Annotated in this window: 74 protein-coding genes, 1 rRNA gene, 1 pseudogene and 1 riboswitch (1 of these 77 running past the window's edge); of the genes and pseudogenes, 36 read left to right on the forward strand and 40 right to left on the reverse strand. The window is 68.3% G+C overall.

What is annotated here, in order from left to right; genetic code table 11:
* The 4 genes in view from DKM19_RS43780 to DKM19_RS43795 are tightly spaced (at most 41 nt apart) and all read right to left on the reverse strand, a layout consistent with a single transcriptional unit that may run on beyond the window.
* Positions 1–760, reverse strand: the 5' portion of a protein-coding gene (locus DKM19_RS43780; protein WP_110706406.1) for a HAMP domain-containing sensor histidine kinase. Its footprint begins 626 nt before the window's first position; 760 of the gene's 1,386 nt are visible here — the first part of the coding sequence; it begins with the start codon at positions 758–760; the stop codon falls past the left edge of the window.
* Between the two features lie 41 nt (positions 761–801).
* Positions 802–1,509, reverse strand: coding sequence for a response regulator transcription factor (locus DKM19_RS43785; protein ID WP_369987313.1), 708 nt, complete (start codon positions 1,507–1,509; stop codon positions 802–804).
* Between the two features lie 34 nt (positions 1,510–1,543).
* Positions 1,544–2,734 carry an L-2-hydroxyglutarate oxidase gene (gene lhgO, locus DKM19_RS43790; RefSeq protein WP_110704487.1) on the reverse strand — a complete coding sequence of 397 codons (1,191 nt, stop codon included), beginning with the start codon at positions 2,732–2,734 and terminating at the stop codon, positions 1,544–1,546.
* Positions 2,731–3,756, reverse strand: a complete 1,026-nt coding sequence (locus DKM19_RS43795) for an SDR family NAD(P)-dependent oxidoreductase (protein ID WP_110704489.1) — start codon at positions 3,754–3,756, stop codon at positions 2,731–2,733. The genes lhgO and DKM19_RS43795 overlap by 4 nt, the downstream gene beginning before the upstream one ends.
* A gap of 354 nt (positions 3,757–4,110) precedes the next feature.
* On the opposite strand from DKM19_RS43795, the gene DKM19_RS43800 reads away from it, so the two are divergent.
* A complete protein-coding gene (locus DKM19_RS43800; RefSeq protein ID WP_110704491.1) occupies positions 4,111–4,497 on the forward strand; it encodes an STAS domain-containing protein in 387 nt (128 codons plus the stop codon).
* 272 nt (positions 4,498–4,769) lie between these two features.
* On the opposite strand, the gene DKM19_RS43805 is transcribed toward DKM19_RS43800, so the two are convergent.
* Together DKM19_RS43805 and DKM19_RS43815 are read right to left on the reverse strand one after the other, a co-directional pair.
* Positions 4,770–8,567, reverse strand: a complete 3,798-nt coding sequence (locus tag DKM19_RS43805; protein WP_162642210.1) for an SCO7613 C-terminal domain-containing membrane protein — start codon at positions 8,565–8,567, stop codon at positions 4,770–4,772.
* A gap of 285 nt (positions 8,568–8,852) precedes the next feature.
* Positions 8,853–9,920, reverse strand: coding sequence for a hypothetical protein (locus DKM19_RS43815; protein WP_204358496.1), 1,068 nt, complete (start codon positions 9,918–9,920; stop codon positions 8,853–8,855).
* Between the two features lie 178 nt (positions 9,921–10,098).
* Between DKM19_RS43815 and DKM19_RS43820 the strand changes: the two genes are divergently transcribed.
* Positions 10,099–11,067: an aldo/keto reductase gene (locus DKM19_RS43820; RefSeq protein WP_110704496.1), complete on the forward strand. Its 969-nt coding sequence runs from the start codon at positions 10,099–10,101 to the stop codon at positions 11,065–11,067.
* Between the two features lie 259 nt (positions 11,068–11,326).
* Here DKM19_RS43820 and DKM19_RS43825 read toward each other — a convergent pair whose 3' ends face one another.
* Positions 11,327–12,190, reverse strand: a complete 864-nt coding sequence (locus tag DKM19_RS43825) for an NAD(P)-dependent oxidoreductase (RefSeq protein WP_110706408.1) — start codon at positions 12,188–12,190, stop codon at positions 11,327–11,329.
* 197 nt (positions 12,191–12,387) lie between these two features.
* Between DKM19_RS43825 and DKM19_RS43830 the strand changes: the two genes are divergently transcribed.
* The 4 genes from DKM19_RS43830 to thpR all read left to right on the forward strand — a co-directional run bounded on the left by DKM19_RS43830 (position 12,388) and on the right by thpR (position 15,371).
* Entirely contained in the window at positions 12,388–12,579 is a 192-nt protein-coding gene (locus tag DKM19_RS43830; RefSeq protein WP_110704498.1) for a hypothetical protein, read from the forward strand.
* A 176-nt stretch (positions 12,580–12,755) separates the two neighbouring features.
* On the forward strand, positions 12,756–13,220 hold the full coding sequence (locus tag DKM19_RS43835; protein WP_089211895.1) for a MarR family winged helix-turn-helix transcriptional regulator: 465 nt from the start codon (positions 12,756–12,758) through the stop codon (positions 13,218–13,220).
* A 77-nt stretch (positions 13,221–13,297) separates the two neighbouring features.
* A complete protein-coding gene (locus DKM19_RS43840) occupies positions 13,298–14,845 on the forward strand; it encodes an MFS transporter (RefSeq protein ID WP_239513917.1) in 1,548 nt (515 codons plus the stop codon).
* Positions 14,799–15,371 (forward strand): RNA 2',3'-cyclic phosphodiesterase, encoded by a 573-nt coding sequence (thpR, locus tag DKM19_RS43845; RefSeq protein ID WP_110704500.1) that lies wholly within the window; start codon positions 14,799–14,801, stop codon positions 15,369–15,371. Before DKM19_RS43840 ends, thpR begins: the two co-directional genes overlap by 47 nt.
* 451 nt (positions 15,372–15,822) lie before the next feature.
* Here the strand turns inward: thpR and DKM19_RS43850 are convergent, their stop codons facing one another.
* A complete protein-coding gene (locus DKM19_RS43850; protein WP_110704502.1) occupies positions 15,823–16,488 on the reverse strand; it encodes an FMN-dependent NADH-azoreductase in 666 nt (221 codons plus the stop codon).
* 125 nt (positions 16,489–16,613) lie between these two features.
* On the opposite strand from DKM19_RS43850, the gene DKM19_RS43855 reads away from it, so the two are divergent.
* Positions 16,614–17,198 (forward strand): MarR family winged helix-turn-helix transcriptional regulator, encoded by a 585-nt coding sequence (locus DKM19_RS43855; RefSeq protein ID WP_110704504.1) that lies wholly within the window; start codon positions 16,614–16,616, stop codon positions 17,196–17,198.
* Between the two features lie 77 nt (positions 17,199–17,275).
* Complete coding sequence (locus DKM19_RS52320; RefSeq protein WP_162641155.1) at positions 17,276–17,866, forward strand: hypothetical protein; 591 nt, start codon at positions 17,276–17,278, stop codon at positions 17,864–17,866.
* A 14-nt stretch (positions 17,867–17,880) separates the two neighbouring features.
* Here the strand turns inward: DKM19_RS52320 and DKM19_RS53175 are convergent.
* A pseudogene (locus DKM19_RS53175) lies at positions 17,881–18,354 on the reverse strand (TauD/TfdA dioxygenase family protein); the annotation flags it as partial.
* Here DKM19_RS53175 and DKM19_RS43870 point away from each other — a divergent pair.
* Both DKM19_RS43870 and DKM19_RS43880 read left to right on the forward strand, forming a co-directional pair.
* Positions 18,247–18,840: a TetR/AcrR family transcriptional regulator gene (locus tag DKM19_RS43870; RefSeq protein ID WP_239513918.1), complete on the forward strand. Its 594-nt coding sequence runs from the start codon at positions 18,247–18,249 to the stop codon at positions 18,838–18,840. The pseudogene DKM19_RS53175 and the gene DKM19_RS43870 overlap by 108 nt on opposite strands.
* 724 nt (positions 18,841–19,564) lie before the next feature.
* A complete protein-coding gene (locus DKM19_RS43880; RefSeq protein ID WP_110704510.1) occupies positions 19,565–20,338 on the forward strand; it encodes an SDR family oxidoreductase in 774 nt (257 codons plus the stop codon).
* A 107-nt stretch (positions 20,339–20,445) separates the two neighbouring features.
* Here the strand turns inward: DKM19_RS43880 and DKM19_RS51355 are convergent, their stop codons facing one another.
* Positions 20,446–21,249 carry a helix-turn-helix transcriptional regulator gene (locus DKM19_RS51355; protein WP_204358498.1) on the reverse strand — a complete coding sequence of 268 codons (804 nt, stop codon included), beginning with the start codon at positions 21,247–21,249 and terminating at the stop codon, positions 20,446–20,448.
* 337 nt (positions 21,250–21,586) lie between these two features.
* Positions 21,587–22,159, reverse strand: a complete 573-nt coding sequence (locus DKM19_RS43890) for a hypothetical protein (RefSeq protein ID WP_162642212.1) — start codon at positions 22,157–22,159, stop codon at positions 21,587–21,589.
* 354 nt (positions 22,160–22,513) lie between these two features.
* On the opposite strand from DKM19_RS43890, the gene DKM19_RS43895 reads away from it, so the two are divergent.
* Positions 22,514–23,128, forward strand: a complete 615-nt coding sequence (locus DKM19_RS43895) for a hypothetical protein (protein WP_162642213.1) — start codon at positions 22,514–22,516, stop codon at positions 23,126–23,128.
* 443 nt (positions 23,129–23,571) lie between these two features.
* On the opposite strand, the gene DKM19_RS43905 is transcribed toward DKM19_RS43895, so the two are convergent.
* Positions 23,572–25,044, reverse strand: a complete 1,473-nt coding sequence (locus DKM19_RS43905) for an NCS2 family permease (protein WP_110706410.1) — start codon at positions 25,042–25,044, stop codon at positions 23,572–23,574.
* A 131-nt stretch (positions 25,045–25,175) separates the two neighbouring features.
* Between DKM19_RS43905 and DKM19_RS43910 the strand changes: the two genes are divergently transcribed.
* On the forward strand, positions 25,176–25,436 hold the full coding sequence (locus DKM19_RS43910; protein WP_110704518.1) for a DUF2530 domain-containing protein: 261 nt from the start codon (positions 25,176–25,178) through the stop codon (positions 25,434–25,436).
* A 229-nt stretch (positions 25,437–25,665) separates the two neighbouring features.
* On the opposite strand, the gene DKM19_RS43915 is transcribed toward DKM19_RS43910, so the two are convergent.
* Both DKM19_RS43915 and DKM19_RS43920 read right to left on the reverse strand, forming a co-directional pair.
* The gene (locus DKM19_RS43915) at positions 25,666–28,764 is read right to left on the reverse strand and encodes a sacsin N-terminal ATP-binding-like domain-containing protein (RefSeq protein WP_110706411.1); all 3,099 of its coding nucleotides are present in this window, start codon (positions 28,762–28,764) and stop codon (positions 25,666–25,668) included.
* A 135-nt stretch (positions 28,765–28,899) separates the two neighbouring features.
* Positions 28,900–29,715, reverse strand: a complete 816-nt coding sequence (locus DKM19_RS43920; RefSeq protein ID WP_110704520.1) for a DUF3027 domain-containing protein — start codon at positions 29,713–29,715, stop codon at positions 28,900–28,902.
* A gap of 271 nt (positions 29,716–29,986) precedes the next feature.
* Between DKM19_RS43920 and DKM19_RS43925 the strand changes: the two genes are divergently transcribed.
* Complete coding sequence (locus DKM19_RS43925) at positions 29,987–31,504, forward strand: MFS transporter (RefSeq protein ID WP_110704522.1); 1,518 nt, start codon at positions 29,987–29,989, stop codon at positions 31,502–31,504.
* A gap of 232 nt (positions 31,505–31,736) precedes the next feature.
* Here the strand turns inward: DKM19_RS43925 and DKM19_RS43930 are convergent, their stop codons facing one another.
* Positions 31,737–32,135, reverse strand: a complete 399-nt coding sequence (locus DKM19_RS43930; RefSeq protein WP_110704524.1) for a cold-shock protein — start codon at positions 32,133–32,135, stop codon at positions 31,737–31,739.
* A 90-nt stretch (positions 32,136–32,225) separates the two neighbouring features.
* Positions 32,226–32,855: an HAD family hydrolase gene (locus DKM19_RS43935; RefSeq protein WP_239513919.1), complete on the reverse strand. Its 630-nt coding sequence runs from the start codon at positions 32,853–32,855 to the stop codon at positions 32,226–32,228.
* A 438-nt stretch (positions 32,856–33,293) separates the two neighbouring features.
* On the opposite strand from DKM19_RS43935, the gene DKM19_RS43940 reads away from it, so the two are divergent.
* The gene (locus DKM19_RS43940; protein ID WP_110704526.1) at positions 33,294–33,917 is read left to right on the forward strand and encodes a TetR/AcrR family transcriptional regulator; all 624 of its coding nucleotides are present in this window, start codon (positions 33,294–33,296) and stop codon (positions 33,915–33,917) included.
* Between the two features lie 312 nt (positions 33,918–34,229).
* On the opposite strand, the gene DKM19_RS50295 is transcribed toward DKM19_RS43940, so the two are convergent.
* A complete protein-coding gene (locus DKM19_RS50295; RefSeq protein WP_162642215.1) occupies positions 34,230–34,778 on the reverse strand; it encodes a hypothetical protein in 549 nt (182 codons plus the stop codon).
* 1,170 nt (positions 34,779–35,948) lie between these two features.
* Here DKM19_RS50295 and DKM19_RS43950 point away from each other — a divergent pair.
* From DKM19_RS43950 to DKM19_RS43965, 4 genes are all read left to right on the forward strand, one after another.
* A complete protein-coding gene (locus DKM19_RS43950) occupies positions 35,949–38,360 on the forward strand; it encodes a helicase C-terminal domain-containing protein (RefSeq protein ID WP_110704530.1) in 2,412 nt (803 codons plus the stop codon).
* 60 nt (positions 38,361–38,420) lie between these two features.
* The gene (locus tag DKM19_RS43955) at positions 38,421–39,932 is read left to right on the forward strand and encodes a class I adenylate-forming enzyme family protein (RefSeq protein ID WP_110704532.1); all 1,512 of its coding nucleotides are present in this window, start codon (positions 38,421–38,423) and stop codon (positions 39,930–39,932) included.
* Between the two features lie 120 nt (positions 39,933–40,052).
* Positions 40,053–40,775 carry a hypothetical protein gene (locus tag DKM19_RS43960; RefSeq protein WP_110704534.1) on the forward strand — a complete coding sequence of 241 codons (723 nt, stop codon included), beginning with the start codon at positions 40,053–40,055 and terminating at the stop codon, positions 40,773–40,775.
* A 154-nt stretch (positions 40,776–40,929) separates the two neighbouring features.
* Positions 40,930–42,609: a DNA repair helicase XPB gene (locus DKM19_RS43965; protein WP_110704536.1), complete on the forward strand. Its 1,680-nt coding sequence runs from the start codon at positions 40,930–40,932 to the stop codon at positions 42,607–42,609.
* A 189-nt stretch (positions 42,610–42,798) separates the two neighbouring features.
* Here the strand turns inward: DKM19_RS43965 and DKM19_RS43970 are convergent, their stop codons facing one another.
* A complete protein-coding gene (locus tag DKM19_RS43970; RefSeq protein WP_162642217.1) occupies positions 42,799–43,080 on the reverse strand; it encodes a hypothetical protein in 282 nt (93 codons plus the stop codon).
* A gap of 165 nt (positions 43,081–43,245) precedes the next feature.
* Between DKM19_RS43970 and DKM19_RS43975 the strand changes: the two genes are divergently transcribed.
* Positions 43,246–45,264 carry an AAA family ATPase gene (locus tag DKM19_RS43975; protein WP_110704540.1) on the forward strand — a complete coding sequence of 673 codons (2,019 nt, stop codon included), beginning with the start codon at positions 43,246–43,248 and terminating at the stop codon, positions 45,262–45,264.
* 11 nt (positions 45,265–45,275) lie between these two features.
* Positions 45,276–45,707, forward strand: a complete 432-nt coding sequence (locus DKM19_RS43980; protein ID WP_110704542.1) for a GNAT family N-acetyltransferase — start codon at positions 45,276–45,278, stop codon at positions 45,705–45,707.
* Positions 45,708–45,830: 123 nt separating this feature from the next.
* Here DKM19_RS43980 and groL read toward each other — a convergent pair whose 3' ends face one another.
* From groL to thrC, 4 genes are all read right to left on the reverse strand, one after another.
* On the reverse strand, positions 45,831–47,456 hold the full coding sequence (groL, locus tag DKM19_RS43985) for a chaperonin GroEL (protein ID WP_110704544.1): 1,626 nt from the start codon (positions 47,454–47,456) through the stop codon (positions 45,831–45,833).
* A gap of 319 nt (positions 47,457–47,775) precedes the next feature.
* Positions 47,776–47,976 carry a cold-shock protein gene (locus DKM19_RS43990; protein WP_012895270.1) on the reverse strand — a complete coding sequence of 67 codons (201 nt, stop codon included), beginning with the start codon at positions 47,974–47,976 and terminating at the stop codon, positions 47,776–47,778.
* A gap of 391 nt (positions 47,977–48,367) precedes the next feature.
* Positions 48,368–48,643 (reverse strand): MoaD/ThiS family protein, encoded by a 276-nt coding sequence (locus DKM19_RS43995; protein WP_110704546.1) that lies wholly within the window; start codon positions 48,641–48,643, stop codon positions 48,368–48,370.
* A 22-nt stretch (positions 48,644–48,665) separates the two neighbouring features.
* Positions 48,666–49,928: a threonine synthase gene (gene thrC, locus DKM19_RS44000; protein WP_089213910.1), complete on the reverse strand. Its 1,263-nt coding sequence runs from the start codon at positions 49,926–49,928 to the stop codon at positions 48,666–48,668.
* A gap of 14 nt (positions 49,929–49,942) precedes the next feature.
* Positions 49,943–50,083: riboswitch (SAM riboswitch) on the reverse strand.
* 361 nt (positions 50,084–50,444) lie between these two features.
* Between thrC and DKM19_RS44005 the strand changes: the two genes are divergently transcribed.
* Complete coding sequence (locus tag DKM19_RS44005) at positions 50,445–51,053, forward strand: hypothetical protein (RefSeq protein WP_162642219.1); 609 nt, start codon at positions 50,445–50,447, stop codon at positions 51,051–51,053.
* A gap of 54 nt (positions 51,054–51,107) precedes the next feature.
* Here the strand turns inward: DKM19_RS44005 and DKM19_RS44010 are convergent, their stop codons facing one another.
* The 7 genes from DKM19_RS44010 to DKM19_RS44040 all read right to left on the reverse strand — a co-directional run bounded on the left by DKM19_RS44010 (position 51,108) and on the right by DKM19_RS44040 (position 61,850).
* A complete protein-coding gene (locus DKM19_RS44010; RefSeq protein WP_110704549.1) occupies positions 51,108–52,610 on the reverse strand; it encodes a S1 family peptidase in 1,503 nt (500 codons plus the stop codon).
* Between the two features lie 229 nt (positions 52,611–52,839).
* Positions 52,840–54,333 carry a S1 family peptidase gene (locus DKM19_RS44015; RefSeq protein ID WP_110704551.1) on the reverse strand — a complete coding sequence of 498 codons (1,494 nt, stop codon included), beginning with the start codon at positions 54,331–54,333 and terminating at the stop codon, positions 52,840–52,842.
* 221 nt (positions 54,334–54,554) lie between these two features.
* Positions 54,555–56,084: a S1 family peptidase gene (locus DKM19_RS44020; protein ID WP_110704553.1), complete on the reverse strand. Its 1,530-nt coding sequence runs from the start codon at positions 56,082–56,084 to the stop codon at positions 54,555–54,557.
* A 291-nt stretch (positions 56,085–56,375) separates the two neighbouring features.
* Positions 56,376–57,629: a S1 family peptidase gene (locus DKM19_RS44025; RefSeq protein WP_110704555.1), complete on the reverse strand. Its 1,254-nt coding sequence runs from the start codon at positions 57,627–57,629 to the stop codon at positions 56,376–56,378.
* A gap of 226 nt (positions 57,630–57,855) precedes the next feature.
* Entirely contained in the window at positions 57,856–59,355 is a 1,500-nt protein-coding gene (locus tag DKM19_RS44030; protein WP_110704557.1) for a S1 family peptidase, read from the reverse strand.
* A gap of 227 nt (positions 59,356–59,582) precedes the next feature.
* On the reverse strand, positions 59,583–61,076 hold the full coding sequence (locus DKM19_RS44035) for an alpha-lytic protease prodomain-containing protein (RefSeq protein WP_110704559.1): 1,494 nt from the start codon (positions 61,074–61,076) through the stop codon (positions 59,583–59,585).
* A gap of 216 nt (positions 61,077–61,292) precedes the next feature.
* A complete protein-coding gene (locus DKM19_RS44040; protein ID WP_089213424.1) occupies positions 61,293–61,850 on the reverse strand; it encodes an RNA polymerase sigma factor in 558 nt (185 codons plus the stop codon).
* A gap of 269 nt (positions 61,851–62,119) precedes the next feature.
* Here DKM19_RS44040 and DKM19_RS44045 point away from each other — a divergent pair, with 269 nt between their 5' ends.
* Both DKM19_RS44045 and DKM19_RS44050 read left to right on the forward strand, forming a co-directional pair.
* Positions 62,120–63,544 (forward strand): trehalose-6-phosphate synthase, encoded by a 1,425-nt coding sequence (locus DKM19_RS44045; protein WP_110704561.1) that lies wholly within the window; start codon positions 62,120–62,122, stop codon positions 63,542–63,544.
* 84 nt (positions 63,545–63,628) lie between these two features.
* Positions 63,629–64,786, forward strand: a complete 1,158-nt coding sequence (locus DKM19_RS44050) for a sugar MFS transporter (protein WP_162642221.1) — start codon at positions 63,629–63,631, stop codon at positions 64,784–64,786.
* A gap of 99 nt (positions 64,787–64,885) precedes the next feature.
* Here the strand turns inward: DKM19_RS44050 and otsB are convergent, their stop codons facing one another.
* Positions 64,886–65,647, reverse strand: coding sequence for a trehalose-phosphatase (otsB, locus tag DKM19_RS44055; RefSeq protein ID WP_110706413.1), 762 nt, complete (start codon positions 65,645–65,647; stop codon positions 64,886–64,888).
* A gap of 148 nt (positions 65,648–65,795) precedes the next feature.
* Positions 65,796–66,098: a DUF3263 domain-containing protein gene (locus tag DKM19_RS44060; RefSeq protein WP_089213427.1), complete on the reverse strand. Its 303-nt coding sequence runs from the start codon at positions 66,096–66,098 to the stop codon at positions 65,796–65,798.
* Between the two features lie 117 nt (positions 66,099–66,215).
* Between DKM19_RS44060 and DKM19_RS44065 the strand changes: the two genes are divergently transcribed.
* From DKM19_RS44065 to DKM19_RS44075, 4 genes are all read left to right on the forward strand, one after another.
* Positions 66,216–67,022, forward strand: a complete 807-nt coding sequence (locus DKM19_RS44065) for an S-adenosyl-l-methionine hydroxide adenosyltransferase family protein (RefSeq protein WP_110704565.1) — start codon at positions 66,216–66,218, stop codon at positions 67,020–67,022.
* A gap of 227 nt (positions 67,023–67,249) precedes the next feature.
* A complete protein-coding gene (gene mycP, locus DKM19_RS44070; protein ID WP_162642223.1) occupies positions 67,250–68,392 on the forward strand; it encodes a type VII secretion-associated serine protease mycosin in 1,143 nt (380 codons plus the stop codon).
* On the forward strand, positions 68,364–68,801 hold the full coding sequence (locus tag DKM19_RS50300) for a hypothetical protein (protein WP_162642225.1): 438 nt from the start codon (positions 68,364–68,366) through the stop codon (positions 68,799–68,801). The genes mycP and DKM19_RS50300 overlap by 29 nt, the downstream gene beginning before the upstream one ends.
* A 126-nt stretch (positions 68,802–68,927) precedes the next feature.
* Positions 68,928–69,470 (forward strand): hypothetical protein, encoded by a 543-nt coding sequence (locus DKM19_RS44075; RefSeq protein WP_110704569.1) that lies wholly within the window; start codon positions 68,928–68,930, stop codon positions 69,468–69,470.
* 123 nt (positions 69,471–69,593) lie between these two features.
* Here DKM19_RS44075 and DKM19_RS44080 read toward each other — a convergent pair whose 3' ends face one another.
* From DKM19_RS44080 to DKM19_RS44100, 5 genes are all read right to left on the reverse strand, one after another.
* A complete protein-coding gene (locus DKM19_RS44080) occupies positions 69,594–70,607 on the reverse strand; it encodes an ABC transporter ATP-binding protein (RefSeq protein WP_110704571.1) in 1,014 nt (337 codons plus the stop codon).
* Positions 70,591–71,628 (reverse strand): ABC transporter ATP-binding protein, encoded by a 1,038-nt coding sequence (locus tag DKM19_RS44085; protein ID WP_239513921.1) that lies wholly within the window; start codon positions 71,626–71,628, stop codon positions 70,591–70,593. Before DKM19_RS44085 ends, DKM19_RS44080 begins: the two co-directional genes overlap by 17 nt.
* 9 nt (positions 71,629–71,637) lie before the next feature.
* Complete coding sequence (locus tag DKM19_RS44090) at positions 71,638–72,576, reverse strand: ABC transporter permease (protein ID WP_110704575.1); 939 nt, start codon at positions 72,574–72,576, stop codon at positions 71,638–71,640.
* Positions 72,569–73,507 carry an ABC transporter permease gene (locus DKM19_RS44095; RefSeq protein ID WP_110704577.1) on the reverse strand — a complete coding sequence of 313 codons (939 nt, stop codon included), beginning with the start codon at positions 73,505–73,507 and terminating at the stop codon, positions 72,569–72,571. Before DKM19_RS44095 ends, DKM19_RS44090 begins: the two co-directional genes overlap by 8 nt.
* A 117-nt stretch (positions 73,508–73,624) precedes the next feature.
* A complete protein-coding gene (locus tag DKM19_RS44100) occupies positions 73,625–75,265 on the reverse strand; it encodes an ABC transporter substrate-binding protein (protein WP_110704579.1) in 1,641 nt (546 codons plus the stop codon).
* Between the two features lie 513 nt (positions 75,266–75,778).
* On the opposite strand from DKM19_RS44100, the gene DKM19_RS44105 reads away from it, so the two are divergent.
* From DKM19_RS44105 to DKM19_RS44120, 4 genes are all read left to right on the forward strand, one after another.
* Positions 75,779–76,714 (forward strand): ABC transporter permease, encoded by a 936-nt coding sequence (locus DKM19_RS44105; RefSeq protein WP_110704581.1) that lies wholly within the window; start codon positions 75,779–75,781, stop codon positions 76,712–76,714.
* Positions 76,715–76,778: 64 nt separating this feature from the next.
* Positions 76,779–77,576 carry an ABC transporter ATP-binding protein gene (locus tag DKM19_RS44110; protein WP_110706414.1) on the forward strand — a complete coding sequence of 266 codons (798 nt, stop codon included), beginning with the start codon at positions 76,779–76,781 and terminating at the stop codon, positions 77,574–77,576.
* 54 nt (positions 77,577–77,630) lie between these two features.
* A complete protein-coding gene (locus DKM19_RS44115) occupies positions 77,631–78,149 on the forward strand; it encodes a YbhB/YbcL family Raf kinase inhibitor-like protein (RefSeq protein ID WP_204358499.1) in 519 nt (172 codons plus the stop codon).
* Positions 78,150–78,230: 81 nt separating this feature from the next.
* Positions 78,231–78,410, forward strand: a complete 180-nt coding sequence (locus DKM19_RS44120) for a hypothetical protein (RefSeq protein ID WP_089213437.1) — start codon at positions 78,231–78,233, stop codon at positions 78,408–78,410.
* Between the two features lie 117 nt (positions 78,411–78,527).
* Here the strand turns inward: DKM19_RS44120 and DKM19_RS44125 are convergent, their stop codons facing one another.
* Positions 78,528–79,529: a hypothetical protein gene (locus DKM19_RS44125; protein WP_110704585.1), complete on the reverse strand. Its 1,002-nt coding sequence runs from the start codon at positions 79,527–79,529 to the stop codon at positions 78,528–78,530.
* 531 nt (positions 79,530–80,060) lie between these two features.
* Positions 80,061–81,380 carry a KamA family radical SAM protein gene (locus DKM19_RS44130; RefSeq protein WP_110704587.1) on the reverse strand — a complete coding sequence of 440 codons (1,320 nt, stop codon included), beginning with the start codon at positions 81,378–81,380 and terminating at the stop codon, positions 80,061–80,063.
* A 172-nt stretch (positions 81,381–81,552) separates the two neighbouring features.
* Between DKM19_RS44130 and DKM19_RS44135 the strand changes: the two genes are divergently transcribed.
* The 4 genes from DKM19_RS44135 to DKM19_RS52330 all read left to right on the forward strand — a co-directional run bounded on the left by DKM19_RS44135 (position 81,553) and on the right by DKM19_RS52330 (position 86,796).
* Positions 81,553–82,224 (forward strand): DUF1707 domain-containing protein, encoded by a 672-nt coding sequence (locus DKM19_RS44135; protein WP_110704588.1) that lies wholly within the window; start codon positions 81,553–81,555, stop codon positions 82,222–82,224.
* Positions 82,225–82,296: 72 nt separating this feature from the next.
* The gene (gene plsX, locus DKM19_RS44140) at positions 82,297–83,331 is read left to right on the forward strand and encodes a phosphate acyltransferase PlsX (RefSeq protein ID WP_369987346.1); all 1,035 of its coding nucleotides are present in this window, start codon (positions 82,297–82,299) and stop codon (positions 83,329–83,331) included.
* A gap of 94 nt (positions 83,332–83,425) precedes the next feature.
* Positions 83,426–85,171, forward strand: coding sequence for an arginine--tRNA ligase (gene argS, locus DKM19_RS44145; RefSeq protein WP_110704592.1), 1,746 nt, complete (start codon positions 83,426–83,428; stop codon positions 85,169–85,171).
* A gap of 143 nt (positions 85,172–85,314) precedes the next feature.
* Positions 85,315–86,796 carry a hypothetical protein gene (locus DKM19_RS52330; RefSeq protein WP_239513923.1) on the forward strand — a complete coding sequence of 494 codons (1,482 nt, stop codon included), beginning with the start codon at positions 85,315–85,317 and terminating at the stop codon, positions 86,794–86,796.
* Positions 86,797–87,161: 365 nt separating this feature from the next.
* Here DKM19_RS52330 and DKM19_RS44160 read toward each other — a convergent pair whose 3' ends face one another.
* Positions 87,162–87,554 carry a cell division protein SepF gene (locus tag DKM19_RS44160; RefSeq protein WP_089213443.1) on the reverse strand — a complete coding sequence of 131 codons (393 nt, stop codon included), beginning with the start codon at positions 87,552–87,554 and terminating at the stop codon, positions 87,162–87,164.
* A 190-nt stretch (positions 87,555–87,744) separates the two neighbouring features.
* On the opposite strand from DKM19_RS44160, the gene DKM19_RS44165 reads away from it, so the two are divergent.
* Positions 87,745–88,536, forward strand: a complete 792-nt coding sequence (locus tag DKM19_RS44165; protein ID WP_110704594.1) for a PhzF family phenazine biosynthesis protein — start codon at positions 87,745–87,747, stop codon at positions 88,534–88,536.
* 316 nt (positions 88,537–88,852) lie between these two features.
* Here the strand turns inward: DKM19_RS44165 and rrf are convergent.
* Positions 88,853–88,969 (reverse strand): 5S ribosomal RNA (gene rrf, locus DKM19_RS44170).
* Positions 88,970–89,286: the final 317 nt, after the last annotated feature.

Consider the following 89,286-nt stretch of genomic DNA (forward strand, 5'->3'; position numbering starts at 1 on the left):
AGGTCAGCGGCGTGCGGAGCTCGTGCGAGGCGTCCGCGACGAACCTGCGCATGCGCTCCTCCGACCGGCGGGCCGAGGACTCGGACTCCGACCTGGCACGGAAGGCGGTCTCGATCTGGGTGAGCATGCCGTTCAGCGACTGGCCGAGGCGACCGACCTCGGTGCGGGGGTCGGTGTCGGGGACGCGGCGGCTCAGATCTCCGGCGGCGATGGCCTGGGCGGTGCGCTCGATCTCCCCCAGCGGGCGCAGGCTCCTCCGAATGATCACCACGCCCACTCCGGCGAGGACCAGCATCAGCCCGCCACCGCCGAGCAGTTCCACCAGGGCGAGCTGGCCGACGATCTGCCGGACCTCCGCCGTGTCCACCGCCACGACGAGGCTTCCGCCGTCCTGCAGCGGGATCGCGCGAACCCGCCACTCGTCGATGTTGAAAGACCGGGAGTGCGCCCCGGAGGGGATGCTGGGCCCCGGCCTGCCCTCCACGTCGACACCGCTGAGCAGAACGACGACCTTGCCGTTCCGGTCGCGGAGCTCCAGCCTGGCGTCGGGTGGCAGTGGTTTGCCGATCAGGGTCTCGGAGCCCCGGCTCAGACGGCGCAGCGCGGTGTCGACGGTTATGTCGATCTGGCTGTCGACGCGGGCGATCAGGTAACCGTGCATGATCGAAACGCTGCCGATGCCGATGAGCGTGAGCGCGATCGTCAGCAGGATCAGGATGACCGCGATCAGCTTCACCCGTAACGGGGTCCCGCTGAGCATCGCGGAACCCCTCGCGGACACGCCACGTAGCCGATCGAGCATCACGGAACCGGCGGCAGACGCAGTACGTAGCCGACTCCACGCAGGGTGTGGATCAGCCGGGGGTCGGTGTTGTCGATCTTGCGACGGAGCACGGAGACGTAGGACTCCACGATTCCGACGTCACCCCGGAAGTCGTAGTCCCACACGTGGTCGAGGATCTGCGCCTTGGACAGCACACGTCCCGCGTTCGCCATGAAGTAGCGCAGCAGTTTGAACTCGGTCGGCGACAGCGCCACGGCCTTGCCCTTGCGCCACACCTCGTGGCTCTCCTCGTCGAGCTCGATGTCGGCGAAGACGAGCCGGGGCATCCGGGCGAGCAGGTCTCCGGCGCCGGTACGGCGGAGCACGGCCCGGATCCGGGCCACGACCTCCTCCAGGCTGAACGGCTTCGTCACGTAGTCGTCCCCGCCCGCGGTCAGCCCCCGGATCTTGTCCTCGGTGGCGTCGCGCGCGGTGAGGAAGACCACGGGCGTGTCGCTGCCGCCGCCGCGCAGACGTCGCACGACGTCGAATCCGTCCATGTCGGGGAGCATGACGTCGAGCACGATGAGGTCAGGACGGTGCCGCTGAACGGCGGCGACGGCGTCCGTGCCATTACCAGCAGTGTTCACCCCAAACCCGGCGAACCGCAGGCTCGCGGCCAGGAGCTCGAGGATGTTGGGTTCATCCTCGACGATCAGCAGGCGGGCTTCGGGTGAGTCGGTCACAGATATATTTTCACCGGCCCACATGAGAAAGCAGTTAACTGGTCAACACAGAGGCTAACCCCACAATATGCCTGGCAATCGCCAAACTGGAGGTCGCCGCCGGTGAGGGGGCGTTTCTCACGAGAGTAACGCGACCGTGCACGTCAATCGCAAAATCATCCAACATGCTTCCGTCCCTGGCCACAGCCTGCGCCCGGACACCGCCCGTGGTCCTGACGAGGTCGGCCCCGGTGAGCGCGGGGACGTAGCGGCGGGCGGCGGTCAGGAACGATCTCTTGGACATCGAGCCGAGCACCTCCCTCACCCCGGTCCGCCAGTGCTTGGCGGCCAGCCGCCGGGTGCCTCCCCAGGCCAGGATCCTGCGCAGGTCGGTGAGGTTGACGTCCCCCCAGGAGTAGCCTTCCAGCGCCAGCGCCATGACCGCGTTGGGGCCCACCAGCACCTCGCCGTCGATCCTGCGGGTCAGGTGCACGCCGAGGAACGGGTAGCGAGGATCGGGCACCGGGTAGATGAGCCCGCGAACCAGGTCCTTCGACGCCCCGGCCAGCGCGTAGTACTCACCGCGGAAGGGGATGATCCGCACGTCACCGGCCGCCCCGGCCATCCGTGCGACGGTGTCGGTGCCGAGTCCGGCACAGACGATCAGCCGGTCGAAGCTCAGCCTCCGCTCTCCCGCCTGGACGTTCACCCCGCTCGCGGTCTCCCGCAGCGCGCGGACCGGGTGCGACAGCAGTACCGAACCGCCCATCTCCTCCACGTCCACGGCCAGGCGGCGGGCGACGGCGGGGAAATCGGCGATCGCGGTGTGCGGGGAGTGCACGGCGGCCACCCCGACGGTGTGCGGTTCGACCTCCCGCAGGGCCAGCGCGTCCAGCTCCGCGATGTCGGGAACCCCGTTCTCCCGGGCGCGCTCGGCGATCTTCCGCAACCCCGGCCGCTCCGCCGCCGTGGAGGCGACGACGAGCTTGCCGACCTCGTCGTAGGGGATCCGGTGCTCCGCGCAGTACTGCCGGAGCAGGGCCACGCCCTCCCGGCAGAGCTTCGCCTTGAGCGAGCCCGGCTGATAGTAGATGCCCGCGTGGACGACCCCGCTGTTGTGCCCGGTCTGGTGGGCTCCGACGTGATCTTCCTTGTCGAGGACGGTCACCTTGACGCCGCGGGTCCGTGCCAGCTCCCTGGCCACCGCCAAGCCAACGATTCCGGCACCGACGATCCCAATGTTCACGGCGTGACCTTACCCGCCAGCCTGCCGACCTTCACAGGGGAAAGATGTCCTTCTTGTGCCAACCAGCGCAGCGAGTCGGCGATGGTCTCCTGGACCGGCCGCAGTTCCACGCCGAGCGCCTCAAGGGTGGGGGTGTCGTAGGTCCGCACCATCGTGACCATCATCTCGACCGCGTCCCTGGTCAGCGGGTAGTTGATCCGTTTGATCAGCTTCACGGCGTCGAGCGCGGCCGCCGCGCCGCGCAGCACCGTAGGCGGCACCCTGAACCTGCGGCAGCGGCCCCCGGTCACCTCGTCGCAGACGTCGGCGAGCTGTGCCCAGGTGAGATAGTGCCCGCCGAGCATGAACCGGCGCGGCCCCCGCCCCGGCTCGACGCAACGGGCGAGCACGACGGCCAGGTCGCGAACGTCGACAACGCCGGCACCGCCCGAGGTGATCGGCCAGCCCTGTTCCAGCCCGGCGCGCAGCCCCTCCATGAGGGTGTCGAGCGAGGGCTGGTACGGCCCGATGACCCCGGCCGGGTAGACGATGGTTATCGGCATCCCCTGGTCCTGAAGGTGTCTGGCATATCGCTCGCCCAGGACCTTGGTCCTGCCGTAGTCGTTTCTGGGCGCGGACAGCGGGCTCTCAGTGGTGATCACCGGCCCGGCCGGCGGCACGAAGACGCCGATCGTGGAAATGTGAACGATCGGGTCGAGACCGAGTTCGACGGCCTGCCCGAGAACGTTCTTAAGCCCGGCCACGTTCGTCCCGGCCGAGTCACCGACCTGGCTGACGACCCCGATCTCGGCGGCGGCGTGAATGACCGCGTCACACTGTTCGAGCCCGGATCGCACGGCTGTCGCGTCGCGAATATCGGCCTCATGCAGGGAAACAGGCTCGACGACTCCGAGCTCGGCCAGAACTTTCCGCGTTTTCTCTGGATTGCGCACCAGAAGAAGTGGCTTATGCCCGTCGGCGAGAAGCGCGGCAACCGCGTGTGAGCCGATGAAACCGGAGGCCCCGGTTACCAGAACGCGCATCCTCGAAAGTTAGCGGCGCCCTCTCCCCAAGAGAAGGGAATAATCGTCACTGTTTTTGATCACTCCTATATCCGCAGGCCCCGGCCACCCCAATCTGGGAATAAGTAAATATGTCAGGGCAGAAAATGGTGATGCGGTCATTCATCGTGGAAACAACCTCGCGTTCCAGGTCCACCGGGGTGCGGGCACACCCGGCCGCTCCGTCCGGGCTGCGAATCGATCATCCGCGGCGCACAGCCGTTATGCACATGTCTCCCGACCGTCGTCCTCCCTGCCGGTGCGGAGGGGTATACCTTGATCAGGCCGGACGGCGGCCGAAACAGGCCGCGTCACCGGTGTGGAAGATGCGAGGCGATGAGTAGAGAGCTGTCCATCGATGTCGACCACCATGAGCGTCCTGGTTGCACCGTGGTCACGGTCGGCGGCGACATAGACCGAAATTCCAGTCCGTTGCTCCGAGACACCATCCAGGAGTTGGTCTCCACCCACCGCACGCGACTCGTCGTCGACGTCGGGGGAATCACCTTCTGCGACTCCACGGGGCTGCGCGCCCTCCTCAGCGGAGCGCGCACGACCTCCGAGGCGGGCGGCTGGCTACGTCTGGCCGGAGTACGGGGCCATCTCGAGCGGCTCCTGCGCATGACCGACCTCTACGACCGGTTCCCCATGGACGCCGACGTGGCCGACTCCCTCGATCACCCCTCCGAGGCAGACCTCCGGCCTCCGGAGCGACCGGAGTAACCGGCACGTCCATACCGTCTCGTGTGAGATCGGTGGTCCGGGGCCGAGCAATCGGCACGTCCGGAACAGCCTCGCACCGCCCTCACATGAGCTTGGCGCGCCGGGGCCGAGCAAACCGGTATGCCCGGAACAGCCTCGCACCGCCCTCGCATGAGCTTGGTGCTCCGGGGCCGAGCAACCGGTATGTCCGGAACAGCCTCGCACTGCCTCGCATGAGCTTGGTGCTCCGGCGGTCGGTGGCGCGGCGGTCCGATGGCCCGTCGGCCCGATGGTCAGTGCATCCGGCCGACGGCCGCCCGCAGGCGGCGTACGTCCCCCAGTCGCGCTTCGTAGGTCGCGCCGACGACCACGAGCAGCAACCCGCCGAACGCCATCGGCACCCACCGCGGCACCGCCACCACGGCCTGCGCGATCCACGGAGCCAGCTCGTGCAGGGCGACGACCGCCAGGGTGAGTCCGCCGAGCAGCGCCGGGGCCTGGAGCCGGAACCGCGCCCCTGACAGCAGCACGGCCAGCGAGACCGTGCCCAGCGACAGCGGCCGGAGCCAGCCGTCGCCGGCCAGCATCGCGATCATGCTGGGCGCCAGGCTGGAGGCGAGCCCGGAACCGTAGGCGATCCAGGAGGAGACCTGCCGGTTCCGTGATTTCCACCAGCCGAACACCAGCAGGACCAGGGAGAACGGCACCGTGTACGCCTCGATCACGGTGATGTCGGAGGCGAGCAACCGCAGCCAGGAGGCCGTCAGCAGGAACCCGGTCCCCACGTATCCGGCCCACTGCCTGTCGGGCCGCAGCGCCGTACCGGCCATCAGCACACCGACGACCGCGCAGGCCAGGCTGGCCAGTGGCAGATCGGCGACACCGAGCAGCAGTCCCGCCGTGGCAAGGGCGTACCCCGCCGTCTCGACGCCGATCGCGAACGCCGAACTCCTGAACCGGCCCGCCACGGCCGCCGCCGCGCAGGCCACGGCGAGCACACCGAACGCGGCGTGCCGTACCGGCCAGTCCATCGCCAGCCCAGCCGCCAGCGCCTCCCCGCCGATCAGCAGCGTCGCCAGCCCAGCCCCGCCGACCGTGACCGCCCGCGCCCGTCCCCGGAAGGCCACCGCTCCCGCGACCACCGCCGCGACCGGAAGCACGATCAACGTGGCGGGCCTGCTCATGAGCGCCCAGGAGACCGCCATCGACGCCGTCCACAGCGCCGCCGCTCCGCCGAACACCCAGTTCGTACGGCTCCGCGCGGCCATCCAGGCCGTCGGACAGAAGCCCGCGACGAACAGGCCCACCTCCACCCCGTACGGCAGGGCGAACGAGATCGGCAGGACCGCCGGCAGCAGGGGCCAGGCCACAAGACCGGCCCTGAGCGCGCCCTTGCGCCCGGCGACCTGCCAGGAGATCAGCACCGCCGCGGCGGCGACGAGACCCACGATCACGATCAGGAGCGGGTAGGGGCCGTGAGAGCCGCCCAGGGGCGTCCACGGCCGTGCGAGCGGGCCGTAGAACGTGAAGATCTCGGCGACGGCGGCACGCGCGACGAGCACCGCGAACGCGGCGAGCACGGCGCCCAGCACCAGGCCGGTCGCCTGCCAGGGACCGGCGACTCCACCAAGACGTACGACCCCGGGCCGCGCGGCGATTCCATCAGACGAGAGTGCGCCTCCGGACCCTGCGGCACTTCCGCCAGACGGACGCGCGTCCCCGGACCGCGCGGCGGATCGCCCGCGGAGGGCGAGGAGTCCGGCCGTCAACGCGCCGACCGCCAACGCCAGGGAGAGCCCCGCGCCGCTCCGCAGCCAGCCCGTCCCCACGGTGACGGCCCAGATCAGGCCGGTGGCCGACAGCACACCCATGGCCAGGGCGAACGCCGCCGCCCGTGGCACCCGGGCCGCGAACGCCGCCGCGCCCCACGCGGCGAGCAAGGTCGCGAGTGCCACGTACGTGGTCGTCCGCTCGGTGAGCGCCGTGGCCGTGGCCACCGCCGACATCGCTCCTGCCGCGACCGTGAAGGCCCCCGCCCACCGCGGTCGCCTGGCCAGGGCCAGACCGAGGACACCCGCGACGGCCAGGACCAGCAGGACCGTGAGGTTCGTCACGTGGTCCCAGCCGTAGGCGGCGGGGGCGACGGCCACCGCGACCGTGCCCGTGGCCAGTGCGGCGAACCCTGCCCGGGCCCGTCCCCGGCCCGCCGCCAACACCGAGGCGACGGCCAGCAGGCCGAACACGGCCGGGGTCGCGGGGAACGGCACGAACCCCCAGCCGCCTGTCCCCGACCAGACGTCATCCAGCCGGCCGAACGGGTTGAGCAGCACCAGGACGACCAGGGGCACCGACGGGAGCGCGGTGAGCACCGCCAGCACTCCCGCCGAGACGGCACCGGCGGAACGGACCCTGGGGTCGTTCAGCCCCGGAAGGTACAGCACGACCGCGGCGGCGACCAGGGCGGCCGCGGTGTGCGGGACGACCCACCAGCCGCCGTACGGGAGCAGCGGCCAGAAGGGCACCGCCAGACCGACCATCAGCGCGATCATCGAACCGGTCGTGAGCTCCACGAGCCGGCCCGTGTGCTCCACCCGATCCGCGATTCCCAGCCCGATCACGGCCAGCACGACCAGCAACGCTCCCCTGACCGAGTCGGTCCCCAGGTCACCGACGAAGAGGGAACTCAGCAACCTCAGCGAGGAGTCCAGGACTCCGGAGCCCACACCCAGCGCCCACACCACACCGAAACAGACCGCCACGGTCGTCCGCACACCGGAACGCCTCGCCGGCCGCGCACCGCCGGGAACCACCGCGGGCACGCCCCCACCAGGGTTGCTCCCCACCGCGGGCACGTCCCCCGCAGAACCGCTCTCCGCCGCAGAAGCGTCCCCACCAGGACCCACCGTCACGGACACGCCCCCGTCGGAACCGCCCTCCGCCGCAGACACGTCCCCGCCGGGAACCGCCATCACGGACACATCTCCGCCGGAACCATCCTCCGCTGCAGACGCGTCCCCACCAGAACCCGCCGTCACGGACACGCCCCTGCCTGCACCGCCCTCCGCCACAGACGCGTCCCCGCCGGAACCGCCCTCCGCCGCAGACACGTCCCCACCGGGACCATCCGCTGCCGCGGAAACGTCCCCATCAGAACCGCCCGTCGCCGCTACAGGCTCGGCAGTCCTGGCGCCGAACCTCAGGAAGGCGGCATCGGCCGCGGCCGTCGCCGCGAGGGCGGCGGTGACCCAGGGAATCGTCTCGCCGAAGGCCAGCAGCGGGAGCGGGAACTGGGCGAGGACGATCGCCACCGGCAGCGGCAGCCTCAGCGAGAGCAATCGCGAATACCCCACCAGGGCGAGCGCTACCAGGGCGAGCAGCAGGGCTGTGTAGTCGAGTTCGCCGAGCTGGTCGACTCCCGCCAGGCCGACCCGCCGGGCCGCGTAGCCATCCAGGAGGAGCAGCGCGACGCCGAGCATCGCGATGGTCTCGGCCGTGGTGGTGAGGCCCCGCTTCACCAGGAGCTTCGGCACGGCGAAGGTCAGCGCGGTGAGCCCGGCGAGGATGGCCGCCCTCCCACCGATGCCGATGTGTCCCCAGCTGACCACCGTGAACACGATGGCCGCGACGACCAGCAGCAGGCCGCCGAGTCCGAGCAGCAGGTTCTGTACGGCCTTCGGCGAGAAGTCCCGCCGCGGCACAGCCGTACCCGGGAGACCGCCGGGTCCGCCGGGTCCGCCGGATCGGCCTGGACCACCGGGCCTGCCGGGTCCGCCGGATCCGGTTGGCCCGCCAGACGGGCCGGGACCACCGGATCCGCCGGGGCCGTCGAATCCCGCCGGAACGGCAGGGGAACCGCTGCCCTCCGCCACCGCCGTCGACGACCTGGAGAACGTGCCCGGGTCACTCGCCCGCGTCATCGCCGGTACGGGACGTCCCGCTGCCCCCTGCCGTACTTCCTGATCACCCTTGCCCGAGCGGCTCCGTTCGGCCCTGAGCAGGTCCAGCAGCTCACCCCGCCGTGACAGCAGGGCCGTCTCCTGCGCCCGCAGCCCGGCCAGTGCCCCGTCGACCTGCCACAGCTCCGCCGCCACCGGCCCTCGCAGGGGCAGTGCGCAGCGCGGGCAGCGGGTCTGTCTCCCGTTGAAGAGGGCGGCGCATTCCGGGCAGCTCACCTCCGCCGGGGAACGGCGTGGTCCGGGGGGCGAGCTTTTATCCTGCATAACACGAAGAGTGGCGGATTCAGATCACTGTTCGCTTGCGATGAACTACTCAGTCGCGACTGAGTACCTCTCACTGGATGCGGCAGGCGATGAACCCACTGGGCACATCGAGCGACCTGGATACGGCGAGCGATCCGGGTACGGCGGGCGACGAAGCTACTGGGTACGGCGGGCGATGAAGGTGATCACTCCGGTGGCGCCCACCGCGACCGTCAGCCATAAGGCCACAACCGACGCCGGCACCCCGGCGTCATCCTGCCCGTCCGCCTCCGCGTCGGCGGCCGTCGTGCTGCCGGAGTCGACGTCACCGGCGGTGCCGGTGGGCATGGGCTCGGGGCCGCCCACCCTCAGGGGGGTGCGGCTGGGTTTCGGGGCGGCCTGCTGGAGGACCGTGTCGGGCAGCGGCACCCGGTAGACCGGGCTGTTCTTTCCCTCGCTGCCGACCAGCAGGGCCTTGCCGTCCGCCGTGTAAGTGATCGACTCGGCCTGGTCCAGCGAGGGCATCGTCACCCGCCCGATCTCCTTCCCCGGCGCGCGGTAGACCGTGGCGGAGAAGTAGGTGCGGACCACGAAGCTCGACCCGTCGGGGGCGTAGGCCGCGTCGGTGGCCATGATGGGCGCGTCGCCGACCTTGCGAAGCACGTTGATCTTGTTGGTGCTCAGCTGCTTCGGGGCCCGGTAGACCGCGCCGGAGAACTGCTTGGTCACGATGTAGAGGCGCCCGGTCCGGGGGTTCACCATGACGCTCTCGGCGTTGTGCCCGCCGTCCTCGTAGTGGAACCGGTAGCGCACGGCGGGGATGACGGCGTCGCTCATCGAGGTGGGCTCCACCGCCCTGTAGACGGAGATGTCAGGCCAGGCTCCGTCGAAGTTGTCACCGATGTCGGCGAACCAGAGGATCCCCTGCCCGGTCTTCGGGTCCTTGGAGGTCGCCATGGCCTCCCAGTCGCGGGCCACGGCTCCCTTCAGGGTGAAGGTCGCACGGGTCCGCCCGTCGGGTCCCACCGCGAAGAAGACCGGCCCGGCGGAGCTGTCGTTGTGGGTGTAGTAGATGTCCTTGCGCGTCGGCGAGACCGCCAGCCCGCTCGATTCGGTGATCCGCTTGTCCTTGAAGTGGAAGAAGGCCTCGTCCTCCCCGTCGTCCGCCCAGGCCCCCTGCCCCGCGAACACCGTCACACCGGTCAGGGCTGCCACCACGAGCGTGCGAATCAGGACGTCTCCCATGGCGCCATCATGCCCCGTCGAGACCACCGGACGACTTACGACTGGCCGCGAGCCCGTAACAGGCCCCGTGCTCGCGAGGGCTGGAGGCTCACCTGAGAGCCTCGGAATCCTGACGGACCGGGGGCTGATGACAGATCGGGTTCGCCTGGAGTGCACTCCAGGTGCCTAATGTAAAAGCATGGACTACACGCAGCTTGGCCGTACCGGCCTTAAGGTCAGCCGCCTCTGCCTGGGCACGATGAACTTCGGTCCCGTGACCACGGAGGAAGACTCCTTCGCGATCATGGATCGTGCCCATGAGCTGGGCATCAACTTCTTTGACACGGCCAATGTCTATGGCTGGAAGAAGGGCGAGGGCATCACCGAGCAGATCATCGGGCGATGGTTCGCCAAGGGCGACGGCCGCCGTGAGAGGACGGTCATCGCCACGAAGCTCAATGGCGACATGGGCGACTGGCCCAATGAGAGCCGTCTGTCCGCGCTCAACATCCGTCGGGCCGCCGACGCGTCGCTGAAGCGCATGCAGACCGACTACATCGACATCTACCAGGCCCACCACATCGACCGGAACACCCCGTTCGATGAGTTCTGGGAGGCCATGGACATCCTCAAGCAGCAGGGCAAGATCCTGTATGTGGGGTCGTCCAACTTCGCGGGCTGGCACATCACGAAGGCCCAGGAGACCGCCCGGCGCCGTAACAGCCTCGGTCTGGTCTCCGAGCAGTCCCACTACAACCTGCTCGTCCGGGCCCCCGAGCTGGAAGTCATCCCCGCGTGCGAGGACTACGGCCTGGGCCTGATCCCGTGGAGCCCGCTGGCGGGCGGCCTGCTCGGCGGCATCCTCCGGAAGATCGACAAGGGTCGCTCGGCGGCCGAGCGCATGGTCGCGGAGTTGGAGAAGCACCGCGACAAGATCGAGCAGTATGAGGCGTTCTGCGATGAGCTCGGCGAGGACCCGGCCAACGTCGGCCTGGCCTGGCTGCTCCACCAGAAGGTCGTCACCGCGCCGATCATCGGGCCGCGCACGCTCGACCAGCTTGACGGCACCACCCGGGTGCTGGAGATCAAGCTGGAGGAGAAGGCGCTGGCCCGTCTCGACGAGATCTTCCCCGGGTTCAAGACCGCTCCCGAGCACTACGCCTGGTGATCCACTCTCCGACCTGAATGGCCGGAGAGCGCCCATGCCGCTCACGTGACACCTCGCGGGGTCCGTGTACGGCACGGGACACCTGACGCTTCACAGGCCGCCCGGCGACGAGATCTCCACGTCGCCGGGCGGCCTGGTCACGAGATCACCGCATCACCCGGCTACGAGGTCACCGCCCGGCGACCTCGGCCACAAGGTCACCGGGTCGCCTGACGGCGTGGGTCTCCGCGCCCAGTGATCCACGCCGGACGGACGGATGTCACTCCTTGATGTGGTCGCGCCAGCTGTGTGCGGGTTCGTAGCCCAGGACGCGGCGGGCCTTGTCGATGGAGAGCAGCGTCTCGTGCGGTCCGAGCTCGCGCCGGACGGGGACGTCGGGGTGCACCTCGGCGATGAGGTCGCTGCTCGTACGGGACATCACGGTGTCGGCGTTGGCGATGACGAAGATGTCCAGGCCGGTGGCCTGGTGCTCCAGCGCGCGGCGCACGGCCTGGGCGCCGTCGCGGGCGTCGATGTAGCCCCACAGATTCCAGCTGCGCAGCAGCGGATCGGCGTCGAAGGCCGGGAAGCCGTCGTAGTCGCCGGGCTCCATGACGTTGGAGAACCGCAGCCCGATCATCTTCATCTCCGGCTCCCAGCGGCAGAACTGGGCGGCCATCTGCTCTTCGAGGTGCTTGGCCAGCGAGTACGCGGTCTCCGGCCGGGCCGGATACTCCTCGTCGACGGGCACGTACGGGGGCGGCACGTCGAACGGGAGGCCCAGCAGGGTCTCACTCGACGCCCACACCACGTTGCGGATCCCGGCAAGCCGCGCCGCCGAGAACACGTTGTACGTCGCGGTCATGTTGTTGGCGAAGGTGGCCGCGTTCGTCACCATGCCCGGGCCGGGGATCGCCGCCAGATGCACCAGCGCGTCCACGCCCCGATGGCGATCGTCGACCCCCGTCAGCGCCTCCACGGTCTGGCCGTAGTCGGTGAGGTCGACCCGGGTGAACGGGCAGAGCGGCTGCGCCGGGACGACCAGGTCGAGGTTGACCACGTCCCATCCGTGGGCAAGCAGTTCGGCGATGACGGCCCGGCCGAGCTTGCCGCTTCCGCCGGTGACGGCGACCCGAGATCGCATGGGAGTCATGCCTTCCCTTCGGTGGTGACAGATGTCCGTTTGATCTCATCGAGAGCGGACAGCAGGTGGTTCAGCAGGTTCCGATGCTATCTGGGCATGGCTGCGAAGCCTGATCACATCCGTGGGGTGTCTCGGCTCCTGTGGACCGCCTTGGCCGACGGGGTCGGTCGGCCGGCCGGGTCGAGGCGGAGGACGGGGTGGTCGGCCGGGTCGGGCGTTTCTCGAAGGAGCGGCGCACCTCCGGGGAGGTCGTGGCCGCCGGACGCGCCGAGCCGGAGGACGTCGGCCTTCCGATCACAATCGTGGTCCGCCGCCACCGGCTCGGGGTGCTTCACTATGACCAGGACAAGGCGGTTGTCGCGAAGACCGCAGGCCTCGAGACCGAGTAGATCATCCAGTCGGGCTCGGCGAACCTAACACCTGCCGCTCGGGCTCCATGATCATGGAGCCCGTACCGAAATTGGCGACCTTTTCCCTGTCTGGCACGCTGTACGGCCCGCGCCGAGAAGAAAACGCCTGGAGGGAATCACATGCGACCGTATATAGTTAGCGAAGGTAATGACTTATGCTAACGAACGACCAACCCAGGAAGGACCACGTCGCAAGCCTGCGCAGCGACGCTGGTCTCGCTTCGGCACTGAGGGTGTCACTGGCACGCCTGACCAGACGCCTGCGCAGGCAGGCGGCAGTGCACTCGCTGACCCCCACCCAACTCGCGACGCTCGTCGCCGTGGAACGGCATTCCGGGATAACCCCCGGCGAATTGGCCGAGCTGGAGAAGGTACAGCCGCCCTCGATGACACGCGTGATCGCCGCACTGGCCGATCGGGGGCTGGTGTCACGTATGCCACACCCGACCGACCGCCGCCAGGTGACCGTGAGCGTGACCGAGCAGGGTTCAACGCTGCTGAAGGAGGAGCGCCGTCTCAAGGAGGCGTGGCTGACGCAGCGGTTGAAGGAGCTGACCCCCGAGGAGAGGGCGACGCTCCGGCAGGCGGCTCCCATTCTGGAGAAGCTCAGCCGGATCTAGCCGAACCCGAGGAACCCGGGGCCTCGGCGATCCCGCAGGACGCCGAGGCGCACGCACTGCCGGACGGAGAGCCGGAGGTGCGGGCAGGACTGCGAGGCCGCTTCATCCGCGCCGTACCCGGAGTGGGATCGGCGCTACGGCGGGCCCGCTTCGCCCATGCCGTACCCGGCACGAAGTCCGGAGTACGAGCGGGACGACGGGGCCGCTTCACGCGCGCCGCAGGTGGCGGGAAGCCCGGGGTGCGGGCAAGGCTGCGTGCGCGTCGGGATGCCCGGGCCGTGCAGGCCGCGACCGCCGGCGAGTCGCAGGCCGTCGCGACCGGAACCACACAGGCCGTGCCCGAGGCTCGGGACGGGATGTTCCGGGCGTTGCGCAACCACAACTACCGGCTGTTCCTGACCGGCGGAGTGATCTCCAACGTCGGCGGGTGGATGCAGCGCACCGCGCAGGACTGGCTGGTGCTGGATCTGACGCGCAACCCCAACGACCCCTCCAGCAGCGGCAGCGCCGTCGCGCTGGGCCTGACCACCGCGCTGCAGTTCCTGCCGCTGGTGCTGTTCGGGCTCTGGGGCGGCATGCTCGCCGACCGCTATCCCAAGCGTTCGCTGCTGCTCATCGCCCAGTCGCTCATGGGTCTGCTGGCGCTCACCATGGGCGCGCTCGTCATCACCGGCAACGCGCAGGTCTGGCATGTCTACGTGATGGCGTTCTCGCTCGGGCTCATCTCCTGTGTCGAGGTGCCGACCCGGCAGTCCTTCGTCGTGGAGATGGTCGGCCGCAGGGACCTGTCGAACGCCATCGCGCTGAACGCCTCCAGCTTCAACCTGGCCCGCGTGGTCGGTCCGGCCGTCGCGGGCGTGCTGATCTCCATGCTCGGCGGCACGGGTCCGATGTTCGTGGTCAACGGGCTGTCGTTCATCGCCGTACTCTCCGGCCTGATCCTGATGCGCACCTCGGAGCTGACCACTCCGGAGCCGGTGCCCAGGGCCAAGGGGCAGCTCCGTGAGGGACTGCGCTATGTGCTGGCCGAGCCGGCCCTGCTCATGCCGATCCTGCTGGTCGCCTTCGTGTCGCTGTTCACGCAGTCGTTCACGATCTCCATCGCGTTGATGGCCCGTCAGGTCTTCGGCGCGGACGCGTCCTCCTTCGGCGTGGCCTCCAGCGTGTTCGCGGTGGGCGCCCTGGGCGGCGCGCTCCTGGCGGCACGGCGGGCACGGCCCAGCAGGAAGCTGCTGATCGCCGGGGCGCTCTCGTTCGGCGTGTTCCAGATCGTCTGCGGCCTGGCCCCGTGGTATCCGCTCTACCTGCTCTTCCTCATCCCCGCCGGCGTCGCGCTGATCTCGGTCAACACGTCCGCCAACGCCAGCGTGCAACTGGCCTCCTCGCCGGAGATGCGCGGCCGGGTGATGGGCCTCTACGTGCTGGTGCTGACCGCCGGTGCCCCGCTCGGTGCGCCGCTGCTCGGCTGGGTTTCCGAGATGGGCGGCCCCCGGACCGGAGTTATGATCGGCGGGGTGCTCACCGTGGTCGGCGTGGGCGCGGCGACGATGCTGACCAGGGCACTCACCAGGAGGTCGGATGCGGCTGTTCGTGGGGTTGCTGCCGCCGCAGCCGGTGCGCGATGAGCTCGTCCGCGCACTCGAGCCCCATCGCGAGGGATGGCCCCAGCTCCGCTGGCTGAATCCGGCCGGCTGGCACGTGACGCTGTCTTTTCTCGGCGAGGTGCCGGACCGGGTCCTGCCCGAGCTGGAGACGCGGCTCGCCCGCGCCACGTCACGCCACGCGTCGATGACGCTGTCGTTGGCGGGTGCGGGCGCGTTCCCCTCGGCTCGACGTGCCCGGATCTTCCTGGTCGGCGTGCGAGGGGGCGGCGCCGGGCTGTTCCGCCTGGCCGACTCCCTGGGCGCGGGGGCGCGGCGTGCGGGAGCCGTACAGACCGATCACCGGCGGCTCAGGCCGCACCTGAGCCTGGCCAGGTGCCGTGTCGACGCCGACGTGCGCCCCCTGGTCGAGGCCTTCGAGCCGTTCGCCGGCACCGAGTGGGAAGCCGGCACGGTGCACCTGGTGAGGAGCCACCTCGGCGCCGAGGTCCGTTACGAGACGATCGCCCGATGGCACCTCGCGGCGCGAGCCTCCCATGGGCAGAGCTAGGCTCCAGAGGTGGATCGTCCCCGTCGCTGGCTGCTGCCCATGGTGCTCGCACTACTCGTGCTTCTCGTGGTGATCGGCGCCCTCGTCTCCTGAGAGCAACCGCGGTGCGGGCCGACGCCCCGGGGCGTTCCGCCACCGGATGACGTAGCCGTCCGCCCGCGACGAACGGCCGGGCCCATGGCCCCGCTACGGGTTCGTCACCCATCCGGGCCCATACCCCCTGGCTCCAGACGCGTCATCCGACCGGTCCCGTGGCCTGGACTCCAGGCGCGTCACCCATCCGGGCCCATGGCCTCGGACTCCAGGCGCGTCATCCGACCGGGCCTGTCGCCTCGCGACTCCGGATGGCCCACCGAGCCGGGCCGGGCCTGTCGCCTCGCGACTCCACCGGTGACGACGGTGGTCGTTCCTGATCTCTCCGATGAGGCCGGAAACCCGCCTCAGCCTCGCGTCAGCGTACGGCGCCCGTGGTGAGGACGTGCTTCGCCAGCAGCTCACCGTGCGCGTCGGCGGAGGCGTGACCGGCGTCGAGCGACTGGCGCGCCAGATCCCGCAGGGATTCCATCGCGGGGGTGCTCTCCGCCAAGGTCAGCTCGACCTCGCTCACATGCAGCTCCAGCCCGAGCATGTCTCCGAAGAACCGGCGATAGTACGGCGTCGCGTGGTCCCAGCCCGCACGGGGCGTGCTGGGGCCGTAGCCGCCGCCGCGGGTGACGACGAGTGCCGCCGGACGGCCCGCCAGCAGCGGCTCCTGCCCCGGCGCCAGACGAGAATCCGTCAGGATCAGGTCGATCCATGTCTTCACGTGCTGCGAGACGCCGTAGTTGTAGAGCGGAACGGCGAACAGGTACGCCTCCGCGGCGACGAGCTCGTCCACGAGTTGCTTTGCGAGGGCCCCGATTCGGCGCTGGTCTTCCGTGCGCTGGTCCTCGGGCGTGAACGAGCCCATGACGGCCGACGACCACGCGTCCGCGGGAACGGGAGAGGCGACCAGGTCTCGCCGGGTCACGACACCGGACGGGTGGGTGCGAATCCAGGCCGCTTCAGCGGTGTCGGCGACCGCGCGGCTGACCGACTGGTCTCCCCGAATGCTGGCGTCAAGACGGAACAGGCTCATTTCGAGCTCCTTGTTGTAGTTGTTGTCGCAATCATATTGATTACAGACGTTCCGTCAAGCAACTCTGTTGCAGAACCTATCATCGGTAATACCACACAAGTAGTTGGTTAGCTAGCATGAGGGCCATGGCCAGTGCCCCGGTTCCCGTACCGCGCCCCTCTCCGACCGCAGACGCGACAGAGCAGTCCGCCGCCGATGTCCTCAAGGACGACTTCGGCTGGTCGCTGAGCGTCATCCTGCGGGCGTACATGCGCGGCGTGGAGGAGGCCGTCAACGACATTCCGGGCGGTCCACGGGGCTACCAGGTCATCGCCTCAGCCAGCCAGAATCTCGCCGCCAACCAGGGCGTCATGGCCTCACAGCTCGGTATCGACCGGACGGTCTTCACCTATCTGATCGACGATCTGGAAGCCGCGGGGCTGGTGTCACGGCAACCCGACCCGGCCGATCGACGTAGCCGCAAGGTCGTCGCCACGGAGGCCGGACGGGCTCTCTGGCAAGCTCGGCGGACCGCCCTCGCCCATGCCGAAGCCCATATCCTCTCGATCCTCGGAAGCGAGGAGCCCACCTTCAAGGATCTTCTGAAGCGCGTGGCCGTCTACGCCGACCGGGTGGATCCTCTGCAGGACGCCTGTCAGGCGGTGGAGAGCCTGGCAAAAGAGGAGGCCCGGCACCTCGGGATCAAACGCAGGACCCCGCGACGCGACTGAGTCCTGCCTCCTCATCCCACCAAAACTTGTGATCACTTATTGACGGCGGTTTCCGACAAGCACAAAGTGATCATGTGATGCGCCGCCTTGTTCCACCCGTGATTCTCGGGCTTTTCGTCCTGTCCGGCCGTGGCTCGGAAACACCGCTCAGCCAGGCCGTGCTGGATCAGGCTCGCCTTTACGGGGTGGCGCCGGATCTGATCTACGCGGTCGAGCTTGAAGGGTATGAGCTGGTCGAACAGTCGGTCGGCGGCATCGGGGAGGAGGGCTTCGGAGTCTCCTACGTCGCGCGGGGCGATAGGCAAGTGGGATTGACAGTCGACCGTGGCACGTTCAGCGACGGTCTCTGCGCCGACACACCGATCAACAAGGCCGAGCCGCCTACGGCGCCGGTGACGTGCGAGCGCGACGAGGTGGGCTGGTACTGCTCGGGCGGAGGCCGCCACGAGTACACCGCGGTCCGGGCCGACCACCTCATCCGGCTGAACGGCCGCCTGGAGGAGGTGGATCGGGCCGCGCTGAAGGCGGCCGTGGCCGGAGCCCGGCACGCGACAGGAGACAGCGCCACCTCCTCACCCGGCAATCGCCCGTCCGGTCCGATCGAGCGTGGTGACCTGCCGACCAGCGGCGACGGCGCGCCGAACAACGAGGTGGGTCCCGGCGGCTGAACCCGGTTGTCCCAGAAGGCGACGCTGCCCGGCTCCCAGCGGAAGCGGACGGTGTACTCGGGACGGGTGATCTGCTCGTAGAGCAGGTCCAGGATGCGACGGCTCTCCTGGGAGGAGACGCCGACGATGCGGTCGGTGAAGCCGGGGTTGACGAACAGGGCCCGCTCCCCGGTCTCGGGATGGACGCGGACAACCGGGTGAACGGCCACCAGAAGCTCGCCGCTGTTCACGTCTTTGATCCTGCGACGCATTCCCCATAAAATTAATAGAAAATACATGGAATACCGGAACGGCGTGCCCAGGCCCCGCGCGAGCCCTTGGAGGGGACTTGCCGGGATGTCTCGTCGAAGGGGTAATGTAACGACGAGTATATAAAGGCGGTGACCACGGTGAGCGGCAGGCCACGCGAGTTCGACATCGACACGGCGCTTGACCAGGCGGTCCAGATCTTCTGGCGCCAGGGCTACGAAGGCACGGCGATCTCCGATCTGGCCGAGACCCTGGGCATCAACCGCCCGAGCCTGTACGCCGCGTTCGGCAACAAGGAAGCGCTGTTTCGCAAGGCACTCGACCGCTACACCGCCACGGTCACCTCGTACGTGCAGGAGGCGTTCGAAGAGCCCACCGCCCGAAGGGTGGCCGAGCGCCTGATGCTCGGGGCCGCGGACGCCACGACCCGTGAGGGCTGCCCACAAGGGTGCATGGGCGTGCAGGGCGCGCTGGCCGCGAGCGTGGAGAGCGACCGGATCCGATACCTGCTCTCGGACTGGCGCACGGCCGCTCAGGTCGACGTCCAGGGACGGTTCGAGCGCGCGCGATCGGAGGGCGATCTGCCGCCCCAGGTCGACCCGGCCGACCTTGCGGCCTACGTCACGACCGTCATGTACGGGATCGCGGTCCGGGCTGCGAGCGGAGCGACGAACGCCGAACTGCGGCGCACCGCCGCCTTCGCCGCGCAGGCCTTGCCCTGGTGACGCCTCCGCACGCCGGCACCACGATGGTGGCGAATCCGTCAGAGGCGGCGACCATCCACCCGGCACCGACGGGCGCGGAGCAAGACCGACGGGCACGTTGCGCTCGCTGAAGACTCCTCATTTGCATGCTGGCAAACATACGAATCATCCCTGGGTCGCCCGCTTGAGATGGTGACCTGTTCGGACTGTCTCGGCTACTCGACCGATCCGCTCTGGAAACGAAGCCCGGTGATCACCGTCGCAGGTCCCGTCGTCCGCTTCCGCAACCTGATCGCCGTCCCAAAGCGGGATCTCATCGAGACGGGCGACTCCATCCAGGCACAATCACTTTCGTCTCTCGCATCCTGTGCCCTTATTTCAAGGAGCGCCCCCGAGGAGAGGGCCTCTCGTCTTCCTCAATACCTGGGAAGGTACACTCGTCGAAGCCCGCTTCGCGGACGCCTTCGCCCCCTTTTCTTTCGCCATCGCGTTCGGCACGCTGCTCGCCGAACGACGGAATCCAGCGCGCTTCGCCACACGCAGCCGTCGCAGGCCGCGTAACGAGTCGCGCCGATGACGTCGCGCCGCGAAACGGGTCAGGTGCGGTGCCGGGAACACGATCCCCGCGTCGCTGAACATTCAAGTGTCTTCACAATGAATTCCACAGAGCATGTCGTGCGACGCCGTGAGGTTTGCATATTTCGCCGCGCGTCATATTCGGTGGGATTTTTCTCGGGGGAATGCAATGGATCTGAATCTGCGTGGCAGGAGCGCGCTTGTCACCGGCGCTTCGCGGGGCATCGGCGCGGCAACGGCCGAGGTGCTGGCGGAGGAGGGTTGCGCCCTTCACCTGGCCGCCCGCAACGTGTCCGCGTTGGAAAGTCTCGCCAGTCGTCTCCGCGCCGTATACGGCGTCGACGTGCGCACCCATCCCGTGGACCTACGGCAGCAGGCGGACCTGACCGCCCTCGCCGGCGCGGTCTCCGACATCGACATCCTGGTCAACAATGCCGGTGACATCCCGGGCGGAACCATTGAAATGGTTGACGAAGAAACCTGGCGGCATGCCTGGGAGCTCAAGGTCTTCGGTTATATCAACCTCACCCGGCTGGTCTATACGAGGATGAAGGATCGGCGACACGGCGTGATCGTCAACAACATCGGCAACGCCGGTGAGCGAGTAGACGGCCAATACATCGCCGGCAGCACCGGAAACGCCGCCCTGATGGCCTTCACCAGGGCGCTGGGGGGTCGGAGCCTGGCAGACGGAATCCGCGTCGTCGGCGTCAATCCCGGCCCTGTGGCGACGGATCGAATCCTTGATTTTCTGAAAAGCCGCGCACACGGCCAGCTCGGAGATGAAGGCCGATACGCAGAGCTGACCTCCCACTATCCGCTCGGCCGACCGGCGACTCCACGTGAGATCGCAGATCTGATTGTTTTCCTCGCCTCCGACCGCTCCGCTTACACGAGTGGAGCCGTCTTCACCGTCGACGGCGGTCTCTCCGCGAGGGCTTAGGGGTCCCAACAAAATGATCTGGGGGCGTGTCCACGGCCTCTCTTGATCGCCCTTCTCTCCATGAAGAAGGGCGCCGCCTCGTCCGCTGATCTTCCTGTCAAAACCTCTTAGGCGCAGACCGGCACTACCGGATTGTCGTGGCTGCGCACTGCGGGGAGCCAGGCGTGGCCACCGGGTGCGCGGTCGAGCCGAACCCTGAACCAGCGTGTCGTGCCGACGCCCGTTTCGTCCTCGACCCGGTCGCCGTCATAGAGGACGCAGTCGACACGCAAGACGTCGTTGTGCCATACGCGGTGGCTGACCACATTGTCGGCGTCGTATTTCAGTCTCGGATCGCGGGCCAGGCCCATACTGCAGGCCGGCAATCGTTCCTTCTGGCTCTTGCAGTCGCCCTCGATGTTGAAAACCCGTATCGCCGCGGTTGCGGAGGCCTCTGGCTTGCTCTTCGCGATCACCGGCAGGTCGGACTTCTGATCTGTTCGCAGCATGACGGTGATGATGGCAACGGTCGCCACGAGGAACGCCGCCGGCAAAAGGGCCCACGCCGTGCGGAGACGAAGGCGCGGCGGTGATGCGGGCACAACCGGCTGTGACGGCTCGGCGATCGCCTCGGGTTCCGCGTCCTGAAGCTCGGCAGGGCGTTCGGGCGACGCCTGCGAGGACCGCGTGGCACTGGCGAGCGCCCATAACCTGTGCAACTCCCGGAGTTCCTCGCCGGTGGCCCCGCATGCCCTGGCGAACGCGTGAACGGCGCCATAGCCGACCGGCAGTTTGGTGCCCGAACAGTAGCGATGGAGGCTCGATCGGCTGATCCCGCTCTGTTTGGCCAGCGCCTCGAAGCTGGTTCCGGCACGCTCCTTGAGCACACGAAGGCGGGCCGCGAACCGCTCGATTTCCTCCTCATGTGTCATTGCACCCTCCCACAGCAAGAACGAGTCGCTACCGGTCCGCGACCGCCGAGAGCGTCGTCCCACCGCTGTCTCAGCAGGTGCGCGGGGGCGTGCACATCATGATCGATCAGGACATCTCAGTATCCTACTTCGACTACTTTCCTTGCCATGCGTCATTGCCTGGAGCAAGCGTCGTTCTGCCATCGGCGTGACGGGTGCGGCGAAGGCGCAATCCGTTCGTGGACCCCTTGAGGACGGCCTTCAGCGCACTTCAACCTGAAGCGTAAGCACACATAAGCAGGGCCAGGACACCGCGGTTACGGCGCCTGGCCCTGCGATCAGAGGAACCTGCGGTGTGTCAGGGAGTGGTGAAAAGCGCCATTCCTGCCGGCGCAGTCTTGGATCCCATGTACACCTGAGGATTGCCGAACCTGTCCTTGGTGACCTGGAACTGGACGGAGAAGCTGTATGAGCGGGCGCACGGGAAGTGGACTCTCGGCGTGCAGGTGCTCGCGAAGATGTTCCCCCGGAAATACCGGTAGTAGCTCCCGGTCGAGTCGGTGGGAATGCTCGTGCCGTCGATGTAGAACCCGAGGTTCTTTCCGGTGCTGTTCACCTGAGCCTTGGTCACCGAGGCCGACCATGACGAAGGCGCCTGGTCGCTGCACGCGTAGAAGTTGAAGTCCACCTGGCCGTAGCGAAGGTTGCTGATGCTCGAACCGGGATAGACGGAGAAGGTCGGGGACGTGCAGGCCAGGGCCCCGGAGGCGGTGGCGGAGGCGGCGGGAGAGAAAGTGGCGGCGAGAAGCGAGAACCCCGCCACCGCGATCGAGAAACGCGCGATGCTCCTGGCACGACCCGAGCGGTCCGCCGATGTTCTGACCGGGGCGGGCCGATCAGTCGTCCTGCGAGCGATTCGCGGAAATCTCATGGGACTCCTTAGAGAGGCGTTACTTCACGCGCCGCGGCGGCGATTCTTTCGCTGTTTCCCCCATTTGTCGCCGCCGGGCGCCGTTGGACGACGCCAACGTAAAACCCCGATTCCACGGCGGCCAAGGGAAATGGCGATGTCGGGACACCGGGATGACAGAGGCCCGCTGACCTGCAGGGACGGGAGCGCCGTGGGATAGCTTCGGGACCAAGGCCGTTCGCCGGCCTGCCGCAGCCAGGATGGGGAAGGTGACGGGTGGCACGGCCCCCCGTCCCAGCGGCATCCCACGGCTCCCCCGTCTCAGCAGGTCATCCCGCCTTTCGCCATCCCGCCGTCCCACCATCGTGTTTTCTCTTGGCCGCCAAGGAGGCGAAGATCTACGTTGTCCTCGTCCAGCGGCATTCCGGCGGAAAGAAATGTTGGAAAACAGCGGAAGAATCGCCGGCAAGGCATGCCGAAACATCTTTCCTTCTCATAAGGAGTCCGATGAGATTTCCGCGTATCGCTCAAAGGGCGGTCGATCGGCCCACCTCGGCCAGAGGATCGGCGGACCACTCGCATCCGGCCAAGGGCATCGCGCGTTTCTCGGCACCGATGCCCGTCATTCCCTCGGACGCGAAATCCTCCCGAAAGCTGCGGACGGCGCTGAAAGGCTTCGCGATGGCCGCCGTCCTCGCGACCGCGACCGTCGGCCCTGTGGCGAGTCCCGCGTCGGCCGCTGCCGCCGCGGGCTGCCAGACCAGGGCCGCGACCCTTTGGGGCTACGGAGGCCCCTTGAACTTCAAGTGTTCCGGAGCGAACAAGACCAGCGCCATTGCCTACGCGTTCTCAGCGGGCCCCTGGTCCGGCGCCGTTTACACCATCGAAGACGATCCCTACTTCTTCTGCGACGGAGCCTCTTTCAACATCCGCGACCGTACTGTGTACGAGGTCTATCTCAACGCGACCAAGCCCGCCCGCTGCAAATAACGGCGGACTCGTCCGCCGAGCATAATCGGTCACCCCGGCCATGCCGGGGCCGGTGCGGCCGGGGTGACCGTACATGCCATCGCCGTGTCCACTGTGACGGTCGAATCCCCGGCCCAACTGTACGACCGGTGCACCCGGCGGACCGCGCTGCTCGGATTCTCCGACCGGGACAAAACTCCGGAAGACCGGAACGAGATGGAGGATCAGAACAAGATCCGGTTCGGCGCGGAGGCATCGGGGGGGCCGATCCTGTACTGGGCGACCAGCGGCGGACGCTACACGGTCCTGGATCTCTCCCGCGTCACCGATCCCCTGCGCCACCTGAGATACCCAGCGACAGGGTTACAGCCTCATGGGTTCGGGAGCGAACCGGGTAGCCGTGCCGAGGACCGTCATGGTGACCACACGTCCATGGACCACCATGACGGTCCTCGGCTCCCTGCTCAGCCGAGGTTGAGCAGGGCCTTGATCGGGCCCAGGGCGAAGTAGACGACGAACAGGGCGGCGACCACCCACATGAGCGTGTGGACCTCGCGGGCCTTGCCCTTGACGAGCTTGATCAGCACGAAGGTGATGAAGCCCGCGCCGATGCCGGTGGCGATCGAGTAGCTGAACGGCATGAGCACGATCGTGAGGAAGGCCGGGATCGCGATCTCGTAGTCGGTGAAGTCGATGTCGCGGATCGCGGTCATCATCAGGAAGCCGACGACGACGAGCGCGGGGGCGGCGGCCTCGTAGGGGACGACGGCGACCAGCGGCGAGACGAAGATGGCCAGCAGGAACAGCACGCCGGTGACGACGCTGGCCAGACCGGTGCGCGCGCCCTCGCCGACGCCCGCCGCCGACTCGATGTAGGTCGTGTTGGAGGAGACCGAGCCGGCCCCGCCGACCGCCGCGCCGATGGAGTCGACCAGGAGGATCTCACGGGCCCTGGGCAGGGTGCCGTCCTCCTTGATCAGCTCGGCCTGACGTCCGACGCCCACGATCGTGCCCATCGTGTCGAAGAAGTCGGTGAGCAGGAGGGTGAAAACGAGCAGCACGACCAGGATGACCGAGATGGAGCTGAAGGCGCCGAACGGGTCGAACTCCCTGAACAGGACCAGGGGGTTCTCGAACCCGAAAATATTCGCGGGCGCCTTGGGATCGACGAGTTGCCAGCCCGCCGGGTTCGGCTCCTTGCCGGGCACCGTCGCGGGACCGACCTTGGCAATGGCCTCCACGACGATCGCGAGAACGGTGGTGGTGACGATGCCGATCAGGATGGCGCCCTTCACCTGCCGCGCCACCAGTAGGACCATCAGCAGCAGACCGACCACGAACACGAAGATCGGCCAGCTGGTCAGGTTTCCGCGGATTCCGAGTTCCAGCGGCGGACCGGCCGCCACGCGGCGGACGAAACCGGCGTCCACGAAGCCGATCAGGGCGATGAACAGGCCGATGCCGACGCTGATCGCGGTCTTGAGCTGGGGCGGGATGGCGTTGAACACCGCCGTGCGGAACCCGGTCAGCACCAGAAGGGCGATGATCACGCCTTCCAGGAACACCAGTCCCATGGCCGACTCCCACGACATCTGCGAGGCGATGCCGTAGGTGACGAAGGCGTTCAGGCCGAGACCCGCGGCCATCGCGAACGGGACCCTGCCGATGACCCCCATCAGGATGCTCAGCACGCCCGCCACGAAGGCCGTACCGGCGGCGACCAGCGGCACGTTGCCCTGGACAAGGCTGTCACCGATGAACTGGCCGTCCACGTCCTTGGCGGTGGCGATGATCAAGGGGTTGAGCACGACGATGTAGGCCATCGTGAAGAACGTGACGAGCCCGCCGCGGACCTCCCGGCCTACCGACGAGCCACGATCAGAGATGTGAAAAAAACGGTCAAGTCCGCTTATTGAGGGGGTTTTAGCGTCACTCACGCACGCAGAGTGACAGCGAGCACCCCCTGCCAGGAAGGCCCGGGTCACGATGGTGATGCTTTCGAGATCGATTCGCGCCTTCACAGACTCCGCTTTGCGGGTAGTGAGACGGCGTCGCCTAGGCTGAATCTGTGAACCAGCCTCGCCGTCCGGATCTGCAGCCGTTGAAGACCAACGACACGATCGCGATCCTCTCGGGCACCGTCCTGTGGGCGATCGCCCTGATCGTGCTTCTGATCATGCAGCCGGACGCCGAGCACCGCTGGTGGATCTGGACCTGCGTGGCGGGCATATGCGGCGGGCTGTTCGGCCTCTGGTTCGTACGGCGCCGCGACCGCCGGGGCCCGCCCTCCACGGACGAGCCGATCGAACCCACGACGGCGATCTTATGATCGTCTCTTCCCGCGACCGGTTCCCTCGGACCGCGTTCGAGGCTTGTACTCCCCCTCAGACGATCACGCCGCTCCAGCGCATGCGCTGACCGCGGCACATACGCGGGAGCAGGGCTGCGGTGCATGCGAGGAGAGACGTATGCGCCAAACCAGGGCCGCGTGCGGCGCATACGCGGAAAGGCGCATGCGCCGGAGCAGGGCCACGACGCATGCACGAGGATCGGCCGGGCTAGTTGGTCGACGCGGTCCAGCTGTCCAGGTCCGCCTCGGCGAGCAGCAGTGGCACCGCCTCGGGATCGCGCAGCAGCGCCGCGACCGCGAGCCGGTCTCCCCACTGGCCCGACGCCCAGGCGAGCCCGCGGGCCAGACCCTCCACCCCCGTGGCGTGCACCATGCCCTCGAAGAACCGCCAGGCGGCGGGGACGCCGTCCACGAGCAGCCTCTCGTGCTCCGTGTAGGTCGCGGGCGCGGTCGGCAGCAGTGACCGTACGGCGGGCGGGACCTCACGGACCTCGCCCGAGGAGGTCACCTCACCGGCCGCCTCCTCACCTGCCAGGGGCAGGTCCAGCAGCTCCGAGAGGGCCTCGGCCAGGTCGAAGGGGGCCAGGATCAACGGCCGGCCCGCGACCAGCGGGAGCAGGTCCGGCGCCTCGACCACGACCGGCTCACCCGGCTCGTCCCTGCCCTCTCCCTCGACGGACAGCGAGCGCCCGTCCTCCGCGTCGGCGACGACGATCTCGCCACCGAGGATGGCGCGGACCGCGCGCGGGGGCGCGACCCGGGCGGGGTCGACGGCGGCGAGAGCCACCCACAGTGCGCGGAGCTGGGCCCTGTCCACCTCCACGGAGGGGTCGCCCAGCAGGTCGATCAGCTCGTCGGGGCCGCCGTGCGAGGCGAGCAGGTCGGTCAGCGTGGTCCGTACGCCGATCATCGCCAGCGCGGCCTCGTCGATCCCGGCCGGGGCGTCGCCGTACAGGCCGAACAGCAGCGGGTCGGCGGTCGGGAGCCGCAGCTCGGTGGGACGCCTGTCGCCGAGCACCGGGTGGGTGGAGAGCCACCACGCGGTGTAGGAGGGCACCTCCACGACCTCACCCGCCACGAGGATCCGCAGCGGATGCAGGACCGAGCGGAGCGGCGGGCGCGACAGGAGGGCGAGGGCCGCGGGCCAGTTCGCGACGTACTCGAGGTCCCGGATCGCGGAGAACTCCCTGGCGACCGGCGGGACGTCCATCTCGGGCATCAGGTCGAGAACGGCCTCCAGCCACTCGTCCTCGCGATCCAGGTCATGATCGCAGTCATCCGGGTCGATCATGACGTCGGTGTCGTTCACCACGGCGAAGCCGTCGAGCACTCCGGCCGCGGCCAGCACCCGCGAGCCGTACCGTTCCACCAGCTCGGGCGCCGCCGTGCCGAAGTGCGTCTCCGGGTCCAGCAGCCCGGCCAGCGCTCCCTCGGCGAGGAGCAGCTCGCCCGCCGGGTACAGCTCGCCGTCCGCGCCGCGCAGCGCCAGGTCGGCCAGCCAGGGCTCCTCGCCCGCGGTCAGTCCCGCGGCGTCCACCAGCGCGAGCACCGCCTGGGCCACCGGTCCGGGGTCGTCGCTGTTCATGGACTCCGAGACGGCGGAGCGGGTCAGCGCATCCTCCAGGACCGTCCGGGGAGTCGCCTCGCCCGCGCCGAGCCGGAGCAGGAGCGGGTGGGCGGCGTCCGGGTGGACCACGCGCAGCCCGAGCGGGGCGAGCACGGCCGGGTCCAGCGCCGAGCCGTCGATCAGCAGCAGTGTGCCACGCGGCCCCCGGACCAGGCGGCCGTCGGCGAGCGGAACCGGCAGCGCTCCGAGGGACTCGGGGTCGTCGGCGGGCAGCACCTCGTACAGCGACCGCCACCAGGCCGGATCCCTGCCGGAGACGGCGTCGCCGGAGAGCATGTCCACCACGTCGGTGAGCTGCACCCGCTTGACGCCGAGCGCGTTGATCGCGGGGTGCCTGGACGGCCACCCGGCGGGCAGCAGGCCGGGGACCATGGGGGCGATCCTCTCCAGCAGCTCACCCGAGGCCACGACCACGGAGGTTCGCCGTCCGGGCACGACCAGCCCCTCGCCGTCGGCGGGCACGGCCAGTCCCTCAACGTCGGCAGGCGGGGAGAGCACGGGGAGCAGCGGCGCGTCGGGGAGCCTGCGCAGGATCGCCCGGCGGATCTGCGCGTCGAGCTCGCCCTTGCCCATCAGTCCGGGGACGAGGTCGAGCAGCTTGGGTGTGCGAGGCAGCCCCACGAGCAGTTCGAGATAGGTGTCGGCGGCGCGCTCGACCAGGAAGTCCGTCAGCGGGCCCTTGGCCACGTGCCGGCGGTCGGTGGCCATCGGGAACGAGGCGATCAGCAACGCGGGCAGGTCCAGCGGCTCGTCGCTCGGCGTGGGCGCGTGCACCACCGGCGGCACCTGCGCGGGCAGGGGCCGAGGCTCCCCGCCGAGCGGACCGGCCTGCGAACCGGCCGAGGCGTCGCTCGCGGATCCGGCGACGGGTACGGCCCAGCGGACCATCCAGTACGGCCGGGACCTCTCCTCGGTCGGGCGGTCGGCGAACAGCTCGGCCGCCTGCTCCGGGGTGAACTGCCCGGAGGCCGCGACCACCTGCCAGCCGTCCGGCGTGACGGTCCGCACCTCGCCGTCCACGTCGATCTCGATCGACTCCAGGGCGGGCAGGCCGAGCAGCAGCGCGGGACTGGTCTCCCGCAGCATCCGCCGGACGGCGTCCTCGGCCGCGCCGTCACGCAGCGGCAGCCGTACGAGCGTGTCGAACCCCGCGGGGATCTCGACCGGACCGGAGGGGAACGGCAGGCGCAGCAGCGGCACGTGCCCTCCGCGCTCGGCGAGCTCCTTGGCCAGCGCGGGCTCGGCGGCCACCAGCGCGGCGGTCCGGTCACGGGACCAGCGGACGACCCCGGAGCCGAGCGAGCCGATCACCGGCTCATCGCAGACCGACACCACGGCCGCGAAACCGACGCCGAACCGGCCGACCGCGCCGACATCGTCCCGCTTGGCGGAGACACGCAGCGTGGACAGGCCCTCGATCCCGGCCGAGTCCAGCGGGGCGCCGGTGTTGGCGGCCGACAGCACCCCCTCGCGCAGCGACAGGCGGAGCCGTCCGGGCACCCCGGCGCGGAGAGCGGCGTCGGCGGCGTTCTGGGCGAGCTCGACGATCAGCCGATCGCGGTAACCGCCGAGCGCGAAGTCCTCCTCGGCGTTGGCGTCCTCACGGAAGCGCGCGGGCGAGGCCGTCCAGGCGGCGAGTACGGCGGAGCGCAGTCGTTCGGTGTCGAAGATGTCAGTCACAGCGATGAGTCCCATAGGTCGGGGGCCCCGCAGGTCACCTCGCACGGCAGACCGCCGGGCCAGAGGCGACCCGGCGGCCTGCGGAAACAGCGTCGGATCAGAAATTATCCGGTGAGCTGCGGAAACAGGGTCGGATCAGGAGTGCCCCAGCGGCTCGGAGCCGTTGACGTCCACGGAACCGGCCAGGCCTGCCTCCGAGGGGTCCTCGGTGGTGTCATAGGTCAGATCGTCGAGGATCGGCGAGGTCGGCTCGACCTGGTGTGGCAGCACGGCGGCCTCGGAATGCGCGCCGCAGCCGTGGTCGGCGGCGACCACCCGGCCGTCGTCGGGCGCGTACTCGTTCGCGCAGACGCCGAAGCCGGTGCGCAGCGCACCGGCCAGCGGCCAGTAGAAGCCGCAGGTGGAGCACTGGGCGGGAGCGGCGTGTGCGAGCGGGGTGTGCGGGCCGGACTCACCGGAGTGCCAGCGCCGCACGGCGCGGTCACGTCCGATCGGGGAGAGCACCCGCGCCCGGCCGAGACCGTACTCGAAGATCATTTGGTGGTCGACGTCGTCGTCGACCTCGGTAAACCCGGGCGCGAGCCGATCGTCGTCGTCGGAGGTGGGCAGCAGATCGCCCACACCGAGATCACCGGGACGCAGCCGCTCACTCCACGGCACCCACTGGGGCGGCAGCAGCGCACCCGAGCCGGGCAGGAGCACGACCTCGCTGACCGTCACATTGCGCGCCCGGGAGGCCCTGGCGACGGTGACGGCCCAGCGCCACCCCTGATAGGCGCGGTCCAGGCTGGCGAAGTAGTGGGTGACGATACGGTCACCCTCGCCCTCGACGCCGAGATGCTCGCCCACCTCGTCGGGCCTGACATTCTCTTCAATCGCGAAACGGGCCAAGTCGACGGCGGCGACGCATGCCTGGTCCGGGACCACGGCGCGGGATCGAGTGCGGTTCACGAATCGTCTCCCGTCAGCCTGGCAGCCCGGCGGCTGCTGTCCCTACTGGCTCGCTCGCTGCGCTCACTCACAGTTCATTCTCACCTATGCCTGGAGCGAACGGCACCGCCGGATGCCGATCAAGCGAGTAGTTACCTATCGCACCCGCCAACTCACCCGTCATTCGGGTATGACTTGATACGTGGCAGCTGGGTGGGAACGGGCGCGAAAGACGATAGGTGAGGCCTCCCGCCGGGCAGGTCGCTCGGCCGCCGGAGCGGGGCGGGCGACCGTGAACGCGGGCAGGAGCACGGGCCGGGCCACCCTGCGCGCGGGGCGTGGCGCGGCGAGCGGGACGCAGCGGGTCGGCAAGGCCGCGAGGAGGATGACCCACGCCCAGGGCGCGGGCCGTACGGGCCTGGGCCAGCTGATCGAGCTGACCGCCGCGCACAGCGCGGGCGACGCGCTGGTCACCGCGGCCCTGGCCGGGACGCTGTTCAAACTCCCGGTGAACGAGGCCCGGGGCCAGGTCGCGATCTATCTGCTGATCACGATGATCCCCTTCGTGGTGGTCGCGCCGTTCGTCGGGCCGGTTCTCGACCGGTTCCGCTCCGGCCGGCGCTTCGTGATGGCGGGGACCCTGTTCGGCCGAGGACTGCTCTGCTTCGCCATGGCGGCGGCGATCGTCCCCGGCGACGTGTTCACCATCTTCCCCGCGGCGCTGGCCGTGCTGGTGCTGTCCAAGGCCTACAACGTCTCCCGCGCGGCGATCATGCCGAGCGTGCTGCCCGCCGACATCGCGCTGGTCACCGCCAACGCGAGGGTGGCCCTGTTCGCACTGGTCGCGGCCGGTGTCGCGATCCCGATCGGCGCGGGCGCCAGCACCTGGCTCGGCGCCGAGTGGGTGCTGCGCGGGGCGACGGTGCTCTTCCTGCTCCAGGGTGTGCTGGCCATACGGCTTCCACGTCACGTCGACTCCCCCGATCTGGAGGAGCTGGACGACGAGGGCGAGAAGCGGCCACCCCGCTGGCGCACGCTGCTGAACGTGGGCCCGGTGGTCGCCGCGGCGATGAGGGCCAACGTGGCCATCCGTCTCCACTCCGGTTTCCTGCTCTTCTACCTGCTCTTCCTCGTCCAGGACAAGAACCTCCCCGGACTCGCCCCCCCGGTCACGATCGGCGTGCTGGCCGTGGCCGCCGGAGCGGGCGGTCTGGCCGGAGCGGCCGTGGCCTCCTGGGTGCGCAACCACTCCCCCCAGGTCATCGTGCTGGCCACGCTCGCGCTGACCACCGTGATCACGGTGGTGGCGGCGATCATGTTCAACCTCTGGACCGCGGTGGCCGTCGCACTGGTGGCCGCGTTCGCCCAGGGGCTGGGCAAGCTCGCGCTGGACGCGATCGTGCAGCGCGAGATCGGCGAGGAGGTGCGCTCGTCCACGTTCGGGGTGGTGGAGGCGTTCCTGCAGATCGCGTGGGTGCTCGGTGGCCTGGTCGGGCTGTTGCTGTCGCTGTTCGCCGGCGGGCGGACCGGGCTCGCGGTGATGGCCACGGTGCTGGCGGGCTCACTCGGCTGGCTGCTGGCCCGGCGGCGCAGGCGGAGCGACGCGAGGGACGCCAAGGTGAAGGCCGCCAGGGCCGGTCGCACCCCCGACGCCCCCGACGCCCCCGACGTCCCGTCCTCCGCCGGCGGGGAGTGGCACTCGGAGGAGTGGATCAGGCCCGAGCCCGCCGGCACGACCACCGCGATCGTGCGGCGGGACGATCCCCCCGCGGAGAAGCGGACCAGGCCGCTGACCAACCCCCACGGCTGAGCCCGGGGAAAGGGCCGCCCCGAAGCCGAGCCTTGGAGAAGGGCCGCACGGAAGTGTGCCCGCCGGAACCCGGGAGTTCTACGGGCCCGCGGCGACCCCCTCCGAAAAGCGGAAACGGGCCCGTGTGAACCTCCCTGAAGAGGCGGAAACGGGCCCGTGGAAAACCCTCCTGGGAAACCCCAGAAAACCCCGAAGGTTTTACAGGAAATTACGCGGAGCCACCGGGAAGGGGTTACTCGTCCATGTCGTCGGCCACGGCCCGGAGCACGGCCGCGATCTGCTTGGCATGCACGGGTTCGGGGTGTTTGTTCTTCTGATACGACGTGGAGACCGCGTCCAGGAGCTTGATCAGGTCTTCCACGATGACGACCATCTCGTCGGGCTTCTTGCGCTTGCCCTTCGGCTTCGCGGCCTTGGCGAGCGTGGGGGGCTGCTCGATGACCCGGACCGAGAGCGCCTGCTGGCCGCGACGCCCCTCGGCCACACCGAACTCGACCTTCTGGCCTGGCTTGAGGGAGTCCACACCATTGGGCAGCGCGGAAGAATGCACGAAGACCTCACCGCCGTCGTCGCGGGTGAGGAAGCCGAAACCCTTGTCGGCGTCGTACCACTTGACTTTGCCACTCGGCACAGGGGTGACCTCGTTCAGACTGTCGTGAAAAGGAATGGATGTAGGTTATGCCCAGCGGACGCAGAGGGCGACCGTCTAATCAGCCTCTAATTACACGAGTGAGGCTGGAGTTCGCCAACCATCGAACCATTCGGTGAACTCGGTCAGATCGCCCAGCACGACATCCGCTCCGTGATCACGCAGCTCTCCCACCGGATAGAGACCCGTCGCCACCGCCACGCTGACGACGCCCCCCGCCCGCGCCGCCTCGATGTCGGCGACGTGATCTCCCACATAGGCCGCGGCGCCGAAACTCGCGAGTGCCGGACCCTTTGCCGCCCCGAAGACCGAGCCGGCGACCTCGTCCACGTCCAGGCCGAGGAATTCGACCGTACTGGCCGCATCACGGGCGTTCTTCCCCGTCACCACGACGATCCTGCCGCCACCGCGCCGTACGGCCTCCACCGCCTCACGCGCGCCGGGCATGAGGCTGGTGACCGGGACGGCGATCGAGGGATACAGCGATCTGAAGACGGTGGCTGCCCCGGGGATCTCCTCGGGAGGCAGCCAGTTGGCCAGCTCCCACTCCAGCGGCGGTCCCAGTCTGGCCACCACGGCGGCGCTGTCGATGAACACACCCATGTGCCGCGACAACTCGTCGTAGACGGCGGCGATGCCGACACGCGTGTCCGCAAGCGTCATATCAAGGTCGAACCCCACCGAGTTCATCAGATCACTCACCGCTCCTTATCAACTTCGGAGGACATTCTCTGAGAAGTCCTCAAAGAATGCTAAATCTCCCAGGTCGGAGCCGATCTCGCCGCACGTAACGCCACCTGCCACGTAACCCTTTCGAGAAAGGATTCACTTACCGGAAGGGGGGATGCCGTGTCGAGCGGCGAGAGGACCATCTCATGATCGGCACGACGCGTTCGTAAGGCCGCCCGATGAATCTCCTGAGGCCTGCCGGTGAATCCTTCGCAACGTGCCCGTGGACCGTTGGACCGTTCATGGTGTGCCATGGACCCGCTGGGCTGCAGGGCCGTTCCCAGCATGCCCGGTGAAGCGCTGGACGCTCCCATCGTGCCTCGTAAAACGCTTGAACGCGCCAGGCCCGGCGTGCTGCGGCCTGGGGAGTTCGGCACTGGATATGGTCATGGTGGAGGTATCGGCAGAGAAATGACCAGATCGACGCGCGAGCGGATCATCGACGAAGCCCTGCGCCTGTTCGCCGAACGGGGTTATTCGGCGACCTCCGTGGCCGAGATCGAGGCCGCGTCCGGGCTGTCGCCGGGCGCGGGCGGGCTCTACCGGCACTTCAAGTCCAAGTACGAGGTGCTGGCGGCGGCGATGAACGAACACGCCGCCCGGACCCGGAGGCAGATCGTCGAGACCCTGGCCGAGATGAGCACCGTCGACATGTCGATGGACGTCGAAGCGCGCCTGGCCCATCTGTGCAAGGCCGGGCTGGCCAAGGCCCGCGAGGAGAGCGAGCTGACACGCGTCTTCTTCCGTGACCTGAGCCAGTTCCCCGAGTTGGTGGCGATCGTGCGCGAGGGACTGCTGCAGCCCATGTTCGACGCGATCACCACGTGGTTCCTGGCCCAGCCCGAGTATGCCGAGGCCGACGTGGACTGGCCCGCGATCGGTGCCGTGCTCGGCGGCGCGGTGGTCCACTACCAGCTGTTCCAGGAGACGGTGGGCGAGCCCCCCGGGCGCGCGGAGCGCGACCGTTTTGTCGCCTCCTGGGTGCGCCTCGCGCTCGGCCTGCTGCCCCGGCCCGCCGTCCAGGCGATCGGCTGAGTCACCTGCCGCGGGGTCGCCCCTCTGCTTCCGCGGGCCCGAAGGCCCTTGGAGTGACGCCGGCCGCAGCGGCCGATCCCCCCTCGGCGATGTCGCGCGCCAGGTCCCTCGCGGGCCTCCACACCCCGCTTCCGTCCCCGCCTTCGGGGTTGTCCGCCGGCGTGGATTCCCGAGCCCACCGAGGAGGCACGGCGGGGTGGGTCCGCTGTCTCATACGCGACGCAGGCATCTGATGACGCCTGCAAAATGTGATGCCCAAGCCTGGTCGACGCGGGACTTCGAAGCGCATCTCCGCACCTCAAGCCCCCTCCCTCAGGAAGGGGTCGTCGACCTGTTGCGCCTGCCGACCGGGGGGACCGGGTTGAACAGGCGGTAGGCCAGCCAGAAGACACCCGCCGCGCTTCCCAGCATGAACATGAGCCCGCTGATCTCGAAGAACTGGTCCACCACCAGGCTGAGGTCGTTCCTGGATCGGATGAGCGCGACCAGGCAGCCGCCGATGGTGTAGCTCAGGATCGGTGCTGCGGCCCCGCGCACCTTGTCGGCGCCCTCCCAGGCCTCGCAGACCGTCACGACCAGCACGGCGACCGCCCAGACCAGCACGGGAATCCGGAAGATCGCAATTGGGGCGAAGGGGAAGGGGACGAGCAGCCCGGCCAGGCCGAGAAGGGCCATCCCGATCACCTCGCGCCGGTGGCCGAGCAGGACCGACCTGACGTCGCTCTCCCCGGCGACGACGTCCTCTCGCGACCGGGGTGCACGGCTCGGACGACGGAGCAGGCCGGGCCGTTTTCTGGCCTGTCTCCTGGCCAGAAGTTCTTCGGCCTCCCGTCTGGCCTTGGCCACTCCGGGCGGTATCACGGCCCGGGGCCTCTCGTCCCCCGCCGCACCTCCCTCTCCAGGTCCCGGGCCTGATCCCGGCCCCGGTTTCGCTCCCCGCCCCGGTGTCGGCTCTGATCCCGAGGCTGGTCCCGGCTCTGGTCCCGGGCCTGATCCCGACCCCGTTTCCGCTCTCGACGGCGATTCCCGCTCCGATTCCGGTGCCGGCACCGGTGCGGCCTCCGGCTGTGCCCCGGTGCCTCGCGCGGGCGGGATCTCCTCGGTCGGCGGGTCATCCGCCTCGACACGCTCGGCAGCGGGGTCGTCCGGTTCGCCTCCCCCGGGTGCGACCGACGAGGATCGTGGCCGGGCCGTCGGCTCGGGAACGCCCGAGGGAGCATCTCCGGGGGCGTCCGCGGAAGCGGCCTCGTGCGCGGCCGGGGATTCCGAGCCGGTCCCGGAGTCGCGAGGCGGGGGGACAGAGCCACCCGGCACGTCCCCGTAAGGATGCGAGCGCCTGGGGGCACCAGGTTCCCGGGAATCCGCCCACTCGAAACCGGCTTCTCCTGACCGGTCCGACGTCGAGGCCCCGAAAATCGTCATATCCGATCGCCCGGAACCCGGCGACTCGAGATCGTCCTCCCCGGGCGGAATCGGCTCTGAGAACGCGGAACCGGCCACCGAACCGGTCATCGCGGAATCCGCCGTCGCAGATTCCGGCGCCGCGTGATCCCCGGTGACCGAACGGCCGGAGAGCGGCTCGGACGAATCGTGAAGGCCCGACGCCGGGGCCGGGACGATGACACCGGTGGGGCGCTCGGCCTCCTCCAGCGTCTCCGCCAGGCCCCCCAGGGTCGTCTCACTGTTCAGGCGGTGCACCTCGCGCCGCACCAGCACCACGGGATCGCCGAACTGGGCCAGAACCTTCTCGACGGCCGCCGGGCTGTCCATCCCCATCCGCTCGGCGTCGATCCGCTTACGCAGCCTTCCGACGAAATCGATCCGCTGCCTCGGGGGCAGCACGCCGTGGGCGGCATCAGCCGCCCTGCTGACGTACTCCAGGACAAGCTGGTCGACACGCTCGATCACGCTGCCATCCTCTCTCGCCGATGCCCTTGCCCGTGGCCTATTTCCCCCATTCACGGCCGCTCACATGATCACAAACTTTACCCGTGCCACGCTTTGTCGGTAAGGCCTCTTACCATTGACGAAATGAGCACGGAGTTCACCGAGTGGCTGCGCAGCCGGAGCGACGAACAGTTGCGGGCTCTCGCCGCCGTGCGCCCCGAGCTCGTCACCCCCGTCCCCGCGCACCTCGAAGGCCTGGCAGGGCGGGCGAGCAGCCCGTCCGCGGTCGGCCGGGTGCTCGACCGGCTCGACCGGTTCACGCTCTCGGTCGTGGAGACGCTGACCGTGCTCCCCTCACCGATCTCCTACGGATCACTGCGGTCCCAGATGGCCCGGGCGCTGCCGGGAGCGGCCGATCCGGTCTTCCGGAGCACGCTCAAGGAGACGGTCGAGCGGCTGCGGACCCTGGCCCTGGTCTACGGGCCGGACAACGCCCTGGCCCCGGCACCCGGGGTGCGGGAGGTCCTTGACGGGCCCGCGGGCCTCGGCCCCCCGGCCGTGGAGGTGTTCCGGCACTACCACGCGGAGCGGCTGGCCGAGCTGATCGAGGACATCGCGGGCGAGGGCGGCGACGCCAAGAGCGACACCAGGGGCGACACCAAAGAGGTCCTCGCCGAGCTGCTGGGCGACCAGAAAATCGTCGGCCGGCTGATCGAGGACGTCTCACCGCAGGCACGGTCCGCGCTCAACGAGCTGGCCTGGGGCCCGGCCAGCGGCCGGGTGCCCAACGCGCGCCGCGAGGTGCGGGCCGCCACCGCCCAGTCGCCGATCGAGCAGCTTCTCTCCCGCGCGCTGCTGGGCGCCACCGGCGAGGAGACCGTCGTGCTGCCCCGCGAGGTCGGCCTGTTCCTTCGCGACGGCCGGATTCACCAGGACCTCTCCCCCGTCCCCCCCGCGATGGACGGCGCCAGGCGCGACCGGAAACTCGCCGACCGCACGGCCGCCGGGCAGGCGTTCACGTTCACCCGCGCGGTGGAGGAGCTGTGCGAGCGCTGGAGCGCCGACCCGCCCGGCGTGCTCCGCAGCGGCGGCCTGGCCGTGCGCGACCTCAAGAGGATCGCGGCCCTGCTCGACCTGCCCGAGTGGGTGGCGGGGCTGATCATCGAGGTGGCGCACGCGGCCGGGCTGGTGGCGGCGAGCGGCGCGGTGGACGGCGACTGGCTGCCCACCCCCGTTTACGACGCCTGGCGGATGAAGGGCACCGAAGACCGCTGGGTGATGCTGGCCATGACCTGGCTCACCATGGACCGCGTGCCGGGAGTGATCGGCGAGCGCGACGAGCGCGACCGGCTGCTCAATGCCCTCCACCCCGACCTGCGCCGCTCCGCCGCCGCCGAGGTCCGGGCCACCACCCTCGGCATGCTCGCCGCCGCGGGGCCCGGCGTGGCTCCCACCCTCGACTCGGTGCGCGAGCGTCTGGCCTGGGAGCAGCCTCGCCGTCGCGGCGGCCACCGCGACCAGCTGGTGGAGTTCACGTTGCGCGAGGCCGAGCAGATCGGGGTCACCGGCCTCGGCATGCTCGTAGGGCACGGCCGCGCCCTGCTTCCCGGGCTCCCCGGGCTTCCGGGTGGGAGCCGCGCCGGATCCCCCGGCGAGCTGCTCGCCCCGCTGCTGCCCGAGCCACTCGACCACGTGTTCCTTCAGGCCGATCTGACCGCCGTCGCGCCGGGGCCGCTCACCAGCGAGCTGAGGCGGTGGCTGGCGCTGTCCGCCGAGGTGGAGTCCACCGGCGGCGCGACGGTCTACCGGTTCGACGAGCGGTCGATCCGCCGGGCGCTGGACGCCGGGCAGGGCGCCGACGAGATGCTGGCCCTGCTGGAGCGCCACTCGACCACGCCCGTCCCGCAGCCGCTCAGCTACCTGGTCACCGACGTGGCCCGCCGCCACGGCCGCATGCGCATCGGTACGGCGAGCGCCTACGTCCGGTGCGACGACTCCTCGCTGCTGGACGAGGTGATGGCCGACAAGCGCTCGATGCCGCTGCGGCTGCGACGGCTCGCCCCCACCGTGATCGCCTCCAAGTCCTCCAGGCCGGCCCTGATCGACTCGTTACGCGCGATGGGCTACGCGCCGGCCGCGGAGTCCCTGGACGGCGACGTGATCATCACCCAGATCGACGTCCGCAGGACCGAGGGCCCGCCCCTCGTCCGCTCCTCGGCCACGTTCAACGGCCTGGAGGCCGACGTGGTGGCGGCCGCCATCCGTGCCGTGCGCGCCGGCGACGCAGCCCACCAGGCCCGTCGCGTTCCCCTGGACGCTCCCGACGGCCAGGTCCCGCGCTCCCCCACGACCGCCACGATCTCCGCCCTGCGCGACGCCATCCGGCAGGGCTCCCAGGTCTGGATCGGCTACCTCGACTCCCAGGGCAACGCCACCAGCCGGATCCTCGAACCCGCCCGGATGGAGGGCGGCTATCTCACCGCCTACGACGAGACGCGGGCGGCGGTGCACCGCTTCGCCCTGCACCGCATCACCGGCATCGCCGACATCGTCTGAACATCGCCTGACCCCGAAGAGGCCTTGACGGCTCAGCCCGTACGGCCCAGTTTGAAGGTCATGAGTGCTGACCAAACACTGGGCCGGCTCGCTGAGGAGTCCTGGAGCAGGTTCGGCGACTTCGAGGCGTTGTACTACGAGGGGACCTGGCACCGTGCGTCCGCACTCGCCGAGCGGGCCCGGCGGGTCACCGATGGGTTCGGCGCCCTGGGGATCGCGCCCGGCGACCGGGTGGTGGTCATGATGGCCACCTGCCCGGAGGTGTCGATCACCTACCAGGCGCTCTGGGCGGCCGGAGCCGTGGTGACACCGGTGGTGTTCCTGGTCGGGGTGGAGGAGCTGCGGCACATCCTCGTCGACAGCGGGGCCGTCGCGGTGGTGACCTCGCCCGAGCTGCTGGGCACCGTACAGGCCGCCGCCGAGGAGGTCCCGGTGATCGTGGTGGGCGACGCCCCACCGGGCACGACGCCGTTCGCCCAGCTGGAGGAGGCCGCGGAGACCGGCGCAGTGAGGCGCGACCCGGCCGACCTCGCGGCGCTGATGTACACCGGCGGCACGACCGGCCGGGCCAAGGGCGTCATGCTGACCCACGGCGGGCTCTGGCACGTCTCGAAGGCCGCGCAGGAGATGTCCCACCAGCCGGGCGTCACCCGGGCGATCATGCCGGTGCCGCTCTCGCACGCCTACGGCCTGATCATCACGATCGCGGGCATGCACGCCGTCGAGCCTCCGCAGGTCGTGCTGATGCGCTGGTTCGACGCCGGGCTGTTCCTGCGTCTGGCCGCCGAGCACGGGGTCCAGTACGGCGCGGTGGTCCCCGCCATGCTGCAGAGGCTGCTGGCCGAGCCGCTCGAGAGCGTCCATCTTCCCGATCTGGCCTACCTGACCTGCGGGGCGGCGCCGCTGGGCCGGGAGGTGCTCCGGGAGTTCGAGCGGCGGGTGCCCGGCGTGCAGATCCTCGAGGGGTACGGCCTGACCGAGACCAGCGCGGTCACCACCTTCAACCCGCCGGGCCGCAGGAAGGTGGGCAGCGTCGGGCTGCCCCTGCCCGGTTACACGATCACCGTCCGCGACGACGAGGGCGAGGAGCTGGAGATCGGCGACGTGGGCGAGGTCTGCGTCCGGGGCGACGCGCTCATGAGGGGCTACTGGGGCGCCCCGGAAGCCGCTCTCGGCGGCACCGCGCTGGTGGACGGCGAGCTCCGCACCGGCGACATCGGCTGCGTGGACGACGACGGCTACCTGCACATCGTGGACCGTAAAAAAGATCTGATCATCCGGAGCGGGTTCAACGTCTTTCCCCGAGACGTCGAGGATGTGCTGAACGAGCACCGGGACGTGCTGATGTCGGGCGTGATCGGCCGTCCCGACCCGATCCACGGCGAGGAGGTCGTGGCCTTCGTCCAGCTCCGTCCGGATGGCAGGGCCACGGCCGAGGATCTCATCGGCTGGACCCGCGCCCGGGTCGGCCGGGTGAAATACCCTCGCGAGATCTATTTCACCGACTCCATCCCGGTCACCAGCGTGCTCAAGCTCGATCGCAAGGCACTGCGCGCCCGCCTCACCGGATAACCTCGGACTGAGGGAGGACGATCGCGAACACGACGAGAGCATTGTTCGGCGACATACGGCGCATGCCCATATCGTGATCGCATTGATGTTCAGAGTTCGATAGAAGCGAGACGATCCACAGTGAGCAGCGGTCACCCCGAAGGTCCCAGCACGAACCCGGATGACTGGAAGAGCCCGTACAGCACAGGCCCCGGCCAGACTCCCGGCTACGGCGAGCCTTACGGTTACGAGCCGCCCCAGCAGGAGCCCCAGCCCGAATACGGCCAGCCCGGCCATCAGCCGAGCTACGGCCAGGACCAGGCCCAGAGCCAGGGTTACGGTCAGAACCCGGGCCCGGGTTACGGCCAGCCCCAGGACCAGATCCCGGGTCAGGGTTACGGTCAGGCTCCGGGCCAGGACTACGGCTCAGGTCAGGGTTACGGTCAGGCTCCGGGCCAGGACTACGGCTCAGGCCAGGGGTACGGACAGACCCAGGGGCCGGGTCAGTCCTATGGCCAGGGCCAGGGGTACGGACAGCAGCCGCCCTACGGGCAGTATCCGCCGCCGTACGCCCAGGGGTACGGTCCCGGGCCGCAGCCGGGCAGCGACGGCACCCGAACCCACGCGATCGTCGCACTGGTCATCAGCCTCGTGTTCGCCCTGAGTTGCTACGTCAGCCTCGGCGGCATCGCCGGAGCCATCCTGTCCGGCCTGGCGCTCGGGAAGGTCGACCGCGACGTCAGGGGCGCCAGGAAACTGCTCAAATGGACCTGGATCAGCATCGGCATCAACATCGTGCTGATCATCCTGGGTGTCGCCACCTTCATCATCGCCGGTCTCAACGGGGCCTTCGACTCCTACTGAGACTTCGCTGCCCCAATTCGAGACTGCCGTAATTCGCGGTTATCGGTCCGGAATCATCCGCTCGGGACTGTTGGGGCCCCCGGCTCTGTTGCATAAGGGAGCCGGGGGGCGAGGGACGCGCGGCAGACCGGCGAGTCCCCGTACAAGTGCGACCATGAGTTCGCCGGCCATACCCAAGGAGCAGTCTGTGACTGACGGACCACTGATCGTCCAATCCGACAAAACCCTGTTGCTTGAAGTCGACCATGAGATGGCCGGAGAGTGCCGCAAGGCGATCGCGCCGTTCGCCGAGCTGGAACGCGCGCCCGAGCACGTGCACACCTACCGGATCACCCCGCTGGCGCTGTGGAACGCACGGGCCGCCGGGCACGACGCCGAGCAGGTCGTCGACGCGCTGATCGCCTACAGCCGCTACCCCGTGCCACACGCCCTGCTGGTGGACATCGCCGAGACCATGGCGCGGTACGGCAGGCTCCGCCTGGAGAAGCACCCCGTCCACGGGCTCGCCCTGACCAGCACCGACCAGGCCGTGCTGGAGGAGGTCCTGCGCTCCAAGAAGATCCAGCCGCTGCTGGGCGAGCGGCTGGGCGCCGACGCCGTGGCCGTGCATCCGAGCGAGCGCGGCAACATCAAGCAGTACCTCCTCAAGCTGGGCTGGCCCGCCGAGGACCTGGCCGGATACGTCGACGGCGAGGCCCACCCGATCGCGCTCACCGAGGACGGCTGGCAGCTGCGCACCTACCAGCGAGAGGCCGCCGAGGCGTTCTGGCACGGCGGCTCCGGGGTGGTCGTGCTGCCCTGTGGCGCGGGCAAGACGATCGTGGGCGCGGCGGCGATGGCACAGGCCCAGTCGACGACCCTGATCCTGGTGACCAACACGGTCTCGGCGCACCAGTGGAGGCAGGAGCTGCTCAAGCGGACCTCGCTGACCGAGGACGAGATCGGTGAGTACAGCGGTACCAAGAAGGAGATCCGGCCCGTCACCATCGCCACCTACCAGGTGATGACGACCCGCAGGCAGGGTGCCTACCGGCATCTGGAGCTGTTCGACGCCCGTGACTGGGGCCTGGTCATCTACGACGAGGTGCACCTGCTGCCCGCGCCGATCTTCCGGATGACCGCCAACCTGCAGGCTCGGCGGCGGGTGGGGCTGACCGCGACGCTCGTGCGCGAGGACGGCCGGGAGGGCGACGTGTTCTCCCTGATCGGTCCCAAGCGCTACGACGCTCCGTGGAAGGAGATGGAGAACCAGGGCTGGATCGCCCCGGCCGACTGCGTCGAGGTCCGGGTGACGCTGACCGACGAGGAACGGCTCGCCTACGCGATGGCCGAGGCCGAGGAGCGCTACCGGTTCTGCGCGACCACGCCGTCCAAGTCCCGGGTGACCGAGGCCCTGGTACGGCGGCATCTGGACGAGCAGGTGCTGGTCATCGGGCAGTACATCGACCAGCTCGACGAGCTCGGCGAGCACCTGAACGCGCCGGTGATCAAGGGCGAGACGAAGATCAAGGAGCGCGAGCGGCTCTTCCAGGCGTTCCGCGACAAGGAGATCCAGGTCCTGGTCGTCTCCAAGGTGGCGAACTTCTCCATCGACCTGCCGGAGGCGGCGGTGGCCATCCAGGTGTCGGGGACCTTCGGGTCACGGCAGGAGGAGGCCCAGCGACTCGGCCGCGTGCTGCGGCCCAAGGCGGACGGTGGCGGGGCCCGCTTCTACTCGGTGGTCAGCCGCGACACGGTGGACCAGGACTTCGCCGCGCATCGCCAGCGGTTCCTGGCCGAGCAGGGGTATGCGTACCAGATCATTGACGCGGACGACGTGCTCGCCGGGGAATAACCTCACATGGCGAACACGTCGTCAATTTGTGTCAGGTCCACGAAATACCGCAGGCTTTCGACAAAGAAACCACCCCCTCGCTAGGCCTCGAGGGCCACTGGCGACATACCCCCATGATCTGTCGGAGTCACCAGTTTTGCCCGGCTTTTTCGTCATTTCACAGCAGAATGACTGAGGGTGTTACGGCGATTACCGAACGATCAGGCCACCGATGAAGAGAATGCCCTCCGCGACCACCCAGGCGGCCACCGCCGCGACCATGAGGGCGGTGAAACGACCCTCGTCGCGGCGGGCGCACGGGGCGATCCAGGCGCCCGCCGTGCAACACGCCGCGACCATCGCGAACAGGGACGACACTCTGGCCACGTCGCCCATCCTGTCCGCGCAGCCGTCCTCGGAGCAGAAGGCCTCCAGCCCCCAGCCCGCGAACACGGAAAACCCCCAGAGCGCGGCCAGGAGGAGATTGGCCACGGTCGGTATCACCGGGGAGATCCGCATGGCCATTGGGATACCCGCCGCGGCCGGACGTCAGTCCATCGTTAAATCCTTTTGAGCGTCACGAAGGTCCCCGGTAAGCTGGTCGATTCGCTGCCCGATGACCACCACCTCCGTTTATCGAATGGGAGGCGCTTCCGCGTGCCCGCACATCAATTGGCCCCCGACATAACCGGCGATCCGTCCGAGACCCTCGCCACCGAACGCGCACACCTCGCCGCCTCCAGGGCCGCGCTGCGCGCGATGCGAGAACACGCCAAGTCTCTTTCCGCCGACGCCGCCGCCGACTGGGTCTCCCAGCAAATCCTGCAGGGGCTGCTGGACACGCGAGTGGCGGCGCTCGCCGACCACTCCGGCACGCCCCTGTTCTTCGGCCGTCTCGACCGTGCCGTGGACGACGACCTGCCCGGCACCATCTACGTCGGGCGCAGACACGTCCACGACGACCGCAGCCGTCCCCTGGTGATCGACTGGCGGGCTCCGGTCTCCCGGGCGTTCTACCAGGCCAGTCCCGCGGACCCGATGGACGTCGCCCGCCGCCGCCGGTTCGGCTATCACGGCGGCGACCTGACCGCCTACGAGGACGAGCGGCTCGACCAGGGTGGCGACCTCCAGCAGAGCAGGCTCCTCACCGAGGAGATCGAGCGCCCGCGCTCCGGCCCGATGCGCGACATCGTCGCGACCATCCAGCCCGACCAGGACGAGATCGTCCGCTCCGGGCTGGGCCAGACCGTGTGCGTCCAGGGTGCGCCCGGTACCGGGAAGACCGCGGTCGGCCTGCACCGGGCCGCCTACCTGCTGTTCACCCACCGTGAGAAGCTCGCCAGATCCGGCGTGATGATCGTCGGCCCGAACCGGGCCTTCCTCTCCTACATCTCCTCGGTGCTTCCCGCGCTGGGCGAGGTCAAGGTCGACCAGACCACGGTCGCCGGAATCCTGGGCGACCACCTCGCTCCCGAGGACCCCACCGTCGCCACGATCAAGGGCGACGCCAGGATCGCCCCGGTGCTCAGGCGCGCCCTGTGGATGCACGTCCTCAAGCCCACCGAGGGCGTGCTGTTCACCAAGGGGATCAACCGCTACCGGGTGGCCGACCACGAGGCCAGCGAGATCGTCGCCGCGCTGCGCGGCACCACGCGTTACGGACCGGGCCGGGCCACGCTCGCCCAGCGGCTGGCCCATCTGGTGCTCGTCCGGATGGAGCAGCGCGGCGAGTCCCCCGACGACCGGGTGCAGGACGCGGTCGCCAGGTCCAAGCCGGTCAAACAGCTCGTGGACCAGGTCTGGCCCAAGCTGACCCCGCAGCAGGTGCTCCACCGGCTGCTCAGCGACCCCGAATTCCTCGCCGCCGCGGCGAAGGACGACCTCACCGCCGCGGAGCAGTCCCTGCTCCTGTGGGCCAAGCCGGCCAAGTCCTTCCGCTCGGCGAAGTGGTCGGCGGCCGACGCCGCGCTGATGGACGAGCTCGGCGACCTGATCGAGCGGACCGCCGTCCTGGGCCACCTGGTCGTGGACGAGGCCCAGGACCTGTCCGCGATGCAGCTGCGCGCCCTCGGCCGGCGCTGCCGTACCGGATCGGCCACCGTCCTCGGCGACCTCGCCCAGGGCACCACGCCCTGGTCCGCCCGCTCCTGGACGGAGGTCCTCACCCACCTGGGCTTCGAGGACGGCGCCGTCACCGAGCTCACCCTCGGCTTCCGCGTCCCCCGCGAGGTGCTCGACTTCGCCGCCAGGCTGCTGCCCTCCATCGCCCCGGACCTCGCCGCGCCCCAGTCACTGCGGCCGGGCTCGGGCTCCCTGTCGGTACGGCCCGCGCCCGACCTCGCCGCGTCCCTGGCGCAGGCCGTGCGGGAGGCGCTGTCCCGTGAGGGCTCGATCGGCGTCATCGTCCCGGACGCCTCGGTCGCCGCCGTGTCCAAGGCCCTGACCGACCTGGACCACCAGGTGCTCAGCCCGGACACGGTCGATGACCATCGCCTCCTGGTCATCCCGGCGAGCCTGGCCAAGGGACTGGAGTACGACCACGTCATCGTGGTCGAACCGGCTGACATCGTGGACGCCGAGCCGCGTGGTCTGGCCCGCCTCTACGTGGTCCTGACCCGGGCGGTCACCTCCCTGACCGTTCTCCACGCCAGAGAGCTCCCCGCGCAGCTCTGCTAATTTCCGGTCCCATGGAGAAGCCCACGGGAATCAGGGTCCGGAACGGACGGCTGGAAGATGTCGGCGCGTTACTGGCCTTCTGGCTTGAGGCCGCCGAGGGAACCGACCGCCGCGACGACCCGGCCAAGGTGGTCGCGCTCATCGAGCGCGACCCCGAGGCCGTCCTCATCGCCGAGATCGACGGGGAGATGGCCGGCACCCTGATCGCCGGCTGGGACGGCTGGCGCGCCCATCTCTACCGGCTGGCCGTGGATCCCGCGCGCCGCCGCCAGGGGATCGGGAGCGTCCTTATCCGCGCGGCGGAGGAGCGCTTCGCGAAATTGGGGGCGTTCCGCGCCGACGCCATGGTGCTCCACGAGAATGTCCTGGCCCACCACGCCTGGGAGTCCGCCGGCTACGCCCCTCAACCCCAATGGGCTCGATGGGTCAAGCCGCTGAGTTAGGGGCTCCCACAGATCACGGAGCATATGAAAGAGAGCGACGCCCAATCGCACGAGGTTCGGCGAACGCGAAAAGAGGCGGCCCCGGCACTTCGGGGTCGCCTCTTTTTGTGAAAGCGTCTGGACTTAGAAGTCCATGTCGCCGCCACCCGGCATTGCGGGGGCAGCTCCAGCCTTCTCGGGCTTCTCGGCGATGACAGCCTCGGTGGTGAGGAACAGCGCCGCGATGGACGCCGCGTTCTGCAGAGCGGAACGCGTCACCTTGGCCGGGTCGATGATGCCCGACTCGAACATGTTGACGTACTCGCCGGTGGCGGCGTTCAGACCCTCACCGGGGGTGAGGTTGCGCACCTTCTCCACCACGACGCCGCCCTCGAGGCCGGCGTTGATCGCGATCTGCTTCAGCGGCTCCTCGAGCGCCTTGCGCACGATCGCGGCACCGGTGGCCTCGTCGCCGAAGAGCTCGAGCTTGTCGAACGCCTTGGCGCCGGCCTGCAGCAGGGCCACGCCACCGCCGGGGACGATGCCCTCCTCGACGGCCGCCTTCGCGTTGCGAACGGCGTCCTCGATGCGGTGCTTGCGCTCCTTGAGCTCGACCTCGGTCGCCGCGCCGGCCTTGATGACGGCCACGCCGCCGGCCAGCTTGGCGAGACGCTCCTGGAGCTTCTCACGGTCGTAGTCGGAGTCGGTGTTCTCGATCTCGGCACGGATCTGGTTGACCCGGCCGGCGATCTGGTCCGGGTCACCGGCACCGTCGACGATGGTGGTCTCGTCCTTGGTGACGATGACCTGGCGAGCGCGGCCGAGCTGGTCCAGCGTGGTGGACTCCAGCTTGAGGCCGAGGTCCTCGCTGATGACCTGGGCACCGGTCAGGATGCCGATGTCGCCCAGCATGGCCTTGCGGCGGTCGCCGAAGCCCGGAGCCTTGACGGCGACCGAGCGGAACAGACCACGGATCTTGTTGACGACCAGGGTGGCCAGGGCCTCGCCCTCGACGTCCTCGGCGATGATCAGCAGCGGCTTGCCTGCCTGCACGACCTTGTCGAGAACCGGGAGCAGGTCCTTGTTGGCGGACACCTTGGAGTTGACGACGAGGATGTAGGGGTCGTCGAGGACGGCCTCCATACGCTCCGGGTCGGTCACGAAGTACATCGAGGTGAGGCCCTTGTCGAAGCGCATTCCCTCGGTGAGCTCGAGCTCGAGGCCGAAGGTGTTGCTCTCCTCGACGGTGATGACACCTTCCTTGCCGACCTTGTCCATCGCCTCGGCGATCATCTCGCCGATCTGGGCGTCGCCCGCGGAGATGGAGGCGGTGGAGGCGATCTGCGCCTTCGTCTCCACGTCCTTGGCCAGCTTGGAGAGCTCTTCCGAGACGCGCTCCACGGCGGCCTCGATGCCCTTCTTCAGGGCCATCGGGTTGGCGCCGGCGGCAACGTTGCGAAGACCCTCACGTACGAGGGCCTGAGCGAGCACGGTGGCAGTCGTGGTGCCGTCACCCGCGACGTCGTCGGTCTTCTTGGCGACTTCCTTGACGAGCTCGGCCCCGATCTTCTCCCACGGGTCTTCGAGCTCGATCTCCTTCGCAATGGAGACACCGTCGTTGGTGATCGTGGGGGCGCCCCACTTCTTCTCCAGAACGACGTTACGGCCCTTCGGGCCGAGGGTCACCTTGACGGCGTCCGCGAGCTGGTTCATACCACGCTCGAGACCGCGCCTGGCGTCCTCGTTAAACGCGATCATCTTGGCTGCCATACGGCTAGACCTCCCAAACACAGGGTGGCTTGCACCGGATCGAGCCGACGCCCGCGACGGCATGTGGGCCCACGACTCCGTTCGGCGGGCCCCATCGCCTCGATCCAGGTTGGCACTCTCGAACCGGGAGTGCCAACAAACTGTTTAGCACTCTACCCTGTCGAGTGCAAGCTGCGGCTCGTTGACCTGGGTTCCGCTCGCGGCAAAGCCCGGCCCGCCGGTTGGGACGGCGAACCGGGCCGATGTCGTGGAGATCCACGCAGACTGCGCTGCCGCGGGATCCGCTGACATTTCCCGACAAGTTCACGGGATGGCTACGTCAGACCGCCCGGACGGACTCCGCCTGGGGGCCCTTCTGCCCTTGGGTGATCTCGAACTCGACCCGCTGGCCCTGCTCGAGGGCACGGTATCCATCCATCATGATTGCGGAGTAATGGACGAACACATCCTTACCACCGTCTACCGCGATGAAGCCGTAGCCCTTGTCCGCGTTGAACCATTTGACGGTGCCCTGCGCCACTTGCGACTCCTCTTACTGGACTTGAGGACCACACCCATTCCTCTCGCGAAGTCCTCAATCTCCGAGGCGGAGACAACGCCTACGTCGATCGTTCTCGACCATACCTGTGGGACACCGTGGGGCAACAGAGTCAAGCGCCAAACTACTGCTTTACGTGCCCTTTTATCATCCCCATCGGGATTGGCTCTCACGATTAGTTAGTTAAAGATTCCATTATTTCCTTCCGTCACAGATATGGGCTCGCGCCACAAAACACAACACCCGCACGCGGCCGGAGCCGGAGCGGGTGTCATGGGGAAGCCTGGAGAGGCCTGGAAGAAGCACCGGGAGAGTCGCCCGGGTCTGCGAGCGCCCGGCAGGGGCCCGGGCGCGTCAGGGCGCGCTGGGAGGATCAGCCCCCGGCGACGGCCGGGATGATGGAGACCTGGACGCCGGACGGCGTGACCGTATCGAGGTTGTCGACAAAACGGACGTCCTCATCCCCGACGTAGACATTGACAAAACGGCGAATCTTGCCCGTTTCATCAAAGATGCGCGCCCCGATCCCGGGGAAGTCCGCGTCCAGCTTCTGCAGAACGTCGCGAAGGGTCTCGCCCTCCCCGTTCACCTCGGCGGCACCGTCGGTGTAGGTCCGCAGGATCGTCGGAATCCGCACAGAAACGCTCATAATTCAGTACCTTTCACGATTTCTAGGCGATAACCGCACGGAATGCGTCAAGAGAGGGCCGAATGACCGCGGTGGGACGCGCCTGGCCGGCCACCGCGTCGAGGGTCTTCAGACCGTCACCGGTGTTGAGGACCACGGTCTCCGCGTCGGGGTCGAGTCGTCCCGCGGCGACCAGCTTGCGCAGCACGCCGACGGTGACGCCGCCCGCCGTCTCGGCGAAGATGCCCTCGGTCCTGGCCAGCAGCCGGATCGCGTCGACGATCTCGGTGTCCGTGACGTCCTCCACCGCACCGCCGGTGCGCCGGGCGATGTCCAGCACGTAGGGGCCGTCCGCCGGGTTGCCGATCGCCAGCGACTTGGCGATCGTGTCCGGCTTGACCGGGCGGATCACGTCGAGGCCCGCCTTGTAGGCGGTGGAGACCGGCGAGCACCCCTCCGCCTGGGCCGCGAAGATCTTGTAAGGCTTCTCCTCGACGAGGCCGAGACCGATCAGCTCCTTGAAGGCCTTGTCGATCTTCGTGAGCTGGGAGCCGGACGCGACGGGGATGACGATCTGGTCCGGGATCCGCCAGCCGAGCTGCTCGGCGATCTCGTAGGCCAGGGTCTTGGAGCCCTCCGCGTAGTACGGGCGAAGGTTGACGTTGGCAAAGCCCCACTGGTCGCCCAGCTCGTCGCCGATGAGCTCGGAACAGAAGCGGTTCACGTCGTCGTAGGTGCCCTCGATGGCGATGAGCCTGCCCCCGTACACCGAGGCCATGACGATCTTGGCTTCCTCCAGGTCCGCGGGAATGAACACGCAGGCGTCCAGCCCGGCGCGGGCGGCCGCGGCGGTGACCGCGCCTGCCAGGTTGCCGGTGGAGGAGCAGGAAAGGGTGTGGAAACCGAAGTTACGAGCCGCCTCGACGGCCATGGCCACCACGCGGTCCTTGAAGGAGTGCGTGGGATTGCCGGAGTCGTCTTTCACGTGCAGCGAGCGGATGCCCAGCTCGCGGGCGAGGTTGTCGGCCTTGACGAGCTTGGTCCAGCCCGGGGCCATGTTGGGCTTGGAGGTCACATCGACCGGAACCGGCAGCAGGGAACGGTAGCGCCAGATGTTGGTCGGTCCCTCGGCGATCTGCTCCCGGGTCACGCGCCCGAAGTCATAGGCGATCTCGAGGGGTCCGAAACACTCGATACAGGCGAAGATCGGACCGAGGTCGTAGCGGGCACCACATTCGCGACAGGAGAGAGCCACGGCGGGGCCGAAGTCGAGCGAGGTGGTGTTTTCGGTGGTTGCGAGCGCCATGAAGGGAGGCCTTTCCCTCATCTTCGTCTGCGACCACCCTGGTCACAGACCGGAATTGGCACCTGTCTCGGCTGACCTCGTCAGATTACGAGTCTTGAACCGAGATGGTTGCCGGGGCTTCGCAGGGCCGGTCCCTCCACCCCTCTGGATGAGCAAATATTCAATTAGGGGCCTGACGAGCAGGTCCTACGCACTCTACCCCGCCCTACCGCGATCCTGACCACTCGTCTCACTTTTCGAGACATGGCGTGTTGCCTGTCGGACGGCCTCTCTCCGATCGTCCACCCGTGGGTCCCACGCCGACACACTCCGTGTCGGTGTGGCGTCCACGTTTATGTGGCGCAATCGACATAATGAGACGACCGGCCCGGTCAGGACGGGTGCCTGGATGCCTTCGCGCCGGCGCCCCGCGGACACCGGCCCTCCGACGCCACCCACGTGTCTGTCGCCCGGCGAGAGCACGCCGCCAATGTCCCACGCCGCCAATGTCCCGTGTCCGTCCGGCAGGAGAAACACATGCGTTTTGCTGTACGAATGGGAACGGCGGCCGCCCTCGTGATGGGCCCGATCATGCCCGCCGAGGCGCTCGACATCCCGTCCGTGACCGTCCGGAGGGTCGCCGAGGACCCGCCCCCGTCCAACAAGAACATCAACAACTCCAACACCTCCGGGAAGGACGGCGGCGGCTCCTCCGGGAAAGCCTCGTCCTCCGGGAGCGACGGCTCCTCCGCGAACAACACCAACAACAACGGGATCCCGCCCGCGTTGAAGAACGTCACGTCGCTCCGGGTCCTGCCCTGGAACCCCCGCCAGAACAACAATGTCCGGATATTTGTGCACTGTCCTCCCGTGTCGAACCACGCGATCATCGGTTCCACCGCGTTCAATCTCAAGGGTTCGCGGCGGATCTACCGGGAGGTGGGGCTGGGGCTCTCCGACAGGGGTCTCGGACGCCGCAGCGCCGGCATCTCCTATTTCGCCCTGCTGGGATATCACGAGGTCTGCCTGAAGTGCGTGAAGGTCACGATGAACCAGCAGACTCGCCTCAGGAGGATCCGCGTGGTCGGCCGGGACTCCGCCTCTCTCCTGGTGCGCAGGTTCAGTTTCGAGCAGTTCTTCGACTGACCGCGCCCCGGACGTTGATCTCCCAGGAGCGCGATCGCCACGGCGGGAGGGAGGTCACGGCGTCTTGTAGGTCAGCTTGTAGGAGCCGGAGCCGCTCGCGGAGACCACCCGGTAGCGGTAGTACCCGGGCATGCCGGTGTAGCTGATCTTCTCATCGGGGTTCGGGCTGTCAGAGGTGGCGACGGTGCTCCAGGCCGAGCCGTTGCGCTTCTCCAGGAAAAGGTCGAAGTCGATACCGCTGTCGGCGTCCAGGCAACCGGAGTGCAGGCCGGCGACGGTCGTCTCGTAATACTGGCCGGTCGGCTCGTAGACGGGTTGATCGCCTTCGTTCAGGACGCCGGTGACGTTCTTCGGCAGGCCGGTGCAGGTGCTCTCGTCCGGCGGGACGGCGTTGCTGTCGGTCACCAGGGTCAGGCCGTACGTCGTGAGGATCTCGTTGATCGGCTGAAAATAGGTGATACCACCGTCGACGCAGTCGCCGGAACCGCCGGAGGTCACACCCTGGGCCTGGTCCACCGAGATGAAGGAACCCCCCGAGTCACCGGGCTCGGCACACACACTGGTACGGGTCACCCCGAAAACCGTGCCCTGAGGATAGGTGACACTGGCGTCGCGCTGCCGGATGACACCGCACTGCCAGTCGGTGGTGGAGCCCGATCGGCAGACCGAGGCGCCCTCGATCGCCTCCCTGGAACCGGCGACGGGTACGGTGCCGCCGCTGCCGTTGTTCACCACCGGTCTGAGCATCCAGTTGGCGTTCACCGCGATCCAGGCGGCGTCGTCGACCGGGAAGCTCGACGCCTGGAAGACACCCTGGGGGGCGCGGTTGAAGCCCGCGGTGGCGTCGCCCTTCTTGCCGCAGTGGCCCGCGCTGACAAAACCGTTCTGCGATCCACGCGTCACCGCGAAACCGATCGAACAGCGACTCGTGGTGTTGACGTAATAGGCATTGCCGCCCCGCACCTCGTCGAGGAGCCGGGGTCTTTCGGGAGACTGCACCGCGCGCACCACGCTCGAGTCCACCCCGGAGGCCTGGATGAGGTCTTCGGTCTCCAGGGGTTCGGTCGTGAGAACGATGATCCGGTTGTTCTTCACATCGACGAAGCGCACCGCCCCGCCGCTCAACCGGCCGGGCAGAGAGCCGTCAAGATTGTTCATCGCCCTGTCGAGTTCCGCATACGACCGTTTGACGACTTCGCCCTGGGCGCCCGCGGCGATGATCTCGGGGAGGTCGGCGGGATCGGTGGTGGCCACCACCAGGGTCTGGGCGATGGTTCCCGCGAACCAGGAGCCGCCGAAGTGGGCCCCGAGCCGGCTGCGGAGCTTCGCCTCGATCGGCGCCAGATGGGCCTCGTTAAGGAGACGAGCCTGCGCCTGCTCACTCGTGAGTTTGAGGTCGCGCTGGAATGCCGCGATCATGCCCGGTGGCGGTTTCCAGCCGGCTGGAGCGGCCTCGGCTCCCGCCGACGGAGGTTTGGCGGCGACCGGGACGGCCGTCAGGGTAAGAGCGATGATCGCCAGAGCGCATCCTGCGGTAACGGCATGTCTGCGGGACATGGGGTCTCTCCTCGACCTCTGCTTTCCAGGCATGAGGGGAGAGCACCTCATATCGCAGATTGATCATGCGATGTGGGCAATGCCACTTTAATTCAGTCGTTGCCGGTTAAGGCGGTAAAAGCCGCACGCCACGCGGCGGCGATTTCAGGCCGGACCCGCACTCCGGATGCGATCTCCCGGAGTGCGTCTGCCGACCGGCGCCGCGGTGGACGGGGAGGCCGAGCCGGATTTACGGCGTCTTGTAGGTCAGCTTGTAGGAGCCGGAACCGCTCGCGGAGACCACCCGGTAGCGGTAGTACCCGGGCGAGCCGGTGTAGCTGATCTTCTCATCGGGGTTCGGACTGTCAGAGGTGGCGACGGTAGTCCAGGCCGAGCCGTTGCGCTTCTCCAGGAAAAGGTCGAAATCGACGCCGTCGGCGGCGTCCAGGCAACCGGAGTGAACACCGGCGACAGTGGTCTGATAGCTCCGGTTGTTCGGCTGGTAGACGCTCTGCCCATCGGTCAGGGTGCCGGTGACGTTCTTCGGCAGGCCCGTGCAGGTGCCCGGCGGGATGGCGTTGCTGTCGGTCACCAGGGTCAGGCCGTACGTCGTGAGAATCTCGTTGATCGGCTGAAAATAGGTGACGCCGCCCGAGGAACAGTCGCCGGAGCCGCCGGAGGTCACACCCTGGGCCTGGTCCACCGAGATGAAGGAACCCCCCGAGTCACCGGGCTCGGCACACACACTCGTGCGGGTCACCCCGAAAACCGTGCCCTGAGGATAGGTCACGCTGGCGTCGCGCTGCCGGATGACACCGCACTGCCAGTCGGTGGTGGAGCCCGACCGGCAGACCGACGCGCCCTCGATCGCCTCCCTGGAACCGGCGACGGGTACGGTGCCGCCGCTGCCGTTGTTCACCACCGGTCTGAGCATCCATTTGGCATTCACGGAAACCCAGGCGGCGTCGTCGACCGGGAAGCTCGACGCCTGGAAGACACCCTGGGGGGCGCGATTGACTCCGGTGGTGGCGTCGCCCTTCTTGCCGCAGTGGCCCGCGCTGACAAAACCGTTCTGCGATCCACGCGTCACCGCGAAACCGATCGAACAGCGACTCGTGACGTTGACGTAATAGGCGTCGCCGCCCCGCACCTCGTCGAGGAGCCGGGGTCTTTCGGGAGACTGCACCGCACGCACCACGCTCGAGTCCACGCCCGAGGCCTGAATGAGATCTTCGGTCTCCAGAGGTTCGGTCGTGAGAACGATGATCCGGTTGTTCTTCACATCGACGAAGCGCACCGCCCCGCCGCTCAACCGGCCGGGCAGAGAGCCGTCAAGGCTGTTCATCGCCCTGTCGAGTTCCGCGTACGACCGTTTGACGATCTCGCCCTGGGCGCCCGCGGCGATGATCTGAGGGAGGTCGGCGGGATCGGTGGTGGCCACCACCAAAGTCTGGGCGATGGTTCCCGCGAACCAGGAGCCGCCGAAGTGGGCCCCGAGCCGGCTGCGGAGCTTCGCCTCGATCGGCGCCAGGCGGGCCTCGTTGATCAGACGGGCCTGCGCCTGCTCAGCGGTGAGCTTGAGATCACGCTGGAATGCCGCGATCATGCCCGGTGGCGGTTTCCATATGACCGGAGCGGCCTCGACTCCCGCCGACGGAGGTTTGGCGGCGACCGGGACGGCCGTCAGGGTAAGAGCGGTGATCGCCAGGACGCACCCTGCGGTAACGGCATGTCTGCGGGACATGTGCCTCTCCTCGACCTCTGCTTTCCAGGCATGAGGGGGGAGATCGCCTTATATCGCAGGTTGATCATGCGATGTGGGCAACGCCACTTTAATTCAGTCGTTGCCGGTTAAGGCGGTAAAAGCCGCACGCCACGCGGCGGCGATTTCAGGCCGGACCCGCACCCCAGATGCGATCTACTCTGGGGCGCGGTTCGTCATCGGCGGGAGAGCCGGAAGACGGGTCACGGCGTCTTGTACCCCAGCTTGTAGGAGCCGGAGCCGCTCGCGGAGACCACCCGGTAGCGGTAGTACCCGGGCGCGCCGCTGTAGCTGATCTTCTCATCGGGGTTCGGACTGTCAGAGGTGGCGACGGTAGCCCACGTCCGACCGTTCCACTTCTCCAGGAAAAGGTCGAAATCGACGCCGTCGGCGGCATCCAGGCAAGCGGAGTGAACACCGGCGACAGTGGTCTGGTAGTTCCGGTTGTTCGGCTGGTAGACGCTCTGTCCATTGGTCAGGGTGCCGGTGACGTTCTTCGGCAGGCCGGTGCAGGTGCCCGCGCCCGGGGGGGTCGTGCCTGGCGGAGTGACACCCGGCGGAGTGGTGCCGGTGGTGGTCACCAGACTCAGGCCGTAGGTCGTGAGGATCTCGTTGATCGGCTGGAAGTAGGTGACACCACCGTCACTGCAGTTGCCGGAGCCGCCGGAGGTGACGCCCTGGGCCTGGTCCACCGAGATGAAGGACCCGCCGGAGTCACCGGGCTCCGCACAGACGCTGGTGCGGGTGAGCTCGTAGATCGTGCCCTGGGGGTAGGTGACGCTGGTGTCGCGCTGCTGGATCGTGCCGCAGTGCCAGCCGGTGGTGGAGCCCGACCGGCAGACCGAGGCGCCCTCGATGGCGGCCCTGGAACCGACGACGGGTATGGTGCCGCCGCTGCCGTTGTTCACCACCGGTCTGAGCATCCAGGTGGCGTTCACCGCGACCCAGGCGTAGTCATTGACCGGGAAGCTCGACGCCTGGAAGACGCCCTGGGCGGCACGGTTGACTCCGGTGGTGGTCTCGCCCGCCTTCCCGCAGTGGCCGGCGCTGGCAAAACCGTTCTGAGCTCCGCGCGTCACCGCGAAACCGATCGAACAGCGACTCGCGCTGCCGATGTAGTAGGCGTCGCCGCCCCGCACGTCGTCAAAGAGCCGGGGTTTCTCGGTGGAGGGCACCGGACGCACCATGCTCGAATCCACCCCGGAGGCCTGGATGAGATCCTCGGTCACCAGCGGATCGGTCGTGAGAACGACGATCCGGTTGTTCCTCACATCGACGTAGCGTACGGCTCCCCCATTGGCGTGGCCGGGCAGGTTGTCATCGAGGCCGTCCATGGCCGTGCTGAGTTCCGTATACGACCGTTTGACGACTTCGCCCTGGGCTCCCGCGGCGATGATCTGAGGGAGGTCGGCGGGATCGGTGGTGGCCACCACCAGGGTCTGGGCGATGGTTCCCGTGAACCAGGAGCCGCCGAAGCGGTCGCCCAGCAGGCTGCGGAGCTTCGCCTCGACCGGCGCCAGGCGGGCCTCGTTGAGCAGGCGGGCCTGCGCCTGCTCAGCGGTGAGCTTGAGATCACGCTGGAGCGCCGCGATCATACCCGGCGGCGGCTTCCAGCCGGCCGAAGCGGCATGGGAACTCGTCGTCTGAGGTTGGGCGGCGACCGGAGCGGCCGTCAGAGTAAGGGCGGTGATCGCCAGGACGCACCCTGCGGTAACGGCATGTCTGCGGGACATGGGGTCTCTCCTCGACCTCGGCTTTCCAAGCATGAGGGGGGAGATCGCCTCTTACCGCAGGTTGATCATGCGATATGGGCAACGCCACCTTAATCCAGGTGTTGCCGGTCAAGATGGCAAAAGCCGCACGCCACGCGGACGACGATTTCCGGCCAGATCAGCACTCCGGACATGGTCTGCCCGAGGCTCCTCATCGATCGGCATCGTGGGGAGAACCGGGAACGGGCATGGACCCCGGTGACGTTCATCTGACGGCTCCGGTTGTTCGGCTGTAGACGTTCTGCCCGCTGTTCAGGGTGCGGGCGATGATGTTCGGAGAACCGGTGCGGTTGCGCCCGCGTCCGGCGACGGGGAGTCGCCGTCGATGGTCACCAGGGTGAGGCCGTAAGCCGTGAGGATCTTGTTGATCGGCTGAAAGTAGGTGACGCCACCCGAGGTACAGTCGCCGGAGCCGCCGGAGGTGATGCCCTGGGCCTGGTCCACCGAGATGAGGGAACCCCCGGAGTCGCCGAGTTCGGCGCAGACTTTGGCGCGGGTCAGCCCGGAGACCGCCCCCTGGGGATAGATGACGCTGGTGTCGCGCTGCAGGATGACGCCGCAGCGCCAGCCGGTGGAAGAGCCCGACCGGCAGACCGAGGCCCCCTCGACGGCCGATCTGAAGCCGCTGACCGGCACGGTGTCCCTGCTCCCACTGCCGCCGTCGCGTACCACCGGCCTGGGTGTCCAGTTGGCGTTCACCGCGACCCAGGCGTAGTCACCGACCGGGAAGGTCGATCTTTGGAAGGCGCCCAGGGCGGTCCGGTCGCCTCCGGTGGTGGTCTCGCCCGCCTTCCCGCAGTGACCGGCGCTGACGAACCCGTTCTGGTTGCCCCGGGTCACGGAGAAGCCGATGGAGCAGCGAGCCGTGGCGCCGATGTAGTAGGGGTCGCCACCTCGCACATCGCCGAGGGGCTGCGGTCGCTCGGTGGAGAACATCACCGTCACCGAGGTCATGTCCACACCGATGGCCTTGATGACTTTCTCGGTCTCCGCTGGTATCGGAGAGAGGACGACAACCTTGTTGATCTTCACGTCGATGTAACGCACGTTCCCCCCGCGTGGGGGTGCGGGCAGAGCCTGGTCAAGTTTCCGCTTGATAGGGATGAGTTCCGCATACGACCGTTTGACGACTTCGCCCTGGGCTCCCGCGGCGATGATCTGAGGGAGGTCGGCGGGATCGGTGGTGGCCACCACCAGGGTCTGGGCGATGGTTCCCGTGAACCAGGAGCCGCCGAAGTGGGCCCCGAGCCGGCTGCGGAGCTTCGCCTCGATCGGCGCCAGGCGGGCCTCGTTGAGCAGGCGGGCCTGCGCCTGCTCCCTGGTGATGTGGAGATCGCGCTGGAGTGCCTCGACCACACCCGGAGGGAATCGCGGCGGCGGTTTCCGAGGGAGTGGGGCGGCCTGGAGGCCCGTTGTCCGCGGTTGGGCGGCGACCGGGACGGCCGTCAGGGTAAGGGCGGTGATCGCCAGGACGCACCCTGCGGTAACGGCATGTCTGCGGGACATGTGTCTCTCCTCGACCTCTGCTTTCCAGGCATGAGGGGGGAGATCGCCTCATATCGCAGGTTGATCATGCGATGTGGGCAACGCCACCTTAATCCAGCCGTTGACGGTCAAGACGGCAGAGCCGCACGCCACGCGGGCGACGATTTCGGGCCGAGTCCGCATCCCCGGCGTTCTCCGGCCTCCGGGTGTGCTCGACGGTCAGCCTCGGAGGAGGGTCGTGGGTGGCTCAAGGTGCCTTGTATCCCAGGGTGTAGGGGCCGGAGCCGCTCGCGGAGACCACCCGGTAGCGGTAGGAGCCCGCCGGGCCCGTGTAGCTGATCTTCTCGTCGGCCCCCGAACCGTTGGAGGTGGCGACGGTGCTCCAGGCCGAACCGACCCGCCTCTCGAGATAAAGGTCGAAGTCAACGCCGTCGTCGGCGTCCAGGCAGCCGTAATGGACACCGGCAACGGCCGATTGGTACAGGCTCTTCGGCTGATAGACGGCCTGACCGCCGTTCAGGGTGGCGGCGGCGGTGACCGGATAGCCGGTGCAGGTGCCCGTGCTCATCTGCGGAGGATTGCCGGCGGTGGTCACCAGGCTCAGACCATAGATCGTGAGGATCTCGTTGACCGGCTGGTAGTAGGTGAAACCACCGGCGCCGCAGTCACCGGAGCCGCCGGAGGCGACCCCCTGCGCCTGCTCACCGGAGACGAAGGAGCCACCGGAGTCGCCCGGCTCGGCGCAGGCATTGGTGCGGATCAGTTCGGAGACCGTGCCCTGGAGATAAACGACGCTGGCATTACGCTGCAGGATCGTGCCGCAGTGCCAGCCGGTGGCAGAGCCCGACCGGCAGACCGAGGCCCCCTCGACGGCCGCCCGGGAGCCGGCCACGCTCACGGTGCCGCCGCTGCCGTTTTTCACCGATGGCCGGGGCGTCCAGCCGTCGTTCACCGAGACCCACGCGAAATCGCTCCCCGGGAAGTTCGAGGCCTGGAAGACGCCCTGGTCGGTCCGGTCGGCGCCGGTGGTGGTGTTGCCCGCCACCCCGCAGTGACCAGAGCTGACAAAACCGCTCTGGGTTCCGCGAAGCACCGAGAAACCGATCGAGCAGCGACTCACGGTGCCGCCGATGTAGTAGGCGTCGCCGCCCAGCAGGTCGCCGAGGGGCCGGGGCTTCTCGGTGGACGACACCACTCGCACCGCGACCAGATCCACATCCGCGGCCTCGATGACGTCTTCGGTCGCCGAGGGCGCATCGGACAGGACGATGACCTTGTTGGTCCTCACGTCGACATAGCGCACCCGCCCGTTCGGGTGGGTGGCCAGCGCCGCGTCGACCTCCTTGAGAGTCGCGTCGAGACGCGCCAGCGACCGGCCGACGACCTCACCCCGGGCGCCCACGGCGGAGATCTGGGGAAGATCGGCGGGATCCGTGGTGGCCACCACGAGGATCTGCGACCTGGATCCCATGAGCCAGGAACCGCCGAAACGGTCACCGAGCCTCCTGCGGAGCTGCGCCTCGGTCGGTGCGAACCGGGCCTCGTTGAGCAGACGCGCCTGCGCCTGCTCAACGGTGATATGGAGATCACGCTGAAGTGCCACAAGCATGCCCGGCGGTGGTTTCCATGCGGCCGAAGCGGCTGGGAAACCCGCCACCTGAGGTTCGGCGACGACCGGGGCGGTCGTCAGAGCAAGGACAGTGATCATCAGGACGCGGCCCGTGATGGTGATATGTCTGCGGGACACGGATCTCTCCTCGGCCTCGGCTTTCCGGGCAGGAGGGAGAGCGCCTCATGTCGCAGGTTGGTCATGCGATGTGGGCAACGCCACCTTAATCCAGGTGCTGCCGGTCAAGACGGCAGAGCCGCGCGCCACGCGGGCGACGATTTCGGGCCGGATCCATATCCGGTCTGGGCATGGTTTGTCTGGAGTGGAGTCGACGATCGGCGCCGGAGAGGAAGACCAGGGGCGGATCATGGCGTCCTATATCCCAGGGTGTAGGGGCCGGAGCCGCTCGCGGAGACCACCCGGTAGCGGTAGGAGCCCGCCGGGCCCGTGTAGCTGATCTTCTCGTCGGCCCCCGAACCGTTGGAGGTGGCGACGGTGCTCCAGGCCGAACCGACCCGCCTCTCGAGATAAAGGTCGAAGTCAACGCCGTCGTCGGCGTCCAGGCAGCCGTAATGGACACCGGCAACGGCCGATTGGTACAGGCTCTTCGGCTGATAGACGGCCTGACCGCTGTTCGTGGTTCCGGTGGCGGTGGCCGGATAGCCGGTGCAGGTGCCCGTGCTCATCTGCGGAGGGTTGCCGGCGGTGGTCACCAGGCTCAGACCGTAGGTCGTGAGGATCTCGTTGACCGGCTGGTAGTAGGTGATACCACCCGAGGTGCAGTCGCCGGAGCCGCCGGAGGCGACCCCCTGCGCCTGCTCACCGGAGACGAAGGAGCCACCGGAGTCGCCCGGCTCGGCGCAGGTATTGGTGCGGATCAGCTCGAAGACATTGCCCTGAGGGTAGGCGACGCTGGCATTACGCTGCAGGATGGTGCCGCAGTGCCAGCCGGTGGCAGAGCCCGACCGGCAGACCGAGGCCCCCTCGACGGCCGCCCGGGAGCCGGCCACGCTCACGGTGCCGCCGCTGCCGTTTTTCACCGATGGCCGGGGCGTCCAGCCGTCGTTCACCGAGACCCACGCGAAGTCACTGGCCGGGAAAGTCGAGGCCTGAAAGACGCCCTGGTCGGTCCGGTCGGCGCCGGTGGTGGTGTTGCCCGCCACCCCGCAGTGACCAGAGCTGACAAAACCGCTCTGGGTTCCGCGAAACACCGAGAAACCGATCGAGCAGCGATTCACGGAGCCAACGTAGTAAGGGTCACCGCCCAGCAGATCGGAGAGGGGCCGGGGCCGCTCCGCGAACGGCAGCACCCGCACCGCGACCAGATCCACACCCGCGGCCTCCAGGAAATCCTCGGTCGCCGGGGCCGCGTCGGACAGGACGATGACCTTGTTGGTCCTCACGTCGACCAAGCGCACCCGCCCGTTCGGGTGGGTGGCCAGCGCCGCGTCGACCTCCTTGAGAGTCGCGTCGAGACGCGCCAGCGACCGGCCGACGACCTCACCCCGGGCGCCCGTCGCGGTGATCTGGGGAAGATCGGCGGAGTCCGTGGTGGCCACCACGAGGATCTGCGACGTGGACCCGATGAGCCAGGAACCCGCGAAGCGATCCCCGAGTCTCCTGCGGAGATGTGCCTCGATCGGTGCGAACCGGGCCTCGTTGAGCAGACGTGCCTGCGCCTGCTCAACGGTGATATGGAGATCACGCTGAAGTGCCGCAAGCATGCCCGGCGGCGGTTTCCAGACGGACAGAGCAAGCCGTGCGGCCACTGCCTCGCTCCGGGCGATCGGGATGGTCACCAGGACGAGGGCGGCCACCGCCAGGACGCGGCCCGCGGTAGCGGCATGTCTGCGGGACACGGGGTCTCTCCTCGGCCTCGGCTTTCCAGGCATGAGGGGGGGTCGCCTCATATCGCAGATTGATCATGCGATGTGGGCAACTCCACCTTAATCCAGCCGTTGACGGTGAAGGCCGGAAAAGCCACGCGCCACGCGGCGACGATTCGGAGCCCGTCCCCGCGCGCTCAACCCTTCGGAAGCTCCGAGGAGGAGCGCTTCCCGCCACCCCGTCGAGGGTCAGAATCCATAGGCGTCGCCCAGGGCGCCCTGGACGTATTTGCGCGCCTGATGGATGCGGGACTTGGCGGTGCCGAGCGGGATACGGAGCTGGTCGGCCACCTCGTTGTAGTCGAGCTGGCAGATGTCACGCAGCACCAGCGCCTGGGCCAGGTCGGGCTTCTCAGCCTCCAGCGCCTCCATCGCGTCGAGCAGGTCCAGCCTGGACCCGGCGATCACACTCACCCTGGCGACGTCGGGCTTCTGAAGAAGCAGATCGTCCGACCCCTGCTCGGCGGAACGTCGCTTCAGCGAGCGATAGGTGGTCCTGGCGCAGTTGGCGGTCACGATGTGCAGCCAGGTGCTGAACCGTGCCCGCCCCTCGAAGCGGCCGATGTTGCGGGCAACCGCCAGCAGCGTGTCCTGGGAGGCCTCCTCGGCGTCCTGCCGATAGGGAAGGATCCGCCCGCAGTGCCGCAGCACGTCCGGCTCGATCCGCTTCAGCAGCTCGCCCAGGGCCCGGTGATCACCTTGGGCGGCCCCGCGGGCCAGTTCCTCGGTCGTCTCGTCCAGCGCCATCGTGGACCCCCATCAGCGGTCACAGTCGCTGGACATCCTACGGTCGGGAACCACGTTCGGTAACGCCCTCACCGACCGGAACCCCCACCCGAACCGACCCCGCCCCAGCTCCAGGGGCAGCGCAAAAACATTGCATATCCACCAACCTGATGACAAGAGCTGACACAATCTGACCGACGCCATTCTTCCCTGGCCTGAAGTCCAGAGCATCTTGGTGACGTCCCGGTTAACCTTCAGGACAAGCGCGTCCCTAGGTGGAAGGGGTCCGAATGAACGCGATCCTGGTCGCTTCGAACCGCGGCCCCGTCTCTTTCATCCTCTCCGAGGACGGCTCGCTGTCCATGCGCAGGGGTGGCGGCGGCCTGGTCTCCGGCCTGTCGGAGGTCGCCAAAGATCTCAACGTGCTCTGGGTCTGCGCCGCGCTCTCCGACGGCGACCGCGGTGCCGTACGGCTGGCGCCCGGCGGCCGGCTGGACCAGGCCGGCTATGACACCGGAGCGCTGCGGATGCTCGACATCCCCCCGGCGACCTTCCACCGGGCCTACAACGCGGTCGCCAACTCGACCCTCTGGTTCGTCCACCATCTCCTCTACGACACGCCCAACATGCCGCACTTCGACGCCAGGTTCCGCCGGGAGTGGGAGTCGTACCAGGCCTACAACGAGGCGTTCGCGATGGCACTGGCCGAGGAGGCCGCGCACGGCGCGAGGGTGATGGTGCAGGACTACCACCTGAGCCTGGTCCCGGCCATGCTCAGGGGCGAGCGCCCCGACCTGCGGGTGGCGCACTTCTCGCACACCCCCTGGGCGCCGCCCGAATACTTCGCCCTGCTCCCCGACGACGTCGGGACCGAGCTGCTCGAGGGCATCCTGGGCGCCGACCACGCGGGCTTCCTGACCGCGCGCTGGGCCGGGGCCTTCATGGACTGCTGCGAGACGGTGCTCGGGGCCCAGGTGGACCGCCGAGGCCGTACCGTCACGCATGCGGGCAGGACCACCCGGATCGGCGTGCACAGCCTGGGCGTGGACGGCGAGGCACTCTGGACGCGGGCTTCCGAGCCCGACGTCGAGTCGCACATGGCCGCCCTCCGCGACCAGGTCGGCGACCGCATGCTGATCGTGCGGATCGACAGGACGGAGCTGTCCAAGAACATCGTCAGGGGCCTGGCCGCCTACCGGGAGTTCCTCGCGACCCACCCGGAGTGGCACGGCCGGGTCGTACACCTCGCCTTCGCCTACCCGTCCCGGCATGACCTGCCCGAATACCGTGAATACACCGCGGCGGTGCAGCGCAGCGCCAAGGAGATCGAGGACGAGTACGGCACCGAGGACTGGGATCCGCTGATCCTCAACGTGAACGACGACTATCCGCGCTCGCTGGCCGCCTACCGGCTGGCCGACGTGCTGCTGGTCAACCCGATCCGCGACGGCATGAACCTGGTGGCCAAGGAGGGCCCCATCCTGTCGCCGCGCAGCGCGCTGATCCTGTCCCGGGAGGCGGGCGCCGCCGCCGAGCTGGGCGAGCACGCGCTGACGGTCAACCCCTACGACGTCTCGGCCACGGCCTCCGCCCTCCGCGAGGGCCTGGTCATGTCCGAGGGCGAACGCCTCAGGCGGGGCACCCTCCTGGCCGCCGCGGCCACCGCGCTGCCTCCGCACCTCTGGTTCGCGGACCAGCTCGCCGCCCTCAAATAACCCGCCCTCCCGTGGCCCCGGGGCGCTTTCGCCTGCCGTGCGATAATTTTTTCCGGTATTTCATCTTTAATACTCGGGAGAACAGTGGCCGCCATCGCGCCCGTCCGGCTGACCCGTGATCGCGCGACCTGGCTGATCTATCTCCAGCTCAGCGTCTTCGCCACCTACCTGTACGGCCTCAGCGCCGCGCTTCCGCTCCTCCGCATCGACCGGGGTCTGTCACAGGCGGTCGCCGGGCTGCACGGCACCTCGATGGCCGTCGGCGGCATCCTCACGGGTCTCGCCCTCCCCTGGCTGACCAGGAGGATCGGCCGCCGGGCCGTCACCTGGACGGGGCTGGCCGGAATGAACGCCGGGGTGCTGCTGGTGATGCTCGGCGACGCGCTGCCGGTCACCCTCCTCGGGTACGGCATCGCCAGCGGGATGGGCTCGATCACCCTCTACGCGGGCATGGCCGCGCTCGACGACCACCACGGCCCCGCCGGCGCGGCGGCGATCAGCGAGGCGAACGCCGTCGGGGTGACCGTCGGCATCGGAGCGTCGTTTGTCATCAGCTTCGCCGCGCAGAGCGTGCTCGGCTGGCGTACGGCGCTGCTGATGACCCCGATCCTGACCGCACTGCTCGGGCTGACCATGGGCCGCGTCTGGACTCCCGAGCGCGAGAGCACCGGTGTCCGCGTCGGCCCGGAGGTCAGGGCGCGGTTCAGCGGGACGTTCTACGTCGCGGGGGCCGTGCTGTTCTGCTGCGTCGCCCTGGAGTTCTGCTTCAACCTGTGGGCGGCGAAGCTGGTCGCCGACCAGACCGGACTGTCGGCGGCGATGGCGGCGACCGGGCTGACCGCGTTCACGGCCGGGCTCGCGGCCGGGCGGTTCGCCGGCGCGCGGCTGGCCCTGTGGATGGCGCCCACGATCCTGTTCGTCGGCGCGCTCGCGCTCACCGCGGCCGGATGGGCGGTCTTCTGGCTGAGCGAGGAGCCGGTGCTCTCCTACGCGGGCCTGGCCGTCTCCGGGCTCGGGGCCTCGCTGCACTTCCCCATGGCGCTCTCGCGGGTGCTGGCGGCCTCGGGCGGACGGGCGGACCAGGCCACGGCCGTGGCCTCCATCTTCTCCAGCCTCGCGGTGGGGGCGGGGCCGTTCCTGCTGGGCGCCCTGGGCGACGCGTTCGGCACCCACCAGGCGTTTCTCATGGTTCCCGCCCTGATCGGGCTGGCCATCGGCGGGATCCTGGCCGGCTCCAGGTGACGTGCCGGACCCCGGGTCCGGTACGCGGACGGAGTCCCTTCCGCGCCGGGACCGGCGATCCCGCGTTCCGGCGGCCCGGACCCCGGACCTGCCGGCGGCCTAGACCTCGATCGAGTCGGCGATCGAGGTGAGAAGCCACATCACTCCCTCGGGCCCGTTCACGACGATGTCGGCCTCCACCACGATCTCGGACGACCCGCTGAACACCGTCACCCCCGGCAGCCCGGAAGCCCGCACGGCCGCGAACGCCGCCAGGTCTCCCAGGTCGTCGCCGGCGAACAGCACCGACCGCGCCTGCCGTTCCCGCAGGAAGGCGCTCAGCGCCACTCCCTTGTCCATCCCCTGCGGGCGCAGCTCCAGCACGAACTTGCCCGGCTCGACCGCCAGCCCGGCCTCGGCCGCCAGTTTGGCGACCGGCTCGCGCAGCGCGTCGAGCGCCGCCTGCGGGTCGGCGGTCTGCCGCGTGTGCACGGCCACCGCCCGCTCCTTGTCCTCGATCATGGCGCCGGGGACTCCGGAGACCAGTGGAACGAGCGCGGCCCTGACCCTGGACAGTCCCGGATGGACGGGCGGCGCGGAGAGCGTGCCCGCCTCCCAGCGCTCAAGGCCGTAGTGGCCGAGCACGACCAGCCCCGGCACCTTGGACAGGGAACCGTACTCGACGGCGACGGCGGCCGGACGCCCGGTCACGATCACCACGGCGCCGACCAGCGCACCGAGCCTGGTCAGCACCGCGGGACCGTCCGGATGGATCCTGGCCGCGGCGGGGTCGGCCACGATCGGTGACAGGGTGCCGTCGAAGTCGAGTCCGATCACCGCCCCCGCGGGATCGGCGGCGATCGCTCTCAGCCCGTCGGGCATGTCCGCGATCACGCTTGCCCGGCCCCTCGTCGGCTCAGCTGTCCTGCTTCGCTCACCGGACTCGCTCCTCATAGATAAGCCACATATCGAACTGGCCATACCCAGACATCAGGGATGCAAGCCCAACCCGATCGGCCGTGCTGAGAAATCAGGGACGCAGGCCCAGCCGCCGGGCGGCGCGGTCACGGCGGCGCGTCTCACGGAGCCGGCGCAGGCGCTTGACCAGCATCGGATCGTGGGCGAGCGCCTGGGGTAAGTCGATGAGCTCGCCGAGCAGCTGGTAGTAACGGGTGGCGGAGACGTCGAAGACCTCGCGGATCGCCTGCTCCTTCGCGCCCGCGTAGTGCCACCACCGGCGTTCGAAGGCGAGCAGCTCCCGCTCCCTGTCCGTGAGAGCCCGCAAGGTCGGTTCCGGGGCAGCACTGTCACCGGAGATCGGCGCAGTGTCCATTGCTTTCCTCCTCGGTCGGACCCACGGTGACCACACCGCGGGCACGCGGCCCGAAGTCAGGATAGTCCGAAATTTCCTCCTGTTCATGACGGATCCAGCGACGTACAGTCACCAGGTGTGACCTCTGTCATCAGCCTTCTCACTGATTACGGCCTCGAAGACGGCTACGTCGCCGCATGCCACGGCGTCATCATCGGGATATCTCCGGAGTCGAGGATCGTCGACGTATGCCATCTGATCCCCTCCGGGGACGTACGGCGCGCCGCCGCGATCCTGGCGCAGACGATCGCCTACCTTCCGCCGGGCGTGCACGTCGCCGTGGTGGATCCCGCGGGCGGTGGCTCACGCAGAGCCGTGGCCGTCGAGGCGGGCGACCATGTGTTCCTGGGTCCGGACAACGGCCTGCTGTCGTGGGCGATCCACGCCAGCGGCGGCGCGAGGGTCGCCCACGAGCTGACCAACGAGGCCTTCTTCCTGAAACCGGTCTCGCCGACCTTCCACGGACGCGATCTCTTCGCGCCCGTGGCGGCACACCTGGCGATCGGGCACGATCTCGCCGAGCTCGGCCCGGAGATCCCGCTGAACCGGCTGGTCTCGCTGCCCGCACCGACCTCGCTGGTGCAGGAGGGCACGGCCGAGGGCGAGGTGCTGTCGGTGGACCGCCACGGCAACACCCAGCTGTCGATCAGCGCGGGCGACCTGGCCACGCTGGGCGTGCGGCCGGGAGACACGCTGGTGGTCTGGCTGGGCAGGCGGCGGGTGTCGGTGCCGTTCAAGGAGACGTTCGCCGCGGTGCCTCCGGGGGAGTTGGTCGCCTTCACCGACTCGGCCGGGCTGGTCGCCCTGGCGGTCAACTCCGGCGACGCCTCCCAGCGACTCGGCCTGCCGCCGGGAGCCCACGTACGACTATCTCTTGTGCCATGACATGTGTAATTAAAGTGACCTAAGGGAAATTACCCTACGTATCGGCCTGTTTACTGAAGCGTCGGTTTGGGGGGTAAGGCGCGTGCCACAATCCCCGTGACGTGTCCCGATCCCCCTCCGACGAGGTCACCGTGTTCTACACGCATGCGTCCAGAACGGTCCGAACCGTCCTGGCTGTTCAGGCCATTTCGGCTGCCATGACCATGACCATGACCATGGCTGCGGCTGTGGCTGCGTCTACGTCCGTCCCGGTGTCCGTCCAGGCCGACGACATCGGTGCCACCGCGCGGGCCAAGCAGTGGTCGCTGGCTCCGCTGGGGGTGGCGGAGGCCTGGCAGCGGACCCGCGGGGAGAACGTGGTGGTCGCCGTGCTGGACACCGGGGTCGACGCCCGCCACCCCGACCTGACCGGGGCGGTGATCGGTGACACCGACCTGACCGGCACGAACCGGGGCACGCCCCGGTGGGAGAGCCACGGCACGGCCATGGCGAGCATCATCGCCGGCCGCGGACACGGCGAGGACCACGCCTGGGGCGTGAGCGGGATCGCCCCCGCCGCGACGATCCTGTCCGTCAGGGTCACGCTGGACAACAACGACCCCCAGCGCCGTCAGGGCCGCACCTGGGGTGAGAACGCCCTGGCCAGGGGCATCCGCTACGCGGTCGATCACGGCGCCCAAGTGATCAGCATGTCGCTGGGCGGCGGCAGCGGGTCGTGGCGGGGAGCGGAGACCGAGGAGAGGGCCGTGCGCTACGCGCTTGACCGGGGCTCGGTGCTGGTGGCCTCCGCGGGCAACGACGGCGCGGGTCCGAACTGCAGGAACTTCCCCGCCGCCTATCCGGGCGTGATCGCGGTGGGCGCGGTGGACAGGAGGATGCGGGTGGCGCCGTTCTCCAACAGGCAGAAGTATCTGTCGCTGGTCGCACCGGGAGTCCAGATCGTCAGCGCCACCGTCGACGGCTCCTACGTGATCGGGGACGGCACGAGCTCCGCCGCGGCCATCGTCGCCGGGGTCGTGGCGCTGGTCAGATCGGAGTTCCCGCGGCTGACCCCCTCTCAGGTCCGCTGGGCCCTCGAACGCGGCACCACCCACACCCCCACGGGCGGGCACAGTCCCGAGTACGGCCACGGCGTGGTCAACGCCGCCCACGCGCTGGAGGCGGCCGCCAAGGCCCAGCGGCGGCCGTTGCGCGCCGCGGCCCCGGTGTCCTCGGCCTCCCCCGTCCTCTCCCGTGGCGCGCCGGTCCGTGGCACCGACGTCTCGCGCAGGATCGTCTGCTCCGCGCTGATCCTGCTCGTCCTCGCCATGACGGGACACGCGCTGACCAGGCGCCGCCGTCGTGCGCGCAAATTTCCTATTTACCATTGATAAACTCGAATACGCGATGCCGAGCTATGCGACCAGACCCGACATGAACAGATTTTCCCGTGCGAACCGGCACCATCCATTGAACATCATCGGCTTTTATCGATCGCCCCGGAGAACGCATATTCCCGATCGAGCTCATATGCCATGCTTTTATATCGAACGCCCTGCAAAACGGATATTCCTAATCAAACACGTATGTCATATCCGTCCTGCGGCCGAACCCGCGATCGACGGCCGTTCGCCGTGGACGCCGAGCTCGTCTTCTTCGGCAAAGCCGTACCGGCAGGCCCGGGAACCCCGGCGGTTACGGGCCATGACGACGGCGCGTCCGGTGGATCAGGCACACGGCAAGCTGACGATTAACCAAGGTTTGTTCGGCCATAGCCCTTCGATCATTGCCGCTTCCTGACCATTCTGGCACCGATTGAAGAAGTGTCGATGGATAGTCTCCTCCTGTTACGTTGAGTAGCCGCGTGCAGACGGAATATTCCAAATCCAGTAACTGCCGCGGTTTCCTTTCGGGGGGAACACAAAAATGATTCGTCGTCTTCTCATCACTTCGGCATGCGTCGGCATCGCCGTTATCGCACCCGCCGCGGTCGCTTCCGCGTCCACGGCCAAGTCCGCCAACTGCTGTGGCGGTGGCGTCGTCTCGGGGCCTGCGGCCTTCGTTCCGACGAGCACCGTCACGTACGGCAACACCATCGTGCCCACGACCGTCGTCTCCGGCGGCGGTGGCGTCTACGGCGCCGGCGTCTACGGCGGCGGCTGCCTGCCGGCGGCCGCTGTGTACGCGGCCCCCTGTGGCGGCGTCTACGGCGCCGGCATCTACGGCGGCGGCATCTACGGCGGCGGCGTCTACGGGGGTGGCATCTACGGCGGTGGCATCTACGGCGGCGGCTTCGGCGGCGGCTTCGGCCGTGGCTTCGGCGGCGGCGGCTTCGGCGGCGGCAACTTCGGCAACATCAGCGCCGGCAGCGGGTTCGGCCACGGCATCGCCCAGGCGAACGGCAACCTCATCGGTGTCAACGCCCTCAACAACGTTGGCCTCGGCATTCTCAGCAGCGCCAACCGCTAGTAAGCACCGATAGCAGGTAGCACAACCGGGGAGGGCAACGTCTCCACATGTCACATGTGGAGACGTTGCCCTCCTGTGTTTCCGGCCTTCTGCGCCTTCGGACCCCGGCGCCCCTCGGCGTCCCTACACGTGCACCACGTCGTGGGTCTCCGCGAAATGGCAGGCACTCGCGTGCGCGGTGCCGGGCCGGATCTGCAGCAGCGGCTCCTGCTGGGCGCAGATGTCCTGCGCCTTCCAGCACCGGGTACGGAACCGGCATCCCGACGGTGGGTTGGCCGGGGACGGCGGGTCGCCCTGAAGGATGATCCGCTCACGCCGCTCGCGTCCCTCGGGATCGGGGACCGGCACCGCCGACAGCAGCGCCTGGGTGTAGGGGTGCGCGGGACGGTCGTAGATCTCCGTGTCCCTGCCGAGCTCGACCACTTTTCCCAGATACATCACGCCGACCCGGTCGGAGATGTGGCGGACCACCGACAGGTCGTGGGCGATGAAGATGTAGGCGAGGCCGAACTCCTTCTGCAGCCGCTCCAGCAGGTTGATGACCTGGGCCTGGATCGACACGTCGAGCGCGGACACCGGCTCGTCGCAGACGATGATCTCCGGTTGGAGGGCCAGCCCGCGGGCGATGCCGATGCGCTGGCGCTGCCCGCCGGAGAACTGGTGCGGGTAGCGGTTGATGTGGTCGGGGTTGAGACCCACGACCTCCAGCAGATCCTGCACCTTGCGACGGCGGTCGCCCTTGGGCGCGACCTCCTGGTGGATCTCGTACGGCTCGCCGACGATGTCGCCCACGGTCATCCGGGGGTTCAGCGAGGTGTACGGATCCTGCATGACCATCTGGATGTTGCGGCGGGCCCGCTTGAGCTCGCCGCCCCTGGCATCGGCGATCTCCAGGCCGTTGATCTTCACGGAACCGGAGGTCGGCCGCTCCAGCGCCATCAGGAGTTTGGCCAGCGTGGACTTGCCACAGCCGGACTCGCCCACGATGCCGAGCGTCTCGCCGCGGCGCAGGTCGAAGGAGACCCCGTCCACGGCCTTGATCGCACCGATCTGCTTCCTCAGCAGGATGCCCTGGGTCAGTGGGAAGTGCTTGACCAGGTCGCGAACCTCAAGAATCGGCTCACCCGTGGCTGCCATCGAGGACCTCCCTCCAGTAGTGACAGGCGCTGTTGCGCGTCGGACCGATCTCGTAGAGCGGCGGCGCCTCGGTGACGCAGATGTCCTGACGGTACGGGCACCGGGGGTGGAAGGAACAGCCCGAGGGCATGTCGAGCAGGTTCGGCGGCATGCCCTTGATCGCGTACAGTTCCTGGCCCTTCTGGTCGACCCGGGGGATCGAGTCGAGCAGGCCCTTGGCGTACGGGTGGGCGGGAGCCCGGTAGATGTCGTGCACGAGGGCGTTCTCCACGATCCGCCCGCCGTACATGACCGCGATCTTGTCGGCCACGTCGGCCACGACGCCGAGGTCGTGGGTGATCAGGATCAGGCCCATGTTGCTCTCACGCCGCAGCTCGGCGAGGAGCTCCATGATCTGGGCCTGCACCGTCACGTCGAGCGCGGTGGTCGGCTCGTCCGCGATCAGCACCTCGGGGTCGAGCGCGATCGCCATCGCGATCATGATGCGCTGGCGCATGCCACCGGAGAACTGGTGCGGATAGTCGTTCACCCGCTGCCCGGCTCCGGGGATGCGGACCCGGTCCATCAGCTCGATCGCCTTCTTGTGGGCGTCGCGCCTGGAGGTGCCCCGGTGCACCTGGAACATCTCGCCGATCTGGGAGCCCACGGTGAACACGGGGTTCAGCGCGGAGAGCGCGTCCTGGAAGATCATCGCGATCCGCTGGCCGCGAATCTGGGAGCGGGCGTCCTCCGGCAGTCTGAGCAGGTCCGTGCCCTTGAAACGGATCTCGCCCCGGGGGATGCGGGCCGGCGGCATGTCGAGAATGCCCATGATCGCCTGTGCGGTCACCGACTTCCCCGAGCCCGACTCGCCGAGCACGGCGAGCGTCTCACCGGGGTTCAGGGCGTAGCTGACCCCGTTGACCGCCTTGACGGCTCCCTGCCTGGTGGCGAACTCCACGTGCAGGTTGTCAACGGCGAGCAACGGCTCGTTGCCCGCGACTCCCCTGGCCGGCAACACCGGCGTTGACGTCTTCTTCACTGGTCCCCCTTACCGCAGCTTCGGGTCGAGGGCGTCGCGTACGGCGTCGCCCAGCATGATGAAGGCCAGCACGGTCAGGCTCAGGAAGATCGCCGGGAAGAGCAGCGGTCCCGGGGCCTCCAGGAAGCGCTCCCGGGCATCGGCGATCATAAGACCCCACGAGATGTCGGGGGAGCGCAGTCCCACGCCGAGGAACGACAGGCCCGCCTCGGCGGCGATGAAACTACCCAGGTTGATCATGGAGACCACGATCACGGAGGCGATCGCGTTCGGCAAGATGTGCCGGAACATCAGCCGGGGCGCGGAGGCGCCGAGTGCCCTGGCCGCGGTCACGTAGTCCTGGTTCTTGACGGTGAGCACCGAGGCCCGCATGATGCGGAACGTCATCGGCCAGGTCAGCACGGCCAGCGCGAGCATGACGGTCCACACGTTGCCCGTACGGAAGACCGCCAGGATGAGCAGGGCGCCGAGGATCGAGGGGATCGCGAAGAAGATCTCGGTGACCCGGGAGAACACGGTGTCCAGCGCACCGCCCTTGAACCCGGCGACGAGGCCGAGCAGGCCGCCCACCAGCGCGGTGATGACGGTGGTAGTCACGCCGACCACGATCGAGTTGCGGGCGCCGTAGACGGTGCGGGCGTAGACGTCACAGCCGAGGTTGTCGGTGCCGAACCAGTGAATCCCGCTCATGCCCTGCCGGGCCTCGCCCAGCTGGCAGGTCGCGGCGTCGAACGGGTCCACCGAGGTGAAGAGCCAGGGGAACACCGCCATGACGATCAGAACGGTGATCAGAGCGGCCGAGCCGATGAAGAGCGGGCGGCGGCGCAGGTCGTACCAGGCGTCGGTCCACAGGCTCGCGACCCTCTCGGGTTTGGGAGCCGAGGCCCTCCTGCCCCGCTTGCCGTGCTTCGCGCCCCGCCTGACGTCCGGGGCAAGGGTGTCACTCATAGCGGATCCTTGGGTCGAGCACGGCGTAGAGCAGGTCAACGGCCATATTGGCCAGGATGTAGACCAGCACCAGCACGGTCACGATCCCGACGACCACGGGCTGCTCCCGCAGGTAGACCGAGGTGAACAGCTGCTGGCCGATACCGGGCAGGTTGAAGATCGCCTCGGTGATCACCGCACCGCCCATCAGCGTGCCGAGGTCGGCGCCGAGGAAGGTGATCAGCGGGATCAGCGCGTTGCGCAGCGCGTGCCGCCCGACGACCCGCCTCCGGGGCAGGCCCTTGGCCACCGCGGTGCGGATGTAGTCGGCGCGCAGGGTCTCCACGAGACTGGTCCGGGTGAGCCGGGTGAGGTAGGCGATCGACGCCCCCGCGAGCACGAAGCCGGGCAGCAGATAGCTGCGCAGGCCTTCCGCCGCGCCCGCGACGGGGAAGAGGTCGATTCCCGCCTGCTTGAGCTTCACTCCCAGGAGCAGCTGAAGCATGAAACCGGTGACCAGCGTGGGAACGGAGATCAGCACCAGCGTGGCGGCGAGGATCAGCGAGTCCTGGGCCTTGCCGTGGCGCAGCGCCGCGTAGAGGCCGAGGCCGACCCCGACGACCGCCTCCATCACCAGGGCGGTCACCGCCAGGTTGATGGTCACCTGAAACTTGCCGGCCATGATGTCGGTGACCGGCACGCCCGCGAAGGTGTCGCCGAAGTCGCCTCTGAACAGGCCCGTGAGGTAGTGCCAGTACTGCACCAGGAACGGGTCGTTCAGGTGGTACTGCTCACGCAGAACCTCGACGATGTTGGGGTCCAGCCGCTTCTCGCCCGCCAGCGCCGCGACGGGGTCACCGGGCAGCGCGAAGACGATGGCGTAGATGAGCAGGGTGGCGCCCAGCAGCACAGGTATCGCCTGCACCAGGCGCCTGATGATGTAGCGGCCCATTCAAGCCTCCCGTACATGCCGCCCGGGCCGCCTCCGGCACCGATGGGGGTGTGATGCCGTGAGACCGCTCCGGGCGGCCAGTGGGGCCGGGCTCACAGCCCGGCCCTCGGCCATCCGTCAGACGGTCTTCTCGATCTCGGCCCACTCGACCTGGTTGAGCAGGTTGATCTTGACGCCCTTGACGTTCTGGGAGAACGCGGCGTTGATCCGGTAGAAGTACACCGGGATGTACGGCAGTTCCCTGATGAGGATGTCGTCGGCCTGCTGGTAGAACTTCAGCCCTTCCGCCTGCGTCGGAGCGCTGTCGCCCTTGGCGAGGAGCTCGTCGAACTCCTTGTTGGACCAGCCCGCGTAGTTCGAGCCGGTCTTGATCGCCACGGTGGAGAAGACCGGGGTCAGGTAGTTCTCCGCGGACGGGTAGTCGATCGCCCAGCCCATGCGGAACATGCCGCCGTAGGTCTTCTGGTCCAGGTCGTCGAGGATCGAGGCGAACTTCTCGAACGGCTTCACCGTGACCTGGACACCGAGGTTGGCGCGGAGGCTGTTGGCGACCGCCTCGATCCACTCCTTGTGCGGGCCGTCGGAGTTGTAGCCCAGCTCCAGCGTCTTCGGGCCGTTCGCCTCGGTGTACTGCGTCTTGGCCCTGGCGGGGTCGTAGGTGCAGACCGCGCAGGCGCCCTGGCGGTAGCCGTCGAGCAGCGGGTTGATGAAGTCGTCGGCCGGAGCGCGGGTGCCGGAGAAGACCGTCTCGGCGATCGTCTTGCGGTCGATGGCCAGGGAGATGGCCTCGCGGACCTTCACGTTCGCGTAGGTCTTGTTGTACTGCAGCGGGAAGCCGATGTAGGCGATGGTCGCGTCGGCCTGGTCGATGTAGCGCTCGCCGAACTCCGCCTTGGCCCGGGAGATCGCCGACGGGGGCAGCGAGTCGTGGATGTCGAGGTTGCCCGCGGCGAGGTCGTTGAACGCGGTCTCGGGGCTCGTGTAGAGCTTGAACTGAAGCTTGTCGAACTTCGGCTTCTTGCCCGGGAACTTGTCGTACCGGGTCAGGTTGATCGTCTGGTCGGTGCCCTTGTTGTAGGGCTTGTCGAACCGGAAGAGGCCCTGTCCGATCGGCTGCTTGGCGTACGCCTCAGTGATCTTGCCGTCGTCGCCGAAGGCCGAGGGCGGCAGCGGGTAGAACGCCGTGTAGCCCAGCATGGTCTTGAACTGCGAGAACGGCGTGCTGAGGGTGACCTGGAAGGTGTTCTCGTCGACGACCTTCAGGCCCTTCATCTTCCCGCCCTCGGCGACGCTGTTGCCCTCGCCCGGGTTGAGGTCGGCCCAGCCCTCGACGCGGTTGAAGAAGCCGTTGGCGCCCTGCGCGTTGTCCTGGTTGGCGGCGTAGTTCCACGCGTCGACGTAGTTCTGCGCGACCAGCGGGCTGCCCTTTTCGTCCTGCCAGGTGTAGCCAGGCTTGATCTTGATCGTCCAGACCCTGTTGTCGGTGGTCTCGATCGATTCGGCGACCGCGTTGACGACCTGCTTCTCGTCGTCGTAGGTCACCAGCGGAGCGAAGACGGCCGCCAAGACCTCGGCGCCCTCGGATTCGACGGTGTCGCCGGGATAGAAGAGCTTCTGAGGCTCACCGAGCTCCATGCGCACGGGCTGATCGGCCGAGGCCGACCCCCCGCCCGTGGAAGTCGCACTGCCACACGCGGCCAGCCCCAGGGCGAGCACTGCGGTGCCGGCGGCAATCCGGGCGCCCTTAGTAAAACGCATTACGGTATTTCCTCCCATTGCAGGCGGGCGTCGACATTGATCTCCCGAAGGTCAGGCAACGCGGAGGAGGATGTCGTGGTCCTCCGAGCTCCGCGATCTTGGCCTGCGCGCTGACGCCACACCAGTCGGACGCGACTATCCCGTACCACTCCACACCGAGTTGTCTCTGTGATGTAACAGTTCGGTCACGTGTAAGCCAGTTCGGCGCCACAAGTCTGCCAGCTCGACCGCGCCAAGTTCTCAAGTATGTATAAAAAGGGCATGTAAGGACACGCGGGACGTGAACGGTCACGTCAAAATACCCCCGCGCGAAGAGTGCTCGCATCCGTTGCCCGCGGACGGCTCTCGCCTGGGTTACCGTTGACCGCGTCGCAGGAGAGCCGGTGGCTCGCAGGCGAACCGCGCAATTACCCCGGATGCCCCGGAACCTCTTTCCTGGAGATCGCGTCCAATGTGTGCGGCGGGACCCCGCCGCAGGCACTTCATCCACTCGCATCCAATAGAGTCCTTGCCATGAGCCAGCCGGAATCCGCGGTCGCGGACGCCCAGGCGGGCGGCCCGAATAACGGCACCCCTGAGCAGGGGCAAGAGCCGCTGGCCAAGCTCGCCAAGCGTTACGGACTTCGGCGTGCCATCGCACGCCCCAGTCTGCCCGTCTACCTGCGTCAACTGTGGGAACGACGTCACTTCGTCATGACGTACGCCACTTCGCGTAACGTCTCGAAGTACAGCAACTCAGCACTGGGCCAGCTCTGGCAGGTCCTCACTCCCCTCTTCAACGCCGCGATCTATTTCCTGATGTTCGGCCTGATCCTGGGCGCGAACAAGAACATCGTGAACTACCCGGCCTTCCTCATCACCGGGATGTTCGTCTTCACCTACACCCAGCGCTCGGTGAGCAGCGGCGCCAAGGCGATCTCCGGCAACCTGTCGCTGATCCGCGCCCTGCACTTCCCCCGCGCGGCGCTCCCGCTCGCCTACACGATCCAGGAGTTCCAGCAGCTCCTGATCTCGATGGGCGTGCTGGTCGCGCTGGTTCTGGTCACCGGCGAGCCGATCACCTGGTACTGGCTGCTGATCCCGGTTGCGCTGGCGCTGCAGACGATGTTCAACATCGGCGCCAGCCTGGTCCTGGCCCGCGTCGGCGCCACCGCCCGCGACCTGAACCAGCTGCTGCCCTTCATCATGCGCACCTGGCTCTACGCCTCGGGCGTGTTCTATTCGATCGAGGACAAGGTCGCCGGCTCCAACAAGGCACTGCAGTGGGTCGCCGACATCATGTACTTCAACCCGGCCGCCGCCTACATCGAGCTCATGCGTGACCTCCTGATGCAGACGCACGAGCCGCGGTCGTACATCTGGATGGTCTGCGTATTCTGGGCTGTGTTCGCAGTGGTCGGTGGCTTCTGGTACTTCTGGCGAGCCGAGGAGAAGTACGGCCGTGGCTGAGTCGACTGAGGAGCTGTCCCGAGTGAAGGCCGAGGATTCCGGCGTCCCCAGCACGGACGTCAGGGTGCACCCCAATCCGGAGCCCTCCGGTAGTCCAGAGTCCGGCGAAGACCGCGCGGGCACCCCGACGGTCATCGTGGACGACCTGCACATCATCTACCGGGTGTACGGCGCGGCCACGGAGGCGGAGAAGGGCAACGCGGCCACGGCCCTCATGCGCCTTCTCAAGCGCCAGGGCCGGCCGCAGATGAAGGAGATCCACGCCGTCCGCGGCGTCTCCTTCGTGGCCCGCCACGGCGACGCCATCGGCATCGTCGGCCGCAACGGCTCCGGCAAGTCCACCCTGCTGCGCGCCATCGCCGGTCTGCTGCCCCCGCACTCGGGCGCGGTCTACACCGACGGCCAGCCCTCCCTGCTCGGCGTCAACGCCGCGCTGATGCGCGAGCTCACCGGTGAGCGCAACATCGTCCTCGGCTGCTACGCCATGGGCATGAACCCCGCGCAGGTGAAGGAGAAGTACGACGAGATCGTCGACTTCTCCGGAATCGGCGAGTTCGTGCAGTTCCCCATGTCGACCTACTCCTCCGGCATGGGCGCCAGGCTCCGCTTCGCCATCGCCTCGGCCAAGGCACACGACGTGCTGCTCATCGACGAGGCCCTGGCCACCGGCGACCGTGACTTCAAGCGCAAGAGCCAGGATCGCATCAAGAAGATGCGCGACGAGGCGGGCACGGTCTTCCTGGTCGCGCACAACCTCGACGTGATCGAGGAGACCTGCAACCGGGTCCTCTGGCTGCACAAGGGCAAGATCAAGATGGACGGTGACCCGAAGACGGTCCTGGAGGCGTACAACGCCGTCTGACGGCAGGGCAAGATGAGGAGCGACCGACAAGACGCTTCTCATCGGAGGTGAATCGTGTCCTCACGGCCACCGATTCCATATGACTTCCTGCCCCAGGTTCCGGCGCTGACCGTCGAGAGCGACGACGTCCGCGACGGTGAGACCCTGGCCAAGACCCACGTGTTCAACGACTGGGGTTCGGACGGCCAGAACGTCTCCCCGCACCTGCGCTGGTCCGGTGCCCCCGAGGGCACCCTCAGCTACGCGGTGACGTGCTTCGACCCCGACGCCCCCACCGGCAGCGGATTCTGGCACTGGCTGCTGTTCGACCTTCCCGCCGACGTGACCGAGCTGCCGGCCGGAGCGGGCGCCGAGGGTGACCTGGGCGTTCACGGCCGCAACGACTACAGCATCAACGCGTACGGCGGCGCCGCCCCGCCGCCCGGGTTCCCGCACCGCTACATCTTCGCGGTGCACGCCCTCGACGTGGAGAAACTGGGTGTCGACAGGGACACGCCGCCCGCCGTCGTCGGCTTCAACATCACCGCTCACACCCTGGCCCGCGGATATATCGCACCTGTGTACGAAACCTGAGTGGTCCAAGGGGCAATCGACTGACATCGCGATCGGCGTTCCGCTATGATTCGAACGTTGTTTCGATCCTAGGAAGCCGTCATGGAGTGGGGGCGAGCGATGCTGGAGCTGTCGACCGCGATCGACCACCTGGCCACAGAGGACCCATCGGAGATTCCCCGACTCCAGCTCACTGAGCAGCTCATCGAACTGCACTGGCAGATGGCCAGGCTGCAGGCTCAGATCGCCCGTCGCACCTCCGTGCGGGGACCAAGTCACTGAACAGACGAGAAACCGGCCGGTGCCATGCACCGGCCGGTTTCCCTGTTGCCCTAACCGTTGTTGCCGTAACCGTTCGGCTCCGCCCGCCGCAGCGCCGTTCGGTCCCCCTTCGCGGGACTACCTGGTGGCGATGAGCTGGGTGCTGTCCATGCTCGCGCCGGCCACGGGAGTGCCGACGGCGGCGGTGGCCCCCTCCGCGACGGCGTCGCTCACCGGTGCGAGCACCTCGGCCGCGGAGCCGACGACCGGCTCCACGGCCGAGGTGACGGTCGCGGCCTCAGCCTGCGAGACTCCCTGCTGCGGAGCCGGAGCGCCCACCTGCGGTGCCGGAGCGCCCATCTGCGGGGCCGCCGGGGCACCCGCCTGCTCGGCGGCCTGCTGCGGGGCCGGGTCGGCCTGCGGGACCGGAGCGCCGGCCTGTGCCGCCGCCTGCTGCTGCGCGGCCGCGGCTGCGGCCGCCTGCTCAGCGGTCTGCTCGGTGGTCTGCTGCGGAGCCGAGGCGTCCATGGGCGGAGCCGCCTGCTGCGGGGCCGCGGCGTCCACGGGCGGAGCGGGCTGCTGCGCCACGTCGACGAGGGCGGCGGCCTCGGGCTGCTGCCCGGCGAGGGCCGCGGCCTCCGCGACGGAGGGCTGGACGGTCCCGCCGAACTCCGGCGTCGGGATGACCGGGCCGCCGGGGCCGGCCACGAGGCTTTCAGGGCCGGAGGGAGCCACGGGCACCGGTCCGGCCATCGGGCTCATGGCGGGGCCGTAGGCGGGGTTGTCCCCGGAGACGCAGACGAGCCTCTCCATGGGCGCCCAGGGCATGTAGTGGCTGTCGACGGAGACGTTCCGGGCACGCCGGAACCCGAGACCCTGTCCGCCGAAGGACACGATCCCCTGGCCGCCCGCGAACTGCCCGCCACCGTACGGCCCGCCCACGAACTGCCCGCCCGCGAAGCTGGACTGGTTCATGCCGAGGTCGATGATTCCGGTACCCAGGCCGGCCATCGGGCTCGACCCGCCAAGGCCGTTGATGAGGTCGGAGGCGTCGTACGTCTGTGCCTGAGCGGGCGCGCAGATCCCCGCCGCGAGACCGAACGCGGCCACGGCCACGGCTGTCTTGATGACTCGCTTCATGATTTGCCTTTCCAGCATGTAGTCGGCCCGCCCGATTTCTTGAAAACAGCCAGAAAGGGCGAGCCTGAGACCCCGGATTACCGACGGGTGCGATTTGGAGAGCTACACGAAACACACCGGCCGGAAGCTGCTTCGGCATTTGTATCACCAGCACGAGGGAGTCCAAAGCCAGCCCATGAAGATCAGATTACCCGCGTGAGCAGGGCCTGGAGCCCCAGCATGGGGGCGCCGGGCGGGCGTAGAGGCCCACCCGGCGCGGCCGGTAAATCTGGAAATAGCATCGCGAAGGATTACGGTCCGTCAATCCTTATGCCGCAAATACCGCAGAGGTCCGAAGCGTACCTTCACGCCCTGGAGAACAATGAGCTGGAAAAGAAGGGGGAAAAAGAGGTCACGGGCCGTGGGGTCAGATTTTCCATTTACCGGATGCCCGCTTGACCAGACGGATCAGGCGGACAGCCTCTGGACCGTCGCGGACTCCCTGACGGATCAGGCGCAGAGTCGCCGGATCGTCGCTGGATCCCGGACGAATCAGGCGGAGAGCCGCTGGACCGTCGCGGGCTCGAAGGGGAAGCGGTCCGCGAACGCCGGCCGCAGGTCGGTGAGCCACACGGCATTCGGGTCGTACCGCGCGAAGAAAGGACGCCCGACCAGCTCGGGATCGCGCGCCTGGATGAGGTGGAGCACGAAGACCTTCTGCCCGGCGATCTCCGCGACTCCGTCCACGCAGACCTTCCCGGGCGTGGCCGACATGGAGGGGCCCCGCACCGTGCGGCACAGTCCCGAGACGCTCGCGTAGGCGTCCCTGAAGATCTCGTACGCCCGCGCGAGGGGCACCGCGAAGTATTCCTGCGGTCCGGTGTCCCGCTCGACGAACATGTAGTAGGGCACCATGCCCATGGTGAGCTGCCTGCGCCACATGGACGACCAGGTCCCGGGATCGTCGTTGATCGACCTGATCAGCGGGGCCTGGGTCCTGATCACCGCACCGGTGGAGAGGATCCCGGCCACGGCGGCCTCCACGATCGGAGACTCCATCTCCCTGGGGTGGGAGAAGTGCGCCATGAAGGCCAGGGTCTTGCCCGCGTCCGCGACGGAGGCGAACAGGCGCAGCGTGTCGGCGCTGTCCGGGTCGGAGACGAACCGCTGGGGCCAGTAGGCCAGCGACTTGGTGCCGATGCGGATGGACTCGAGCTGCTCCACCTCAAGGAGCGGTTCCAGGTAGCGGCGGAGCACCGCCTCACTCATGATCATCGGATCCCCTCCGGTGAACAGCACGCTAGTCACCTCGGGGTGCTCCTTCAGATAGCCGACAAGACTGTCGACGTCGTCGGAGGCGAACTTCAGGTCGGGCTCCCCGATGAACTGCGCCCACCGAAAGCAGTAGGTGCAGTAGGCGTGACAGGTCTGTCCCTGCTTGGGGAAGAAGAGCACTGTCTCGGGATATTTGTGCTGCATACCGGGCACCGGCTCCTGGCCGATGCGCGGAACGTTGAGTTCCAGCTGGCCCGCCGGGTGCGGGTTGAGCCGCATCCTGACCTCGTTCGCCGCCGCCTGGATTTCGGCGTTTCGTGCGCCGGCGTTCAGAAGGCTCGCCAGCCTGGTGACATCCGCCTCGGGCAACATGTCCGCCTGAGGGAAGACCAGACGATAGATGGGGTCCTCGGGAACGGCCGACCAGTCGATGAGCTGATCCACCACGTAGGCGTTGGTGCGGAAGGGCAGCACCGTCGCCACCGCCCTGATCCGGAGCCGCTCCTCGTCCCCCATGCCGCCTCGCTGCAGCAGGCCGTCGAGATGCTTGGAGGTGTAGGCCCGGAATCCCCGTGTAGAGCCTTCGTTCAAGATCACTAATCCTTGCCCTTCGTTTTTGTTGCTCTTGGCGTAAACCTATCTAGATGGTCGTGCGTCTATGTCGTTTATTACCAGGACGTAATTACCCCTACTGACGGTTCCATTACGGAGTAAGTTCGCCGGTAAACACCTATCGCGATATATCTCGAATCGTCGTACACTCGACCTCATGACGCCCCACAATCCCGCCCCGCGCACGTCAGAGGCCGGGCGCACACCCGCCCCGCGCGCATCCGGCCCTGCCCCCGCCGCCCCCACTCTGCGCGCATTCGACGCCGCCCCCGCTCTGCGCGCGTCCGACGCCGACCGCGACCGGGTGGCCGCCGTACTGAGCGAGGCACTCGCCACCGGCCGGCTGACCAGCGTCGAGCACGCCGATCGCCTCGAGGCGACCTACAACTCCGTGACCGTGGACGAGCTCGTCCCGATCACCCGTGACCTGCCCGACGTCGACGCACCCGCCTCGCCCGGGGTCGCCGCCGGCCGCCAGGAGGTCACCGCCGTCTTCAGCAAGGTCGTGCGGGGTGGACGCTGGGTCGCCGGACGGCACACGGCGCTGAGCGCCACCTTCGGCGCGCTGATCGTCGACCTGTCCGACGCGGTGCTGCCCGGCCGGGAGATCACGCTTGAGCTCACCTCCTTCTGTGGCAAGCTGATCGTCAGAGTGCCCGAGAACGCCCACGTCATCGACGAGGTCAGCGGACTGTTCGCCAAGCGGCACATCTCGGGCGGCCTCGGCGGCGAGGGCGGACCGGTGATCAAAGTCGTCGGCAGGGCCACCTTCGGGAAGATCATCGTCGCGAGGGAGAGAACCGACTGGAATCTCCCCGACAAGCCCTGATCGCCCCGGCTACCCAACCGGTCCCTCACCCCGCCTACGATGCGGACAAACCATCCCGCGCGAGGTGACCGCTTGCCTGATACCGACGCCCCCGGCGTCATTCCGATCGCTCTGGACGCGATGGGAGGCGACCACGCCCCGGACGAGATCGTGGCGGGAGCCGTACAGGCGGTGAGAGAGCACGGGATTCCCGTCGTTCTCGTCGGTGCCCCCCGCCCGCTCGCCGAGGCGCTCCACCGGCACGACGCGACCGCCGAGATCCCGATCGTCCGGGCCGAGGAGGCACTGGCCATGGACGAGGGCGCCCTCGCCAGCCTGCGCCGCCCGCGCTCCAGCATCGCCGTCGCCTGCCATCTCGTACGGCGAGGCGATGCCTGCGCCGTGGTCTCCGCCGGATCCACCGCCGGGATCGTGGCCACCGGCAAGCTCCGGCTCCGCGGTCAGCCGGGAGTGCTCAGGCCCGCCATCGCCGTCGCCCTGCCGACTCGTCCGAATCCCACCATCCTGCTCGACGCGGGGGCGAACGCCGAGGTCAAGCCCGAAATGCTGGTGCAGTTCGCCCACCTCGGCGCGGCGTACGCGGAGACCGCCCTGGGGATCAGCGAGCCCAGGATCGGCCTGCTGACCATCGGCAGCGAACCGGAGAAGGGCAACAAGCTCGTCAAACGAGCCCACGAGCTCCTTTCTGCCGCCCCGGGGCTCGTCTTCGCGGGCAACATCGAGGGTCACGACCTGCTCTCCGGGACCGTGAACGTCATCGTCGCCGACGGCTTCACCGGCAACGTCGCGCTCAAGACCATGGAGGGCAGCGTCCGCTACGCCTTCGCCGAGCTCCGCGAGACGATCAATGAGAGCCGTACGGCCAGGCTCGGCGGGCTGCTGCAGAAGAAACGCATCAGGGAGCTCTACCGGCGCCTGGACCCCGAGGTCCACGGCGGAGCCGTACTGCTCGGACTGAACGGCACCGTGGTCATCGCGCACGGAGACTCGCACGCCAAGGGCATCAGCGCCGCCTGCGTGCTCGCGGCCAGGCTGGCCCAGGAGGGTGTGGTGAACCGCATCGGCGAACGTCTCGCCGGCACCCACCGGTCGCACCGCCTCTGGTGACACTTCATCCGGCCGTGCCCTGATCGGTTTTCAAGATCGTGGCATCCCCGGAAATGCAGCCGGTCCACGATCGGGTACCCGATACCCTTAGGCCATGACCGACCCGCAGCTCGTACTCACCGAGCGCGTCCAGCAGGCGCTGGCCGCCGCCTTCGGTACGGAGTACGCCGACGCAGATCCGCTGATCCGTCCCTCCCAGTTCGCCGACTACCAGGCGAACGTGGCGATGAGCCTGAGCAAGCGACTGCGACGAGCCCCGCGGGAGGTCGCCCAGGAGATCGCCGACCACCTCACCGGCAGCGCCGGAGACGAGCCCTTCCCCGGCACCGTCGAGGTCAGCGGCCCCGGCTTCCTCAACCTCACGCTCTCCGACGACTGGATCGCGGCCCAGGCGTCCGAGATTCTGGCCGACCCGCGCCACGGCGTCGCCCCGTCCGCCTCGCCGCAGATCGTCGTGATCGACTACTCCGCGCCCAACGCGGCCAAGGAGATGCACGTCGGTCACCTGCGCACGACCATCGTCGGCGACGCGCTCGCCCGGGTCCACGAGCACCTGGGCAACAAGGTCATCCGACAGAACCACCTGGGTGACTGGGGCACGCCGTTCGGCATGCTCATCGAGCACCTGCTGGACATCGGCGAGGAGACCGCCGTCGCCCAGCTCGAGGCCGGAGAGGGCAACGCCTACTACCAGGCCGCGCGGGCGAAGTTCGACGGCGACCCGGAGTTCAACAAGCGCGCCCGCACGCGGGTGGTGACCCTCCAGAGCGAAGAGCCGGAGACCATGCGTCTGTGGCACATCTTCATGGACGCCACGGTCCGCTACTTCAACAAGGTCTACACCCAGCTCGGCGTGACGCTGACCGACGACGACATCGCCGGCGAGAGCATGTACAACTCCATGCTCGCCCAGGTCTGCGACGACCTGCAGGAGCGCGGGATCGCCGTCGTCAGCGAGGGCGCGCTCTGCGTCTTCCCGCCCGGCTACATCAGCCGCGAGGGCCAGCCCCTCCCGTTCATGATCCGCAAGAGCGACGGCGGGTACGGCTACGCCACCACCGACATGGCGACGATCCGCTACCGGGTCCAGGACCTCAAGGCCGACCGGCTCCTCTACGTGATCGGCGTGACGCAGGCCATGCACATGTCGATGCTGTTCGACTCCGCCAGGATCGCGGGCTGGCTGCCCGACCACGTCCGTGCGGAGCACGTCCAGATCGGCAGCGTGCTGGGCAGCGACGGCAAGATGTTCAAGACCCGGAGCGGTGAGTCCATCAAGCTCCTGGATCTCCTCGACGAGGCCGAGACCAGGGCCGCCGCGGCGATCCAGGACAGGGAGTACGGCGAGGCGGAGCGCACGGAGATCGCGCACGCCGTCGGCATGGGCGCGGTCAAGTACGCCGACCTGTCGGTCAGCCACGACAGCGAATACGTCTTCGACTTCGACCGCATGCTCGCCCTGACCGGAAACACCGGCCCCTACCTGCAGTACGCCCAGGCCCGGATCCGCTCCATCTTCCGCAGGGGCGGGGTCGACCCGTCCGAGACGACAGGTCCGATCGTCCTCGGCCATCCGGCCGAGCGCGCCCTGGCCCTGCAGCTGCTCGGGTTCGGCGCGGCCGTCGAGGAGATGGCGGAAGGCTCGATGCCCCACAAGCTCGCCGCCTACCTCTTCGACACCGCGAGCGCCTTCACCACGTTCTTCGAGAACTGCCCGGTCCTGAAGGACGACGTCGATCCGGCCACGCGCGCCTCACGACTCGCCCTGTGCGCCCTCACCCTGGACGTGCTGAAGACCGGACTGGATCTGCTCGGCGTCCCCGTGCCCGAGCGAATGTGATCTGTCCACCGGATGATCGCCTTGATTCGCCAGGTTAAGGCGATCATCTGGCAAAGTTGCTTTCGGCGTGCCTCCCCGCGGGCATGTCCGAGGCGCACTACGCTGGCGCGGTCATCGGTCACAACTTCGGAGAGTTCTCTGCCTTGAGCACAGACCTGACCGCGCATCCCCACGCGGGGACGGAGTTGCACCGCTATGCCGAGGCGCTCCTGACCAACCTGGCCGCCGGTGCCACCTCCTCCGGGATGCCGACCAAGCCCATCGATGTGCCCGGCTACTGGCTGGCCCCGGCCGTCGAGGCTCTCACTCTGCTCATGGACGGCGAGGAGGCACTCGAACCCCTCGCCCGCGCCGCGCAGCGCGACGAGCAGCGGACCGCGCTCTTCCTCTGCCTCGCCCTCGCCGTCGCCGGCCAGGGCGACCAGATCCACGCCTCCTGGCTGGGCATCGCCTTCGGCGAGCTGTCCCTGGACCGCCCGGTGACCCACGGCCAGCGAGCCCTCTGGCTCGCCGCCGCCAGGGGCGCGTACGGCCCCGCAGGCAAGATCTTCGTGCTCCGCAAGCTCGACGCGGTGGCCTCGGCCACCGCCTCCGAGCCCGACCGGTGGCTGCGCGCCCTGACCCCGGACGACCCGTCGACGGTGGTGCCGCCGTCCCTGTCCGACTTCCCCGGGCTCGCCGAGCTCCCCGAGCTCGCCGAGCCCGTCCAGGCGGCCGCCCAGCTGACCCGTCTGCGCGACCGCTGCGCCGAGATCACTTCAGTCCGGGAGAACATTGGGGGAAATCGGGAAGGCGCCAGGGGGAATCCCGCCGGTCCTCCGGGTGAACGGACCACCGCCCAGAACGAGGGAACCCCCGGAAACCCGGCCGGACCGGCCGCACGAAACGGGGGAAACCCGACCGGTTCCCCGGACGGACCGGCCGCACGAAATGAAGGAAACCCGGCTGATCCCTTGGAGGATCCGGCCGCATGGAGCGATGGCGAGCCGCTGACCGTGCTCCGGCACCTGATCGGCTCCAACGAGGTCGAGGGTCCGATGAGCTCCCTCGGAGGCCATCTCCTCAGCGACCTGCAACCCGGTTCCCACCGCTACCAGGCCGCCATCGCCCTTCACGTGGCCGCTCCGATCGTGCGAACGGCAGCCGAGAGCCTTGTGCAGGCCACCCAGGTCACGCCTCCGGAGTCGGTCGTCATGCCCATCCTCGGTCACCGCGTGACGCTCCGTCCCGAGGGCCCGGACGCCGAGTCGCTGGCCGCCGCCGAGGAGCGCATCAGCATCGACGGCACCCCGGTCCGCGGCCGCCCCTGGCTTGCCTACGCGCTGCTCGCTCTCGGTGCGGTGGCCCTGGTGATCGCACTCGCCATCCCGGTGGCACTGCCGCTCGCGGCACTCGGGCTGATCCTGGCCGCGGTGGGAGGCCATCGGCTGTGGCGCAGGCGCAAGCGCGAGCAGGCGGACGCCGAATACGTCGTCGCGCAGCTCTCCGAACTCCGGGAGATGGCGCAGGGCGCGGTGTGGGCCCTGCATGAGTACGCCCGCGAGGCCGAGGTCCGTGCCCAGACCGCCACCTCGGACCTGGCCGAGCTGACCCGCCTGCTCCGCAGGGGCCCCCGCGCCGGCTAACCGGACGGGCCAGGTGTCAGCGGGATGTAGACCAGCCCAGACCGAGGCAGCGGCACGGACTGGGGATCACACCAGACCGGGCAGCCGCATTCGACCCGCCGCGTTGGGCCGGGACAGCCACGTGGCACAGGGCACGCCGAACCGGCGTGTGACGGAAACCATGCCGACCGGGACATCCCGCATGTGACGGGAGCCGTGTTGGAACCAGAGCACCCGCATGTGACGCAGACTGTGCTGATCCAAGGCGGCCACATGCGGTGGACACCACGCCGATCTAGAAGAACGCCGGCACGGATAGCGGACACCACACCGATCCAGGAGAACGCCGGCACGCGGGGGGGACACGTTCCGGCTGTTTTCCAGGATCAGCCGGTGGTGATCTCCACCTCGGCCGGAGCCAGCAGGAAGACCTTCTCGGCGATGCGCTCGATACGACCCTCGCAGCCATAGGCCAGACCCGCGGCGAAGTCGACCATCCTCGTGGCCTCAGCGGTGCTCATACCGTTGACATCCATGATGACGGTCTGACCCTCGCGGAAGTGCCGTCCGATGATCGGTGCGTCGTTGTACTTTCGCGGAGTCAGCATCACGATCCGTGAAGGCTCGGTCATCGCGCGCCAGCGCTTGGCCGCACGCTCGGAGGCAGGCTGCCAGTCCTCTTCCTCGCCCTCGACCTCATCCTCGTAGTCGTAGGACTCGTCATACTGCTCTGTCCCGCCCAGGCCAAGGTAGCTTGCCACCTTGCGCACTGCCCCCATCGGCTTGTCCTTTCCTCAGGACCACGCCGCAGTCGGCTTGTCCCTACATCTTGGACGGTAACCGACGACCAGAAGTTCGCCATGCGACACGCCCAGTACTTATTTCCACTTTGTACGGCTACCGCACAGGTTTACCTGATCATCTACCCTGGTTTCGACTGGTTATTACCGAGACCGTTAGCATCACGTCATGCGTATCTATACGGTCGATTCGTTTACCAACCAGTTTTTCAAGGGTAACCCCGCAGGGGTCTGCGTACTTGGTAATCCGGTCCCCGACGCCTGGATGCAGTCCCTGGCAGCGGAGATGCGGCACTCGGAGACGGCCTTCCTGCTCGGAGGGGAAGACGGCGAGCCGTATTCGCTCCGTTGGTTCACGCCATCGGTCGAGGTAGCCCTGTGCGGGCATGCGACCTTGGCCACAGCGCATGTGCTGTATTCCACAGAAACGGTCCCGGAAACCCTCGAATTCTCAACGAAGAGTGGAATCCTGTCTACGACCAGGGATAAATCCGGTTTAATCACCATGGATTTCCCAGTAAAAGTACTCACAGAAGTGAGCCCGCCACCCGGCCTGATAGAGGCGCTGGGAGTCAAACCTCTCTGGACCGGAAAAAATGTTTGGGATTATCTCGTAGAAGTCGAGTCCGAAGAGGCTGTGCGTGCCGTCTCTCCTGACTTTCGCGCCCTGGAGGCCGTGGACGCACGAGGAATCATCGTGACGGCTCGAGCATCCCAGTCGTCCGACGCCGACTATGTGTCCCGCTTCTTCGCCCCCCGGGTCGGCGTCCCCGAAGACCCGGTGACGGGCTCCGCCCACTGCGCCCTGGCGCCTTACTGGTCAGGCAAGCTCGGTACCGACGCGCTGGTCGGAGCTCAACTCTCCGAGCGGGGCGGTATCGTCCGTACAACCATGAGAGGCGATCGAGTCGAGCTGGCCGGACACGCGGTCACCGTACTCTCGGGAGAGCTACACGCCTGAAGCCGGCCGTACGAGAGGGCTCTCAGCGGATAACGCTTCTCTCCTGGTGGAGTGCCCTCAAGTCTTGAGCCAATGACAATCGGCCGGCGACCGGGCCAAAAGCCATCGGATCAGCAATGCCGGCAGCGAACCAGCCCCTGAAACGAAAAAATGGGTCCGTGCCCCGCAGGACGACCCCCTCCCCGGACACGAAAAAAGGGGGTCCACGCCGCATGGCAGGACCCCCTTCCGAGTAACGCAGGTGATTCCAGGTCATGCTGGTGGGTGAACGCAGAAAAGGGCCACCCCAAACGGGGTGACCCTTCTCTGAAAGATTGTCCGGCGGTGACCTACTCTCCCACACCGTCCCCGGTGCAGTACCATCGGCGCTGAAGAGCTTAACTTCCGGGTTCGGAATGTAACCGGGTGTTTCCCCTTCGCCATAACCGCCGTAACCCTATTAAACAATCAACCACACACTCACACCCGCTTTATTGCTGCCACGGGCGGCGGTGTTTGCTGTTTCAGAATCACATAGTGGACGCGGGCAACACAATCTTCTCAACTATCCAAGCGGTCACGCGCTGTTCCGGACCCGGCGAAGGATACAGAACTGCAAGCAGCAACCACACCGACCATCAAGAAGCACTGTTGCTTTGTGGTCAAGTCCTCGGCCTATTAGTACCGGTCAGCTCCACACGTTACCATGCTTCCACCTCCGGCCTATCAACCCGGTCGTCTCCCGGGGGCCTTACCCACTTTCGTGGTGGG

The organism is Streptosporangium sp. 'caverna' (genome assembly GCF_003203775.1).
In the GTDB taxonomy this organism is placed as follows: domain Bacteria; phylum Actinomycetota; class Actinomycetes; order Streptosporangiales; family Streptosporangiaceae; genus Streptosporangium; species Streptosporangium subroseum.

Excerpts from the sequence above, each read along its gene's own strand:
- DKM19_RS44095 (WP_110704577.1), bottom strand. The coding sequence starts at position 73,507 with ATGGGCCGCTACATCATCAGGCGCCTGGTGCAGGCGATACCTGTGCTG.
- DKM19_RS44060 (WP_089213427.1), bottom strand. The coding sequence starts at position 66,098 with ATGGACACTGCGCCGATCTCCGGTGACAGTGCTGCCCCGGAACCGACC.
- DKM19_RS44090 (WP_110704575.1), bottom strand. The coding sequence starts at position 72,576 with ATGAGTGACACCCTTGCCCCGGACGTCAGGCGGGGCGCGAAGCACGGC.
- DKM19_RS44010 (WP_110704549.1), bottom strand. The coding sequence starts at position 52,610 with ATGTCCCGCAGACATGCCGTTACCGCAGGATGCGCTCTGGCGATCATC.
- thrC (WP_089213910.1), bottom strand. The coding sequence starts at position 49,928 with ATGGCGCTCGCAACCACCGAAAACACCACCTCGCTCGACTTCGGCCCC.
- thpR (WP_110704500.1), top strand. The coding sequence starts at position 14,799 with ATGCGGCTGTTCGTGGGGTTGCTGCCGCCGCAGCCGGTGCGCGATGAG.
- DKM19_RS43850 (WP_110704502.1), bottom strand. The coding sequence starts at position 16,488 with ATGAGCCTGTTCCGTCTTGACGCCAGCATTCGGGGAGACCAGTCGGTC.
- DKM19_RS44005 (WP_162642219.1), top strand. The coding sequence starts at position 50,445 with ATGCGTTTTGCTGTACGAATGGGAACGGCGGCCGCCCTCGTGATGGGC.
- DKM19_RS43855 (WP_110704504.1), top strand. The coding sequence starts at position 16,614 with ATGGCCAGTGCCCCGGTTCCCGTACCGCGCCCCTCTCCGACCGCAGAC.
- DKM19_RS44020 (WP_110704553.1), bottom strand. The coding sequence starts at position 56,084 with ATGTCCCGCAGACATGCCGTTACCGCAGGGTGCGTCCTGGCGATCACC.
- DKM19_RS44105 (WP_110704581.1), top strand. The coding sequence starts at position 75,779 with ATGAGCCAGCCGGAATCCGCGGTCGCGGACGCCCAGGCGGGCGGCCCG.
- DKM19_RS44125 (WP_110704585.1), bottom strand. The coding sequence starts at position 79,529 with ATGAAGCGAGTCATCAAGACAGCCGTGGCCGTGGCCGCGTTCGGTCTC.
- DKM19_RS43795 (WP_110704489.1), bottom strand. The coding sequence starts at position 3,756 with ATGCGCGTTCTGGTAACCGGGGCCTCCGGTTTCATCGGCTCACACGCG.
- DKM19_RS43890 (WP_162642212.1), bottom strand. The coding sequence starts at position 22,159 with ATGAGATTTCCGCGAATCGCTCGCAGGACGACTGATCGGCCCGCCCCG.
- DKM19_RS43940 (WP_110704526.1), top strand. The coding sequence starts at position 33,294 with ATGACCAGATCGACGCGCGAGCGGATCATCGACGAAGCCCTGCGCCTG.
- DKM19_RS52320 (WP_162641155.1), top strand. The coding sequence starts at position 17,276 with ATGCGCCGCCTTGTTCCACCCGTGATTCTCGGGCTTTTCGTCCTGTCC.
- DKM19_RS43800 (WP_110704491.1), top strand. The coding sequence starts at position 4,111 with ATGAGTAGAGAGCTGTCCATCGATGTCGACCACCATGAGCGTCCTGGT.
- DKM19_RS44045 (WP_110704561.1), top strand. The coding sequence starts at position 62,120 with ATGAACGCGATCCTGGTCGCTTCGAACCGCGGCCCCGTCTCTTTCATC.
- DKM19_RS43820 (WP_110704496.1), top strand. The coding sequence starts at position 10,099 with ATGGACTACACGCAGCTTGGCCGTACCGGCCTTAAGGTCAGCCGCCTC.
- DKM19_RS44120 (WP_089213437.1), top strand. The coding sequence starts at position 78,231 with ATGGAGTGGGGGCGAGCGATGCTGGAGCTGTCGACCGCGATCGACCAC.
- DKM19_RS44135 (WP_110704588.1), top strand. The coding sequence starts at position 81,553 with ATGACGCCCCACAATCCCGCCCCGCGCACGTCAGAGGCCGGGCGCACA.
- DKM19_RS51355 (WP_204358498.1), bottom strand. The coding sequence starts at position 21,249 with ATGACACATGAGGAGGAAATCGAGCGGTTCGCGGCCCGCCTTCGTGTG.
- DKM19_RS43955 (WP_110704532.1), top strand. The coding sequence starts at position 38,421 with ATGAGTGCTGACCAAACACTGGGCCGGCTCGCTGAGGAGTCCTGGAGC.
- DKM19_RS44160 (WP_089213443.1), bottom strand. The coding sequence starts at position 87,554 with ATGGGGGCAGTGCGCAAGGTGGCAAGCTACCTTGGCCTGGGCGGGACA.
- DKM19_RS43965 (WP_110704536.1), top strand. The coding sequence starts at position 40,930 with ATGAGTTCGCCGGCCATACCCAAGGAGCAGTCTGTGACTGACGGACCA.
- DKM19_RS43950 (WP_110704530.1), top strand. The coding sequence starts at position 35,949 with ATGAGCACGGAGTTCACCGAGTGGCTGCGCAGCCGGAGCGACGAACAG.
- DKM19_RS44015 (WP_110704551.1), bottom strand. The coding sequence starts at position 54,333 with ATGTCCCGCAGACATGCCGTTACCGCAGGGTGCGTCCTGGCGATCACC.
- DKM19_RS44025 (WP_110704555.1), bottom strand. The coding sequence starts at position 57,629 with ATGTCCCGCAGACATGCCGTTACCGCAGGGTGCGTCCTGGCGATCACC.
- DKM19_RS44040 (WP_089213424.1), bottom strand. The coding sequence starts at position 61,850 with ATGGCGCTGGACGAGACGACCGAGGAACTGGCCCGCGGGGCCGCCCAA.
- argS (WP_110704592.1), top strand. The coding sequence starts at position 83,426 with ATGACCGACCCGCAGCTCGTACTCACCGAGCGCGTCCAGCAGGCGCTG.
- DKM19_RS44075 (WP_110704569.1), top strand. The coding sequence starts at position 68,928 with ATGATTCGTCGTCTTCTCATCACTTCGGCATGCGTCGGCATCGCCGTT.
- DKM19_RS44080 (WP_110704571.1), bottom strand. The coding sequence starts at position 70,607 with ATGGCAGCCACGGGTGAGCCGATTCTTGAGGTTCGCGACCTGGTCAAG.
- otsB (WP_110706413.1), bottom strand. The coding sequence starts at position 65,647 with ATGCCCGACGGGCTGAGAGCGATCGCCGCCGATCCCGCGGGGGCGGTG.
- DKM19_RS43825 (WP_110706408.1), bottom strand. The coding sequence starts at position 12,190 with ATGCGATCTCGGGTCGCCGTCACCGGCGGAAGCGGCAAGCTCGGCCGG.
- DKM19_RS44165 (WP_110704594.1), top strand. The coding sequence starts at position 87,745 with ATGCGTATCTATACGGTCGATTCGTTTACCAACCAGTTTTTCAAGGGT.
- DKM19_RS43995 (WP_110704546.1), bottom strand. The coding sequence starts at position 48,643 with ATGAGCGTTTCTGTGCGGATTCCGACGATCCTGCGGACCTACACCGAC.
- DKM19_RS43880 (WP_110704510.1), top strand. The coding sequence starts at position 19,565 with ATGGATCTGAATCTGCGTGGCAGGAGCGCGCTTGTCACCGGCGCTTCG.
- DKM19_RS43835 (WP_089211895.1), top strand. The coding sequence starts at position 12,756 with ATGCTAACGAACGACCAACCCAGGAAGGACCACGTCGCAAGCCTGCGC.
- DKM19_RS43815 (WP_204358496.1), bottom strand. The coding sequence starts at position 9,920 with ATGGGAGACGTCCTGATTCGCACGCTCGTGGTGGCAGCCCTGACCGGT.
- DKM19_RS44100 (WP_110704579.1), bottom strand. The coding sequence starts at position 75,265 with ATGCGTTTTACTAAGGGCGCCCGGATTGCCGCCGGCACCGCAGTGCTC.
- DKM19_RS43980 (WP_110704542.1), top strand. The coding sequence starts at position 45,276 with ATGGAGAAGCCCACGGGAATCAGGGTCCGGAACGGACGGCTGGAAGAT.
- groL (WP_110704544.1), bottom strand. The coding sequence starts at position 47,456 with ATGGCAGCCAAGATGATCGCGTTTAACGAGGACGCCAGGCGCGGTCTC.